99 protein-coding genes, 2 pseudogenes and 2 riboswitches (1 of these 103 cut by a window edge) are annotated in these 113827 nt (G+C 64.5%); of the genes and pseudogenes, 45 read left to right on the forward strand and 56 right to left on the reverse strand.

Going from position 1 to position 113827, the window contains the following annotated elements; all coding sequences use genetic code 11:
* Positions 1-263: 263 nt before the first annotated feature.
* From BMY03_RS27065 to ubiE, 13 genes and pseudogenes are all read right to left on the reverse strand, one after another.
* On the reverse strand, positions 264-1157 hold the full coding sequence (locus tag BMY03_RS27065; protein ID WP_376752418.1) for a methyl-accepting chemotaxis protein: 894 nt from the start codon (positions 1155-1157) through the stop codon (positions 264-266).
* A 9-nt stretch (positions 1158-1166) separates the two neighbouring features.
* A pseudogene (locus BMY03_RS27070) lies at positions 1167-2258 on the reverse strand (methyl-accepting chemotaxis protein); the annotation flags it as partial.
* A gap of 104 nt (positions 2259-2362) precedes the next feature.
* Entirely contained in the window at positions 2363-3235 is an 873-nt protein-coding gene (locus BMY03_RS27075) for a methyl-accepting chemotaxis protein (protein ID WP_413697911.1), read from the reverse strand.
* Positions 3218-4279 (reverse strand): annotated as a pseudogene (locus BMY03_RS27080) (methyl-accepting chemotaxis protein); the annotation flags it as partial. The pseudogene BMY03_RS27080 and the gene BMY03_RS27075, both read right to left, overlap by 18 nt.
* Before the next feature lie 99 nt (positions 4280-4378).
* A complete protein-coding gene (locus tag BMY03_RS22775) occupies positions 4379-5086 on the reverse strand; it encodes a 16S rRNA (uracil(1498)-N(3))-methyltransferase (protein WP_094012334.1) in 708 nt (235 codons plus the stop codon).
* Positions 5083-5874 (reverse strand): twin-arginine translocase subunit TatC, encoded by a 792-nt coding sequence (gene tatC / locus BMY03_RS22780; RefSeq protein ID WP_094012335.1) that lies wholly within the window; start codon positions 5872-5874, stop codon positions 5083-5085. Before tatC ends, BMY03_RS22775 begins: the two co-directional genes overlap by 4 nt.
* Positions 5871-6239, reverse strand: a complete 369-nt coding sequence (tatB, locus tag BMY03_RS22785) for a Sec-independent protein translocase protein TatB (RefSeq protein ID WP_023632587.1) — start codon at positions 6237-6239, stop codon at positions 5871-5873. The genes tatC and tatB overlap by 4 nt, the downstream gene beginning before the upstream one ends.
* Positions 6240-6242: 3 nt before the next feature.
* A complete protein-coding gene (locus tag BMY03_RS22790) occupies positions 6243-6515 on the reverse strand; it encodes a twin-arginine translocase TatA/TatE family subunit (RefSeq protein ID WP_038706932.1) in 273 nt (90 codons plus the stop codon).
* Positions 6516-6592: 77 nt separating this feature from the next.
* On the reverse strand, positions 6593-6928 hold the full coding sequence (locus tag BMY03_RS22795; RefSeq protein WP_023632586.1) for a phosphoribosyl-ATP diphosphatase: 336 nt from the start codon (positions 6926-6928) through the stop codon (positions 6593-6595).
* Between the two features lies 1 nt (position 6929).
* Positions 6930-7322, reverse strand: coding sequence for a phosphoribosyl-AMP cyclohydrolase (gene hisI / locus BMY03_RS22800; protein WP_023632585.1), 393 nt, complete (start codon positions 7320-7322; stop codon positions 6930-6932).
* A 73-nt stretch (positions 7323-7395) separates the two neighbouring features.
* A complete protein-coding gene (ubiB, locus tag BMY03_RS22805; RefSeq protein ID WP_094012336.1) occupies positions 7396-9009 on the reverse strand; it encodes a ubiquinone biosynthesis regulatory protein kinase UbiB in 1614 nt (537 codons plus the stop codon).
* Positions 9006-9629 carry a ubiquinone biosynthesis accessory factor UbiJ gene (locus BMY03_RS22810; RefSeq protein WP_038706930.1) on the reverse strand — a complete coding sequence of 208 codons (624 nt, stop codon included), beginning with the start codon at positions 9627-9629 and terminating at the stop codon, positions 9006-9008. The genes ubiB and BMY03_RS22810 overlap by 4 nt, the downstream gene beginning before the upstream one ends.
* Positions 9629-10399, reverse strand: a complete 771-nt coding sequence (gene ubiE, locus BMY03_RS22815; RefSeq protein ID WP_023632556.1) for a bifunctional demethylmenaquinone methyltransferase/2-methoxy-6-polyprenyl-1,4-benzoquinol methylase UbiE — start codon at positions 10397-10399, stop codon at positions 9629-9631. The genes BMY03_RS22810 and ubiE overlap by 1 nt, the downstream gene beginning before the upstream one ends.
* Positions 10400-10524: 125 nt before the next feature.
* Here ubiE and BMY03_RS22820 point away from each other — a divergent pair, with 125 nt between their 5' ends.
* From BMY03_RS22820 to BMY03_RS22830, 3 genes are all read left to right on the forward strand, one after another.
* Positions 10525-10800: a polyhydroxyalkanoic acid system family protein gene (locus tag BMY03_RS22820; protein WP_023632555.1), complete on the forward strand. Its 276-nt coding sequence runs from the start codon at positions 10525-10527 to the stop codon at positions 10798-10800.
* Positions 10801-10999: 199 nt separating this feature from the next.
* Positions 11000-11422, forward strand: a complete 423-nt coding sequence (locus tag BMY03_RS22825) for a phasin family protein (protein WP_023632554.1) — start codon at positions 11000-11002, stop codon at positions 11420-11422.
* Between the two features lie 10 nt (positions 11423-11432).
* Positions 11433-12200 (forward strand): phasin family protein, encoded by a 768-nt coding sequence (locus tag BMY03_RS22830; RefSeq protein WP_094012337.1) that lies wholly within the window; start codon positions 11433-11435, stop codon positions 12198-12200.
* Between the two features lie 80 nt (positions 12201-12280).
* Here the strand turns inward: BMY03_RS22830 and BMY03_RS22835 are convergent, their stop codons facing one another.
* The 14 genes from BMY03_RS22835 to gshB form a co-directional block, all read right to left on the reverse strand.
* The gene (locus BMY03_RS22835) at positions 12281-12895 is read right to left on the reverse strand and encodes a TetR/AcrR family transcriptional regulator (RefSeq protein WP_023632837.1); all 615 of its coding nucleotides are present in this window, start codon (positions 12893-12895) and stop codon (positions 12281-12283) included.
* A gap of 4 nt (positions 12896-12899) precedes the next feature.
* Positions 12900-14582 (reverse strand): class II poly(R)-hydroxyalkanoic acid synthase, encoded by a 1683-nt coding sequence (gene phaC, locus BMY03_RS22840; RefSeq protein WP_094012338.1) that lies wholly within the window; start codon positions 14580-14582, stop codon positions 12900-12902.
* A 126-nt stretch (positions 14583-14708) separates the two neighbouring features.
* The gene (gene phaZ, locus BMY03_RS22845; protein ID WP_038706927.1) at positions 14709-15560 is read right to left on the reverse strand and encodes a poly(3-hydroxyalkanoate) depolymerase; all 852 of its coding nucleotides are present in this window, start codon (positions 15558-15560) and stop codon (positions 14709-14711) included.
* Positions 15561-15624: 64 nt separating this feature from the next.
* Positions 15625-17304 carry a class II poly(R)-hydroxyalkanoic acid synthase gene (gene phaC / locus BMY03_RS22850; RefSeq protein ID WP_023630549.1) on the reverse strand — a complete coding sequence of 560 codons (1680 nt, stop codon included), beginning with the start codon at positions 17302-17304 and terminating at the stop codon, positions 15625-15627.
* Positions 17305-17639: 335 nt separating this feature from the next.
* Positions 17640-18017 carry a gamma-butyrobetaine hydroxylase family protein gene (locus tag BMY03_RS22855; RefSeq protein ID WP_046853917.1) on the reverse strand — a complete coding sequence of 126 codons (378 nt, stop codon included), beginning with the start codon at positions 18015-18017 and terminating at the stop codon, positions 17640-17642.
* An 88-nt stretch (positions 18018-18105) separates the two neighbouring features.
* Positions 18106-19449, reverse strand: coding sequence for an ATP-dependent protease ATPase subunit HslU (hslU, locus tag BMY03_RS22860; protein WP_046853918.1), 1344 nt, complete (start codon positions 19447-19449; stop codon positions 18106-18108).
* Between the two features lie 74 nt (positions 19450-19523).
* Positions 19524-20054 carry an ATP-dependent protease subunit HslV gene (gene hslV / locus BMY03_RS22865; RefSeq protein WP_011536056.1) on the reverse strand — a complete coding sequence of 177 codons (531 nt, stop codon included), beginning with the start codon at positions 20052-20054 and terminating at the stop codon, positions 19524-19526.
* 178 nt (positions 20055-20232) lie between these two features.
* Positions 20233-21504, reverse strand: coding sequence for a dihydroorotase (locus BMY03_RS22870; RefSeq protein WP_094012339.1), 1272 nt, complete (start codon positions 21502-21504; stop codon positions 20233-20235).
* Entirely contained in the window at positions 21501-22505 is a 1005-nt protein-coding gene (locus BMY03_RS22875) for an aspartate carbamoyltransferase catalytic subunit (protein ID WP_038706925.1), read from the reverse strand. The genes BMY03_RS22870 and BMY03_RS22875 overlap by 4 nt, the downstream gene beginning before the upstream one ends.
* A gap of 12 nt (positions 22506-22517) precedes the next feature.
* Positions 22518-23036 (reverse strand): bifunctional pyr operon transcriptional regulator/uracil phosphoribosyltransferase PyrR, encoded by a 519-nt coding sequence (gene pyrR / locus BMY03_RS22880; protein ID WP_038706924.1) that lies wholly within the window; start codon positions 23034-23036, stop codon positions 22518-22520.
* Between the two features lie 52 nt (positions 23037-23088).
* Positions 23089-23514, reverse strand: coding sequence for a Holliday junction resolvase RuvX (gene ruvX, locus BMY03_RS22885; RefSeq protein WP_023633141.1), 426 nt, complete (start codon positions 23512-23514; stop codon positions 23089-23091).
* On the reverse strand, positions 23514-24083 hold the full coding sequence (locus BMY03_RS22890) for a YqgE/AlgH family protein (protein WP_038706923.1): 570 nt from the start codon (positions 24081-24083) through the stop codon (positions 23514-23516). The genes ruvX and BMY03_RS22890 overlap by 1 nt, the downstream gene beginning before the upstream one ends.
* Before the next feature lie 93 nt (positions 24084-24176).
* Positions 24177-25076, reverse strand: coding sequence for an energy transducer TonB (locus BMY03_RS22895; protein WP_023631717.1), 900 nt, complete (start codon positions 25074-25076; stop codon positions 24177-24179).
* 233 nt (positions 25077-25309) lie between these two features.
* Positions 25310-26263, reverse strand: coding sequence for a glutathione synthase (gshB, locus tag BMY03_RS22900; protein ID WP_046853923.1), 954 nt, complete (start codon positions 26261-26263; stop codon positions 25310-25312).
* Between the two features lie 183 nt (positions 26264-26446).
* Between gshB and pilG the strand changes: the two genes are divergently transcribed.
* The 7 genes from pilG to trhA all read left to right on the forward strand — a co-directional run bounded on the left by pilG (position 26447) and on the right by trhA (position 36358).
* Positions 26447-26848, forward strand: a complete 402-nt coding sequence (pilG, locus tag BMY03_RS22905; RefSeq protein ID WP_023631716.1) for a twitching motility response regulator PilG — start codon at positions 26447-26449, stop codon at positions 26846-26848.
* Positions 26849-26895: 47 nt separating this feature from the next.
* A complete protein-coding gene (pilH, locus tag BMY03_RS22910) occupies positions 26896-27261 on the forward strand; it encodes a twitching motility response regulator PilH (protein ID WP_023631715.1) in 366 nt (121 codons plus the stop codon).
* Complete coding sequence (locus BMY03_RS22915) at positions 27258-27812, forward strand: chemotaxis protein CheW (protein WP_038706921.1); 555 nt, start codon at positions 27258-27260, stop codon at positions 27810-27812. Before pilH ends, BMY03_RS22915 begins: the two co-directional genes overlap by 4 nt.
* Before the next feature lie 63 nt (positions 27813-27875).
* The gene (locus BMY03_RS22920) at positions 27876-29900 is read left to right on the forward strand and encodes a methyl-accepting chemotaxis protein (RefSeq protein WP_094012386.1); all 2025 of its coding nucleotides are present in this window, start codon (positions 27876-27878) and stop codon (positions 29898-29900) included.
* An 11-nt stretch (positions 29901-29911) separates the two neighbouring features.
* Positions 29912-35206 carry a hybrid sensor histidine kinase/response regulator gene (locus BMY03_RS22925; RefSeq protein WP_094012340.1) on the forward strand — a complete coding sequence of 1765 codons (5295 nt, stop codon included), beginning with the start codon at positions 29912-29914 and terminating at the stop codon, positions 35204-35206.
* Complete coding sequence (locus BMY03_RS22930; protein WP_094012341.1) at positions 35199-35672, forward strand: chemotaxis protein CheW; 474 nt, start codon at positions 35199-35201, stop codon at positions 35670-35672. Before BMY03_RS22925 ends, BMY03_RS22930 begins: the two co-directional genes overlap by 8 nt.
* A gap of 68 nt (positions 35673-35740) precedes the next feature.
* A complete protein-coding gene (gene trhA / locus BMY03_RS22935) occupies positions 35741-36358 on the forward strand; it encodes a PAQR family membrane homeostasis protein TrhA (RefSeq protein ID WP_023632083.1) in 618 nt (205 codons plus the stop codon).
* Here the strand turns inward: trhA and BMY03_RS22940 are convergent.
* The 3 genes from BMY03_RS22940 to BMY03_RS22950 form a co-directional block, all read right to left on the reverse strand.
* A complete protein-coding gene (locus tag BMY03_RS22940) occupies positions 36355-37074 on the reverse strand; it encodes a 16S rRNA (uracil(1498)-N(3))-methyltransferase (protein ID WP_094012342.1) in 720 nt (239 codons plus the stop codon). The two genes, trhA and BMY03_RS22940, sit on opposite strands and share 4 nt — an antisense overlap.
* A gap of 81 nt (positions 37075-37155) precedes the next feature.
* Complete coding sequence (locus BMY03_RS22945; RefSeq protein ID WP_038706917.1) at positions 37156-38562, reverse strand: adenosylmethionine--8-amino-7-oxononanoate transaminase; 1407 nt, start codon at positions 38560-38562, stop codon at positions 37156-37158.
* A gap of 73 nt (positions 38563-38635) precedes the next feature.
* Positions 38636-39067, reverse strand: coding sequence for a hypothetical protein (locus BMY03_RS22950; protein ID WP_023629961.1), 432 nt, complete (start codon positions 39065-39067; stop codon positions 38636-38638).
* Positions 39068-39270: 203 nt separating this feature from the next.
* Between BMY03_RS22950 and BMY03_RS22955 the strand changes: the two genes are divergently transcribed.
* From BMY03_RS22955 to BMY03_RS22965, 3 genes are all read left to right on the forward strand, one after another.
* Positions 39271-41112, forward strand: a complete 1842-nt coding sequence (locus BMY03_RS22955) for a flavin monoamine oxidase family protein (protein ID WP_094012343.1) — start codon at positions 39271-39273, stop codon at positions 41110-41112.
* 213 nt (positions 41113-41325) lie between these two features.
* Positions 41326-41877, forward strand: coding sequence for a cytochrome b (locus BMY03_RS22960; protein ID WP_094012344.1), 552 nt, complete (start codon positions 41326-41328; stop codon positions 41875-41877).
* A gap of 34 nt (positions 41878-41911) precedes the next feature.
* The gene (locus BMY03_RS22965; RefSeq protein ID WP_023629958.1) at positions 41912-42490 is read left to right on the forward strand and encodes a YceI family protein; all 579 of its coding nucleotides are present in this window, start codon (positions 41912-41914) and stop codon (positions 42488-42490) included.
* 94 nt (positions 42491-42584) lie between these two features.
* Here BMY03_RS22965 and rhlE2 read toward each other — a convergent pair whose 3' ends face one another.
* The 4 genes from rhlE2 to ahcY form a co-directional block, all read right to left on the reverse strand.
* Positions 42585-44474, reverse strand: coding sequence for an RNA helicase RhlE2 (rhlE2, locus tag BMY03_RS22970; RefSeq protein WP_177182945.1), 1890 nt, complete (start codon positions 44472-44474; stop codon positions 42585-42587).
* Between the two features lie 222 nt (positions 44475-44696).
* On the reverse strand, positions 44697-45479 hold the full coding sequence (locus tag BMY03_RS22975; protein ID WP_094012387.1) for a substrate-binding periplasmic protein: 783 nt from the start codon (positions 45477-45479) through the stop codon (positions 44697-44699).
* A 107-nt stretch (positions 45480-45586) separates the two neighbouring features.
* Complete coding sequence (gene metF, locus BMY03_RS22980; RefSeq protein ID WP_094012345.1) at positions 45587-46432, reverse strand: methylenetetrahydrofolate reductase [NAD(P)H]; 846 nt, start codon at positions 46430-46432, stop codon at positions 45587-45589.
* A gap of 141 nt (positions 46433-46573) precedes the next feature.
* Positions 46574-47983 (reverse strand): adenosylhomocysteinase, encoded by a 1410-nt coding sequence (gene ahcY / locus BMY03_RS22985; RefSeq protein ID WP_046853939.1) that lies wholly within the window; start codon positions 47981-47983, stop codon positions 46574-46576.
* A gap of 21 nt (positions 47984-48004) precedes the next feature.
* Positions 48005-48101, reverse strand: a riboswitch (S-adenosyl-L-homocysteine riboswitch).
* 177 nt (positions 48102-48278) lie between these two features.
* On the opposite strand from ahcY, the gene BMY03_RS22990 reads away from it, so the two are divergent.
* Positions 48279-48680 carry an acyl-CoA thioesterase gene (locus BMY03_RS22990; RefSeq protein WP_003257757.1) on the forward strand — a complete coding sequence of 134 codons (402 nt, stop codon included), beginning with the start codon at positions 48279-48281 and terminating at the stop codon, positions 48678-48680.
* 107 nt (positions 48681-48787) lie between these two features.
* Here BMY03_RS22990 and BMY03_RS22995 read toward each other — a convergent pair whose 3' ends face one another.
* Positions 48788-50026, reverse strand: coding sequence for a cation:proton antiporter (locus BMY03_RS22995; protein WP_094012346.1), 1239 nt, complete (start codon positions 50024-50026; stop codon positions 48788-48790).
* 216 nt (positions 50027-50242) lie between these two features.
* Here BMY03_RS22995 and BMY03_RS23000 point away from each other — a divergent pair, with 216 nt between their 5' ends.
* Together BMY03_RS23000 and BMY03_RS23005 are read left to right on the forward strand one after the other, a co-directional pair.
* Positions 50243-51076, forward strand: a complete 834-nt coding sequence (locus BMY03_RS23000) for an EamA family transporter (protein ID WP_023629466.1) — start codon at positions 50243-50245, stop codon at positions 51074-51076.
* Positions 51077-51108: 32 nt separating this feature from the next.
* Positions 51109-51495, forward strand: a complete 387-nt coding sequence (locus BMY03_RS23005) for an MAPEG family protein (RefSeq protein WP_094012347.1) — start codon at positions 51109-51111, stop codon at positions 51493-51495.
* A 61-nt stretch (positions 51496-51556) separates the two neighbouring features.
* Here the strand turns inward: BMY03_RS23005 and mltA are convergent, their stop codons facing one another.
* On the reverse strand, positions 51557-52708 hold the full coding sequence (gene mltA / locus BMY03_RS23010; protein ID WP_094012348.1) for a murein transglycosylase A: 1152 nt from the start codon (positions 52706-52708) through the stop codon (positions 51557-51559).
* 119 nt (positions 52709-52827) lie between these two features.
* Between mltA and BMY03_RS23015 the strand changes: the two genes are divergently transcribed.
* The gene (locus BMY03_RS23015) at positions 52828-53274 is read left to right on the forward strand and encodes a c-type cytochrome (protein ID WP_038706915.1); all 447 of its coding nucleotides are present in this window, start codon (positions 52828-52830) and stop codon (positions 53272-53274) included.
* Positions 53275-53328: 54 nt separating this feature from the next.
* Here BMY03_RS23015 and BMY03_RS23020 read toward each other — a convergent pair whose 3' ends face one another.
* The 4 genes from BMY03_RS23020 to BMY03_RS23035 all read right to left on the reverse strand — a co-directional run bounded on the left by BMY03_RS23020 (position 53329) and on the right by BMY03_RS23035 (position 57887).
* The gene (locus BMY03_RS23020) at positions 53329-53721 is read right to left on the reverse strand and encodes a DUF1090 domain-containing protein (protein WP_023632841.1); all 393 of its coding nucleotides are present in this window, start codon (positions 53719-53721) and stop codon (positions 53329-53331) included.
* Between the two features lie 118 nt (positions 53722-53839).
* Positions 53840-55540, reverse strand: coding sequence for an NAD-dependent DNA ligase LigB (gene ligB / locus BMY03_RS23025; RefSeq protein WP_094012349.1), 1701 nt, complete (start codon positions 55538-55540; stop codon positions 53840-53842).
* A gap of 144 nt (positions 55541-55684) precedes the next feature.
* Positions 55685-56875 (reverse strand): methionine adenosyltransferase, encoded by a 1191-nt coding sequence (gene metK, locus BMY03_RS23030; RefSeq protein WP_094012350.1) that lies wholly within the window; start codon positions 56873-56875, stop codon positions 55685-55687.
* 19 nt (positions 56876-56894) lie between these two features.
* Positions 56895-57887, reverse strand: coding sequence for an ArsR/SmtB family transcription factor (locus BMY03_RS23035; RefSeq protein ID WP_038706912.1), 993 nt, complete (start codon positions 57885-57887; stop codon positions 56895-56897).
* A 229-nt stretch (positions 57888-58116) separates the two neighbouring features.
* Between BMY03_RS23035 and tkt the strand changes: the two genes are divergently transcribed.
* From tkt to BMY03_RS23080, 9 genes are all read left to right on the forward strand, one after another.
* Positions 58117-60114 carry a transketolase gene (gene tkt, locus BMY03_RS23040; protein WP_023631029.1) on the forward strand — a complete coding sequence of 666 codons (1998 nt, stop codon included), beginning with the start codon at positions 58117-58119 and terminating at the stop codon, positions 60112-60114.
* Between the two features lie 129 nt (positions 60115-60243).
* A complete protein-coding gene (gene epd, locus BMY03_RS23045; protein ID WP_023631030.1) occupies positions 60244-61305 on the forward strand; it encodes an erythrose-4-phosphate dehydrogenase in 1062 nt (353 codons plus the stop codon).
* A 12-nt stretch (positions 61306-61317) separates the two neighbouring features.
* Complete coding sequence (locus tag BMY03_RS23050) at positions 61318-62481, forward strand: phosphoglycerate kinase (protein ID WP_038706911.1); 1164 nt, start codon at positions 61318-61320, stop codon at positions 62479-62481.
* Positions 62482-62513: 32 nt separating this feature from the next.
* Complete coding sequence (locus tag BMY03_RS23055; protein WP_031315764.1) at positions 62514-62732, forward strand: hypothetical protein; 219 nt, start codon at positions 62514-62516, stop codon at positions 62730-62732.
* A gap of 78 nt (positions 62733-62810) precedes the next feature.
* Positions 62811-63140, forward strand: a complete 330-nt coding sequence (locus tag BMY03_RS23060; protein WP_023631711.1) for an MliC family protein — start codon at positions 62811-62813, stop codon at positions 63138-63140.
* 100 nt (positions 63141-63240) lie between these two features.
* A complete protein-coding gene (gene fba, locus BMY03_RS23065; protein ID WP_023631710.1) occupies positions 63241-64305 on the forward strand; it encodes a class II fructose-bisphosphate aldolase in 1065 nt (354 codons plus the stop codon).
* Between the two features lie 221 nt (positions 64306-64526).
* Positions 64527-66644 (forward strand): putative bifunctional diguanylate cyclase/phosphodiesterase, encoded by a 2118-nt coding sequence (locus tag BMY03_RS23070; protein ID WP_094012351.1) that lies wholly within the window; start codon positions 64527-64529, stop codon positions 66642-66644.
* A 38-nt stretch (positions 66645-66682) separates the two neighbouring features.
* On the forward strand, positions 66683-67183 hold the full coding sequence (locus BMY03_RS23075) for a M48 metallopeptidase family protein (RefSeq protein WP_023631708.1): 501 nt from the start codon (positions 66683-66685) through the stop codon (positions 67181-67183).
* 14 nt (positions 67184-67197) lie between these two features.
* Positions 67198-67500, forward strand: a complete 303-nt coding sequence (locus BMY03_RS23080; protein WP_023631707.1) for a winged helix-turn-helix domain-containing protein — start codon at positions 67198-67200, stop codon at positions 67498-67500.
* A 19-nt stretch (positions 67501-67519) separates the two neighbouring features.
* On the opposite strand, the gene BMY03_RS23085 is transcribed toward BMY03_RS23080, so the two are convergent.
* Positions 67520-67972, reverse strand: a complete 453-nt coding sequence (locus BMY03_RS23085; RefSeq protein WP_094012352.1) for a GNAT family N-acetyltransferase — start codon at positions 67970-67972, stop codon at positions 67520-67522.
* Positions 67973-68183: 211 nt separating this feature from the next.
* Between BMY03_RS23085 and BMY03_RS23090 the strand changes: the two genes are divergently transcribed.
* Positions 68184-68921 (forward strand): substrate-binding periplasmic protein, encoded by a 738-nt coding sequence (locus tag BMY03_RS23090; protein ID WP_094012353.1) that lies wholly within the window; start codon positions 68184-68186, stop codon positions 68919-68921.
* Positions 68922-68948: 27 nt separating this feature from the next.
* Here BMY03_RS23090 and yccS read toward each other — a convergent pair whose 3' ends face one another.
* The 7 genes from yccS to BMY03_RS23125 all read right to left on the reverse strand — a co-directional run bounded on the left by yccS (position 68949) and on the right by BMY03_RS23125 (position 80243).
* Positions 68949-71132 carry a YccS family putative transporter gene (yccS, locus tag BMY03_RS23095; RefSeq protein WP_023631168.1) on the reverse strand — a complete coding sequence of 728 codons (2184 nt, stop codon included), beginning with the start codon at positions 71130-71132 and terminating at the stop codon, positions 68949-68951.
* Positions 71133-71305: 173 nt separating this feature from the next.
* Positions 71306-72487 carry a BaiN/RdsA family NAD(P)/FAD-dependent oxidoreductase gene (locus BMY03_RS23100; RefSeq protein WP_094012354.1) on the reverse strand — a complete coding sequence of 394 codons (1182 nt, stop codon included), beginning with the start codon at positions 72485-72487 and terminating at the stop codon, positions 71306-71308.
* Positions 72488-72541: 54 nt separating this feature from the next.
* Complete coding sequence (gene dbpA / locus BMY03_RS23105) at positions 72542-73879, reverse strand: ATP-dependent RNA helicase DbpA (protein ID WP_244891349.1); 1338 nt, start codon at positions 73877-73879, stop codon at positions 72542-72544.
* Between the two features lie 111 nt (positions 73880-73990).
* Positions 73991-75418, reverse strand: a complete 1428-nt coding sequence (mdtD, locus tag BMY03_RS23110) for a multidrug transporter subunit MdtD (RefSeq protein WP_023632381.1) — start codon at positions 75416-75418, stop codon at positions 73991-73993.
* A gap of 67 nt (positions 75419-75485) precedes the next feature.
* Positions 75486-76817 carry a TldD/PmbA family protein gene (locus tag BMY03_RS23115; protein WP_094012356.1) on the reverse strand — a complete coding sequence of 444 codons (1332 nt, stop codon included), beginning with the start codon at positions 76815-76817 and terminating at the stop codon, positions 75486-75488.
* The gene (locus BMY03_RS23120; RefSeq protein ID WP_094012357.1) at positions 76817-78259 is read right to left on the reverse strand and encodes a TldD/PmbA family protein; all 1443 of its coding nucleotides are present in this window, start codon (positions 78257-78259) and stop codon (positions 76817-76819) included. Before BMY03_RS23120 ends, BMY03_RS23115 begins: the two co-directional genes overlap by 1 nt.
* Positions 78260-78446: 187 nt before the next feature.
* A complete protein-coding gene (locus tag BMY03_RS23125; RefSeq protein WP_094012358.1) occupies positions 78447-80243 on the reverse strand; it encodes an acyl-CoA dehydrogenase in 1797 nt (598 codons plus the stop codon).
* Between the two features lie 296 nt (positions 80244-80539).
* Between BMY03_RS23125 and BMY03_RS23130 the strand changes: the two genes are divergently transcribed.
* Complete coding sequence (locus BMY03_RS23130; RefSeq protein WP_094012359.1) at positions 80540-81550, forward strand: RHS repeat-associated core domain-containing protein; 1011 nt, start codon at positions 80540-80542, stop codon at positions 81548-81550.
* Positions 81551-81669: 119 nt separating this feature from the next.
* Here BMY03_RS23130 and putA read toward each other — a convergent pair whose 3' ends face one another.
* Complete coding sequence (gene putA / locus BMY03_RS23135) at positions 81670-85620, reverse strand: trifunctional transcriptional regulator/proline dehydrogenase/L-glutamate gamma-semialdehyde dehydrogenase (RefSeq protein ID WP_094012360.1); 3951 nt, start codon at positions 85618-85620, stop codon at positions 81670-81672.
* 361 nt (positions 85621-85981) lie between these two features.
* Here putA and putP point away from each other — a divergent pair, with 361 nt between their 5' ends.
* The 9 genes from putP to BMY03_RS23180 all read left to right on the forward strand — a co-directional run bounded on the left by putP (position 85982) and on the right by BMY03_RS23180 (position 96745).
* Entirely contained in the window at positions 85982-87457 is a 1476-nt protein-coding gene (putP, locus tag BMY03_RS23140) for a sodium/proline symporter PutP (RefSeq protein WP_023630134.1), read from the forward strand.
* A gap of 144 nt (positions 87458-87601) precedes the next feature.
* The gene (locus BMY03_RS23145) at positions 87602-88438 is read left to right on the forward strand and encodes a 23S rRNA (adenine(2030)-N(6))-methyltransferase RlmJ (RefSeq protein ID WP_094012361.1); all 837 of its coding nucleotides are present in this window, start codon (positions 87602-87604) and stop codon (positions 88436-88438) included.
* A gap of 209 nt (positions 88439-88647) precedes the next feature.
* Positions 88648-90405, forward strand: coding sequence for a carbamoyltransferase family protein (locus BMY03_RS23150; protein WP_023630136.1), 1758 nt, complete (start codon positions 88648-88650; stop codon positions 90403-90405).
* Complete coding sequence (locus BMY03_RS23155) at positions 90389-91519, forward strand: glycosyltransferase (protein WP_094012362.1); 1131 nt, start codon at positions 90389-90391, stop codon at positions 91517-91519. Before BMY03_RS23150 ends, BMY03_RS23155 begins: the two co-directional genes overlap by 17 nt.
* Entirely contained in the window at positions 91519-92415 is an 897-nt protein-coding gene (locus BMY03_RS23160) for an antimicrobial resistance protein Mig-14 (RefSeq protein ID WP_094012363.1), read from the forward strand. Before BMY03_RS23155 ends, BMY03_RS23160 begins: the two co-directional genes overlap by 1 nt.
* A 2-nt stretch (positions 92416-92417) precedes the next feature.
* The gene (locus tag BMY03_RS23165; protein ID WP_094012364.1) at positions 92418-93845 is read left to right on the forward strand and encodes a PIG-L deacetylase family protein; all 1428 of its coding nucleotides are present in this window, start codon (positions 92418-92420) and stop codon (positions 93843-93845) included.
* Positions 93842-94804: a glycosyltransferase family protein gene (locus BMY03_RS23170; RefSeq protein WP_094012365.1), complete on the forward strand. Its 963-nt coding sequence runs from the start codon at positions 93842-93844 to the stop codon at positions 94802-94804. Before BMY03_RS23165 ends, BMY03_RS23170 begins: the two co-directional genes overlap by 4 nt.
* Before the next feature lie 23 nt (positions 94805-94827).
* Positions 94828-95595, forward strand: a complete 768-nt coding sequence (locus BMY03_RS23175) for a glycosyltransferase family 2 protein (RefSeq protein ID WP_094012366.1) — start codon at positions 94828-94830, stop codon at positions 95593-95595.
* Positions 95588-96745 (forward strand): hypothetical protein, encoded by a 1158-nt coding sequence (locus tag BMY03_RS23180; protein WP_094012367.1) that lies wholly within the window; start codon positions 95588-95590, stop codon positions 96743-96745. The genes BMY03_RS23175 and BMY03_RS23180 overlap by 8 nt, the downstream gene beginning before the upstream one ends.
* Positions 96746-96775: 30 nt before the next feature.
* Here the strand turns inward: BMY03_RS23180 and BMY03_RS23185 are convergent, their stop codons facing one another.
* Entirely contained in the window at positions 96776-97414 is a 639-nt protein-coding gene (locus BMY03_RS23185) for a phosphotransferase (RefSeq protein WP_094012368.1), read from the reverse strand.
* Between the two features lie 110 nt (positions 97415-97524).
* Here BMY03_RS23185 and msbA point away from each other — a divergent pair, with 110 nt between their 5' ends.
* A complete protein-coding gene (msbA, locus tag BMY03_RS23190; protein WP_046853969.1) occupies positions 97525-99327 on the forward strand; it encodes a lipid A export permease/ATP-binding protein MsbA in 1803 nt (600 codons plus the stop codon).
* Between the two features lie 131 nt (positions 99328-99458).
* Complete coding sequence (hldE, locus tag BMY03_RS23195; RefSeq protein WP_094012369.1) at positions 99459-100880, forward strand: bifunctional D-glycero-beta-D-manno-heptose-7-phosphate kinase/D-glycero-beta-D-manno-heptose 1-phosphate adenylyltransferase HldE; 1422 nt, start codon at positions 99459-99461, stop codon at positions 100878-100880.
* 55 nt (positions 100881-100935) lie between these two features.
* Here the strand turns inward: hldE and BMY03_RS23200 are convergent, their stop codons facing one another.
* From BMY03_RS23200 to BMY03_RS23215, 4 genes are all read right to left on the reverse strand, one after another.
* Entirely contained in the window at positions 100936-101904 is a 969-nt protein-coding gene (locus BMY03_RS23200) for a metal ABC transporter ATPase (protein ID WP_094012370.1), read from the reverse strand.
* A gap of 37 nt (positions 101905-101941) precedes the next feature.
* Positions 101942-102754 (reverse strand): aldo/keto reductase, encoded by an 813-nt coding sequence (locus BMY03_RS23205; RefSeq protein WP_094012371.1) that lies wholly within the window; start codon positions 102752-102754, stop codon positions 101942-101944.
* On the reverse strand, positions 102751-103926 hold the full coding sequence (locus BMY03_RS23210; RefSeq protein WP_094012372.1) for an NAD(P)/FAD-dependent oxidoreductase: 1176 nt from the start codon (positions 103924-103926) through the stop codon (positions 102751-102753). The genes BMY03_RS23205 and BMY03_RS23210 overlap by 4 nt, the downstream gene beginning before the upstream one ends.
* A 117-nt stretch (positions 103927-104043) precedes the next feature.
* Entirely contained in the window at positions 104044-104376 is a 333-nt protein-coding gene (locus BMY03_RS23215) for a DMT family transporter (RefSeq protein ID WP_023632892.1), read from the reverse strand.
* 91 nt (positions 104377-104467) lie between these two features.
* Between BMY03_RS23215 and BMY03_RS23220 the strand changes: the two genes are divergently transcribed.
* Together BMY03_RS23220 and waaA are read left to right on the forward strand one after the other, a co-directional pair.
* Positions 104468-105358, forward strand: a complete 891-nt coding sequence (locus BMY03_RS23220) for a LysR family transcriptional regulator (protein WP_094012388.1) — start codon at positions 104468-104470, stop codon at positions 105356-105358.
* 38 nt (positions 105359-105396) lie between these two features.
* Positions 105397-106668, forward strand: a complete 1272-nt coding sequence (gene waaA, locus BMY03_RS23225; RefSeq protein WP_094012373.1) for a lipid IV(A) 3-deoxy-D-manno-octulosonic acid transferase — start codon at positions 105397-105399, stop codon at positions 106666-106668.
* Between the two features lie 77 nt (positions 106669-106745).
* Here waaA and BMY03_RS23230 read toward each other — a convergent pair whose 3' ends face one another.
* Complete coding sequence (locus BMY03_RS23230; RefSeq protein ID WP_023632667.1) at positions 106746-108179, reverse strand: TolC family outer membrane protein; 1434 nt, start codon at positions 108177-108179, stop codon at positions 106746-106748.
* A 158-nt stretch (positions 108180-108337) separates the two neighbouring features.
* Positions 108338-108444, forward strand: a riboswitch (TPP riboswitch).
* Positions 108445-108601: 157 nt separating this feature from the next.
* On the opposite strand from BMY03_RS23230, the gene thiC reads away from it, so the two are divergent.
* The gene (gene thiC / locus BMY03_RS23235; protein ID WP_094012374.1) at positions 108602-110482 is read left to right on the forward strand and encodes a phosphomethylpyrimidine synthase ThiC; all 1881 of its coding nucleotides are present in this window, start codon (positions 108602-108604) and stop codon (positions 110480-110482) included.
* 136 nt (positions 110483-110618) lie between these two features.
* Entirely contained in the window at positions 110619-111902 is a 1284-nt protein-coding gene (gene cytX, locus BMY03_RS23240; protein WP_038706900.1) for a putative hydroxymethylpyrimidine transporter CytX, read from the forward strand.
* On the opposite strand, the gene BMY03_RS23245 is transcribed toward cytX, so the two are convergent.
* Positions 111871-112617, reverse strand: a complete 747-nt coding sequence (locus BMY03_RS23245; protein ID WP_023630806.1) for an RsiV family protein — start codon at positions 112615-112617, stop codon at positions 111871-111873. The two genes, cytX and BMY03_RS23245, sit on opposite strands and share 32 nt — an antisense overlap.
* A gap of 184 nt (positions 112618-112801) precedes the next feature.
* On the opposite strand from BMY03_RS23245, the gene BMY03_RS23250 reads away from it, so the two are divergent.
* Positions 112802-113419 (forward strand): NUDIX domain-containing protein, encoded by a 618-nt coding sequence (locus BMY03_RS23250; protein WP_094012375.1) that lies wholly within the window; start codon positions 112802-112804, stop codon positions 113417-113419.
* Positions 113410-113827 carry the 5' portion of a DUF1249 domain-containing protein gene (locus tag BMY03_RS23255; RefSeq protein ID WP_023630808.1) on the forward strand. It continues 35 nt past the right edge of the window, so only the first 418 of its 453 coding nucleotides appear in the window; it begins with the start codon at positions 113410-113412; the stop codon falls past the right edge of the window. Before BMY03_RS23250 ends, BMY03_RS23255 begins: the two co-directional genes overlap by 10 nt.

The following is a 113827-nucleotide window of genomic DNA, read 5'->3' on the forward strand; positions in this document are numbered from 1 at the left end:
CCCTCACTCCGGCCTTGCTCCCGGGAGGACCGCGCTGAACGCCCCATCCTGGGGCGCAGCGCTTGACGGGCATCCATGCCCGTCACCTCCCTCCGCAAGACCTCCGTTCGGCCTCCTGAAGTCGCGAAGTTACGGGCGGCGCCTGGGCTGACGCAGCTGTCGCTAGTGGGCTGGGGGGAACCTTCTGATCGCCAAAGCCAAAGCCAAAGCCAAAGCCAAAGCCAAAGCCCGGGGCTGGCGATTTGAACGCACGGCCGGAAGGCCTAAAGGCTGAACCGCCCCACCATGCCCCGCAACTGCTGCCCCAAGTGCTCCAGTTCCCCGCTCGAAGCCGCCGTCTGCTCACTGGCCGCACTGGTCTGATCCGATACATCGCGCACATTGATCACGCTGCGGTTGATCTGCTCGGCAACCACGCTCTGTTGCTCGCTGGCCGTGGCGATCTGTTGGTTCATGCCCTGGATGCTCGATACCGTTTCGGTGATCTGCCCCAGCGCGGCACCCGCCTTGCGGCTGAGCTCGACACTCTGCCCGGTCAGGCTCTTGCTGTCGTCGAGCAAGCCGGTGACCTCGTCGGTACCTCGATGCAGGCTGTCGATCAGCAGCTCGATTTCCTCGGTTGACTGCTGCGTGCGTTGGGCCAGGCCGCGCACTTCGTCCGCCACCACAGCGAAGCCACGCCCTGCTTCCCCCGCCCGGGCCGCCTCGATGGCTGCGTTCAGCGCCAGGAGGTTGGTCTGTTCGGACACCGACTTGATCACATCTAGAATCGATCCGATGCGCTGGCTTTCGCCGGCCAGGTGGCCCATGGCGGTGAGACAGTGGTCCATCTGGCTTGCCAGTTGTTCGATGCGGGCGATGGCTTCGGCCACCACCTGGTCGCCCAGCTGTGCCTGATGATCGGCGGTGGTTGCCGCCAGCGAGGCCTGTTCGGCGTTCTGCGCGACTTCCTGCACCGTGGCGCTCATCTGGTTCATGGCCGTGGCCACCTGATCGGTCTCTTCGCGCTGTTGGCTGATGCGCTCGCGCGTATCCACACTGGCGCAGGCCAGCTCTGCCGCTGCCTTGGATAGCTGGCCAACGCCCTGATCGATGCCGCCGAGCAGTTCGCGAAGGCTCAAGGTCATCTCGCGCATGCTGGTTTGCAACTGGCCCATCTCGTCACGGCGGTGCACCGTCTGTACCTGGCTGAGATCGCCTCGGGCGATTCGCGCAGCCTGGGACAGCACTTGGCGTAGCGGTTGGGTGATCTGGCGGGTGATGAGCCAAGCTGAAAGTACCCCGACCAGCAGAGCCAGCACGGCCACGCTGGTCAGCAGCGAGCGCGCGGCCAGCGCCTCTTCGTCGCGTTGTTCGATCTTGCGTTCGCTAAGCTCGCCGCTGACCGTTTGCAGCTCATCGCCGATTTTTTCCATGCCATCCTGCAATTGCTCGACCTTGAGCGCGGCACCGCGATACTCCCGCAGGTTGTCGCGATAGCGGTCCAGCTCCACCTGCGGGCGTTGCGTCAGGGCACGCGGCAGGTCCAGTGGTGTGGTAGCCCGCAGCAACTGCCCCAGGCTGGTATTCGCCGCTTCCAGCGCGGCATCGCCCATCGTGGCGAAGCTGTCCCGGGGGGAGAATGCATAGGCCGGTACCAGGCTTTGCTGGCTGGCACTTTCAATATGACGTCCCAAGGTATCCATTAACCCCACCAGGCTGCCCTGTTGGCCATCCCCTGGCATTTTCAGCAGCGCCTGGGTCTGCAGTTCGTCGATCACGGTTTCGAGCACGCCGGCTTGCTTCTGCATTGCTACGCGCAAACTGTCACGACTGTCCACGCTGCTCTGCAGGGTGACGAAGTCATCCTGCAGGCGTTGCAGCAGTTGCAGCTTCTGCGCCAGCATCTGTTGCGACTGGTCGATGCTCGCGCGTTGCTGAAGGTTGCTCAGGCGGTTGTGCAACTGTTCGAGGATGCGCGAGATCCGCGTCTTGCTGGTGTCGTCGGCAAGCACCCGGTAAGTGATGCGCTCGGCCCGCAGGTCGCGGGTCAAGTCGTTGAGTTGGCCGATGTCGCTGAGCTGCTCCGAGCGCTCGATGGCGCCGTCAAGGGCGCGCCAGCCGCTGAGTGTGGTGGCCAGGGTGAGCAGCAACACCACGGTGAAGCCCAGGGCGAGCTTGAGCCCGACGCCAAGGTTGCCGAGCTGACGGTCAAGGTATCCGAACATGGCAGGTCTCCGTCCAATTGAGAAATGGCCATAGCGGGTTTTAGCCGCCATGGCCCTTGCTCATCGGCCGGGAGTCCGTCGGACTGGACCTGTAAATAGGGTAGGAAAAGTCCTTACGGGCTGAAGGGTAATGCCTACAGCCCGAAAGCCGCAGTCTAGAGCTTGAAACGTCCTACCAGACCCTGCAGGTGAGTCCCCAGGCGCGCCAGCTCGACGCTGGAGCTTGCCGTCTCCTCGCTGGCCGCGGAGGTCTGGTCGGAGATATCGCGCACGTTCATCACGCTGCGGTTGATCTCTTCGGCTACGGCGCTCTGTTGCTCGGCGGCAGTGGCGATCTGCTGGTTCATCGACTGGATCGACGACACAGTGCGGGTGATGGTGCCCAGCGAATCGCCGGCGCGGCGCGTCAGTTCCACGCTGCTGTCGGTGAGGGCACGGCTGCTGTCCATGACACCGGCCACGCGCTCGGTACCGTTCTGCAGGCTGGCAATCAGCTCTTCGATCTCTTCGGTGGACTGCTGGGTGCGCTGGGCTAGGCTGCGTACTTCGTCGGCGACCACGGCGAAGCCACGGCCCGCCTCGCCGGCACGGGCCGCCTCGATGGCGGCGTTGAGGGCCAGCAGGTTGGTCTGTTGGGCCACCGACTTGATCACATCGAGCACACTGCCGATCTTGTCGCTCTCGGCCTTTAGCTGGTTCATCGCTTCGCTGGAGTTGACCACTTCGCTGGCCAGACGCTCGATCTGGCTGATCGCCTCGCCCACCACCTTGTCACCTTCGCGGGCCTGCTGGTCGGCCATCAGTGCCGCTTCCGAGGCCTGTTCGGCGTTGCGCGCCACTTCCTGGACGGTGGCGGCCATCTCGTTCATGGCGGTGGCGACCTGGTCTGTCTCGACCTTCTGGTTGTTGACCCCGGCGCTGGTCTGCTCGGTGACCGCTGACAGTTCCTCGGCGGCGCTGGCAATCTGGGTCACGCCGTCGCCGATGCCACCGATCAGTTCGCGCAGGCCCTGGGTCATGCGTTGCATGCTGGCCTGCAACTGGCCCAGTTCGTCGCGTCGATCGCTCTTGAGATCCTGGCGCAGGTCGCCTCCGGCCACGCGTTCGGCGGCGGCGAGGGTCTGGCGCAGGGGCACGATGATCTGCCGGGTAATGGCGAACGCGGCGAGCACGCCCAGCAGCAAGGCCAGCGCCGTGGCACCGGCCAGTAGGGTCTTGGCCTGTTGGGTGCCCTGGTCGCGTACGGCGGTTTGCGAAACGGTCATTGCCTGGCTGGTGTCCAGCAGCACCTGACCCTGTGCGGACATGCGCGTCAACGCTTGCTCGCTGGCGGCCTGGGCATTGCCGAACTGCTTCACCGCGTCGCGGTAGGCGGCCAGCGCGCTGGCGGCGTCGTCCAGGCTGGCGGCGAACTCGGCGGGGAGCCTGGCGGGCAGGGCCTTGAGCACGGTCAGGGCCTGGTCGATGGCAGTGAGCGCTGTCTGCTGGAATTCGGCCTTGCCGCTATAGGTGTAGCCACGCACCTGGAAACGCGCCTGCTGCAGCAGCGCCGCGACTTGCACAGCCTCCTGGTACTGCTGGATATCGCCGCCCTGCAGCAGGCGCTGCTGGACCTTGCCGATCAGTTCGGCAGCCTTGTCGGCGCTGTCGCCCAGGGTGCCCCGGCTGGCCTCGCGACGCTGGCCGGCCTGCCTGAGCTCGGCGAAGGCTTGCTGGTACTGGCGCACGGCGCCTTGTTGCTGGTCCAGGCGCTGGCGGTCGGCGGGCAGTTCGATCTGCCCGAGCATGAACTGCACCTGGCGCTCGAGGTTGGCCAGGGCCTTCTCCAGCTCGGCCACGGAGGCGTCATCACGGTTGCGCTCATAGGCCAAGCGGGCGAGGCGCAGGTCCTGGGTGTACTGGTGGATTACCGAGATATTGCCGAGCTTGTCACCACGGCTGGTGACGCTGTCGATGCCCAGCCAACCGGTGAAGGTGATGCCGAGGGTGAGCAGTAGCACCAGGCCGAAGCCGATCCCCAACTTGCGATTGACGCTTACATTTCCCAGTGACTGGGCAAACCAACGGTACATAGACGACTCCCCGGCGCGTGGCAGTGCGGATTATTGTTTTGTTGCATAGGGCATCGGCGCACTGCGGGGAAACTTGATGAGAAAAAGCTGACTGTTTCGTCAGAAAATTCGCGAAAGCAAGGCCGTCACGGCCGTCTCCACGCGTAGGATCCTATCCCCCAATTGCACGGGCTCAAGGCCAGCCTTTCCTAGCAGCTCGACTTCATAGGGAATCCAGCCGCCCTCCGGGCCGATCGCCAGGGTTACCGGGCCTTCAACGGCCCGTGGGCAAGCGGGGTAGGGGCCAGGATGCCCGACCAGGCCGAGGGTGTCTGCGGCAATGGCGGGCAGGCGGTCTTCGACGAAGGGCTTGAAGCGCTTCTCGATGATCACCTCCGGCAGCACCGTGTCACGGGCTTGCTCCAGACCGAGAATGAGGTTTTCGCGGATGGTCTCGGGCTGGAGGAACGGCGTCTGCCAGAAGCTCTTCTCGACCTTGTAGCTGTTGACCAGGATCAGCCGCGGCACGCCCAGGGTGGCGACCGTCTGGAACAGCCGGCGCAGCATCTTCGGGCGCGGCACGGCCAGCACCAGGGTAAGCGGCAGCTTGGCCGGTGGCTGCTGGTCGAAGGCTACCTGCAGTTCGGCTTCGTGATGCTCGAGGCGCACGACCTCGGCCTTGCCCATCAAGCCGTTTACGCGGCCCACGCGCAGGCTGTCGCCCACCGCCACGCGGTGGATCTCCTGCATGTGGATGAAGCGGCGATCAGCCAGGACAACACGGTCGGCCGACACAAAGTCGGCCTCTTCGAGGAGCAACAGATTCACGGTTGGGTCGCAGGCGGCTGGTCGTTGTGGTCGTTGTTCGCTTCGTCCGGCTCATGGCTGCGCTTGCGGATCAGGCTGCCGCACAGCACGCCGACCTCGAACAGCATCCACATCGGCACGGCCAGGAGGGTCTGGGAGAAGATGTCCGGTGGGGTGAGGATCATGCCGACCACGAAGCAGCCGATGATCACGTACGGGCGGATCTTCTTCAGGTACTGCACGTCGACCACGCCGATCCACACCAGCAACACCACCGCCACGGGGATCTCGAAGGCGACCCCGAAGGCGAAGAACAGGGTCATGACGAAATCGAGGTAGCTGGAAATGTCGGTCATCATCGACACGCCTTCGGGCGTGGCGCTGGCGAAGAAGCCGAAGATCAGCGGGAACACCAGGAAATAGGCGAAGGCCATGCCGGCGTAGAACAGGAAGATGCTCGACACCAGCAGCGGGATGGCGATGCGCTTTTCATGGCGGTACAGGCCGGGGGCAATGAAACCCCAGATCTGTTGGAGGATGAACGGGATCGCCAGGAACAGCGAGACGATCATGGTCAACTTGAACGGCGTCAGGAACGGCGAAGCCACGTCGGTGGCGATCATTGTCGCGTTGGCTGGCAAGTGCTCGCGCAGCGGCGCCGAGACCAGGGTGTAGATCTGCTGGGCGAAGGAGAACAGCCCGGCGAAGATCAGGAAGATGGCGGCGACGCAGCGCAGCAGGCGGGTGCGCAGCTCGGTCAGGTGCGAGACCAGCGGCATCGGCTGGTCGGTTTCCGGATTCTCGCTCATGGGGCTCGCGGCGGTTGTGGCGGTTCGGAGGGTGTTGCTGCGGCCGGCTGCGCGGGCGCTGCGTCGGCGGCAGGCGTGGCGGGCGTTTCAGCGTTTGCCGGCGGCTGTGTGGGCGGCGTCAGCGGATTGAGGATGCGCTTGGCCTCCTGCTCCATCTGCAGGATGTGCTCGTTGTGCAGCTGGCGGCGGATGTCGTCCGCGCCGATCTCGCGCTCGACTTCCATCTTGATCGCGTTGAAGCTGCGCTTGAGACGGCCAATCCATAGCCCGGCAGTGCGTGCGGCCCCCGGCAGGCGCTCGGGGCCGAGCACCAGCAGGGCGACCAGGCCGACGAGCAGCAGCTCGCTGAAACTGATACCGAACATGGGTCAGTCTTTCCGCTGCGGCTCTTGAACCGGCTGGGCCTGGCCTTCGATGGTGTGGCCCTGGGCCTGCTGCGCGGTGTTCTGCACCGGCGCAGCAGGTTGCGCCGGCGGCGGGGTCTGCTCGGCCGGCTTGACTTCTTCTTCGTTCATGGCCTTGCGGAAGCCCTTGATCGATTCGCCCAGGTCGCTGCCGAAGTTTTTCAGTTTCTTGGTGCCGAACACCAGCACCACGACGACTAGCAGGACGATCCAGTGTTTCCAGTCAAAAATACCCATTTCGTACTCCTGAAAAATGTATGTCAGCCGGAGCCGGCGCTATCGCGGGGCAAGCCCGTTCCTGTAAATACGCGCGGTCAGGCCTGTGGCTGACGGGCGGCCTTCTCGTCATGGCCGGAAAGGCCGAAGCGGCGCTCCAGTTCGTCGAGCACTGCTTGCGGATGCTGGCCCAGCGCGCTGAGCATGACCAGGCTATGAAACCACAGGTCCGCGGTCTCGTAGATGACATCGCTGTAATCCTTGCTGACGGCGGCATCCTTGGCAGCGATGATGGTCTCGATGGACTCTTCGCCGAGCTTCTCGAGGATCTTGTTCAAACCCTTGTGATGCAGGCTGGCCACGTAGCTGCTGTCGGGCGCCGCGTGCTTGCGTTCTTCCAGGACCTCGGCGAGGCGGTCTAGCGTGTCGCTCATGTCAATGTCCTGCGCTATAGATGGCGTCCGGATCCTTGAGGACCGGATCGACAATTTTCCACTGGCCGTCTTCGAACACGCGATAGAAGCAGCTTTCGCGGCCGGTATGGCAGGCGATATGGCCCAGTTGCTCGACCATCAGGATGATCACGTCGGCGTCGCAGTCCAGGCGCATTTCGTGCAGCTTCTGCACATGGCCCGACTCTTCGCCCTTGCGCCACAGCTTGCCCCGCGAGCGCGACCAGTAGATGGCGCGATGCTCGGCAGCGGTCAGGGCGAGGGATTCACGGTTCATCCAGGCCATCATCAGCACGCGCCCGGTCTTGTGGTCCTGGGCGATCGCCGGTACCAGGCCATCGCTGTTCCACTTGATCTCGTCCAGCCAGTCTTTCATCGTCGACTCCAAACCGGGCCCGCTCCCGTACCGGGCCCCTGTACGCTAGTGTGCCAGCCGGCGGCGCGGCTGGCTATCGGCGCACGATCAGGTACAGGCCCGCTGCCAGCATCAACCACGCGGGCCAGGCGGCCGGGGCGCTGAGGCTGACCGCGCCGGCCGCCAGGGTGGCACCACCGCCGAGCAGGCCGGCACCGAGCAGGCGCAGCGCCCAGTTGTCGCCGGCGCGGCGTCGCTCGGGCAGTTGCGGGTCGTGCAGGTGCGGTTGCGACAGGCGCTCGAGCAGGTCGCGGGTCATGTCGGCCAGGTGCGGCAGTTGCTCGGCCTGGCTGTAGAGGTTGCCGATTACCGCCTTGGGGCTCATGCGCTCGCGCATCCAGCGTTCGAGGAAGGGCTTGGCGGTGCTCCACAGATCCAGGTCGGGGTAGAGCTGGCGACCCAGGCCTTCGATATTGAGCAGGGTCTTCTGCAGCAGCACCAGTTGTGGCTGGACTTCCATGTTGAAGCGCCGGGCCGTCTGGAACAGGCGCATCAGCACCTGGCCGAAGGAGATATCCTTGAGCGGTTTTTCGAAGATCGGCTCGCACACCGTGCGGATCGCCGCTTCGAATTCGTTGACCTTGGTCTGCGCCGGTACCCAGCCCGAATCGATGTGCAGCTGGGCCACGCGGCGGTAGTCGCGCTTGAAGAAGGCGATCAGGTTGCGGGCCAGGTAGTCCTGGTCCTCGGCGGTGAGGCTGCCGACGATACCGCAGTCGATGGCGATGTATTGCGGGCTCCACGGCTTGACCGTGCTGACGAAGATGTTGCCCGGGTGCATGTCGGCATGGAAGAAGCTGTCGCGGAACACCTGGGTGAAGAACACCTCGACGCCGCGTTCGGCCAGCATCTTCATGTCGGTGCGCTGGTCGGCCAGCGTCGCCATGTCGGTGACCGGCACGCCGTAGATGCGCTCCATCACCAGCACCTTGGGCCGGCAGAAGTCCCAGTAGACCTGGGGCACGTACATCAGCTCGGAGCCTTCGAAGTTGCGCCGCAGCTGGCTGGCGTTGGCGGCCTCGCGCAGCAGGTCGAGCTCGTCGTAGATGGTCTTTTCGTAGTCGCCGACGATTTCCACCGGGTGCAGGCGACGGGCATCGGCCGAGGCGCGCTCGGCGGCCTTGGCGATCAGGAACAGCCAGGCCAGGTCCTGGGCGATGACCGGTTTCAGGCCCGGGCGCACCACCTTGACCACCACTTCCTCGCCGCTCTTCAGGCGGGCGGCGTGTACCTGGGCCACCGAAGCCGAGGCCAGCGGCTCGACGTCGAAACGGCTGAACACCTCGCCCACCTTGGCGCCGAGCTGTGCTTCGATCAGCGCCACGGCGTGCTGCGGGTCGAACGGTGGCACGCGGTCCTGCAGCAGCATCAGCTCGTCGGCGATGTCGGTGGGCAGCAGGTCGCGGCGGGTGGAGAGCAACTGGCCGAACTTGATGAAGATCGGCCCCAGGTCCTGCAGCGCCAGGCGCAGGCGTGCGCCGCGGCTCAGCTCCAGGGGCTTGCGCGGCAGCCAGCGCCAGGGCGTCAGCAGGCGCAGGCTGGCCAGCCACCAGGGCAGCAGGGGTTGTTCGAACAGCAGGTCATCGAGGCGGTAGCGGATCACGACGCGCTGGATGCGCAACAGACGGCGGACGGCGAGCAGCTTCATGCGTTATCGCTGGTATCAAGAGTGTGGGCGAGGCGGCGCAGGCGTGCCTCGAGGCGTTCGATATCGACCTTCAGCGCATCGAGCTCGCTGAATGCCGCTTCGGCTTCGCGTTTGCCGACCAGGGTACGCGATTCCTCCGCCAGGTACTCGGAGAGATTCTCGCCGAAGCGGGCCAGGCCCTGGCGGGTCCAGCGCGCACGCAAGCGCAGGTGGCCGGCGATCAGTGCGGTGGGGACCGGCCCCAGCCAACGCTGCAGTTCGTGTTCCCAGTCCAGTTCCAGGTCCTGCAGGATGCCGAACAGGTCGAGCAGCACGGCGCTGTCGCCATGCAGCTCGACCTGGGGGCTGTGCAGCACCGCGGTCTTGTCTTTGGCCAATGCCAGCTGCGCCAGGCGCCCGGCGGGGGCGCGCAGGGTGCAGTCGACCTCGCTTTCCCAGTGGGCGGCGAGCATCAGGCCTTCCTCGTCGGGCAGCACGAACAGCTTCAGGGCCGGCTGCACGCAGTCGATCTCGATCACCTTGCCTTCCAGCGCCGCCAGGCGCGGGAGGGCGGTGCTGTCCAGGCGCAGGACACGGTTGAGCCCGTGCTCGACGCTGGCGAGCAGGCCGGCCAGGAGCATCAGGGCTTGATCCCCCGGTGCACGGCGACGATACCGCTGGTCATGTTGTGGTAGGTGACGCGGTCGAAGCCTGCCTCGACCATCATGCTCTTGAGCGTCTCCTGGTCGGGGTGCATGCGGATCGATTCGGCCAGGTAACGGTAGCTTTCCGAGTCGTTGGTGATGAGCTTGCCGGCCAGCGGCATGAAGGCGAACGAGTAGGCGTCGTAGGCCTTGGACATCAGCTTGTTGGTCGGCTTGGAGAATTCCAGGATCAACAGGCGGCCACCGGGCTTGAGCACGCGCAGCATGGAGCGGATGGCCGCATCCTTGTGCGTCACGTTGCGCAGGCCGAAGGCGATGGTCACGCAGTCGAAGTGGTTGTCCGGGAACGGCAGCTTTTCAGCGTCGGCCTGGACGAACTCGATATTGCCCGACACGCCGCGGTCGAGCAGGCGGTCGCGGCCGACCTTGAGCATCGATTCGTTGATGTCGGCCAGCACCACCTGCCCGGTCGGGCCGACCAGGCGCGAGAACTTGGCGGCCAGGTCGCCCGTGCCACCGGCGATGTCCAGCACGCGGTTGCCGCTGCGCACCCCGGACAGCTCGATGGTGAAGCGCTTCCACAGGCGGTGCATGCCGCCGGACAGCACGTCGTTCATCAGGTCGTACTTGGCGGCCACCGAGTGGAACACCTCGGCGACTTTCTTCGCCTTCTGGCTCTCGGGAACGTCCTGGTAGCCGAAGTGGGTGGTGGGTTCGGCGTGGTCGCCTTTGCGCTGGTCGGTCATATCGCTTCACCAGAAAAAAATTACGGCCATTCTAGGGGCTACGGGCGGATTTGTCTTGGCGGGGTGTGTCATGCAAAGGGGGCGGGCATAATGGCGATTATGTATTCATATCCAGGATCACCCGCATGACCCAGATCAGCGTCGAACGCAAACACACCCTCGGCCGTGAAGCCGCTCGCGCCAAGGCCGAGGCGCTGGTGGACAAGCTGACCCGCGAATACGACCTCAAGGCCAGCTGGAACGGTGATCGCGTCGATGTGAAACGCAGCGGTGCCAACGGCAGTGTGCATATCGGTGAGGACACCATCCGCGTCGAGCTCAAGCTGGGCATGATGCTGTCGATGATGAGCGGCACCATCAAGGGCGAGATCGAGCGGGCCCTGGACAAGGCGCTGGCCTGAGGTCACGGGTTCCTTGGTGTTTGTGGGAGCAGGCCTTGTGGAAGCAGGTATCGCGGGGCAAGCCCGCTCCCACGCAAACGCAAACGCTGCATGACTCCACCTTAGGGTGAGGATTCTAATTTTTCCGCCTACCTTCACGCTCAAGCCCTACCACCCCGGGCAGTTCCTCCCTCCCTTAAATGAGCATGAGGTGCAGAGCATGGCCAAAGTGAATCTCAAGCAGAAAGACGACGCCCAAGGCAGCACGCTGGGCGAGGTGCGCGGCTACGCCCGCAAGATCTGGCTGGCGGGCATCGGTGCCTACGCCCGTGTCGGTCAGGAAGGCTCCGACTACTTCAAGGAGTTGGTAAAAGCCGGCGAAGGCGTCGAGAAGCGCGGCAAGAAACGCCTCGACAAGGCTGTCGAAGCCGCCAATACCCAGATCGACGAAGCCACCCAGGAAGTCACCCGCGTGCCCGGCCGGGTCGAGGCGCAGCTGGACAAAATCGAACGCGCCTTCGACGCCCGTGTCGGTCGCGCCTTGAATCGCCTCGGCATTCCGTCTAAACATGACGTTGAGGCGTTGTCCATCAAGCTTGAACAGCTGCACGAGCTGCTCGAGCGCGTCGCGCACAAACCATAAGGAGAGCAGGATGGCTGGCAAGAAGAACACCGAGAAAGAAGGCAGCTCCTGGATCGGCGGAATCGAGAAGTACTCCCGCAAGATCTGGTTGGCTGGCCTGGGTATCTACTCCAAGGTCGACCAGGACGGTCCGAAGCTGTTCGATTCGCTGGTGAAGGACGGCGAGAAGGCCGAGAAGCAGGCGAAGAAAACCGCCGAAGACGTGGCTGAAAGCGCCAAGTCGTCGACCAATTCGCGAGTGTCGGGCGTGAAGGATCGTGCGCTGGGCAAGTGGAGCGAGCTGGAGGAAGCCTTCGACAAGCGCCTGAACAGCGCCATCTCGCGCCTGGGCGTGCCCAGCCGCAATGAGATCAAGGCCCTGCACCAGCAGGTCGATTCGCTGACCAAGCAGATCGAGAAACTGACCGGTGCCTCGGTCACCCCAATTTCCAAGACCAGCGCCAGCAAGACGGCCGCCAAACCGTTGGCCAAGGCAGCAGCCAAGCCAGCAGCCAAGACCGCTGCAGCAAAACCTGCGGCGAAACCTGCGGCGAAACCTGCGGCGAAAACCGCCGCCGCGAAGCCGGCTGCCAAGGCCGCGGTCAAGCCTGTTGCGGCAAGACCTGCAGCAAAACCTGCTGCGGCGAAGAAGCCGGCCGTGAAGAAAGCGACGCCAGCCAAGCCTGTCGCCGCCAAGCCGGCTGCACCGGCGCCTGCTGCCACCGCTGCCCCGGCACCGAGCGCGGCGCCGGCTGGCAACACGCCGTCGGCACCGGTGAGCACAGGCTCCCAGGCCTGACATCGCGTCGCACGGATCGCGGGGCAAGCCCGCTCTCACGAAGCCAAGCACTCGTGGGGCGAACTTGCCCCGCGAGTGCTTCAGCCTTCCAGATAACGCATTGCCAGCTGCTCCGCCGCCATCCGCGCCGGGGGCTGCAGGTGCGGCGCTACCAGCATCATCACCTGGTACACCACCACGCCGACATCGCCCTCGCGGCCAAGCACGCGCTGATAATCAAGCGAGCACATCAGGGTCAGGGTGATCTGTTCCACCAATTGCCCCAGTGCCTGGGTCTCGCTGGTCACCTGGCCTTGGCCCTTGAGACTGGCCAGCAGCGCGGCCAAGGTGCGCTTGAGGGCGTTGATCAGGCTGCGCATGCCCCGCGCCAGCTTGGGCAGGCGCCCGGTCAGGTTGGACAGGTCCTGGAACAGGAAACGGTACTGGGCCATGCGTTCGACGATCAGGTGCAGGAACAGCCAGTAGTCCTCGGCATCCAGGCGTACGTCCAGCGGCGGGTCGAGCAGTGGCATCAATTGCTCTTCGAAACGCTCGAACAGGCCGATCACCAACGGCTCCTTGCCGTGGAAGTGGTAGTAGAGGTTGCCAGGGCTGATCCCCAGTTCGTTGGCGATCTCCAGGGTCGAGACGTTCGGTTCGCCCTGGCGGTTGAACAGCTGCAAGGCACATTCGAGGATTCGGTCGCGGGTCTTCATCCGGTCAGCGTGCCAGTACGTAGCTGCCGGGCGCGGGGCCCAGCGGTGGATAAGTGGCGTTGCCCAGCTCGTCGCGTGGCGTCCTGGGCGTGCCGGAGCGCTGCTCTATCCATTCCAGCCACAGGGGCCACCAGCTGCCGTCTCGGCGCTGGGCGTCGTGGAACCAGGCCCGCGGGTCGCTGGAGAGCTTGGGGTTTTCCAGGTAGTAGGCCTTGGGGTTGCCGGGCGGGTTGATGATGCTCTGGATATGGCCGCTGTTGGCCAGGATGAAGCGCCGCTCGCCGCCGAGCAGCAGGGCCGAGCGGTACACCGCGTCCCAAGGGGTGATGTGGTCGTTGCTGCCGGCCACGGTAAAGCTGTCCAGTCCGACCTGCGAGAGGTCGATCGGAGTGCCGCACACCTCCAGGCCTTCGGGGAAGGTCAGCGGGTTGAGCTTGAAGAAATCCAGCAGGTCGCCGTGCAGCGCGGCCGGCAGGCGCGTGCTGTCGGCGTTCCAGTATAGGATGTCGAAGGCCGGCGGCGTCTTGCCCATCAGGTAGTTGTTGACCCAGTAGTTCCAGATCAGGTCGTTGGGGCGCATCCAGGCGAAGATCCGTGCCACCTCGCCGCCGTCCAGCACGCCGCGCTGGTAGGAGCGGCGCTTGGCCGCCTCGATGGTCTGCTCGTCGGCGAACAGGCTGGCGGGGCTGTCGAACTGGCTGTCGAGCAGGCTCACCAGGTAGGTGGCACTGCGCACCTTGCGCAGCTGCTTCTTCGCCTGCAGGTGGCCCTGCAGCGCGGCCATGGTCAGGCCGCCGGCACAGGCGCCCATCAGGTTGGGGTCGCGGCTGCCGCTGATGCTTCGACAAGCGTTGAGCGCCTCCTCCAGGGCCTGTACATAGCTGGACAGGCCCCACTCGCGGTGGCGTGGGTCGGGGTTGCGCCAGCTGACCATGAATACCTGCAGGCCCTGCTTGAGCATGTACTGGACGAAGCTGTTGGTCGGGCCCAAGTCGAAGATATAGAACTTGTTGATCTGTGGTGGCACCACCAACAGAGGTCGGGCGTACTGTTTCTCGCTCATGGGCTTGTACTGGATCAGCTCCAGCAGCTCGTTGCGAAACACCACTGCGCCCGGTGTGGCGGCCAGGTTGCCGCCAACCTCGAAGGCCCGTTCGTCCACCTGCCGTGGCAGGCCGTCGTTGTGGCGCAGGTCGTCGAGCAGGTGGCTGACACCGCGCAGAAGGCTCAGGCCGCCGGTGTTGAACAGTTCCTTGACCGCTAGCGGGTTGAGCAGCGAGTTGCTAGGGGCGAAGGCGTCGCTGACCAGGTTGAACAGGAACTGCGCCCGGGCCCGATCGTCGTCGGCCAGGCTGCTTTCCTCGATCCACAGGCGCGTCTGCTTCTGCCAGGCAAGGTAGGCCTGCAGGCCGCGGCGGTAGAACGGGTTCTGGCTCCAGGTCGGGTCGCTGAAGCGGGTGTCCCGTGGGTGGGGCTGGTAGGGGCTGTCGCCGATCAGCACGCGTCCCAGCTGGCCGCCGAGGGTCAGCAGGTGATGCGCGGTGTGTAGCGGATTGCGCAGGCCGATCCGGCTGACCTGGCGCAGGGTCGAGAACAGGTCGCGACCGCGCAGTCCGGTGATGGCGTTCTGCACGTTCATGCTCGTGGCGGGGACCGGTGTCGATCCTCTGGCCGGTTTGTCCTTCATGCCAACACTCCTTCGTCAGATCCATTTCCGCGTTGGCCTTGGCGCGGGTAAAGCACCTCCTGCAGGCTCGCATCACCTGCCTGGGAGTGCCCGCAAAGGCCCGTGCTGACGCAATAAAAAGCCTTCCTACCCCCGTGCCGCTGGCCGAGGGTGCATGACCGCACGTTGGCGTTCTTGCTCGAGGAATTTCATGATGATCGGGGCGACGGCCTCGGCCCGGGTGATCAGGAACAGGTGGCCATCATCGATTATGTGTAGCTGGGCATTGGGAATCCGCCAGGCCAGCAGGCGCATGTTGATCAGCGGGATCAGCGGATCGTCGTCGCCGGCCAGCACCAGGGTGGGCTGGTGGATCTTGTGCAGCCAGTGGATGCTGGTCCAGCCGAGCCCGGCGAACAGCTGCCAGTAGTAGCCCAGCTTGCCGCCCGAACGAACCTTCGAGGCATGGTGCATGGCCAGGTCCGGATCCCGGCGAAAGCCGCCGCCATAGATCAGCGGCGCGATGCGGATGACATGGGAGGGCTGCACGTAGCGCCGTGGGCTGGCCATCATCCACAACACCTTGGGCTTGCCCGGTACCATCACCGCGCCGGCGGCGGTGGCGGCCAGCACCAGTTTCTTGCAGCGTTCGGGGTAGTCGTGGGCGAACTGCTGGGCCAGGGCGCCGCCCCAGGACACGCCGATGACGTTGACCTGGCCGTAGTCCAGGTAGTCGAGCATGCGCGCGGTCAGCTTGGCCAGGCCGGGAAAACGGTAGGGGTGACGGGGCGTGGACGAGCCGCCCACCCCGGGCACGTCGAAGGCGATGACCTCCAGGTCCGGGTCCAGGGCCTCAATGAATGGAAAAACCAGCTCGAGGTTGGCGCCGATGCCGTTGAAGATCAGCAGCGGCGTCAGGTGAGGCTTGCCCGGGCGGACCGCAGTGCGGATGGACTGGTCGTCCAGCTCGACGGTCCTGAAGATATACGGTTGCGGCATGCGCGTGACTCTGTGGTGAAAGTAGCGCCGCGCTGCGCCACCAGGCGCACCACGGCGGTTCGGCTCAACGCTCGTGCACGTATGTTCCCGGTGCGGCCTCGCCTGCGGTATAGGCGCGGTTACCCAGGCGTGTAGGTGCCTTCTTGAGTTCGCCGGCGCGCTCACCCAGCCAGGCCTGCCAGTGCAGCCACCAGGAGTCGGCGTGCTTGACCGCGTTCTCCTGCCAGGCCACCGGGTCGTCCGGGCGATCCTCGCCGGTCATGAAGCGCGCCTTGGGGTTGCCCGGTGGGTTGAGAATGCTCTGGATATGGCCACTGTTGGACAGCACGAACTCGATCTTGCCGCCGAACAGGTGGGCCGAGCGGTAGCACGACTGCCAGGGCGTGATGTGGTCGGCGGTGCCGGCAACGCTGTAGATGTCGCAGTCGACCTGTTTCAGGTCGATGGCGGTGCCGCACACCTCGAGGGCATTGGAGCGGGTCAGCGGGTTGTTCTTGAACATTTCGATCAGGTCGCCGTGGAAGGCGGCCGGCAATCGGGTGGTGTCGTTATTCCAGAACAGAATGTCGAACACTGGCGGCTCGTTGCCGAGCAAGTAGTTGTTGACCCAGTAGTTCCAGATCAGGTCATTGGGGCGCATCCAGGCGAACACCTTGGCCATGTCGCTACCTTCGAGCACGCCGGACTGATAGGAGTGACGCTTGGCCGCCTCCAGGGTCTGCTCGTCGACGAACAATGCCACCTGGGTGTCGACGGTGGTGTCGAGCACGCTTACCAGCAGGGTCAGGGCATTGACCTTTTTTTCGCCGAGGGCGGCGTAGTGGCCCACCAGCGCCGTGCAAGTGATACCCCCGGAGCAGGCACCGAGCATGTTCAGGTCCTTGCTGCCGGTGATTGCCAGTACCGCGTCGACGGCTTCCTTGAGTGCGTCGATGTAGGTGGACAGGCCCCACTCGCGCTGGGCCTTGGTCGGGTTGCGCCAGCTGACGATGAAAGTCTGTTGCTGTGAGCGCAGGCAGAAGCGCGCCAGGCTCTTTTCCGGGCTCAGGTCGAAGACGTAGAACTTGTTGATCTGCGGCGGCACTACCAGCAGCGGGCGGCTGTGCACCTGCTCGGTGATGGGGCTGTACTGGATCAGCTCCAGCACATCGTTGCGGTACACCACCGCGCCTTCGCTGGTGCCGAGGTTCTTGCCGACCTCGAAAGCCTCCATGTTCACCTGGCTGGGCATGCCGCCGTTGTTGACGATGTCCTTGGCCAGGTTGGACAAGCCGTCGAGCAGGCTCTTGCCGCCGGTCTCGAAGAAGCGCTTGACCGCGGCCGGGTTGGAGAGGGTGTTGGTGGGGGCCATGGCCTCGGTCACCAGGTTGATGACGAACTGCCCGCGGCTGATGTCCTGCGGCGACAGGTCGCTCTCGCTGATCCAGTCGTTGAGTTCCTTGCGCCAGGCCAGGTAGGTCTGCAGGTAGCGGCGATAAAGGGGGTTCTTGCTCCACGCCGGGTCGCTGAAGCGACGGTCGTCGCCTTCCGGTTGCAGCGCCGACTTGCCCAGCAGGACGTTCTTCAGCTCCAGGCCAAAGTGCGCCACGTGCTTGGCGCTGTGCAAGGGCTGGCGCATGGCCTGGCGCAATACCGTGCGCGCCGATGTCAGTAGATCCTTGCGGCGAATGCCGATGACCGGGTTCAGCCCCAGGGTGTTTTCCGAGGCCTGCCGCTGCAACTCATCGTTGTTCTTGTTACTCATCTACGACGCTCCGTTGTCCTGAGACGAGTACCGGTGTGCTGTGACAGCCCGGTACTGCTACTCGGGTGACCAGTGATAAGGAACAGCGGTGCTGCGACCGGATGCGTGCCGATGATGAGCTGCGGGGGTTTCTGCGTGTGAAGACAACCTGCTTTCGCTCGCGACCTCTACATACCGGCCTGGCCCTGCCTGCCCGGAGGCGATGCAGGGAACTTGCCAGCTCCATTGGTTACCCGACTTTCGTGTAATGCGCAAGACAGCCAATCTTTGGCAGTCATCCAGGCATTCAAGCAGATGAGATTAGAAAATGCGCTCTAAAGCTTGCGGGGCTTGAGCTAGAGCATCAATTTCACCACCGATTCGGACGGGTCGCGGGATTTGCCCGCTTTGTGCAATTCGTCGAGGTAGTCGGCCCATAGCTGCTCCTGGCGCAGGCACAGCTGCTCGAGGTATTCCCAGGTGAACAATCCTGAGTCATGGCCGTCGTCGAAGGTCAGTTTCAGTGCATATTGACCGGCCGGTTCCAGGCCGCTGAGGCCGACGTTGATCTTGCCGAATTGCAGGATGGGATTGCCGTGGCCCTGGACTTCGGCGGAAGGCGAGTGCACGCGCAGGAACTCGGCGGGCAGGTGGTAGACCTCGCCGGGGGCGTAGGTGAGGGTGAGGGTCTTGGAGGCTTTGTGCAGATTGATCGCGGTGGGTAGGCGGGCCATGGGTGACTCTCTCTTTGGCTTCAAGCTGCAAGCTTCGAGTGATTCCAGGCATTGTGCAAGGGGGCCGCAAGGCGGCCCCCCTGAGGTCTTACAGGATGTAACGCGACAGGTCTTCGTTCTGCGCCAGCTCACCCAGGTGGCTGTTGACGTAGGCGGCGTCGATGTGGATCGGCGTCTCGTCGTGAGCGCTGGCCAGGTCGCCGGCGCTGAACGACACCTCTTCGAGCAGGCGCTCGAGCAGGGTGTGCAGGCGGCGGGCACCGATGTTCTCGGTCTTCTCGTTGACCTGGTAGGCGATCTCGGCCAGGCGCTTGAGGCCCTCGTCGGCGAACTCGATGTTCAGGCCCTCGGTCTTGAGCAGGGCGCTGTACTGCTCGGTCAGCGAGGCGTGCGGCTCCTTGAGGATGCGCTCGAAGTCTTCCGGGGTCAGCGCCTTGAGCTCGACACGGATCGGCAGGCGGCCTTGCAGCTCGGGCACCAGGTCGCTCGGCTTGCTCAGGTGGAACGCGCCGGAGGCGATGAACAGGATGTGGTCTGTCTTGACCATGCCCAGCTTGGTGTTGACGGTGCAGCCTTCGATCAGCGGCAGCAGGTCGCGCTGCACGCCTTCACGGGAGACATCGGCGCCGCCAACGTTACCACGCTTGGCAACCTTGTCGATTTCGTCGATGAACACGATACCGTGCTGCTCGACCGCTTCCAGGGCCTTGGCCTTGAGCTCTTCCTCATTGACCAGGCGGCCGGCTTCTTCGTCGCGGACCATCTTCAGCGCGTCCTTGACCTTGAGCTTGCGCGCCTTGCGCTTGCCCTTGCCCATGTTGGCGAACAGGCTCTGCAGCTGGTTGGTCATCTCCTCCATGCCGGGCGGCGCGGCGATCTCGACGCCCATGTTCTCGGCGACTTCGATCTCGATTTCCTTGTCGTCCAGCTGGCCTTCGCGCAGGCGCTTGCGGAACAGCTGGCGGGTGTTGGAGTCGCTGCTGCTCTGCTGGGCTTCCTCGCTGAAGCTGCTGACCCGCGCCTGCGGCAGCAGGGCATCGAGGATGCGGTCCTCGGCGGCGTCCTCGGCGCGGTGGCGCACGCGGACGATCTCCTGCTCGCGCAGCATCTTCAGCGCGGCGTCGGCCAGGTCGCGGATGATCGACTCGACGTCACGGCCAACGTAGCCAACCTCGGTGAACTTGGTCGCCTCGACCTTGATGAACGGCGCATTGGCCAGCTTGGCCAGGCGGCGGGCGATTTCGGTCTTGCCCACGCCGGTGGGGCCGATCATCAGGATGTTCTTGGGGGTGACTTCGGCACGCAACTCGGCGGGTAGCTGCATGCGCCGCCAGCGGTTGCGCAGGGCAATGGCGACAGCGCGCTTGGCGTCGTCCTGGCCGATGATGTGGCGGTTGAGTTCGTGGACGATTTCGCGTGGGGTCATGGACATGATGTATGGGGTCCTCAAGCACAGTGATCAGTGTGGAAAAGTCCCGCTGCGAGCGGGACGCCAAAACAACTGATTCACTCGGCCAGGTCCTGCTCCTCGATGGTCAGGTTGTGGTTGGTGAACACGCAGATGTCGCCGGCGATGTTCAGGGCGGCCTCGGTGATCTCGCGGGCCGACAGGTCGGTCTTGTTCAGCAGGGCGCGGGCCGCGGCCTGGGCATAGCCACCGCCGGAACCCATGGCGATCAGCCCGTCCTCGGGTTCGACCACGTCGCCGTTGCCGGTGATGATCAGGGATGCATCCTTGTTGGCCACGGCCAGCATCGCTTCCAGGCGGCTCAGCGAGCGGTCGGTACGCCATTCCTTTGCCAGCTCGACGGCGGCACGCACCAGGTGGCCGGAGTGTTTCTGCAGCTGGGCTTCGAAGCGCTCGAACAGGGTGAAGGCATCGGCGGTGGCACCGGCAAAACCGGCGATGACCTGGCCGTTGTACAGGCGACGCACTTTCTTGGCGTTGCCTTTCATCACGGTGTTGCCGAGGGAAACCTGGCCGTCGCCGCCCATGACGACTTTGCCGTTACGGCGGACAGAAACGATGGTAGTCAAGGGAGAGTCTCCACGCAGCGGGGCGAAAATGCCTGATGCAGACTCATATGGGGGGAGGGGGGAAGGATTTCAACCGAGAGGGATGAATGGTTGTTTCAAGGCATTGCCTGGCAGGCCTGCTCCACACGATGACCCCAGGGGGCTTCGTGGGAGCGGGCTTGCCCCGCGAGGGCGTTACTCAGGCCTCGTGGCAGACGTGTCCATCGACCAAGGTATAACGCACCGCACCCGGCAGGCAGTGGCCGATGAACGGGCAGTTTTCGCCGCGGGAGAACCAGTGTTCGCCGGCCACGGTCGAGGCTTTCGGGTCGAACAGCACCAGATCGGCGGCGGCGCCGACTTTCAGCTCGCCGGCCGGCAGGCGCATGGCGTTGGCCGGGCCGCTGCTCAGGCGCGCCAACAGGGTCGGCAGGTCGAGCAGGCCATCTTCGACCAGGGTCATGGCCAGTGGCAGCAACAGCTCGACACAGCTGATGCCTGGCTCGGTGGCACCGAACGGCGCCAACTTGGCATCGCGCTCGTGGGGCTGGTGATGACTGGAGATCGCCTGGATCACCCCGGATTTCACCGCTTCGCGCAGGCCGTCGCGGTCGGCGGCAGTGCGCAGCGGCGGCTGCACGTGGTACAGGCTGGAGAAGTCGCGCAGGGCCTCGTCGGTGAGGATCAACTGGTACAGCGCCACATCGGCGGTGACCGGTAGCCCCAACTGCTGGGCCTGGGCGATTAGCCGGGCGCCGCGGGCGCTGGTGATCTGGGTGAAGTGGGCGCGCACGCCGCTCTGCTCGACCAGCAGCAGGTTACGGGCCAGGGCCACGGTCTCGGCGGTTTCCGGGATGCCAGGCAGGCCGAGGAAGCTGGCCATCGGGCCCTCGTGGGCGAGGCCGCCCTGGGCCAGGTCACGGTCCTGGGAGTGGAACACCACGGTCAGGTCAAAGGTGGCGGCGTATTCCAGGGCGCGGGCCAGGGTGCGGTTGTTGGGGATCTCTTTCAGGCCGTTGCCGAAGGCCACGCAGCCGGTGTCGCGCAGGGCCACCAGTTCGGCCAGTTGCTCGCCTTCCAGGCCTTTGGTCAGGGCGCCGATCGGATAGACCTTGCTGTTGGCCGCTTCGCGGGCGCGGTCGAGGATCAGTTCGGCGACCGCCGAGGTGTCCAGTACCGGCTTGGTCTGCGGCGGGCAGCACAGGCTGGTGACGCCGCCGGCGACCGCGGCGCGGGTTTCGCTGGCGATGTTGCCCTTGCGGCTGTAGCCCGGTTCGCGCAGGGAGACGCCGAGGTCGACCAGGCCAGGTGCGGCGACCAGGCCTTCGGCCTGGATCGTGCGGCTGGCGCTGAAGCCGGCCGGGGCCGCGCCGATGGCGGCAATGCGCCCGCCATCGAGGTGCAGGTCGGTGATGGTGTCCAGGCCGTTGGCAGGGTCGATGACCCGGGCGCCGATGATGCTTAGGGTCACTGGGCGTTCTCCTGCTCGAATTGACGTTGCGCGTTCTGCCCGCTCATGGCCATGGACAGCACGGCCATGCGCACGGCGATGCCGTAGGTGACCTGGTTGAGGATCACCGAGTGCTTGCCGTCGGCCACCGCCGACTCGATCTCCACCCCGCGGTTGATCGGACCCGGGTGCATGACGATGGCGTCGGGCTTGGCGCCGGCCAGGCGCGCGGTGGTCAGGCCGAACAGGCGGTAGAACTCGCCCTCGCTGGGCAGCAGGCCGCCGGCCATGCGCTCGCGCTGCAGGCGCAGCATGATCACCACGTCGACATCCTTTAGGCCTTCGGCAAGGTCGGTGTAGACCTTCACGCCGTACTGCTCGATGCCGATCGGGATCAGTGTCTTCGGGCCAATCACGCGGATGTCCGGGCAGCCCAGCGCCTTGAGCGCAAGCATGTCCGAGCGTGCTACGCGCGAGTGCAGGATATCGCCGACGATGGCCACCGACAGGTTCTCGAAGCTACCCTTGTGTCGACGAATGGTGAGCATGTCGAGCATACCCTGGGTCGGGTGCGCGTGGCGGCCGTCACCGCCGTTGATCACGGCCACGTCCGGGCACACGTGCTCGGCGATGAAATGGGCGGCACCGGAGTCGGAGTGGCGCACGACGAACATGTCGGCGGCCATGGCCTCCAGGTTGCGCAGGGTATCGAACAGGGTCTCGCCCTTGCTGGTCGAGGAGGTCGACACGTTCAGGCTGATCACGTCGGCCGACAGGCGCTGGGCGGCCAGCTCGAAGGTGGTGCGGGTACGGGTGGAGTTCTCGAAGAACACGTTGCACACGGTCTTGCCGCGCAGCAGCGGGACTTTTTTGACGGCCCGGGCGCCGACTTCGAGGAACGAGTCGGCGGTGTCGAGGATTTCGGTCAGCAGTTCGCGGGGCAAACCGTCGAGCGAGAGGAAGTGGCGCAGCTGGCCCTGATCATTGAGCTGCAGCGGGCGCTTGGCGTCGAATGGCGTCATCGCGGGGGACTCTTAAAGGGCGGATGCGGGAGCGAGGTCCTGGCGCTCGAGGGCGAGCGGCGTGGGTCCGGTCAATTTTACCCGTTCATGGGCGCCCAGGGACAGGGTGGCGCCAAGCACATTCGGGCGGATCGGCAGTTCGCCGGCATCCAGGTCGAGCAGGCACACCAGTGTCACGCTGGCCGGGCGGCCGTAGTCGAACAGCTCGTTGAGGGCGGCGCGGATGGTACGCCCGCTCATCAGCACGTCGTCCACCAGCACCAGGTGCTGGCCTTCGACCTCGAAAGGCAGTTCCGAGGGGCGCACCTGCGGGTGCAGGCCGTTCTGGCTGAAATCGTCACGATAGAAGGAGACGTCCAGGGTACCCAGCGGGCTCTGGTCGCCGAGCTCGGCCTGCAGGGCCTGGGCTACCCACACGCCGCCGGTGCGGATACCGATGAAGCGTGACTCGACGATGGCGCGGCGGGCCAGGTGGGCGCGAAGGTCGACGGCCATCTGCCGGATCAGGTCGGCGGGATTGGGTAGGCTCATTGCGTGCTCCTCGGAAGGCGGGCGCCGGCAAGCCGCCGGCGGCAAAGCGGATTTAAGTGTTGGCCTCCAGCCAGCCTTGCAGCAGCAGGGCCGCGGCGATGGCGTCGACCGGATTGTCGCGGTAGCTGCCGTGACGGCCGCCACGGGCCATCTGCTCGCCCTTGGCTTCGAAGGTGGTGAGCCGTTCGTCGTGGGTGTGTACGGGCAGGTTGTAGCGGCCGTGCAGGCGACGGGCGAATTTTTCGGCGCGTTCGCTCATTTCGCTGGGCGTGCCGTCCATGTTCAGCGGCAGGCCGACGACGATGGCGTCGGGTTTCCATTCCTTGATCAGCTTCTCGACCTGGTTCCAGTCCGGCACGCCGTTCTGTGCCTTGAGCGTGCACAGTTCTCGGGCGTGGCCGGTGATCACCTGGCCGACGGCCACACCGATCTGCCGGGTGCCGTAGTCGAAGCCAAGCAGCAAGCGCAGTTCGGCCATCAGGCGTGGCCCGCCTGGCTGGTCAGCAGGCTGAGGTTGATCCCCAGGCTGGCGGCGGCGGCGCCCAGGCGCATGTCGCTGGCCACGCCGAAGATGATCTCGGGGTCGAAGGGGCAGTTGAGCCAGGCGTTGTCGGCAAGCTCGGCCTCCAGCTGGCCGGCTTCCCAGCCCGCGTAGCCCAGGGTGATCAGGCTCTTGCGCGGACCGTCGCCGGCGGCGATGGCGAACAGCACGTCCTGTGAGGTGGACAGCGACAAGCCCTCCAGCTCGACCGTGGCCTGGTAGCTGCGGTCGTTGCTGTGCAGCACGAAGCCGCGGTCGGTCTGCACCGGCCCTCCCTGGTAGATCGGGATGTGCAGGGTGCTGGCCGGCGGCTCATCGTCCGGGCGCAACTGTTCGAGGATGTCGGCCAGGTTCAGCTCCTGCGGGCGGTTGACCACCAGGCCCATGGCGCCGTGGGCATTGTGCTCGACGATGTAGGTGAGGGTCTGGGCAAAGTTCGGATCGGCCATGTGCGGCATGGCGATCAGGAACTGGTGCTTGAGGTAGCTGGGGGCGAGGGTCTTCATGTCCGCTAGTGTGGCGCCAGGTGGCGAGGCTGACAAGGTGTGCAGAGGGCTGGAGGTATTCCCGCTCCCACCGGGGTGCCCGTCACCCTCGGGTCAGTTGCTCTGCAGCCGGTCACCCCGGGCAAAGCGCCAGGTACGGATGATCTCCAGGCGGTCGAACTCCGCCAGGTCCCCGGTGAACGGCGCGAAGGGCGCCGCCAGGCGCACGATGCGCTGGGCGGCCTGGTCCAGCACTGGCTGGCCCGAGGACTCCAGCACCAGTACCTCGTACAGTGAGCCGTCGCGGTTGATCGACACCATCATCCGCAGGCTGCCGTACATCTGCTGGCGCCGGGCTTCTTCGGGGTAGTTGAGGTTGCCGATGCGCTCGACCTTCTTGCGCCACTCTTCCTTGTACCAGGCGCCCTTGTCGCGCAGGGTCGAGGCGGCGTTCAGGCGGTGGATGCGCGGGCGCTTGGCGTAGAGCTGCTGTTCCTGGGACAGCTCGGCCTCGAGGCTGGCGATCTGGCTGGACAGCTGCGAGCTGTCGAAGTCCGGAACCTTTGCCTGGGGCTGGGGTTGCGGCTTGCTTTCCTTCGGCTTGGGCTCGACTTTCTGCGGCTTCGGCGCCTGGGTGGCGACCACGGCCTTGGCCGGTGCCGGGGGTGTTTGCGGTTTCGCCGCCGGGGGCGGGGTGATCTTGTTGATCTTGCTGTCCTGGAACGGCGCGACCTCGGTGGTCTTGGGCACCGCTTTCTTGTCCAGAGTGCCGCTGCCCTGCTGGTTGTCCTGGGCCTGGAAGTCGGCCTTCTCGGGCGCTTTCTCGCTCTTGAAGGTGGCCAGGGTGATGTCCATGGCGTGACGAATCTCGGCCGGTTTGACCACGGTGAAACCCACGCCCAGGATCAGCGCCAGGTGCACCAGGGCGGCCAGGAACAGGGTGAAACCGAGCCGGTCCACCGGGCGAACGCGCGGTGGCAGCAGGTCGGGTGGGATGTCAGCGGGAAGCGTCATCGGGTATCCAGCAACCGCTAGGCTCTGTACGAAAAGCCTTGATACTTGTTCATGCTGCGTTGAGAACAGCCTCGGAATGCTCATGTACTCCAGTACACTCCGCTTCCTCGGCTGTTTTCGCCTTGCCTGACCTGCGTCTCAAGAGTTTTCGTACAGAGCCTCTGCGGGGCAGCAGCTCAGTCAAAAAGGACCGGCATCATACCCCACTGCGCGGTGTTGCCACGTGTCCTCGGTCAGCGCGCCTGAAGCTTGCGATCAATGGCGTCCATCAATTGCCCGCCGATATTGGTGTTGAAGGCAGCGTCGATCTCGCGGATGCAGGTCGGGCTGGTGACGTTGATTTCGGTGAGGTAGTCGCCGATCACGTCCAGGCCGACGAACAGCAGGCCCTTTTCACGCAAGGTCGGGCCGACCTGGGCGGCGATCCAGCGATCGCGCTCGCTCAACGGGCGGGCTTCGCCGCGGCCGCCGGCGGCCAGGTTGCCGCGGGTCTCGCCGCTGGCCGGGATGCGCGCCAGGCAGTAGTCCACCGGCTCGCCGTCGATCATCAGGATGCGCTTGTCGCCGTCCTTGATCGCCGGCAGGTAGGCCTGCGCCATGATCTGCTGGGCGCCGAGCGCGGTCAGCGTTTCGAGGATCACCGACAGGTTGGGGTCGCCGACCCGGTGACGGAAGATCGAAGTGCCACCCATGCCATCCAGCGGCTTGAGAATCACATCACCATGCTCGGCGGCGAACTCGCGGATGATGTCGGGGCGGCGGCTGACCAGGGTGGGTGGCGTGCACTGCGGGAACAGCGTAGCGAACAGCTTCTCGTTGCAGTCGCGCAGGCTCTGCGGCTTGTTGACCACCAGCACGCCTTCGGCCTCGGCCTGTTCCAGCAGGTAGGTGCTGTAGACGAACTCCATGTCGAAGGGCGGGTCCTTGCGCATCAGGATCACGTCCAGCTCGGCCAGGGTGCTGTCCTGCTCCTCGCCCAGTTCGAACCAGCGGGCCGGGTCGGCGAACACCTTGAGCGGGCGCATGCGTGCGCGGGCCTTGCCCTGGCCCTGGTACAGGTCGCGCTGCTCCATGTAGAACAGGCTCCAGCCGCGGGCCTGGGCGGCCAGCAACATGGCCAGCGAGCTGTCCTTTTTGTAGGAGATGGACGCGATGGGGTCCATGACAATCCCGAGGCGAACGCTCATGGGGTAGTTCCTCTTGGCGGCACTGGCCGCATGGTACGAAAGAAAAGTGGCTCAGGGTGGCGCCGGGCGCGCCCACGGTCAAGGGGCGGGCGGATGGAATGGCCTTCGGGAGTGTGCTAAAAAGGCCAGGCACATGGCCTGCATGGCCTTTTGGCGAATTCGCTCCCAGGCAGAAGCGCAACTATGGAACAACCCCTGAAGGTGATGGTGATCGACGATTCCCGCACGATCCGCCGCACCGCGCAGATGTTGCTCGGCGAGGCAGGCTGCGAGGTGATCACCGCCAGTGACGGCTTCGACGCCCTGGCCAAGATCGTCGACCACAAACCGCGGGTCATCTTCGTCGACGTGCTGATGCCGCGCCTCGACGGCTACCAGACCTGCGCCATCATCAAGCACAACCGCGAGTTCAAGGACACCCCGGTGATCCTGCTCTCTTCCCGCGACGGCCTGTTCGACAAGGCCCGCGGCCGGGTGGTCGGTTCCGACCAGTTCCTGACCAAACCTTTCAGCAAGGAAGAACTGCTCGACGCGATCCGTGCCTGCGTGCCGGGCTTCGCCGCGCAGGATCCACACGCACCCTGACGCCGCCCACGCAGGGCGGCGTCTCTATTTCCTGATGGGGAAACAGCATGGCCCGAGTTCTGATTGTCGACGACTCGCCGACAGAGATGTACAAATTGACCGAATGGCTGGAGAAGCACGGCTATGGGGTGCTCAAGGCCGACAACGGCGCCGACGGCGTGGCCCTGGCGCGCCAGGAGAAGCCCGACGCGGTGTTGATGGACATCGTCATGCCCGGCATGAACGGTTTCCAGGCCACCCGCCAGTTGAGCAAGGACCCGGAAACCAGCGCCATTCCGGTGATCGTGGTCACCACCAAGGACCAGGAAACCGATCGGATCTGGGCCCAGCGCCAGGGCGCCCGCGACTTCCTGACCAAACCTGTGGAAGAAGACGCGCTGATCACCAAGCTCAAAGAAGTGCTGCAGGCTTGACCACCCGGCCCCAGGGCGCGTCGCTGACCGCCTTCGAACTGCTGCTGGACATCGACCGGCGCTGCCGCCTGCTGGTGGCCGACCAGCCACCGCAGGACATCCGCCTGCAACAATGGAGCGGCATCGGTTTTCGAGTTGCCGGACAGTGGTTCGTCGCGCCCATGGGCGAAGTCGCCGAAGTGCTGCGTGAGCCCCGCGCTAGCCGGGTGCCGGGTGTGCAGCCCTGGGTGCGCGGAGTGGCCAACCTGCGTGGGCGGCTGCTGCCGGTGATGGACCTGTGTGCGTTTTTTGGCCTTGGCCCGGCCGCGGCGGGCAAGCAACGGCGCGTGTTGGTGCTGGATCATGAAGAGCTGTTCGCCGGGCTGCTGGTGGATGAGGTGGTCGGCTTGCAGCATTTCGCTCTGAGCAGCCTCGAGCTGTCACCGCCGCAACCGTTGATCCGTGCGGCCGCGCCCTTCGTACATGGGCATTTTCCCCGTGAGCGTAATTGGGCGATCTTCAGCCCGTTCGCCCTGGCCCAGGCGCCGGGCTTTCTCGATGTGGCGTTGTAGAGGACTTTCGACGTGAACAAGCCAGGACCCACCGTTGCCGCAGCTGGCGTCTCGCCCGCCGCCGTGGCCCAACGCCCGCGTAGCACCGCGCAGATCACCGTGCTGTTCGTGGTGCTGATCCTGTCGATCGTCCTGTTGTTCGCCAACTTCGCCTACCTCAACACCCAGGCCAACCACGACAAGCAGTACATAGGCCATGCCGGCGAGCTGCGCGTGCTGTCCCAGCGCATTGCCAAGAACGCCACCGAGGCTGCGGCGGGCAAGGCGTTGGCGTTCAGGTTGCTCAGCGATGCACGCAACGACTTCGAACGACGCTGGAGCTACCTGCGCGAAGGTGACAAGGCCACCGGCCTGCCCGCAGCGCCCGCCGCGGTGCGCGACGAAATGGATGCGGTACGCCAGGACTGGGAGAACCTGCGCAAGAACACCGACACCATCCTGGCCAGTGAACAGACCGTGCTGTCGCTGCATCAGGTCGCGGCCACCCTGGCCGAAACGGTTCCGCAGTTGCAGGTCGAATACGAGAAAGTAGTTGAAATCCTGCTGCAGAGCGGTGCGCCGGCCAATCAGGTGGCCGTGGCCCAGCGCCAGTTGCTGCTGGCCGAGCGCATTCTCGGCTCGGTCAACACCGTGCTCGCCGGTGACGAGTCCTCGGTGCAGGCCGCCGATGCCTTCGGCCGCGACGCCAGCCGTTTCGGCCAGGTGCTCGAGGGTATGCTCGCCGGCAATCCGGCGATTCAGGTCACCCGCGTCGAGGACACCGATGCCCGGGCGCGCCTGGCCGAGATCGCCGAACTGTTCCAGTTCGTCTCGGGCTCGGTGGACGAGATTCTCGAAACCTCGCCCGAACTGTTTCGCGTGCGCGAGGCTGCCGGCAACATCTTCAGCCTGTCGCAGACCCTGCTCGACGAAGCCTCGCACCTGGCCAACGGCTTCGAGAACCTGGCCGGCGGGCGCACTCTCGACACCGTCGGCGGCTATGTGCTCGGCCTGCTGGCACTGGCCTCGATCATCCTCATCGGCCTGGTGATGGTGCGCGCCACGCACCGCCAGCTGCGCGAAACCGCCGAGAAAAACGAACGCAACCAGCAGGCGATCATGCGTTTGCTAGACGAGATCGAGGAACTGGCCGACGGCGACCTGACCGTCACGGTTTCGGTGACTGAGGACTTCACCGGCGCCATTGCCGACTCGATCAACTATTCGGTTGACCAGCTTCGCGATCTGGTTGCCACCATCAACCACAGCGCCGAGCAGGTGGCTGCTGCGGTGCAGGACACGCAGAACACCGCTCGCCAACTGGCCAAGGCTTCGGAGCACCAAGCGGAGCAGATCAGCGAGGCGTCCGAGGCGGTGGGTGACATGGTCGAGTCTATCGACCGGGTCTCCGCACATGCCTATGAATCGGCCAAGGTGGCCGAGCGCTCGGTGGCCATTGCCAACAAGGGCAACGAGGTGGTGCACAACACCATCCACGGCATGGACAACATCCGCGAGCAGATCCAGGACACCGCCAAGCGGATCAAGCGCCTGGGTGAATCCTCTCAGGAGATCGGCGATATCGTCAGCCTGATCGACGACATTGCCGAGCAGACCAATATCCTCGCCCTCAACGCGGCCATCCAGGCGTCGCTCGCCGGTGAGGCTGGCCGAGGCTTTGCCGTGGTCGCCGACGAAGTGCAGCGCCTGGCCGAGCGCTCGTCCTCGGCAACCCGGCAGATCGAGGCGTTGGTGCGCACCATCCAGGCCGACACCAACGAGGCGGTGATCTCCATGGAGCAGACCACCGCCGAAGTGGTGCGCGGCGCGCGCCTGGCCCAGGACGCCGGCGTGGCGCTGGCTGAGATCGAAGGTGTATCGCAGACGATGGCCGACCTTATCCACAGCATCTCTGATGCCGCTCAGTTGCAGACGTCGTCTGCCGGGCAGATTTCCCACACCATGGCGGTGATCCAGCAGATCACCGCACAGACCTCCGCCGGTTCCGGGGCCACGGCCGACAGCATCCGCCACCTGGCGCGCATGGCCAGCGAGATGCGCCGTTCGGTATCCGGTTTCACCCTGCCCAGACCGGTGGAACGGTCGTGAGCGGGGCAAGCATGGCCGGCCCGGGCAGTACGGCTGGCGAGCGCCACGACACGGTGGCCCTGGCATGGATCAAGGCCCCCATCCTTGATTGCCTGGCACAGGCGCGACAGGCCCTGGAGCGTTTTTCGGCAGATCCGGGCGACCTGTCGATGCTGGCGTTCTTTGTCGACAACCTTCACCAGGTGCACGGTTGCCTGCACTTGCTCGAATTGCCGGGCGCGACGCGCCTGGCCGAGGAACTGGAGCTGCTTGGGCGGGCCATGTCCGACGGACAGGTGCGCCCTCGTGGCGACTGCCTGGGCGCGCTGTTCCGGGGGCTCGAGCAATTGCCGCCCTACCTGGATCGCCTGCGCGGGGCACGCCACGACCTGCCATTGGTGGTCATGCCACTGCTCAACCAGCTGCGGGTCTGCCGCGGTGCCGAACCCCTGGCCCAAGGCAGCCTGCTGGGCGACCTCGGACAGCGCCTGGCTGGCGCGGCGGACCTGGCCAACCTCGATCTTTCCCTGGGGAGCTGGCGTGAACACATGCAGGCCGGTCCTGGGCGCGACGCGCTGCGTTCGGTGGTGATGGCGCTGTGCGATGACCTGATGCGCATCAAGGACCGTCTCGACCCCTTCGTCAGTGGCGAGCATCCGCCACGCGAACCGCTGGAGACGTTGCTGCCGCCCCTGCGCCATGTCGCCGACACTCTGGCAGTGCTGGGTTTCCAGCAGCCACGACGTGTGATCATCGACCAGGTGCTGGCGCTGCAGGCGCAGGTCGAGAATGACGGCGCGGTGGACGAGGCGCTGTTGATGGATGTCGCCGGGGCGTTGTTGTACGTCGAGGCGACCCTCAACGGCATGGTCGGGCCGCTGGAGGAGACCTCGCCAGGCAACCTGCCTGGTTCTGACCTGGCCGAGATTCGTCAGTTGGTACTCAACGAGTCGCTCAATGTGCTGCAGCAGGCCAAGGACCTGATCGGCGACTGCCTGGAGTCGGACTGGTCGCGTCAGCGCCTGCAGGCCTTGCCCGGTCTGCTGCAGCAGGTGCGCGGGGCGTTGGCGATGCTGATGCTTCCGGCTGCCGCCGAAGTGTTCGGCGGGTGTGCGGGATATGTGCAGGGCTGGCTGGGTCATGTGGAGGAAGAGCCGCTGCCCGATGAGTTGGCCCATCTGGCCGATGCCCTGTGCGCCGGCGAGGCCTGGTTGCAGTGGCGAGTGGCCGACCCGCTGGCTGATGCCCAGCGTTTCATCGACATGGCCCTCGCCAGCCTGACCGCCCTGGGCGTGCAATGCCCGCGCCTCGAGCGCCCCTTGGCTGACGCCCGGACGGCGGACGGGATCGATGACGAGTTGCGCGAAGTGTTCCTCGAAGAGGCCGGCGAACTGTTGCCTGAAATAGAGCGCCAATGGCTGCGTTGGCGTGCCGACAATGGTTTGCGTGATTCACTGATCGAGGTGCGTCGTGCGCTGCATACGCTCAAGGGCAGCGGGCGGATGGTCCACGCAGAGGCCGTGGCGGAGCTTGCCTGGGGCGCCGAGCACCTGCTTAACCGGGTGCTGGAGGGGCGCATCACGCTGAGTGCCGAAGGCCTGGTGGCCTTGCAGCAGGTCTTCGTGCGCCTGCCCGACCTGCTCGCCGACTTCGCCGCCAGCCAACTGCCGCCCACTGCGGAAATCGAGCAACTGGCCGGGCATCTGCACGCGCTGGCGCTCAACGACACGCCGGCCAGTGCCAGCATCGACGGTCTCGATCCGCAGCTGCTGGAGATCTTCCGTAACGAGGCACAAGGGCACCTGGCCGGGCTCGATGTCTTCCTGCAGATGGCTGATGCTCAAGGCACAGGGGTCAGCGACAGCCTGCAACGCGCCTTGCACACCCTAAAGGGCAGCGCCGCCATGGCCGGCGTGATGCCGGTGGCGGAGCTGGCCACCGCGCTCGACCGCCTGGTGCGCGAATACAAAGGTCATCACCTGCCTTTGCAGCAGGCCGAAACCGAGCTGCTGGAGGCTGCACGTGCGCTGTTCCACCTGGGGCTGGCCCAGCTGGACAGCACGCCATTGGCTGCCATCCCGGGGGCTGCGGCGTTGATCGAGCAGGTCGGGCAAACGGTCGATGCTAGGCTGGCCAGGCACCAGGCCGAGGCGCATCCGGCACGCCGGGCCCGGCGTGACCCGCAACTGACGGCCACTTTCCTGACCCTGGGCATGGATATCCTGCTCGACGCCGAGGCGCGGCTCGCCAACTGGCAGGCCGACGCCACGCAGCATCATGAGCTGCACCTGCTGCTCGAGGAAATGACCACCCTCAGCCATGGCGCGCACCAGGCCGAGCTGTGGCAGGTGGATGAAGTCTGCGAAGGGTTGCTCGACCTGTACGGTGCGGTCGAAGAGGGCAGCCTGGCGGTGACGCCGCGTTTCTTCGCCATCGCCCGGCAGGCCCACGAAGCGCTGTTCGACCTGTTCGATGAAATAGCCGCCGGGCAGGATCCGACAGCACGCCCCGATTGCCTGGCCGCCTTGCACGGCTTGCTTGATGATGCCCTCGATCCGGCGGCCCTGGGGCTGGTAGGCGCAGCTGGCGCGACAACGCTGCCTGTCGCAGGTCAGCTACCGGACCCAGCGGTCGTTGACCTGTTCCTCGAGGAAGCCGCCGATATTCTCGAGGGCGCCGACCAGGCGCTGCGGCAATGGAAGGACGATCCCGAAAGCCTGTCACCGCTGTCTGCGTTGCAACATGATGTGCTGACCCTCAAGGGCGGCGCGCAGATGGCTGCGATCGGTGCGATCGAAGTGCTTGCCCAGGAGCTCGCGCTGCTCTACGAAGGGCTGGTGGACCGGCGGATCGGGGCAAGCCTGCGGCTGTTCGAGCTGCTCGCACGCAGCCATGACGCCCTGGCCGGGATGCTGCGCAGCTTGCGCGAGGGACAGTCACCGCTGTCGGCGGTGGAGTTGCTGGGTGAACTGCGCGATTTCCGTCACAACGCTCCGCCACCTGGCCCGGTCGAGGCGCAGGACGACACGCAGGAAAGCGAAGGCGACAAGGAACTGCTGGAAGTTTTCCTCGAGGAAAGCTCCGATATCCTCGAAAGTGCGGCCCAGTCCCTGGCGCGCTGGCAGGCCGACCCGCGCATCACGGTCGAGGTGGAGAACCTGTTGCGCGACCTGCACACCCTCAAGGGGGGGGCGCGCATGGTCGAGATCGCCGCCATCGGCGACCTGGCCCATGAGCTGGAATTCCTCTACGAGCTGCTGGCGGCCGCACGGCTGCCGTCGACGCCGGCCTTGTTCAGCCTGCTGCAGAACTGCCATGACCGCCTGGCGCACATGCTCGACGCGGCGCGCCTGGGCGAGCCGCTGCATGCGGCGACGGCGCTGATCGACTATATCCGCAACTTCTCCAGTGCAGCGCTGACCGACAGCGCCGCCGGGCAGTCCCAGGCTGAGCCCGCCCCGGCCGAAGCCCCGGCTGTCGCCCCCGAGCGGGCCGGGGACATGGTCAAGGTCGATGCCGAACTGCTGGACGACCTGGGCAACCTGGCCGGCGAACATTCGGTGATCCGCGGGCGCATCGAGCAGCAGGTCAACGATGCGCAGTTCGCCCTCAACGAGATGGAGACCACGCTGGAGCGCATGCGCGACCAGCTGTTGCGCCTGGATATCGAGACCCAGGGGCGGATCTCGAGCCGGCACCAGTTCGAGGGTGATGCCTACGACGACTTCGACCCACTTGAGATGGACCGCCATTCGCAGTTGCAGCAATTGTCGCGGGCGCTGTTCGAGTCCACCTCGGACCTGCTCGACCTCAAGGAAACCCTGCTGCAGCGGGCCCAGGAGGCGCACAGCCTGTTGCAGCAGCAGGCGCGGGTCAACAGCCAGTTGCAAGAGGGGCTGACCGCCACCTTGATGGTGCCGTTCGAACGCCTGGTGCCGCGTTTGCAACGGGTGGTGCGACAGGTGGCCAGCGAACTGGGCAAGCAGGTCGAACTGGTGGTCGGCAATGCCGAGGGCGAGCTGGACCGCAGCGTGCTCGAACGCATGGTCGCGCCGCTGGAGCACATGCTGCGCAATGCCGTCGACCATGGCCTGGAAGCCCGCGAGGCGCGCCTGGCGGCCAACAAGCCGGAGCAGGGCACCATCCACCTGAACCTGCTGCACGAAGGTGCCGACATCGTCATCGAGATGAGCGACGACGGTGCCGGGGTGCCGCTGGAGGCGGTGCGCAACAAGGCGATCAAACGCGGTCTGCTCGATCCGCAGGCGCGTCTGAGCGACCACGAGATCCTGCAGTTCATCCTGCGCCCGGGATTTTCCACGGCCGAGAAGATCACCCAGATCTCCGGGCGCGGCCTGGGCATGGACGTGGTCCATGAAGAGGTCAAGCAATTGGGCGGTTCGATGAGCATCGAGTCCAGCCCCGGCAAGGGTGCGCGCTTCCTGATCCGCCTACCGTTCACGGTGTCGGTGAACCGGGCGTTGATGGTGCATGTGGAGGATGAGCAATACGCAATTGGGCTGAACACCATCGAGGGCATCGTGCGCGTGCCGCCGGCGGAGCTGGAAGCCTGCTACCGGCTGGACCCGCCACGCTACAGCTATGCCGGGCATGACTACGCACTGCGTTACCTCGGCGAACTGTTGCAGGAGGGCGCGCAGCCCAACCTGCTGGGCCAGAGCGTACCGCTGCCGGTGCTGCTCACCCATTCCCACGAACAATCGTTCGCGATCCAGGTCGACAGCCTGTCGCCCAGCCGCGAAATCGTGGTCAAGAGCCTGGGCCCGCAGTTCGCGGCGGTGCCGGGGCTGTCCGGTGCCACTCTGCTCGGCGACGGACGGGTGGTGCTGATTCTCGACCTGCTCGGCCAGTTGCGTGGCCAGCAGCGACGCCTGGCGCGCCTGCCGGGCGTGGCGCAGGGGCAGCATCTGCTGACGGGGCCCGTGCCGCGTCGGCCGCTGCTGGTGATGGTGGTGGACGATTCGGTGACCGTGCGCAAGGTCACCAGCCGCCTGCTCGAACGCCACGGTATGAGCGTGCTGACCGCCAAGGATGGGGTGGATGCCATGGCGCTGCTCGAAGAGCACCGCCCGGACGTGTTGCTGCTGGACATCGAGATGCCGCGCATGGACGGTTTCGAGGTGGCCACGCGTATCCGCCGCGACCAGCGCCTGGCGCAGTTGCCGATCATCATGATCACCTCGCGCACCGGGCAGAAGCACCGCGACCGGGCCATGGCCATCGGCGTCAACGAATACCTCGGCAAGCCTTACCAGGAGTCGGTCCTGTTGCAGAGCATCGCCCACTGGAGCCAACCCCATGCTTGAACATATCGCCGGCCAGCGCAGCAGCCTCACCGGCCTGCTGTTGCCCTTGGGCGACCGCACCCTGGTACTGCCCAACGTGGCGGTGGCCGAATTGATTGGTCATCGCGCCATCGCCTGCGAGCCAGGAGAGCCGGCCTGGCACCTGGGCTGGGTGGACTGGCGCCAGCAGCGCTTGCCGTTGATCGGTTTCGAGGCCGCTTGTGGCGGGCAGACCACTTGCGGCGAGCGGGCACGGGTAGTGGTGCTCAATGCACTGGGGGATACCGGCCTGCGCTTCCTGGCGTTGCTGCTGCAGGGCATTCCGCGCTCGTGCAAACTCGACAGTCAGTTGAACTATGTTGATGTGCCACTGGCCGCGCTGGAGCTGGCGGCAGTGCAGGTGGGCGAGCAGGTGGCGCGGGTGCCTGACCTGGCCGGGCTGGAAAGATTGGTGCGTGACGCTTATCTGCAATCTGCAGCTGGCTAGGATGATGGTTGAGCGGGCCCTGTCGCGGGGCTCAGGAACCCTGACTGCTGCGGGAGGTCTGTGTTTGCATGTATTACGGTGAACGCTTCAACGCCTGGACCCACTTGGTCGGTGCGGTATTGGCCTGTATCGGCGCGAGCTGGCTGATCGTCGTGGCGGGCCTGCAGGGCGATCCCTGGAAGATCGTCAGTTTCTCCATCTACGGTTTCACCCTGCTGCTGCTCTACAGCATCTCTACCCTCTACCACAGCACTCGCGGGCGTGCGAAGCGCATCATGCGCAAGCTAGACCACCTGTCGATCTACCTGCTGATCGCCGGCAGCTACACGCCGTTCTGTCTGGTGAGCCTGCGGGGCCCCTGGGGCTGGAGCCTGTTCGGAGTGGTCTGGGGGCTTGCGCTGATCGGCATGTTGCAGGAGATCAAGCCGCGCTCCGAGGCGCGGATCCTGTCGATCGTGATCTATGCGCTGATGGGCTGGATCGTGCTGGTGGCGGTGAAGCCGTTGCTGCATAGCCTGGGTGCTGCGGGCTTCGCCTGGCTGGCGGCCGGCGGTGTGTTCTACACCGTCGGCATCATCTTCTTTGCGTTTGACAGCCGATTCCGTCACTGGCATGGCATCTGGCATCTGTTCGTGATTGCCGGCAGCCTGATGCACTTTGTCGCCGTATCTTTTTACGTGCGTTAGAAGTCGCCCCACAATTGCTGCGCCACCGACAGGGCCACCACAGGGGCGGTTTCGGTGCGCAGCACCCGAGGGCCGAGGCGAGCTGCGTGGCAGCCGGCGGCCTTGGCCAGCTCGACTTCCGCTTCGCTCAGGCCGCCCTCGGGGCCGATCAGGAAGGCCAGCCTGGCCGGTTTGGCATGGCTGGTCAGCGGCTCGGCCACCGGGTGCAGCACCAGCTTGAGTTCGGCTTTGGTGCTTTTCAGCCACTCGGCCAGGGTCACGGGCGGGTGGATCATCGGCAGGGTCGAGCGCCCGCACTGCTCGCAGGCACTGACAGCCACCTGGCGCCAGTGGGCCAGGCGCTTGTCGGCGCGCTCGTCCTTTAGACGTACTTCGCAGCGTTCGCTGACGATAGGGGTGATTTCATTGACACCCAGCTCGGTGGCTTTCTGGATTGCCCAGTCCATGCGCTCGCCCCGGGACAGCCCCTGGCCGAGGTGGATGTGCAAAGGCGAGTCGGCCTGGCCGGGGAGGGCCTGGTCGAGGCTGACGCGCACGGTTTTCTTGCCGACTTCGAGCAGTTGGCCGAGGTATTCCTGGCCGCTGCCGTCAAACAGCTGCACGGCGTCGCCAGCGGCCATGCGCAGCACGCGGCCAATGTAGTGGGCCTGGGCTTCGGGGAGCTCGTGCTCGCCAAGGCCCAGTGGGGCGTCGATGAAGAAGCGGGAGAGTCTCATGGGCTTGCTCTGGAAAAAGGCTGACGCAGATCCTGTAGGAGCGGACGCGCCGGCTCCTACAGGTTTCGGGTTGGTCTGGGGTTAGCCCGGATCGCGGAAATCCGGATGGAAGTCGGCCGGCACGGCGACGCTCACCTTGTCGCGGGTGGCGATATCGATCCCCTCGCTGGCCACCTCTGCCAGGAAGTCGATCTGCTCGGGTGTGATGACGTAAGGCGGCAGGAAATACACCACGCTGCCCAGCGGGCGCAACAGCGCGCCCCGGCTCAGGGCGTGCTCGAAGACCTTCAGGCCGCGGCGCTCCTGCCAGGGGTAGGCGGCCTTGGTGGCCTTGTCCTGGACCATCTCGATGGCCACGACCATGCCGGTCTGACGGATTTCGGCGACGTGGGCATGGTCGGCCAGGTGCGCGGTGGCGCTGGCCATGCGCGCCGACAAGGCCTTGTTGGCCTCGATCACGTTGTCTTGCTCGAAGATGTCCAGAGTGGCCAAGGCCGCGGCGCAGGCCAGCGGGTTGCCGGTGTAGCTGTGCGAGTGCAGGAAGGCGCGCAGGGTCGGGTAGTCGTCATAGAAGGCCTGGTAGACCTTGTCGGTGGTCAGGCAGGCGGCCAGCGGCAAGTAGCCGCCGGTCAGGGCCTTGGACAGGCACAGGAAGTCCGGGGTGATGCCGGCCTGCTCGCAGGCGAACATCGTGCCGGTGCGGCCGAAGCCGACGGCGATCTCATCGTGGATCAGGTGCACGTCGTAACGGTCGCAGGCCTCGCGCAGCAGCCTGAGGTACACCGGGTGGTACATGCGCATGCCGCCGGCGCCCTGGATCAGTGGCTCGACGATCACCGCGGCGATGCTGGCGTGGTGTTCGGCCAGGGTCTGCTCCATGGCCGCGAACATGTTCCGCGAGTGCTCTTCCCAGCCCATGCCTTCCGGGCGCAGGTAGCAGTCCGGGCTTGGCACCTTGATGGTGTCCAGCAGCAACGCCTTGTAGGTTTCGGTGAACAGCGGCACGTCGCCCACCGACATCGCGGCGATGGTCTCGCCATGATAACTGTTGGTTAGGGTGACGAAGCGCTTCTTCTGCGGTTTCCCGGTGTTCTGCCAGTAATGGAAGCTCATCTTAAGCGCCACTTCGATGCACGACGAGCCATTGTCGCCGTAGAACACCCGCTCGAGGCCGGCAGGAGTGATGGCCACCAGGCGTTCGGACAACTCGATCACCGGCTGATGGCTGAAACCGGCGAGGATCACGTGCTCGAGCTGATCGACCTGGTCTTTGATGCGCTGGTTGATGCGCGGGTTGGCATGGCCGAAAGCGTTGACCCACCATGAGCTGACGGCGTCCAGATAGCGTTTGCCCTCGAAGTCCTCCAGCCACACCCCCTCGCCGCGCTTGATCGGAATCAGCGGCAGCTGTTCGTGGTCTTTCATCTGGGTGCATGGGTGCCAAAGGACCTTCAGGTCGCGCTGCATCCACTGATCGTTGAGGCCCATGGGCACTACTCCTGGCTTTACGGCTCGGTTTGACCGCGTAAGCCTAAGCAATGCCGGGTGGCAGGACAACCGCTCAATGTCTCCAGGCCGGGCGCCATTCCAACTGGCGGATATGCACGGTGCACTGCGGCAGGGTGGACAGGGTCAGGCGGTCGAGCGGGCCAGGTACGTCGTGCCAGGAGGTACCGTGGGTGCCGGGGCCGGGGGCGAACTCGGTGTAGCCCTGGTCGCGCAGTGTCAACCAGTAGGCGGTCGAAACGGCCCTGCCGAGCGTGTTGACGTCTACCTCGAGCAGCAGGCAATCGACCGTCTGGCCGAAGATGAACTCGATATCGCACTGGCCATGGATGATCAATTCGGTGCCGAGCCGCCCCTCGTCGGTTTGGTAGCGCGCGCTGTAGACGATGCCATTGGATACGATGCTCAGACCAGTGGGCGCGTGCCAGGTGCATTCGGGGAGGGGCGCCGAAGGCGTCCATCTGGCAAAGTCTTCGCTGTAGATCACGGCTGTACCCCGGCTCGGTGCTTGAGTGCCAGCCAAGGCTGCACGAGCCGGCGACCCACTGCTACTGACAAAATTACCAGTTGCCAAAGGCACTTGATGTCACTGCGGTGGCAGGGTGGGCAGAGGTGACGTATTCTTAACGCATCTCTCCCGGGGCATTGCTCCCGTCTCTTCTGTCGCTTCTCTAACCGGAGTTCGCCATCATGGCTGCTGCTTGGGTGCGCCTGTGCGCGTTGGTATTGATCGGGGTTTCCAGCGGTGCCGCGCTGGCCAAGGACAAGACGGCTATCGTCGTCGGTGGTGGCCTGGCGGGCCTGACTGCGGCTTACGAGCTGCAGAGCAAAGGCTGGCAGGTGACGCTGCTGGAAGCGAAGGCCGGCATGGGCGGGCGTTCGGGCCTGGCAACCAGCGAGTGGATCGGCAACAGCAAGGCCCAGCCGGTACTGAACCAGTATCTGGAGCAGTTCAAGGTGGGCACCCTGCCGGCCCCGGAGTTCGTGCGTAATCCCGGCTACCTGATCGATGGTGAATACTTCAGCGCCACGGACCTCACAAGCAAGCAGCCGGCCACAGCTGAAGCGCTGAAACGCTTTGAGAAGACCCTCGATGACTTGGCGCGCTCCATCGATGACCCGCTCAATCCCGCGGCGAACAGCACACTGTTCGCCCTCGACCAGATGACTGTGTCTACCTGGCTGGACAAGTTGCAATTGCCGGCGACCGCTCGCCAACTGGTGAACCAGCAGATCCGTACCCGCTATGACGAGCCGTCGCGCCTGTCGCTGCTGTATTTCGCCCAGCAGAGCCGGGTCTATCGCAACGTCAGCGATCGTGACCTGCGCGCCGCGCGTCTGCCGGGTGGCAGCCCGGTACTGGCCCAGGCCTTCGTCAAGCAATTGAAGACCATCAAGACCAGCTCTCCGGTGACCGCTATCGTCCAGGACAAGGACGGTGTGACCGTCAAGGTCGGCGGTGTCGGCTACCAGGCTGACTATCTGGTCATGGCCGTGCCGCTGCGTGCACTGGCCAAGATCCAGATGACCCCTGGCCTGGACGGGCAGCACCTGGCGGCCTTGAAGGGTACCAACTATGGCTGGCGCGACCAGCTGATGCTCAAGTTCAAGAACCCGGTATGGGAAAGCCGTGCACGCATGTCCGGCGAGATCTTCAGCAACACTGGCCTGGGCATGCTGTGGATCGAGCCGGCGTTAAAGGGTGGCGCCAACGTGGTGATCAACCTGTCCGGCGATAACGCCCGCTTGCTCCAGGCTTTCGGTGACAAGCAGATGGTCGATCAGGTGCTGATCCGCCTGCACGCCTTTTACCCGCAGGCACGCGGCGCCTTTACCGGTTATGAAATCCGCCGCTACAGCACCGACGCCGGCATGGGCGGTGCCTACCTGGCCTATGGCCCGGGACAGATCAGCAAATACTGGCGCCTGTGGGAGCGCCCGGTACAACGGATCGCCTTTGCCGGCGAACACACCGATGCGCTTTACCCAGGTACCCTCGAAGGGGCCCTGCGTAGCGGTCAGCGTGCTGCGGGACAGGTCCAGGACCTGGCGGCGGGCAAGTCCTTCGACCCGGCCAAGGCTGCATCGGTAGCCGCCGCAGCGGCTACTGGAGCGGCTGGCGTCGCGGCCGCGAAGGACAAGGGCGGGTTCTTCTCCAACCTGTTCGGCGGCTCGTCCGACAAGGCCCCCGCCAAGGCAGAGCCAGTGAAGGTCGAGCAGGCCAAGCAGGACAAGCCGGGCTTTTTCTCGCGCCTGTTTGGTGGTGGTGACCAGCCAGAGGTAAAGGCTGCGCCGATCACCAAGGCCGAAGAGGTTGCACCTGTGCCCGTACCGGCCCCCGCCCCTGTCGTCCCGGCGCCTGTGGCCAAGGATGAACCGGTGAAACCTGCCGTTACCAAGCCCGCTCAAGCCAAGCCTGCGGCCAAGCAGGCCCACAAGCCTGCAGCCAAACCGGCGCCGGTGAAGAAGGCCACCGCCAAGTCGGAACCGGCCAAGAAGCCGGTGGTCAACAGCCAGGCCAAGGCCGGCTGATCCCGGTATAGCTGCCTGCGCGGGGCCCTGTGTGAGCGGGCTTGCCCCGCGATGGCGTCGGATCTTCCAAACGTCTATCGTTAATGTTTCCTTAATAGGAAGCTTGCAGAATAAATATCTGGTTTTTCGATAATCAGAAGCTGTTTTTTACGCTTTTATTCGATGCATTACGCGTTAGTCTTGTGCACAGCTTTCACGGGGAAATACGCCAACATGCAACTGCGCAATTCATCTTCTCGCTACGGCCTGGTCAGCATCGTCCTGCACTGGGGTGTGGCGCTGGCGGTCTTCGGGCTGTTTGGCCTTGGCCTGTGGATGGTCGGCCTCGATTATTACGACCCATGGCGCAAGTCGGGCCCGGACCTGCACAAGAGCATCGGCCTGGTGTTGCTGGCACTGATGCTGTTGCGGGTAGTCTGGCGTTTCGTCAGCCCGCCGCCGCCGGCACCGGCCAATCATGGCAAGGTCACTCGCCTGGCCGCCAAGCTGGGCCATCTGGCGCTGTACCTGGGCCTGTTCGCGGTGATGATAGCGGGCTATCTGATTTCCACGGCCGACGGCGTGGGTATTCCGGTGTTCGGCTTGTTCGACGTTCCCGCGCTGGTCAGCGACCTGCCCGACCAGGCCGACCTGGCAGGTGTGATCCACCTCTGGCTGGCCTGGGGCCTGGTGATTTTCGCTGTACTGCACGCATTGGCGGCACTGAAACATCATTTCATCGACCGTGACGCGACCCTGACCCGCATGCTGGGCCGCAAAGCTTGAATCTCAACCTCAATTGCAAAGGAAGGAAGTAAGGATGTTGAAAAAGACTTTTGCCGCTCTGGCGCTCGGTACCGCACTGATTTCCGCTGGCCAGGCCATGGCGGCCGAGTACAAGATCGACAAGGAAGGCCAGCACGCGTTCGTCGACTGGAAGATCAGCCACCTGGGCTACAGCTTCATCCACGGCACCTTCAAGGACTTCGACGGCAACTTCACCTGGGACAGCGCCAAGCCCGAGGCGAGCAAGATCAGCGTCGACCTGAAGACTGCCAGCCTGTGGTCGAACCACGCCGAGCGTGACAAGCACATCGCCAGCAAGGACTTCCTGGATGTCAAAAAATATCCAGAAGCCAAATTCGTCTCCACCAGCGTCAAGTCGACCGGTGACAAGACTGCCGATGTGACCGGCGACCTGACCCTGCACGGCGTGACCAAGCCGGTAACCTTCAAGGCCGTGTTCAATGGCGAGGGCAAGGACCCGTGGGGCGGCGAGCGCGCTGGCTTCAACGCCACCACCACGCTGAACCTGAACGACTTCGGCATCAAGGGCCCGGGCCCGACTTCGCAGACCCTGGACCTGGACATCAGCGTCGAAGGCGTGAAGCAGAAGTAATTCGCTTCGCCAGCAACAAAAACGCCGCCCAATGGGCGGCGTTTTTGTTGGCTTTGCATGGCCGCATCGCGGGGCAGGCCCCGCGATGGCGCGCTCAGCCCTTGCGGGTCAGCAGTGCTGGGCGTTCACCGCGTGGGCGGCTTGGCAGGTCGTCCAGTTGCTCGGGGGTCGGGTAACGGTCCAGCTTGGATTCCTTGCGGATGATCACTGGCGCGCTCTGCGACTCGCGCGGGTTGCGCACGGCCGGTTCCTGGCGGGACGAATCTTCACGGCGGGCACGGCCGCCGTTGTTGTCGCGTCGGGCGCCACCATTGCTGCCGCCGCCGTTGCGCGGGCGCTTTTCACCGGAGCCCTGGCCCTGGCGCTGCTGGCCATTGCCACGACCCTGGCCTTGCCCCTGGCCGCCACCACTGCGCTGGCCTTGGGCTTGGCCGCCGTTGCCGCCCGGGCGACGATTGCGCCCCTGGTTCTTGGCGTTCTGGTAGGGGCTGACGTAGTCGGCGCGGTTGCCGAAGTTGTCGACGTCGTCGTCGAGGAACTCCTCAGGGTCACGGTTGGGTGCGGCGACAGGCACGGCTTTCTGGCCGTTGTTCTGCTGCTGGCGTGGCTTCTGGTCGCGCGGCTTGCGCTGCTGGCCTTGCTGCTGTTTCTCGCCAGACTTGTCCTTTTCCGCGGCCTTCTCGGACGAAGGCTTGTTGCGGCCCTTGTCCTTGCCTTTGTCCTTGCGTCCGCCACTGCCTTCCTTGCCGCCTTCGCCGCGAGGTTGCTGGTTGCGGCCACCGCGGCCATTGTTCGGCTGGCGCTCGCGCACTTCCGGCTTCTCGGCCTCGACCTGCGATGCGTCAAAGCCCATCAGGTCGCCATCCGGGATTTTCTGGCGGGTGACGCGCTCGATGCTCTTGAGTAGCTTTTCTTCGTCCGGCGCAACCATCGAAATGGCTTCACCGGAGCGACCGGCACGGCCCGTACGGCCGATGCGGTGAACGTAGTCTTCCTCGACATTGGGCAGCTCGAAGTTGACCACATGAGGCAGTTGGTCGATGTCCAGGCCGCGAGCGGCGATGTCGGTGGCGACCAGCACGCGCACGGTATTGGCCTTGAAGTCGGCCAGCGCCTTGGTGCGGGCATTCTGGCTCTTGTTGCCGTGGATCGCCGCCGCGGTCAGGCCGTGCTTCTCGAGGTACTCGGCCAGGCGGTTGGCGCCGTGCTTGGTACGGGTGAACACCAGCACCTGTTCCCAGGCGCCCAAGGTGATCAGGTGCGCCAGCAGGGCGCGTTTGTGGCTGGCCGGCAGGCGGTAGACCCGTTGCTCGATACGCTCGACGGTAGTGTTCGGCGGCGTGACCTCGATGCGCTCGGGGTTGTGCAGCAGCTTGTCGGCGAGGTCGGTGATGTCCTTGGAGAAGGTTGCCGAGAACAGCAGGTTCTGGCGCTTGGCCGGCAGGCGCGCCAGCACTTTTTTGACGTCATGGATGAAGCCCATGTCGAGCATGCGGTCGGCTTCGTCCAGCACCAGGATCTCGACCCGCGAAAGGTCGACACTGCCCTGGCCAGCGAGGTCGAGCAGGCGACCTGGGCAGGCGACCAGGACGTCGACGCCCTTGGCCATGGCCTGGACCTGCGGGTTCATGCCGACGCCACCGAAAATGCAGGCGCTGATGAAATTCAGGTCGCGGGCATAGACCTTGAAACTGTCATGTACCTGGGCAGCCAGCTCACGGGTGGGCGTCAGCACCAGCACGCGCGGTTGGCGGGGACCATGACGTTGAGACTTGTCGGGATGGCCGTCCGGGAACAGACGCTCAAGGATCGGAAGCGCGAAGCCGCCGGTTTTACCAGTACCTGTCTGGGCGGCGACCATCAGGTCGCGACCTTGCAACACGGCGGGAATGGCCCGCTGTTGCACCGGAGTGGGCTGGGTATAGCCCGCAGCCTCGATAGCGCGGACAAGAGCCTCGGAGAGACCGAGGGAAGCAAAGGACATGGGCAATCCTGTTCTCGTGGGGGCTAGGCCCGATGGGGTGTTCTGCCTGGCGCGACGGGCATCGGAGGGATGCGATCGCGTCCGGTCCAGCTGGGCGTTCACTGCGCATCCTGGAGCCTGCGGGCGGGCACCAAAGGTGCGCGGCGCCTGGTCGAGATGCCTGTTGCGAGGCCGAGCGTCCGGGCGTGAGCCGGGCGGGAAGGCTCGAGTATAACAGAGCAATCAGCGTGTGCCGCGTTCCTGCTGCTCAACGGCGAAAGGAAAATCCTGATTGCCGAGGTAGCGGGCATTGATCGCTGCATAGGCCGGCTCTTGTTTGAAGCGCCGCAGTTCATCACTGAATGCCTGTGCCAGCTGTTCGCGCCCAGGTTTGCGGGCCAGTCCCAGATACTGGGGCCGACGGCTTATCAGCAGTGGCAGTTCTTGCACAGTCTGCTCCAAACCCAGTCGGCGGCTCACATAGCGGCCGACCCGGCGGTCGGTCACCAAGAGGTCGATGCGCCCACGGGTCAACTTGCCGAAGTTGGCCTCGTGGCTGGGCGCAGGCTCACGGCGAAACAGCGGCGATTCTGCGAAGCTGCTGTCGTAGACATAACCGGGGGAGGTGCCTACGGTCAGCCCGGCCAAGTCCTCCAGGTGCACGACAGGGTGCGGGCGTGAGCGGGCCTGGTAGAGGACGAACTCGACCTGGGACATGGGTTCGTCCGGGTAGACCATATAGCCCTGGCGTGAATCGACCTTGAAGATGTCCATCACTGCATCCGCCAGCCCCTGCTCTACCATCGCCAGGCAGCGCCTCCAAGGCAGGAACTGCCACTGCACCTCGACGCCCAGGCGTTTAAACACCTCGTTGGTTATCTCGTAGTCAATGCCTTTGGCCTGGCCATTCTCCTGGTAGAGGTAGGGGGCCCAGTCGTCGCTGACGATGCGCAGGCGTTCGGCATGGGCCAGCGGGCTCAGGCCGGCGAGCAGCAACAGCAGGAGAGGGAGGATGAGCGTGCGCATGGCGTGAGAGTACGCTGCAAGCCCGGGCAAGACCAGTGAACGCTGGCCGCAGGCGCGAGCGCGAACGAACAAGGCTTTGACCTGCGCCAAAGCCTTGTTCGCGACCATCAGCGTGGCAGCTTCAGGTTGTTCCAGATCGCCAGGCTCGGCTCGGACTGGTTGAGGGTATAGAAGTGCAGTCCCGGTGCGCCGCCTTGCAGCAGCTGTTCGCACATGTGGGTGATCACTTCCTCGCCGAATGCCTGGATGCTGGCGGTGTCGTCGGCATAGGCTTCCAGCTGCTTGCGTATCCAGCGTGGGATCTCGGCGCCGCAGGCGTCGGAGAAACGCGCCAGCTTGCTGTAGTTGGTGATCGGCATGATGCCGGGCACCACCGGGATCTCGACGCCCAGTTTCTGCGCGCGCTCGACGAAATAGAAGTAGCTGTCGGCGTTGAAGAAATACTGGGTGATGGCGCTGTCGGCACCAGCCTTGACCTTGTGCACGAAGTTGGCCAGGTCGCTCTCGAAGTTGCGCGCCTGCGGGTGCATCTCCGGGTAGGCGGCCACTTCCAGGTGGAAGTGGTTGCCGGTTTCCTGGCGGATGAACTCGACCAGGTCGCTGGCGTAGCGCAGCTCGCCGCTGGCCATGCCCATGCCCGACGGCAGGTCGCCACGCAGGGCGACGATGCGCTTGATGCCGGCGGCCTGGTACTCGGCCAGCAGGGCACGCAGGTCGTCCTTGCTGTCACCCACGCAGGACAGGTGCGGGGCGGCGGGGACTTTCACCTCGTTTTCCAGCTGCAGCACGGTGTTGAGCGTGCGGTCGCGGGTCGAGCCACCGGCACCATAGGTGCAGGAGAAGAAGTCCGGGTTGTAGCTGGCCAGCTGGCGGGCAACGCCCATCAGCTTTTCGTGACCGGCATCGGTCTTGGTGGGGAAGAACTCGAAACTGTAGCGGCGTTCTTGTGACATCTCTGGTTCCTTCGGCAGTGAGCCTGGGCTGCTGCCTGCAAATAAAAGCCAGGACGGTGGGGGCCGGCCTGGCTCGGACATCGGTTCGAAACGTTGCCTGCCAGTGCCGGGCAAGAATACCTGGCACTGGCAACCAGCCGCTTAGTAGCGGTAAGCGTCCGGCTTGAACGGGCCTTCGACGGTCACACCAATGTACTCGGCCTGCTGCGGGGTCAGCTGGGTGACCACGCCGCCGAAGCCGCGGACCATCTCCAGGGCCACTTCTTCGTCGAGTTTCTTCGGCAGCACTTCCACGGTCAGGCGCTCGGCCTTCTTCGCGGCAGGCAGCGCGGCGAACTTCTGCTCGAACAGGAAGATCTGCGCCAGGACCTGGTTGGCGAACGAGCCGTCCATGATGCGGCTTGGGTGGCCGGTGGCGTTGCCCAGGTTCACCAGGCGGCCTTCGGCCAGCAGGATCAGGTAGTCGTCGTTCTGCGGGTCGAACACGCCGGCACCGGTGCGGTGGATCTTGTGCACCTGTGGCTTGACCTCTTCCCATGCCCAGTTCTTGCGCATGAAGGCGGTGTCGATCTCGTTGTCGAAGTGGCCGATGTTGCAGACCACGGCGCGCTTCTTCAGGGCCTTGAGCATGTTGGCGTCGCAGACGTTGACGTTACCGGTGGTGGTGACGATCAGGTCGATGCGGCCGAGCAGGTCCTTGTTGATGCCGGCTTCGGTACCGGTGTTGATGCCGTCCTTGAACGGCGAGACGACTTCAAAGCCGTCCATGCACGCTTGCATGGCGCAGATCGGGTCGACTTCGGTGACCTTGACGATCATGCCTTCCTGACGCAGGGACTGGGCCGAGCCCTTGCCCACGTCGCCGTAGCCGATCACCAGGGCCTGTTTGCCCGACAGCAGGTGGTCGGTACCGCGCTTGATGGCGTCGTTGAGGCTGTGACGGCAGCCGTACTTGTTGTCGTTCTTGCTCTTGGTGACCGAGTCGTTGACGTTGATCGCCGGGACTTTCAGCTCGCCCTTGGCCAGCATGTCCAGCAGGCGGTGCACGCCGGTGGTGGTCTCTTCGGTCACGCCGTGGATCTTGTCCAGCATGGCCGGGTATTTCTTGTGCAGGATCTCGGTCAGGTCACCGCCGTCGTCCAGCACCATGTTGGCGTCCCATGGCTGGCCATCCTTGAGGATGGTCTGCTCGATGCACCATTCGTATTCCTGCTCGGTTTCACCTTTCCAGGCGAACACCGGGATGCCGGCGGCAGCAATGGCGGCGGCGGCCTGGTCCTGGGTGGAGAAGATGTTGCACGACGACCAGCGCACTTCGGCACCCAGGGCGACCAGGGTCTCGATCAGCACGGCAGTCTGGATGGTCATGTGGATGCAGCCGATGATCTTCGCGCCCTTGAGCGGTTGCTCGGCTTGATACTTGCGGCGCAGGCCCATCAGCGCGGGCATTTCCGATTCGGCGATGATGACTTCCTTACGGCCCCAGTCGGCCAGGGAGATGTCGGCGACCTTGAAGTCGGAAAAACCTGCAGGCGTGTTTACAGCGCTCATTGAGAGCCTCCATTCGTAGTGTGCGAATGGGCGCCGTTGTGCGTTGAGCGTCCGCTTGCGCGGACAACGCCCCAACCGAGCCTGACAGGCCGAGCCTGCTGCAGCGCCCCTCGGATGGGTGGCGGGATGGCCACCACTGCGGGGGACCATGTGAAACGGCGAGATTATAGCCGCGGGCGTGTGACACACCCAAGACTTTCTGTCGATTAATCACGACGATAGTCGATGTTCAATGGAGCGTGACCGAGCGGTCTGCCATCATTAGCGCATGTCAGCAAGCAGGTCAGGAGTACAGATGAACTTTCACACCCGCAAATGGGTAAAACCCGAAGACCTCAATCCCAACGGCACCCTGTTCGGCGGCAGTCTGCTGCGCTGGATCGACGAGGAGGCGGCAATCTACGCCATCGTCCAACTGGGCAACCAGCGCGTGGTGACCAAGTACATTTCCGAGATCAACTTCGTCAGTGCTTCGCGTCAGGGCGACATCATCGAGCTGGGCATTACCGCCACCGAGTTCGGCCGCACCTCGATCACGCTCAAGTGCGAAGTGCGCAACAAGATCACCCGCAAGGCGATCCTGACCGTCGACAAGATGGTCTTCGTCAACCTGGGTGAGGATGGCCTGCCGGCCGCCCACGGGCGCACCGAGATCAAGTACATCCAGGACCAGTTTCCGGACAGCGCGGTGGAATAGATCCATTTGCTCAAGCTTGGGAGCGGGCTTGCCCCGCGATGGCGCCGGCAGGATCAACATCGATGCCTGTGCAGACGATATCGCGGGGCTAGTCCGCCCCTATGCTGTCACTCGGGTTGTGTGCTGACCTTGCGCACAACCTTTCCGACCGTCAGACCCTGCACCAGGATCGACGACAGCACCACGATGTAAGTGATCGACAGCAGCAGATCACGCTCGGCGCCCTGCGGTAGCGACAGTGCCAGGGCCACCGACACGCCACCGCGCAGGCCACCCCAGGTCAGTACGCGAATGGTGCCTTGCGGCACGCTGCGCCAGCGGCGCAACAGCACGATCGCCGGCGCCACGGTCAGCAGGCGCGAAGCCAGCACCGCAATCGCCAGCACACCACCCGCCGCCAGGTGCAACCAGTTGAACGGCAGCAGCAACAGTTCCAGGCCAATCAGCGCGAACAGCAGGGCGTTGAGCATGTCGTCGATCAGTTCCCAGAAGCCATCCATGTAGCGGCGGGTCATGTCGTTCATCGCCAGGTTGCGCCCCAGGTTGCCGATGATCAGGCCGGCCACCACCATGGCGATCGGCGCCGACACGTGCAACTCGTAGCACATGGCCGAGCCGCCGATCACCAGTGCCAGGGTCAGCATCACCTCCACCTGGTACTGCTCGACGCTCTTGATCATGCGGTAGGTGGCGTAACCGATCAGGCCGCCGAAGGCGATGCCACCCAGTGCCTCACGGGCGAACAGGATGGCGGTATCGGCGACGCTCGGCGTCTCGCCCAGCTGGATGATGCCCAGCAGCACGGTGAACACCACGACCGCCGTGCCGTCGTTGAACAGCGACTCGCCGACGATGGTGGTCTTCAGCGGTTTGGAGGCGTTGGCGGTACGCAGCGCGCCGAGCACGGCGATCGGGTCGGTTGGCGAGATCAGCGCACCGAACAGCAGGCAGTAGATCAGTGGCACGTTCCAGCCGAACAGGGCGAACACCCAGTGCGACAGGTAGCCAATCACCACGGTGGCGATGAGCACGCCCAGGGTGGCCAGCAGGCCGATCGGCCAGCGGTAGCTGCGCAGGTCGGCAAGATTGACGTGCAACGCGCCGGCGAACAGCAGGAACGACAGCATCCAGTGCATCAGCAGGTCGTTGAAGTCGATCTGGTTCATCAGGCCTTCAACGCGTTCTTCCAAGCCAGGGAAGCCGATCAGGCTCAGGCCCTGCAGCATCAGGGAGAATAGCAATGCGGTGACCATCACGCCGATGGCCGGCGGCAGGCCGATGAAGCGGTAGTTCACATAAGTGAGGAGGGTGGTGAGGCAGATAAACGCGGCAACTAATTCAAGCATCCCGAATCCTGTGAAAGTGGCTTCCAAGTCATTACCCGAATGGCTCGGGCAGTTCTTTGATGATCTGGCGCGGCAGTCGGGACACACCTTATGACCGGATTTCTCCAATTGGTTCCTGTCAGGCAGTGGCGTGGGGGCGGGCTCGCCGAGATGGGGCCATAACACGCCAGGCGCTATATAGTGGTCCCCACCGAACGACAACAAGGATTCCAAGGCGTGCTGGCAACTTCCCTCGTACTGGTCGCAGCCCTGCTCCATGCCACCTGGAATACCTTGATCAAGTTCAGCGCCGAGCGGCTGCTGGTCATCGCCAGCATGGACGTGGTGGCGCTGAGTTTCGCCCTGCTGGCGGTGGCCTTCGTAGATTTCCCGCCCGCCGGGATCTGGCCCTGGCTGTTGGCCTCGGCGCTGGCCGAGCAGCTGTACCGCTTTCTGCTGATCCAGGCCTATCGGGTCGGCGACCTGGGCCTGGTCTATCCGTTGATGCGTGGCCTGTCGCCCTTGGTGGTACTTGGGTTGACCCTGGCCTTTGCCGGCGAATCGCTGAGCCAGCAGCAGATCATCGGCATCCTGCTGATCCCCTGTGGCATGGCGTGTCTGCTTTGGCAGGGCGGTGGCGGCGACCGCCTGCCCTGGTCGATGCTGCCGGTGGTGGCGCTGATCGGCCTGTGCATCGGCTGCTACACCTGGTTCGACGGCCAGGCCGTACGCCTGTGGGGCAAACCGTGGGATTACCTGGTGTGGCTGAGCCTGCTCAGCTCCTGGCCGTTCCCGCTGCTGGCCGTGGTGGCTCGCCGGGGGCCATTCATGCTGTTCTGGCGAACCCAATGGAATCTGGGCCTGGCAGTCGGGTTCTGTGTGTTGTTCAGCTACGCTCTGGTGCTCTGGGCCATGCACCTGGGCTCGGTGGCCGAGGCGGCAGCGTTGCGCGAACTGAGCGTGATTCTCGTGGTGCTCCTGGGCATGCGCTACCTCAAAGAACCTTTTGGCGGGCCAAGACTCCTAGCTTGCACGCTGGTGCTGGCCGGCATGCTGGTGATGAAGCTCTGAAGCCAACCTCTGTGAAACAAGGAGTCCTGTAGATGACCGTAGCCCTGTGGTGCATTCTTGTCGCCCTGGTCCTGCCGCCGCTGTGTGCGTTGATCGCCAAACTCAGCAGCGGGTATTTTGGCTTTCGCGCCAATCATGACCCGCGTGCCTTTCTGGACGAGCTTGACGGGCTGCCACGGCGGGCCCATGCCGCTCAGTTGAATGGCTACGAGGCGTTTCCGGCATTTGCCGCGGCGGTGCTGGTGGCCGATATCGTCGGCAATGCCGAACAAGTAACCCAAGATGTGCTGGGCGTGATGTACATCACCAGCCGGTTGCTCTACATCATCTGCTACCTGGCGGATTGGGCGGTGTTGCGCTCGCTGGTGTGGTTCGTCGGGATGGCGCTGATCGTGTCGTTCTTTGTCGTTTCGATCTGAGTGCATCGCGGGGCATGCCCGCTCCCGCAGTGGGAGTAGGCATGCCCCGCGATAGCGCCCGTCAGGGTACCTTCGGTACTTCGGGCAAAGGCTGACCCTTGGGCCACAACATCCAGATCTGCCCCTGTTGTTTCATGTTGCCTGCCAGTTCCCCTGCCTCTGGCCCGGTGCCCCAGAACAGGTCCGCACGCACTTCACCAGTAATCGCCCCACCCGTGTCTTGAGCTCCCACGGGGCGCACCACCGGGCTGCCGTCGGGGCGGGTGGTGGACAGCCACAGCAGGCTGCCCAGCGGGATCACCTTGCGGTCGATGGCCACGCTGTAGCCAGCGGTCAGCGGCACGTTGAGTGAGCCGCGCGGACCTTCGTTGCTGTCCGGGCGGGTGCTGAAGAACACATAGCTCGGGTTGCTGGCCAGCAACTCAGGGATCCGCTTCGGGTTGGCCTGGGCCCAAGCGTGGATGCTGCCCATGGTCACCTGTTCCTTAGGCAGCTGGCCCTGTTCCACCAGCCAGCGGCCAATCGGCCGATAGGGATGGCCGTTCTGGTCGGCATACCCCAGCCGTAGCTGGCGGCCACCTTCCAGCTGGATGCGACCGGAACCCTGGATCTGCAGGAACTGCAAGTCCATCGGGTCGGTCAGCCAGGCCAGTACCGGCGCCATGGCACCGTCGCGGTTGATCACTTCGGCGGTGTCATAGGGTTTGAGCACGCGGCCATCAAGGCGCCCGCGCAAGCGCTTGCCCTTGAGTTCGGGATACACACTGGCCAGATCGACCACGATCATGTCCTCGGGTACGCCGTACACTGGTACATGCGCGGCTTCGGTGCGTTCCAGGCTGCCGGGGTAGACCGGTTCGTAATACCCGGTGATCAGGCCGTTGGCGCTGTTCTGCGCCGAGCGCAGTCCAAACACCTGGAGATTCTGCTCGAGGAAGGTGCGTACCTGATCAGGGTTCGCCATGGCTGAGCCGGCTGCCTCGCAGGTTGCGGCCCACACCGGATCGCGCTTGAGCTTCTCGCAACCGTTGCGCCAGGCATAGAAGCCGGCCAGCAGGTCGTCGTCGCTGACCTGGGGCAGGTCCTTCCAGGTGGCTGGCACATAAGTGGCGATGGCATGAGGCTCAGGCTTGGCGCTTTCGCCGCCGTTGCAGCCGGCCAGGAGCGCCAGGGCGGGCAGGGCCCAGGCGAGATGGCGCAATGCAGATTTCATCGAGAAGGTCCTGTGCTGGGCGAAACATGAACATTCACCCTTGTTTTCTGTGTGGCTATTGGTCTTTGCCCGGCGGGCGGCGATACTGGCCACCCGTTTGCCTGGCCAAAGAGACCGTGATGTTCAAGCGATTGACCGTAGTACTGCTCGCCGCCCTCGCCCTGACCGCCTGTGACGGCGTCGATCCCAACTCGCCACTGGGCCAGCGCAAGGCGATCTTCAAGCAGATGCTCAAGACCAGTGAAGACATGGGAGGCATGCTGCGCGGACGGTTGCCCTTCGATGGCGTGAAGTTCGCCGAGGGCGCGGTGAAGCTGGATTCCCTGGCCCATGAGCCGTGGCAGCACTTCCCGCAGGTGCGCGACGAGGGTGACAGCAGCGCGCGGGCGGATGTCTGGGAGCGGCAGGCGCGGTTCCAGGACCTGGCCCGGCAGCTGGAGGGCGTCACCGGCGAGCTGGTGACGGTGACCCGCAACCCGTCGCTGGACGCAACGCAGATGAAGGCACCGATGGACAAGGTCGAGGCGGCGTGCAAGGCCTGTCATAGCGAGTTTCGTAATCATTGAGCCGTGGGAGGCTGTCGTGGGAGCGGGTTCGCTCCCACATCAAGGGCTGTTAGGTCAGCGCTCGAGCTCGTCCACGGCTTCCTGCAGTTCTTTCTTTGCCTCGGCCAGCTTGTCCTTGCGCTTGTTGATCTTTTCCGCGTCACCCTTCTTCATGGCTTTGTCCAGGTCCTTGGTGCGCTGGTTCACTTCGTGGCGGGCATCGAGCACTTTCTGCTCGCGCTCTTTGCGCAGCCCGGCTTCGGTGCAGTTGTCCACGCCACGCAGCGCCTCTTCGAGCCCGGCAACTTGGTCACTGTTGCCATGGTCACGGGCAATCTTCAGCTGGTTCTCGATGGCGCTGCGTTTGGCGGCGCAGCCGGTCAAGCCTGCATCCGGCTGGGCGGCTTGCGCGACGCCGGTCGCCAGGCCAAGGGTTGCCAGCAGGAAAAGAGCGGTGAAACGTGTCATGAAAAGCCTCCTGAGCGGGGCGGAGCAGCAAAAGTTGGTGGAATCCTGCCTTGGTTTGCCGGATTTAGGAACCCTTGGTGGGGCTTTAAACGGCAAACTCGGAGTTACCCTACGCTCGTCATTGTTCGGCGGTGTCGTTCGAGTGCTGGAAACCGGCGATACGATACCGGCCCAGTTGCGCGGCAAGGGCTTGAACATCTTCTGTTGCAAAAAAAACCTCGAGTTGTTTCGATTTTGCGCCACCGACCCCCGGCGAGGCTTGCCATGCGTCGGCCGATCGGGTTGCGAGCGTCGACCAGTCGGCCTCCAGCGGCATCTCCTGAGGCAAGGGCGCGCCCAGCGCTTTCAACCACTGGTGGAAGGAGCGCAGGTGAGCCGCGCTGAAACTGTCATGAAGCTGTCGGGCCCTGGCGTCGCCGAGACCCGGCACCTTCGTCAGGACTTGGGTGTCGAGCTCCAGCCAGTCCACGAGGGAGGTCACCAGGCCGGCATTCACCAGTCGGCGCCAGGTACCCGGTCCGATCCCTGGCAGGGCCAGCCCCTGCTTGCCGCTCAACCAGTTCAATCGGGCGATGAATTGCTCTTCGCAGCCAGCGCCAGCCCGCCAGCAAGTGTGGGCGTCATACTGGCCGGCAGCCGGTGAGGCCACGGGCTGTCGCACGACCGTGCGATGTACCACGTCGTCAAACCGCGGAACGGTGAGGCCGGCAAGGCTGATGGCCACCTGGTCGCCAGGGCGAATATCGAGGTTCTGCCAGCGAGCCAGGGAACCAAGGCTGACCTGGGAAACCTGACGGTCGTCCAGTTCGACAGGCGCCAGATGCAGGATGGGGGTTACCTTGCCAGTGCGTCCAATGCGAAAGCGCACTTCGCGCACCTCGGCCAGTGCCTGGGAGAAGGGGTATTTCCAGGCCGCAATCCAGTAAGGGGCCTTGGCCTGCCAGCGTTCGGCGGGCGGGCGGCTGTCCTGGCGCAGGATCACGCCATCGGTGGCGAAGGGCAGGGCGGTGCGATACCAGTGCAGGCGCATCTCGGCGGCCTGCTCCGGGCTGGCGATGGCGACGCTGTAGCGCTGGCTGTCGGCAAAGCCCATGGCGGCCAGTCGCTCGAGACGCTCTGCCTGGGTTTGCGGCCCGTGCGGCCAGTCCCAGACGAACAGGCCGATGCTCGCGCCGAGCGCTGTGTCCAGCTGCTTGCGTGCCATCAGCCCGGCCACGTTGCCGCGAGCGTTGAGGCTGCCTGCCTGGGCCTGCACATGGCCCTCCAGGCGTTTGTACAGTTCCCCTTGCAGCACCAGGTCCACAGGTTGCGGCAGCTGTCGGGTGATGGCGCCGAGCGAGGGAATATGCCGGCTCCAGTCATGGCCCTGGACGCCATCGCCACGGCTGAGCAGCCGGACCAACCGACCCTTCTGGTAGACCAGGGAAACCGCGACGCCGTCGACCTTGGGCTGTATCCAGACATCGCGTTTGTCGGCCAGCCAACGACGCATTGCCTGTTCGTCAGGGAGCTTGTCGACGCCGGTGTGGACGATCGGGTGTGCAATCGGACCGCGTGCGCTTGCCAGTGGGGCGGGCGCCGCGTCTGGCAGGTTGAAGCACCGCTGTAGCAGCAATTGGCGCTGGCGGCTCTGGTCATAGAGCTCGTCGGCCACCAATGACTTGCCCTGACGATGGTAGTGGTCGTCCCAGCGGGCCAGGGTCTCGCCCAGCCGGGCCATTTCGGCATTCGCCTGGGATACGCTCCAATCCGGACACTGGTCGGCCTGTGCGCTGGCGATGAGTATCGGCAGGAGCATGAGTATCAGCAGCAACGGCATGGCCGGCATCCTTGCGAGGCGGTAAGGAGTCCTCAGCCTAGGTGTCAGCTGCGCGCTGCGACGTGCCGCATTGTCAGACGATATGTCACGAAAAAGCCCCTGCCGATTGCTCGGCAGGGGCTTTCTTTTACTGCTGTAGGAGACTTACAGGCCGGCGGCGTCGCGCAGGGCGGCGGCGCGGTCGGTGCGCTCCCAGGTGAAGGTGGTGAAGGTGTCGTCACCCACGGTCTTCTCCTGCGGGGTACGACCGAAGTGACCGTAGGCAGCGGTTTCCTGGTACATCGGGTGCAGCAGGTCGAGCATGGTGGTGATGGCGTACGGACGCAGGTCGAAGCATTCGCGCACCAGTTGCACGATCTTCTCGTCCGAGACCTTGCCGGTGCCGAAGGTGTTGATCGAGATGGAGGTCGGCTGGGCCACGCCGATGGCGTAGGACACCTGGATCTCGCAACGCTCGGCCAGGCCAGCGGCGACGATGTTCTTGGCCACGTAGCGGCCGGCGTAGGCGGCGGAACGGTCGACCTTGGACGGGTCCTTGCCGGAGAACGCGCCACCACCGTGGCGAGCCATGCCGCCGTAGGAGTCGACGATGATCTTGCGGCCGGTCAGGCCGCAGTCGCCCACCGGGCCACCGATGATGAAGTTGCCCGTCGGGTTGATGTGGTACTGGGTACCCTTGTGCAGCAGCTCGGCAGGCAGGGTGTGCTTGACGATCAGCTCCATCACCGCTTCCTGCAGGTCTTTTTGCGAGACCTCGGGGTTGTGCTGGGTCGACAGTACGACCGCGTCGATACCGACGACCTTGCCGTTTTCATAGCGGCAGGTGACCTGTGACTTGGCGTCCGGGCGCAGCCAAGGCAGCAGCTTGGACTTGCGCGCCTCGGCCTGGCGCTCGACCAGGCGGTGCGAGAAGCAGATCGGGGCCGGCATCAGCACGTCGGTCTCGTTGCTGGCGTAGCCGAACATCAGGCCCTGGTCGCCAGCGCCCTGGTCTTCCGGGCGGGAGCGGTCGACGCCCTGGGCGATGTCCACCGACTGCTTGCCGATGATGTTCATCACGGCGCAGGTGGCACCGTCGAAGCCGACGTCGGAGCTGTTGTAGCCGATGTCGATGATCACGTTACGTACCAGGTCTTCCAGATCGACCCAGGCCGAAGTGGTGACTTCACCGGCGATGATGGCGACACCGGTCTTGACCAGGGTCTCGCAGGCCACGCGGGCATACTTGTCCTGGGCGATGATGGCGTCCAGCACCGCGTCGGAGATCTGGTCGGCGATCTTGTCCGGATGCCCTTCGGACACGGACTCGGAGGTGAAAAGGGAGTATTCGCTCATCTCGATGGGTTCCTGAAATTTACCGATGTTGTATGTCGCCAGTGGCCCGCTGGAAATGCCGGACCTGGATCTGAAAACCGTTACGCAAGCCCACGTAGAGGCTGTCCCCGGGGGTCAGTCCCGCAGCGTTGGCCCAACGGGCCAGGTCATCCTGTTCGAAGCCAAGCCACAGGTCGCCGCAGGCTTCGCGCGCCCACCCCTGGTCATGGCTGCACAGCTCGGTGACCAGCAGGCTGCCGCCCGCTTTCACCCGTCTGGCCAGCAGGCGCAAGGCCTGGGCCGGGTCGCTGAAATGGTGCAGGACCATGTTCAGCACAACGCAGTCGGCTTCCACATCCGTTGTACCCAGTGCATCGGCCAACTGCAGGTTCACGTTGTTCAGTGCATTGCGCTCACAGACCTGGCGCGCCAGCTCGAGCATGGTCGGGCTGTTGTCCATGGCCGTGACCTGGTCGAAGCGGCGCGCCAGGTCAGGCAGGAAACCGCCGTCGCCAGGCCCCACTTCCAGGGCGCTGGCGCCGACGCCGAAGCTGAGCTTGTCGAGCAATGCCAGCAGGCTTTCGCGGTACTGCGGCAAGCCGGCGATGAGGTCCTGCTGGGCGCGGAATTTCTCTTCGACGCGCTGGAAAAAGTCCTGGCTGGTGGCGGCGCGGCGCTGTTGCACCAGGGCGATACGTGCCTGTACGTCCACGGGCAGCGAGAGGTCGTCGGCTTCCTCCAGCAGCGCCGTGTGCAGGCGGCCACCCAGGCGCTGACTGTCGGGCAGGGCGCGGCGGTAGAAGATCGCATTGCCCTCGCGACGGGTCGCCACCAGGTCGGCCTGGGCCAGCACCTTGAGGTGGTGGCTCATGCCCGACTGGCCGATGTCGAAGATCTGCGCCAGCTCCAGCACGCCGAACGAGTCGTTGGCCAATGCGCGCAGCACGTTCAGGCGCAGAGGATCGCCGCCGGCCTTGCACAGGGCGGCCAGCTCGTCGCTGCGTTGCGGGGTGATGGGCGCATTGAGGTTCATGGGGCGGGAGTCTAGTCAGGGGATGCTGTCGTCGCAATAGCAATATCAAAAAGTTTTGATATTGCTGGATGGGTGGTGGTTTCGCAGGCGGATTTCTCGTGAAAAGCAGGCCAAACACAGGAAAAAAGCCCGACTGCGACCATACGTCATTGCCCCCGGCCCCCCCTGTGGGCGAAAATGGTCGCCTTTTTTCGCTTCACCACCCTTTCAAGCCCCAGGAGACTCAGCGATGCCCAGCCGTCGTGAACGTGCCAACGCCATTCGTGCCCTCAGCATGGATGCCGTGCAAAAGGCCAACAGCGGCCACCCAGGTGCCCCCATGGGTATGGCGGATATCGCCGAAGTGCTTTGGCGCGACTACCTGAAGCACAACCCGAGCAACCCGAACTTCGCCGACCGTGACCGCTTCGTGCTGTCCAACGGTCACGGCTCGATGCTCATCTATTCGCTGCTGCACCTGACCGGCTACGACGTCACCATCGACGACCTCAAGGCCTTCCGTCAGCTGCACAGCCGCACCCCGGGCCACCCGGAGTTCGGCTACACCCCAGGCGTGGAAACCACCACCGGCCCCCTGGGCCAGGGTCTGGCCAACGCCGTGGGCTTCGCCCTGGCGGAAAAGGTGCTGGGCGCCCAGTTCAACCGTGAAGGCCACAACATCGTCGACCACAACACCTACGTGTTCCTCGGCGACGGCTGCATGATGGAAGGCATTTCCCACGAAGTCGCCTCGCTGGCCGGCACCCTGGGCCTGAACAAACTGATCGCCTTCTACGACGACAACGGCATCTCCATCGACGGCGAAGTGCACGGCTGGTTCACCGACAACACCCCGGCGCGCTTCGAAGCCTACAACTGGCAGGTGATCCGCAACGTCAACGGTCACGACGCCGACGAGATCAAGATGGCCATCGACACCGCTCGCAAGAGCGACCGTCCGACCCTGATCTGCTGCAAGACCATCATCGGCTTCGGCTCGCCGAACAAGCAGGGCAAGGAAGACTGCCACGGCGCACCGCTGGGCAACGAAGAAATCGCCCTGGCCCGCAAGGAACTGAACTGGAACCACGGTCCGTTCGAGATCCCGGCCGACATCTATGCCGAGTGGGACGCCAAAGCCGCTGGCGCCAAGGCCGAAGCTGCCTGGAACGAGCGTTTCGACGCCTATGCCAAGGCTTACCCGGAACTGGCTGCCGAGTTCAAGCGCCGTGACGCAGGCGACCTGCCGGCGGACTTCTCCGAGAAGGCCCAGGCCTACATCAACGAAGTCGCCGCCAAGGGCGAAACCATCGCCAGCCGCAAGGCCAGCCAGAACACCCTGAATGCCTTCGGCCCGCTGCTGCCGGAGTTCCTCGGGGGTTCGGCGGACCTGGCCGGCTCCAACCTGACCTTGTGGAAAGGTTGCAAGGGTGTCGAGGCCAATGACGCCAGCGGCAACTACGTGTTCTACGGCGTGCGCGAATTCGGCATGACCGCGATCATGAACGGCGTCGCCCTGCACGGCGGTCTGGTGCCTTATGGCGCGACCTTCCTGATGTTCATGGAATACGCCCGCAACGCCGTGCGCATGTCGGCGCTGATGAAACAACGCGTGATCCACGTCTACACCCACGACTCCATTGGCCTGGGCGAAGACGGTCCGACCCATCAGCCGATCGAGCAACTGACCAGCCTGCGCAGCACGCCGAACCTGGACACCTGGCGTCCGGCCGATGCGGTGGAGTCCGCCGTGTCCTGGAAAGCCGCCCTGGAGCGCAAGGACGGCCCGTCGGCGCTGATCTTCTCGCGCCAGAACCTGCAGCATCAGGATCGCAATGCCCAGCAGATCGCCGATATCGCCCGTGGCGGTTACGTGCTCAAGGACTGCGCCGGCGAGCCTGAGCTGATCCTGATCGCCACCGGTTCCGAAGTGGGCCTGGCCGTCCAGGCGTTCGACAAGCTGAGCGCCGAGGGCCGCAAGGTCCGCGTCGTGTCGATGCCGAGCACCAGCGTGTTCGATGCCCAGGACGCTGCCTACAAGCAGTCGGTCCTGCCACTGGAAGTCGGTGCGCGCATCGCCATCGAGGCTGCCCATGCCGACTTCTGGTACAAGTACGTCGGCCTCGAAGGTCGCGTCATCGGCATGACCACCTACGGCGAGTCGGCACCGGCCTCCGCGCTGTTCGAGGAGTTCGGCTTCACCCTGGACAACATCCTGGGTACCGCTGAAGAGCTGCTGGAAGACTGATGCACCCGGGAGGCTCCGTGCCTCCCGCCTGATCGCGGGGCAAGCCCGCTCCCACAAGGCATCCCGGTGCCTTGTGGGAGCGGGCTTGCCCCGCGATGGTCGTTCAACGCACCTGCACGTGAGTATCGAATGCCCCACCCGCGTCCCTACAAAGTTGCACTCAACGGTTACGGCCGCATCGGCCGCTGTGTCCTGCGCGCACTGTTCGAGCGAGGGGCGAAGGCCGGTTTCGAGATCGTCGCGCTGAACGACCTGGCCGACCAGGCCAGTCTGGAATACCTGACGCGCTTCGACTCCACCCACGGGCGTTTCCCCGGTGAGGTGAAAGTCGACGGCGATTGTCTGCATATCAATGGCGACTGTGTGAAAGTGCTGCGCAGCGCCACCCCCGAAGGCATCGACTGGGCCGCCCTGGATGTCGACCTGGTACTGGAGTGCTCTGGCGCCTACAACACCCGAGCCGACGGCCAGCGTTTTCTCGATGCCGGTGCGCCACGGGTGCTGTTCTCGCAGCCGATGGCCAGTGAAGCCGACGTCGATGCCACGGTGGTCTACGGCATCAACCAGGGTTGCCTGACCGGCAACGAACTGCTGGTATCGAACGCGTCCTGCACCACCAACTGCGGCGTGCCCCTGCTGCGGGTGCTGGACCAGGCCTTTGGCATCGAGTACGTACAGATCACCACCATCCACTCGGCGATGAACGACCAGCCGGTGATCGACGCCTATCACCATGAAGACCTGCGCCGCACGCGCTCGGCATTCCAGTCGGTGATTCCGGTGTCCACTGGTCTGGCGCGGGGCATCGAGCGCCTGCTGCCGGAACTTGCCGGGCGAATCCAGGCCAAAGCGGTACGCGTGCCAACCGTCAACGTGTCGTGCCTGGACATCACCCTGCAGACCGCCCGCGACACCAGCGCGGCCGAGGTCAACCGGGTGTTGCGCGAGGCCGCCCTGGTTGGCCCGCTAAAAGGCTTGCTGGCCTACACCGAGCTGCCCCACGCCAGCTGTGATTTCAACCATGACCCGCATTCGGCCATCGTCGATGCCAGCCAGACCCGTGTCTCAGGCTCCCGCCTGGTGAACCTGCTGGCCTGGTTCGACAACGAATGGGGGTTTGCCAACCGTATGCTCGACGTTGCCGAACACTATCTGCACGTCGTCCACCCAACCCGCAGCAAACAGCCCTGAAGGACTGCATTCATGACCGTGTTGAAGATGACCGACCTCGACCTGCAAGGTAAGCGCGTACTGATCCGCGAAGACCTCAACGTCCCTGTGAAAGACGGCGTGGTCGCCAGCGATGCGCGTATCCTGGCAGCGCTGCCGACCATCAAGCTGGCCCTGGAGAAGGGCGCGGCGGTAATGGTCTGCTCGCACCTGGGGCGCCCGACCGAAGGCGAGTTCTCCGCTGAGAACAGCCTCAAGCCGGTTGCCGACTACCTGGGCAAGGCCCTGGGCCGCGACGTGCCGCTGGTCGCCGACTACCTCGACGGCGTTCAGGTGCAGGCCGGTGACCTGGTGCTGTTCGAGAACGTGCGCTTCAACAAGGGCGAGAAGAAGAACGCCGACGAGCTGGCGCAGAAGTACGCCGCCCTGTGCGACGTGTTCGTCATGGACGCGTTCGGCACCGCGCACCGCGCCGAAGGCTCCACCCACGGTGTTGCCAAGTTCGCCAAGGTCGCTGCTGCCGGCCCGCTGCTGGCGGCCGAGCTGGACGCCCTGGGCAAGGCCCTGAAGGCGCCGGCCAAGCCGATGGCGGCCATTGTTGCCGGCTCCAAGGTGTCGACCAAGCTGGACGTGCTGAACAGCCTGAGCACTGTGTGCGACCTGCTGATCGTCGGCGGTGGTATCGCCAACACCTTCCTCGCCGCTGCCGGTCACCCGGTGGGCAAGTCGCTGTACGAGGCTGACCTGGTCGAAACCGCCAAGGCCATCGCCGCCAAGGTCAATGTGCCGCTGCCGGTCGACGTGGTGGTTGCCAAGGAATTCGCTGAAAGCGCCGAAGCTACCGTCAAGGCGATCGCCGACGTGGCGGCTGACGACATGATCCTCGACATCGGCCCACAGACCGCTGCCAACTTCGCCGAACTGCTGAAGTCGTCGCAGACCATCCTGTGGAACGGCCCGGTCGGTGTGTTCGAATTCGACCAGTTCGGCAACGGCACCAAGGTACTGGCCAAGGCCATCGCCGACAGCGCCGCATTCTCCATCGCCGGTGGCGGTGACACCCTGGCAGCCATCGACAAGTATGGCGTTGGCGCCGATATCTCCTACATTTCTACCGGTGGCGGCGCGTTCCTCGAGTTCGTCGAGGGCAAGGTCCTGCCTGCCGTGGCAATCCTGGAAGAACGGGCCAAGGCCTGAGTTTGAAGGCGCCTGGCAAAGGGAGCGACCTGATGGTCAAGCAATTGCCTGTGATGATCGTGGCAGTGTTGCTGGGCGCCTGCTCCAGCAACACGGGCAGCGAGGCTGACCCGGCGCAGCCGCCCAAGGGCGGTTGCTACCAGTCCCAGTGGCAGGCCGAGACGGCACCGGTGATCAACAAGCGCCTGGGCCCGGACGGCCTGGAAAAGTACGACGACGAGCACCAGCGCAAGGCGCCGGGCTGCCCTTGATCGGGCGCCAGGCAACCTGAAGGCTGTTTTGTGGTCTTGAACATAGGGCTGCTTTGCAGCCCCTGGCGGAGTGATTGAATGAAAGCGCTTCTGGCCGCATTGGCCCTGGCGACCCTGGCAGGCTGTTCGTTGCTGCAACCCGCCCAACCCGCCCCGGCGGACAACTGGACCCGCTGGGTCTGCGACAGCCAGGCCGAGGTGCTGTGGCGCTTCGCTGATGCACAACAGGACGCGGTCGATGTACGCCTGGGTGGCGGCGACCAGGTCTACCGGCTCAAGGCCGAGCCGGGCGCCTCCGGCGCGCTGTACAGCGATGGCATGCTGGCCTTCCACACCAAAGGTGAAGAAGGCCTGGTGTATTGGGTGGCGACCAACGATCTGATTGGGCGGGGCTGCAAGGCACCGTGACTGGCCGGGCCGCGCAGGTGGCCCACACTACTTGAACAGCAACCGCCCCTGCGGCAGGCTTGCACGAAACAAACGACGCTTGTCGGGAGAGAGATACACAATGGCACTCATTAGCATGCGCCAGATGCTGGACCACGCCGCCGAGTTCGGCTACGGCGTTCCGGCTTTCAACGTCAACAACCTCGAGCAGATGCGCGCGATCATGGAAGCCGCCGACAAGACCGACTCCCCGGTCATCGTCCAGGCTTCCGCTGGCGCTCGCAAATACGCCGGTGCGCCGTTCCTGCGCCACCTGATCCTGGCGGCCATCGAAGAGTTCCCGCACATTCCGGTGTGTATGCACCAGGACCACGGCACCAGCCCCGACGTTTGCCAGCGCTCCATCCAGCTGGGCTTCAGCTCGGTGATGATGGACGGCTCGCTGGGTGAAGACGGCAAGACCCCGACCGACTACGAGTACAACGTCCGTGTCACCCAGCAGACCGTTGCCATGGCCCACGCCTGTGGCGTTTCGGTAGAAGGCGAGCTGGGCTGCCTGGGTTCGCTGGAAACCGGCATGGCCGGTGAAGAAGACGGCATCGGCGCCGAAGGCGTGCTGGATCACAGCCAGATGCTGACCGACCCGGAAGAAGCGGCCGACTTCGTCAAGAAGACCCAGGTCGATGCCCTGGCCATCGCCATCGGCACCAGCCACGGCGCCTACAAGTTCACCAAGCCGCCTACCGGTGACGTGCTGGCGATCGACCGCATCAAGGAAATCCACAAACGCATCCCCAACACCCACCTGGTGATGCACGGCTCGTCCTCGGTGCCGCAAGAGTGGCTGGCGATCATCAACCAGTACGGCGGCGACATCAAAGAGACCTACGGCGTGCCGGTCGAAGAGATCGTCGAAGGCATCAAGTACGGTGTCCGCAAGGTCAACATCGACACCGACCTGCGTCTGGCCTCCACTGGCGCCATGCGCCGCCTGATGGCGCAGAACCCGAGCGAGTTCGACCCGCGCAAGTTCTTCGGTGAAACCGTCAAGGCCATGCGTGACGTGTGCATCGCCCGCTACGAAGCTTTCGGCACCGCCGGCAACGCCTCGAAGATCAAGCCGATCTCCCTGGAAGGCATGTTCCAGCGCTATGCCAAAGGCGAACTGGCCGCCAAGATCAACTGATCTGGTACCGTTCAACGAAAGAGCCCGCCGCGAAGCGGGCTTTTTTTGTGCGCGCAAGACCCGATTCGTACGTCGGCTGTCCACCGCTTATACCGTTAGTCGGCTAAGATCGGTTCCGATGGCTTATGGCCATGCGCCTGCATTGCGTCTTGAGATGCCGAGACTAGAGTAACAATCGGATCCAATTAAAAGTCGCAGTTGGACTTACCAAGAGAAGCAACATGGATGGCGCTTATTCTCAAACACCGGAAAGCAGTTCGGTTCTGCTGATCGTAGACGACTATCCGGAGAACCTCATCAGCATGCGGGCTCTGCTGACCCGCCAGGATTGGCAGGTATTGACCGCCAGTTCAGGGATGGAAGCCCTGAGCACCTTGCTTGAGCACGAGGTCGATCTGGTGCTGCTCGATGTGCAGATGCCCGAGATGGACGGTTTCGAGGTGGCCCGCCTGATGCGCGGCAGCCAACGCACCCGTTTGACTCCGATTATTTTTCTGACCGCCAACGAGCAGTCCGACGCCGCGGTGCTCAAGGGGTATGCTAGTGGCGCAGTGGATTACCTGTTCAAACCGTTCGACCCGCAAATACTCAAGCCCAAGGTCCAGGCTCTGCTGGAGCAGCAGCGCAACAGGCGCATGCTGCAACGGCTGACCCGTGAACTGGAGTCGGCGCGGGCGTTCAACGCCTCGATCCTGGAAAATGCCGCCGAGGGCATCCTGGTGGTGGATGAGGGGGGCAGCATCGATTTCGCCAACCCGGCCATCTCGCGCCTCCTGGATGCGCCGGTGGAGAAGCTGCAAGGCGCGCATATGCTGGACCTGATCCAGCTCCCCTGCGCCAATCTTTGGCCTGAGTCGGACTTTTACCAGGCCTATCTGGGGCGGCAGATCTTCCGTGTCCACGACGCCCAGTTGCGCACCCTCGGTGGTCAGTTGGTGCCCGTAGCGCTGTCCTGCGCGCCTTTGCCCGCCGAGCAGAAAGCCATGGTGGTCACGGTGCTGGACATGTCGGTGGTGCGTAGCCTGCACCAGCAACTGGAGTACCAGGCAGTGACCGATCCTTTGACCGGGTTGCTCAATCGCCGTGGCTTCTACCAGACAGCCGAAAGCGCGTTGCTGCGCAACGAGCGTTCAGACAAGGCCAAGGCCCTGATGTACATGGACCTGGACGGTTTCAAGCGGATCAACGACCTGCTCGGCCATGACGCTGGCGATACCGTCCTGCGCTGGGTGGCTGACCAGCTCAAGGAATGCCTGGGCAGCGAGGCGCTGCTGGCGCGTATGGGCGGCGACGAGTTTACCGCCCTGTTCGATGGCCTGCCGTACCCCGAGCAGGCCGGCCGCTACGCCGAGAAACTGCTGGAGCGTATGTCGAGCTTCCAGCAGGTGGATGGGCTGGAGGTGAACCTGGGGGTGAGCATCGGCATTGCCACCTACCCGGACTGTGGCGCTAACGTGGAAGGCCTGTTGCGCGCCGCCGACGCGGCGATGTACGCGGCCAAGCAGGCCGGACGCCAGCAGTATCGCTTCTACGACCAGGAACTCAATGGCCGCGCCCGCTCGCGGCTGATGCTCGAGGACAGTGTGCGTACAGCCATCGAGCAGAATGACTTCACTCTGGTCTACCAACCGCAGGTGGCTTTCACCGATGGCCGCTTGCGGGGCTTCGAGGCGTTGTTGCGCTGGCAGCACCCCAGCGTTGGCGACGTGCCGCCCGGGTTGTTCATTCCCCTGCTGGAGGAGGCTCGTCTGATCAACCGCCTGGCCAGCTGGATCTATCGCAAGGGCGCCGCGCAGCGCAATGCCTGGAGCGAGCGCTTTGGTTCGCAGCTGGTGCTGGGCATCAGCCTGAGCCGCGCCCAGTTCACCATGCCCGGGTTGGTCGATGAACTGGCCCAGGTGATCGAGAAGCATCAACTGCAACCCGCCCAGCTGGAGGTGGAGGTGGCCGAGACCTCGTTGATGTACAACATCGACGCGGCGGTGAAGCAGGTGCACCGCCTGCGAGAGCTGGGCATTCGCGTGGCGTTGGACGACTTCGGCGCCGGCGACTGCTCGTTGCGCATGCTGCGCGACCTGCCTATCGACACGCTCAAGCTCGACCGCCACCTGGTCGCGCGGTTGCCGGACTCGGCGGCGGATATCGCCTTGGTGCGCAGCGTCATCGACCTGTGCGCGGCCTACGACATCACGGTAATCGCCGAGGGTGTCGAGACTCGGGCCCAAGCCGAATGGCTCAAGGGCGCCGGTTGCGCCTACGTGCAGGGGTTCCTGGTGGCCCGGCCGCTCACTGCCGACGCCGCTGGCGATTTCCCGGCGCTTTTCCCATGGGCGTCGTGATTGGCTAAACTCGCGTCTTCTCGTTCCGAACGCCAGCCATGACCGCCCTACGTTACCTGCAAGCCTACCCGCCGCACCTGCAGGAACAGGTGCGCCAGATGATCGCCAGCGATCGCCTGGGCGACTACCTGCGCCAGCGCTATCCCGAACGCCACGACGTGCAGAGCGACAAGGCCCTGTACGGCTATGCCCAGGAAATCAAGCAGCAGTACCTGCGCAGTGCGCCGCCGCTGGACAAGGTCCTGTTCGACAACCGCCTGGACCTCACCCACCGTGCATTGGGCTTGAACACGGCGGTATCGCGGGTGCAGGGCGGCAAGCTCAAGGCCAAGAAGGAGATCCGCGTCGCCTCGTTGTTCCGCGAGGCAGCGCCGCAGTTCCTGCGCATGATCGTGGTGCATGAGCTGGCGCACCTGAGGGAGCGCGATCACAACAAGGCGTTCTACCAGCTCTGCCAGCACATGGAGCCGGACTACCATCAACTTGAATTCGACCTGCGCGTCTACCTGACCTATCGGGAACTGCCGGGCAACACCTGAGGGACAAGCACCCCATGACCACGGAAGTGAGCAAGACCCGCAGCAGCTTCTACCGCCGCCTTTACGTGGCCTGGCTGATCGACAGCCAGACCGCCACCAGTGTGCCGGCGTTGATGGAGGCCACCGGCATGCCCCGGCGTACCGCCCAGGACACCATCGCCGCCTTGGCCGACCTGGACATCATCTGCGAGTTCGAGCAGCAGGCCGGTGCGCGCAACCATGCCGGCCATTACCGGATTCACGACTGGGGCGCGATCGACAAGCAGTGGATCATCCAGCACCTGCGGCAGATCCGTGACGTACTGGGCTACCCTTGAGCGTCGCGGGGCAATGCCCTCAGCCCTTGCGCATGCCGATATGCGGAATATCGTCCTCGAGGTACTCCTCGCCCACCACCTCGAAGCCATGGCGGTTGTAGTAGCCCTGCAGGTGCGCCTGGGCCGACAGGTACACCGGCGTCCCCGCCCAGCAGTGCGCTGCGCACTCCAGCCCCTTGAGCAGCAACTGATGCCCCAGCCCGCCCCCACGCGCCGACGGGGCGGTGACCACCCGGCCGATCACCACGTCGCCATTGTTTGATTGCGGGTCGAGCAAACGCAGGTAGGCCACCAATCGGTTCCCGTCCCAGCCCATCAGGTGCAGGGTATCGCCTTGCAGATCGAGCCCGTCGACTTCCTGGTAGGCGCATCGTTGCTCGACCACGAACACCTCGGTGCGCAGTTGCAGGATGGCGTAGAGTTGTTCCTTGGCGAGGTCGCCATGGTGCTTGCAGATCCACTCGATGGACATGGGGGGTCTCCTTCGGTTGACCGTCGATCATCGCAAATCCAGGCGGTCACGACGAGGGAGAATGACGCCGTCCAGGATTCGGCCAAAATAGAGGCTAAATGACATTATCGTCCGCTGCCGCCAGGATTTGGCTTGTGTAATCTGCAACCTCTGTTGCTAGTTAGAGATCGCCGTCACCAGCGTGGGCCCCCAACTTCGAAAGGATTTGAGCATGCGGCCACTGCTTTGCGTTCTTGCATTACTGGGACTGTTGTGCGCGGGGCCTGCCCTGGCCCATGGCAAGCTGCGGCTGGTGGCCGACAGCTGGCCGCCTTTCACCGATACCGGCATGCCCGGTGGCGGCCTGGCCACCAGCATCGTCACCACGGCGCTGACCCGTGCCGGCTACGCCACCGAGTTCGAGGAGGTGCCCTGGGCCAGGGCGCTGATGGGGGTGGGCGAGGGGCGCTACGATGTGTTGATCAATGCCTGGTACAACCAGGAGCGCACCCTGATCGGCCAGTTCTCTGCAACCTACCTGGTCAACCGCATCCGCCTGCTCAAGCGTGAAGGCGAGGCTTTTGCCTATGCCCGCCAGGCTGACCTGTACCCTTACACCATCGCCGTGGTGCGCGACTACGCCTATTCCCCCGAATTCGACAGCGACGAACGCCTGAACAAGGTACTGGTGCGTAACTTTTCATCAGCGGTGCGCATGCTGGCGGCCGGGCGGGTGAACCTGGCGGTGGAGGATGAATACGTGGCGCGCTACAACCTGCAGCGCGAGCCGCAGCAGGTGCGCGAGGGTGTGACCTTCGTCGACCCGCCGCTGGGCGAGAACAGCCTGCACATCCTGGTGAGCCTCAAGCACCCGGAGCACAAGAAGATCGTGGCGCGTTTCGAAAAAGCCATCGCCACCATGAAGGCCGACGGCAGCTACGCCCGCCTGATGCGCCAGCATGGTTTCTGAGCCCGCTCCTGGTGTGGGAGCGGGTAATCAGGCGGGCTGGCCTTCCTTGATCAGATGCCCGGCCAAGGTCCGCAACGGCCCCAACTGCCGGCAGATCAGCGCCAATTGCGTCTGCACCAGGCGCTGATGCTCGTCCAGTTCCTCGGGCATCTGTTCCAGCGCGTTGGCCAGCGCCTCCTCGGCGTCACTGTGGATCGCCACCGGCAAGCGTGCCGCCAGGCCATTGGCGATCTCGTCCAGGCTGCTGGCCAGGCTCCGCCCGGCACCATCGATCAACTGCTCGTGGACTTCGGCCGGCAGCGCTGTATCGCGGTGCGCGCCCAGCCCCGAGAGGTAACTCAGCAAGGTATGTGACAACACCAGGAAGCGGAAGCCGACGTCGGCCTCCTTACGGAAATGTCCTGGCTCCATGAGCATGTTGGCCAGGGTGGTCGACAGTGCCGCGTCGGCATTGTGCGCATTGCGCCGGGCCAGGCGGTAGGCCAGGTCGTCACGCTTGCCATGGGCGTATTGCTGCATGATCTGGCGCAGGTACTCGCTGGCGCAGGCGAGGGTGTTGGCCAGTACCTTGTTCAACCGTCGGCCTTGCCAGTCGGGCAGGAACAGGAACACCGCGAGGATGGCGATCAGGCTGCCGACCAGGGTATCGAACAGGCGTGGCAGGAACAGCCCGTAGCCATCGCCGATCTGGTTGAAGCAGAACAGCACCATCAGGGTGATCGCCGCCGTGGCCAGGGTGTAGCGGGTGGTGCGGTTGACGAAGAACACCACCCCCGCGACCACCGCGAACAGCGACTGGACGATCGGGTTGGGGAACAGGTCGAACAGCGCCCAGCCCACGGTCAGGCCGATGGCGGTGCCGATGATCCGCTGCACCAGTTTGCGCCGCGTCGCGCCATAGTTGGGCTGGCAGACGAACAACGTGGTGAGGATGATCCAGTAGCCCTGGGTCGGGTGGATCAGGTGGACCATGCCATAGCCCACCGACAATGCCAGCGACAGGCGCAGGGCGTGGCGGAACAGCAGCGAGGTGGGCGTCAGCTGGGTGCGCAGGCGTTTCCACACATCCTTGAAGTTGCGTGGTGAGCGGTCGAGCAGGCTGCTGTCGCTGGCATCGGCCAGGCTGTCCGGGTTGCTGGCGGCGCTGAGCAGGCGGTCCAGCGTGGCCAGGTTGGCCGCCAGGGCTCGTAGTGAACGCAGCAGGCCGCGCCAGGCTGGGTTGTTCTGGGTGCGCAGGTGCTCCAGCGAGGCATTGAGGTCTTCAAGGGCCTCTGGGTAGCCGCTGGCGAGTACGAAGGGTTGGCGCAGGCGGATCGAGCGGGCCAGTTCCTGGCAGGATGAGCCCTGTTTGCGCAGCAGGCGCTGGCAGCGGAACATCACATCGCTGTGGAAAAACGCCTCGGTCAGCGCGTTGTAGGGGTAGTGCGAGGCGCTGACCCGCTCATGGATGTCCTGGGCCAGGAAGTACAGCTTGAGGTAGCGGCTGACCTTGGAGTTGGGCTGGCTGTTGCCGACCCGGTGCAGGATGATTTCCTTGGCAGCGTTGAGCGCGGCGACCACCTTGCCATTCTGTTTTGCCAGTTCCAGGCGCGTGGCCTCGACATCGAGGGTGCGGACCGGCTCGAACAGACTCGCCTTGAGCTTGAGGTAGCTGCCCAGCTCGTAGAACAGCCTGGCCAGGCTCTGTTGCACCGGCTGGTTGGAAAACAGCGCCTGCCACAACACCGACAGCAGTCCGTACCAGGCCGCACCCGTGACCAGCAGCAACGGCTCGTGCCAGAAATCGCTGACCTCTCCGCCGCGCTGGTCGACACCGATCATGGTGTAGACCGAGAGGATCAAGGTGGCCGAGGCGATCGCCCCATAGCGTTCGCCCAAGGCTCCGAGCATGGTCAGGGAGAACGCCGCCAGGGCCAGCGCGACCGCGAAGATCCAGGGGTAGGGGAACAACAGCTCGACCGACAGCGCGGCGACGGCGAAACAGCCCAGGGTCACCAGCAGGGCACTGAGGCGTCCCTGCCAGCCATCGTCGGTCTCGGCCAGGGCGCTGGCGATGATGCCCAGGAACAGCGGGATGAGCAGGCTCATCTCGTTCTGGTACCAGCACCAGGCCATGCTGCCGGTGAGGGCGATGGTCACACGGATGGCATAGCTGAACTTGTCTTGGCCCCACAGGCGACGCAATGAATGGCGGAACGAGCTCGATGACATGATGGCCTGCTGGGCAGTATTCGAAAAAGAATCTCTGGGGCTTCATCGCAGGCAAGCCCGCTCCCACGAGCCGAGTCGGTCTTCGTGGGAGCGGGCTTGCCCCGCGATGGTTTTTCACCCTTCGCAGCGATGGACCAGCAAGAAGCGTTCCGTGCTGCTGAATGGATTCTACTCTACACGAACTGCGCCGCAGCGTTGGCCGAAGCCCAAGCCCACTGGAAGTTGAAACCGCCCAGGTGCCCGCTCACGTCCAGCACTTCGCCGATGAAGTACAGCCCAGGGCTCTTCAGCGATTCCATGGTTTTCGAAGACACTTCGCGGGTATCCACCCCGCCCAGGGTCACTTCTGCAGTGCGATAGCCTTCGGTCCCCGCCGGAACCACCTGCCAGGCCGCCAATTTTTCGGCGACCTGCGCCAGTTCCGCAGGGGTGTACTGCTTCAGCGGCTTGGATTCGAACCACTGCTCGGCCAGCAAGTTGGCCAGCTTGCGGGTGAATACCTCGGCCAGCACGGTCTTCAGCTCGCTGTTGGGACGCTCGGCTTGTTGGCCTTGCAGCCATTCCAGGGCGTCGCGATCAGGCAGCAGGTTGATCTCCAGCGTGTCGCCGGCCTCCCAGAAGGACGAGATCTGCAGGATCGCCGGCCCGCTCAGGCCACGGTGAGTGAACAGCAGGTTCTCGCGAAAGCTGGTGCCATTGCAGCTGGCGATGCAGTCCAGCGAGGTGCCGGACAGCTCGGTGCACAGTGCCTTGAGCTGGGGCTCGGTAATGGTGAACGGCACCAGGCCGGCGCGGGTGGGCAGCAGTTCGTGGCCGAACTGGCGGGCGACCTGGTAGCCGAAGCCACTGGCGCCGAGCGTCGGGATCGACAGGCCGCCGGTGGCGATCACCAGTGACTGGCAGGCGAATGGGCCGGCGCTGGTCTGCAGGGTGTAGCCGGCCTCGGTCTTTTCGATCTTGTCGATGCTGGTGTTCATCCGCAGCTCGGCGCCGGCCTGGTCGCACTCGGCCAGGAGCATGTCGAGGATGTCGCTGGACTTGTTGTCGCAGAACAGCTGGCCGAGTTTCTTCTCGTGGTACGGCACACCGTGCTTGCACACCAGCTCGATGAAGTCCCACTGGGTATAGCGGGCCAGCGCCGACTTGCAGAAGTGCGGGTTGTGCGAAAGGAAGTTGGCGGGTTCGGTGTACATGTTGGTGAAGTTGCAGCGCCCGCCGCCGGACATGAGGATCTTCTTGCCCGGTTTGTTGGCGTGGTCGAGCACCAGCACCCGGCGCCCGCGCTGGGCGCTGAGCAGGGCGCACATCAGGCCGGCGGCGCCGGCGCCGAGGATGATCACGTCGGTGGAGTGCACGGTTTTACCTCTTCAATGGCCGGCGATGGGCTGCACAGCAGCCCCAAAAAGACTTCAGACGATACGGACTTTCAGGGCGCGACCCTTGATCTTGCCGCTGTTCAGGCGCTGCATGGCCTGTCTGGCCACTGCCCGCTCCACGGCCACGAACGCGACGAAGTCGAAGATGGCAATCTTGCCCACCTGCTTGCCTGGCAACCCGGCGTCGCCGGTCAGCGCACCGAGAATGTCACCCGGGCGCAGCTTGTCCTTGCGCCCGGCGGCGATGCACAGGGTGGTCATTGGTGGCAGCAGCGGCTCGCCACCTTTGCTTTTGAGGCTGTCCAACTGTTCCCAGCGCAGCGGCTGCTTCTGCAGGTCTTCTATGGCCTGGGCGCGATGGCCCTCGGCCGGCGCCACCAGGCTGATCGCCACGCCTTTCTCGCCTGCACGACCGGTACGGCCAACGCGGTGCACGTGGATCTCGGCATCACGCGCCAGTTCGACGTTGATGACCATGTCCAGGCCATCGATGTCCAGGCCGCGGGCAGCGACGTCGGTTGCTACCAGCACCGAGCTGCTGCGGTTGGCGAACATGGTCAGCACCTGGTCACGGTCGCGTTGCTCCAGGTCGCCGTGCAGGGCCTGGGCGACGATGCCCTTGGCGGTCAGATGGGCGACGACGTCTTCGCACTGCTGCTTGGTGAAGCAGAACGCCACGCAGGACTGTGGACGGTAGTGGCCGAGTACACGGGTCACGGCGTCTAGGCGCTGCTGAGCGTCGATCTCGATGAAGCGCTGTTCGATCTGGTTGTCGCTGTGCAGCGCTTCGACCTTGACCTGCTGCGGCTGGCGCATGAAGGCCTTGGCCAACTGCTCGATGCCGGCCGGGTAGGTGGCCGAGAACAGCAGGGTCTGGCGGCGCGACGGGGTCTTGCCGATGATGCTGGCGATGGCGTCGAAGAAGCCCATGTCGAGCATGCGGTCGGCTTCGTCGAGCACCAAGGTGTTGAGTCCGTCGAGCACCAGGGTGCCTTTGTCCAGGTGCTGCTGGATGCGCCCCGGGGTGCCGACGATGATGTGCGCACCGTGTTCCAGCGAGGCGATCTGCGGGCCGAGCGAGACGCCACCGCACAGGGTGAGGATCTTGATGTTGTCCTCGGCGCGGGCCAGGCGACGCAGCTCCTTGGCCACCTGGTCGGCCAGCTCGCGAGTCGGGCACAGCACCAGCGCCTGGCAGCCGAAGTAGCGCGGGTTGATCGGGTTGAGCAGGCCGATGCCGAAGGCGGCGGTCTTGCCGCTGCCGGTCTTGGCCTGGGCGATCAGGTCCTGGCCCTTGAGGATCACCGGCAGGCTCTGGGCCTGGATCGGGGTCATCGAGGCGTAGCCCAGGGCGTCCAGGTTGGCCAGCATGGCGGCGGACAGCGGGAGGGTGGCAAAGGCGGTGGTTTCAACGGTCACGAGGCGGGCCTGCGGCTGGAGCGAAAAATGTCGCACAGTCTACCAGCCTCACAGCCATTCGCCCTACGACTCGACGTGTTCTTCCGGACGACGAGCGCGCCTTCCGTCTGTCGGCGCCAATTGCAGGAAAATCGCCGCCGCCAGCATGGCCATCACGCCGATGGTGACGAAGGTCAGCTGGAACGCCCCCAGGGTGCTTTCCACGCCTTCGGCGCTGCCAGCCGCGGTGAAACCACCGAGCAGCGCGCCGGCGCAGGCTACGCCCAGGCTCAGCGACAGTTGCGCGACCACCGACAGCAGGCTGTTGCCGCTGCTGGCGCTGGCGTCGTCGAGGTCGATCAGGGTCACGGTGTTCATCGCCGTGAACTGCATCGAGTTCACCGCGCCCAGCATCGCCAGCTGCGCCAGCAGCAGCGCATACGGCGTCTGTTCATCGACCAGCCCCAGGCTGGCCAGCAGCAGGCCCAGCAGCAGGGTGTTGCCGGTGAGCACGATGCGATAGCCGAGGCGCTCGATCAGCGGCCGGGCGACCGACTTGGCGAGCATCGCCGCCGCCGCCAGCGGAATCATGCTCATCCCGGCCTGGGCAGGTGAATAACCCAGCGCCACTTGCAGCAGCAACGGCACCAGGAAGGGCAGGGCGCCGCTGCCAAGGCGGGCGAACAGGTTGCCGAGGATACCGATGGCGAAAGTGCGCACGCGGAACAGTGACGGCGAGAACAGTGGCTCCGGATCGCGCCCGGCGCGCAGCCAGTAGGCGGCCAGGCAGGCCATGCCGGCGAACAGCAACAGCATCACCCGCAGGTGCGGCAGGTGCAGTTCGCCCAGCCCTTCCATGGCAATGGTGATCAGCACCATCGCCGCGCCGAACAGCAGGAAGCCCGGCCCGTCGAAGGTGGTGCGCTCGGCGCCGCGCAGGTCGGGGATGAACCTCCACACCGCATAGCAACCCACGGCGCCCACCGGCAGGTTGAGCAGGAAGATCCAGTGCCAGCTAAGAATTTCCACCAGCCAACCGCCCACGGTCGGACCAAGCAGTGGCCCGAGCAGGCCGGGGATGGTGATGAAGCTCATGATCCGCACCAGTTCGCTGCGCGGGTAGGCGCGCAACACCACCAGCCTTCCGACTGGCAGCATCAGGGCGCCACCCAGGCCTTGCACCACCCGGGCGAAGATCAGGAAACCGAGGCTGTTGGCCATGGCACACAACAGCGAGCCGAAGCTGAACAGCAAGATGGCGCTGAAGAAGATGCGCTTGGTGCCGAAGCGGTCGGCAATCCAGCCCGAGGCCGGGATCAGCAGGGCCACGGTGAGCATGTAGGCGATGATCACCCCCTGCATGCGCAGCGGGTCTTCGGCCAGCGAGCGGGCCATGGCCGGCAGCGCGGTATTGAGGATGGTGCCGTCCAGCGATTGCATGAAGAAGGCGATGGCCACCACCCAGGGGATCCAGCGGGCGGTGACGGGGTCCAATGGTGCGCGGTCGGGCATGAGAAACCTCAGGCGAGTGTAGGGCCCATTGTAGGAGCAGGCTCGTGGGAGCCCGCTCCCACGCATGTTACAAGGTGAGGGTCAGCCCTTTGACCAGCGCCCCCGGCAGATGACTCGACCCGGTGCTGCGCTGTCCATAGGTGCTGGTCGACAGGATCATCTCGCGCTCCTGGCTCAGGTCCTCCAGCTGGTTGCCCAGCAGGTTGTACAGGCTGTCGTCGAAGCGCATGGTGCTCACCGGGCCCTGGATCTGCCCGTTCTCCACCCAGAAGGTGGCGAAGCGGGTCAGCCCGGTCATGCGCGCCGCTGGCAGGTCCGAGTAGTTCAAGTACCAGAGGTTGCTGATGTAAAGGCCGGTGCCCAGACGTTCGAGAATCTGCTCGCAGGGCAGGTTGCCCGGCGCCAGGCTCAGCGCGCAGGGCGACTCGTAGCTGTCGGCGCCGTTGGCCTGCTGGCCGAATTCGACGGCGCTGCGCGCACTCACCAGCCGCTCCAGCGCCCGCCCTTCACCGATCAGCAGCAGGTCGCGGCGCGGCGAACCCTCGTCGGAGAAGGCCGGACTCAGCGAGCCGCTGACCTGTTCGCGGAAACTCACCAGCGGGCTCAATTGCGCGTCGCCGTTGTACAGGCGCTGCAACGGGCTGTTGCCAGTGGCCAGCGCCTGCGCGGAAAAACCACCCCAGCACAGCATGCCGGCGATTTCGTCCATCGCCGCCGGTGCCAGGTAGGCGCGGTAGCTGCCGGGCTTGAGGGTGACGGCCGGGCGCCCCAGGTGCGCCAGCTGTTCGCGAGCCTGACGCAGGCGTGCGGCAAAGGTTTCGCCACTCCAGGCCTGCCCTGCGTAGTTGGCTTTGACGGCCTGGCCGTTGGCGTGGAACAGGCTCCAGTCAAAGTTGAAACTGTTGGCCTGGTGCCAGCCAAAGGCGCCGAACGAGCTCGCGAAGCCACGGCAGATGGGGCCGGCGGCATAGATGCCGACCAGATCCAGGTCGCCGGCTTCGCGCTCGACCAAGGCCAGCACTTCGTCCAGCTCGGGCAGTGGCTGCTCCAGCAGGCTATGACTGTGCCAGGCGCTGTAGTCGAGGTTCAGGTAGGGATCCACCGCCAGCAGCGGCAGGGTCTGGCGCAGTTGCGCGAGGGCGTCGTGCAGGCGCTGGCGGTCGAGTTCGGCATCGTCGCCCAGAGTGATCTGCTGCTCTGCCTGGCGTCCTTCGCGGACCAGCCGCAACTGCACGCTGGCCTGGCTGACCAGCCCGGCCTGGCGCACCTTGGCATGGTTGAAGCGCACGAACTGCGAGTGCTCGGCGCTGTAGCCCAGGGTGAACTGCTCGCCGGGCTGCACGGCGGCGTTCAGGCTATCGAGCAAGCTTTCGAAACGTTGCTGGTAGGCGGTGCTCATCAGGCGTCCCCTCCGAATACGTCGATCTGGCGGAACACGCAGGCCGGCGAGGCATGGCCGACTCGCACCACCTGGTTGGGCTCGCCTTTGCCGCAGTTGGGCGTGCCGAGTACCTGGAAGGTGCTGCGGTCACCGACCGCCGAGAGGTTGCGCCAGAAGTCGGCGGAGATGCCGCGATAGTTCGGGTTCTTCACCACGCCCTTGAGTTCGCCGTTCTCGATCAGTTGGCCCCACTCACAACCGAACTGGAACTTGTTGCGCGCATCATCGATGGACCAAGAGCGATTGGTGCGCATCAGGATGCCGTGCTCGATGCCGGCGATCAGTTGCGCAAGCGTCTGCTCGCCCGGCTCGATGTTGAGGTTGGCCATGCGGTCGATCGGCGCGCGGTTCCAGCCGCAGGCGCGGCTGTTGGCCACGCCGTCCAGGCCCGAGCGCAGTTGCGACAGGGCGCCACCCAGGGGGCGCACCAGCAAGCCATCGCGGATCAGGAACTGCTTGCTGGCCGGGGTGCCGTCGTCATCAAAGCTGTAGCTGGCCAGCTCCTCATGGATTGTCGGGTCGAAGGTCACGTTGAGCAGCTTCGAGCCGTACTGCAGATGGCCGAAATCGCTGGCTTTGACGAAGCTGGTGCCAGCGTAGTTGCGCTCATCGCCGAGAATGCGGTCCAGCTCCAGCGGGTGGCCGATGGATTCGTGGATCTGCAGCATCATCTGGTCGGGCATCAGCAACAGATCGCGCTGACCAGCCGGGGTGTTCGGCGCCAGCAGCAATTGCAGCGCCTCGTCGGCCACCCGGCGGGCCGCGCCGACCAGGCCGCAGCGCTCGACCACTTCGAAGCCGCCTTGCTGCCCGAAGTTCTCCCGGCCCAGGCTGCGGCTCTGGCTGTCCTGGCCGTCGCTGGCGGTGACGCCCAGGCCTGGGTAGATGAAGCGCTGGGCGTGACGCAGCTCGGCGCCGGCGGAGTTCAGGTAGGTCTGCTCGACCACGCTGAAGCCCAGGCTTGCCTGCCAGTCCACAAAGCGCTCGTCCCTGGGTACGCTGGCGGACTCGGCGGCGAGCAGGTCCAGGCAGTCGGCGAGTTTGGGCAGGGACTGTTCGAAGTTGGGCGATACATGATCGTGACGCCCGCTCGGGGCGGCCTGGCCACTCAGGTCGAGCAGGCTGCTGGCCTTGATCCTCCGGGCGAGTGCCTCGGCCTGTTCCAGCGCGCGTTGCAGGCCTGCCTGGGACAGGTCGGCGGTGGCCGCGTAGGCCTCGACGCCGTTGACCCGCACGGTGAGCATGGCGCCTTCGTCCTGGCTGAAGAAGGGCGGCTCGGCGACGTTGCGCCGAACCGACAGTGACTGGTGCGATTGCTTCACATGGCGAAGCGAGAACAGTTCGGCCGTGCTGCGCAGCGCGGCGAAGCGCTGGCGCAGCAGGGTGCTGGAGTCGAACATGGAAATCTCCGTGTGTGCGGTGGCTCCCCCTAGGCTTTATACGAAAAGTGCCTGCGCGTCGATCATGCTGCGTTGAAAACAGGCTCGGAATGCTCATTTGCAACCTGCAAAGTCGAGCGCGACTCCGACCGTTCCTCGCCTGTTTTCGCCTTGCCTGATCGCCGCTCGGCGACTTTTCGTACAAAGCCTAGAACCACCCCTCTTGCATGCCCAGGCACGTATCGTCGCGGGCCTCGAGCAAAGCGAGGTCATTATGGCAGCCCGGCACTTCCCAGGTGAGGAAATAACGCGCGGCCTGGAGCTTGCCCAGGTAGAAGTCGCGGTCGCTGCCCTTGAGCAGGCCGACCTCGGCATGGATCGCCTGCTCCAGCCAGCGCCAGCCGATCACGCAGTGGCCGAAGGCCTTGAGGTACAGCGCCGAGTTGGCCAGGGCCCCAGCGACCTTGCCTTGGCCCAGGTCACCGAGCAGGGCGAGGGCGACCGCTTGAAGGCGATTGACCAACTGCTCCAGCGGCTGGCGCAGTGTGTCGAGGTTCGGGTGATGGCTGGCGCGCTCGCAGGTGCCGGCGATCAGGCGGATCAGTTGCTTGAGCCCGGCGCCGTTGTTCTGCGCCAGCTTGCGCCCGAGCAGGTCGAGGGACTGGATGCCTTCGGTACCTTCGTGGATCGGGTTGAGGCGGTTGTCGCGGTAGTACTGCTCGACCGGGTACTCGCGGGTATAGCCGTGGCCGCCGAGGATCTGGATCGCCAGCTCGTTGGCCTTCAGGCAGAACGCCGAAGGCCAGGACTTGACGATGGGCGTGAGCAGGTCGAGCAGCTCCAGGGCTTGCCGGCGTGCCTCTGCATCCGCCGCGGTGTGGGTGTCATCGAACAACCGGGCCGCGTACAGGCCCAGGTCGAAGGCACCCTCCACGTAGGCCTTCTGTGCCAGCAGCATGCGCTTGACGTCGCTGTGCTCGATGATCGGCACGGCGGGGCTGTGCGGGTCCTTGTTGTCCGGCAGGCGGCCCTGTGGGCGTTGGCGGGCGTACTCCAGTGAATACAGGTAACCGGCGTAGCCGAGCATCACCGCGCCCATGCCGACGCCGATGCGCGCCTCGTTCATCATCTGGAACATGCAGGCCAGGCCCTGGTGCGGCTGGCCGACCAGGTAGCCGACGCACTGGCCGTTGTCGCCGAAATTGAGCGCGGTAGAAGTGGTGCCGCGCCAGCCCATCTTGTGAAACAGCCCGGCCAGCAGCACATCGTTGCGCGGGCCCAGGCTGCCGTCGGGGTTGACCAGATACTTGGGCACGATGAATAGCGAGATGCCCTTCACCCCGGCTGGTGCGTCCGGCAGCTTGGCCAGGACCATGTGCACGATGTTCTCGGACAACTCGTGATCGCCGCCGGAGATGAAGATCTTGTTGCCCTTGAGCCGGTAGCTGCCGTCGCCTGCGGGTTCGGCGCGGCTGCGGATATCGGCCAGTGACGAGCCGGCATGGGGCTCGGTCAGGGCCATGGTGCCGAAGTAGCGGCCCTCGATCATCGGCTGCAGGAACAGGCGCTTCTGCTCTTCAGTGCCGAAACTCTCGATCAGGTTGGCCGCGCCCATGGTCAGGAACGGGTAGGCCGTGGTGCCAGCGTTGGCCGCCTGGAAGTGGGCGAAGCAGGCCTGCGATACCAGGCTTGGCAACTGCATGCCGCCGACGTCGAAGTCGCGGTTGGCGTTGAGAAAGCCCGCTTCGAGGAAGGCGTCCACGGCCGGTTTCACTTCCGGGATCAGCTCGGCGCGGCCGTCCACGTAACGTGGCTCGTTTTCATCGGCTTTGCGGTTGTGCGGGGCGAAGTACTTTTCAGCAATGGTGCGTGCGGTGGTCAGCGCCGCGTCGAAGGTCTCGCGGCTGTGCTCGGCGAAGCGCGGACGCTGGGTCAGGGCCTCGGCGTCGAGGACTTCGTAGAGTTCGAAGGCGAGGTTGCGGCTGCTGAGGAGTTGCTCGGACATGGCGGCATTCCTGGTTCGGGTTGCAGCGAGTCTAGGCGGGGTGGTGGGGCAGGGGACAGGTTAATTGGTGTGGGTGATATGGGGGCAGAAGTGGCCATCGCCCAGGCTGCCTCGGGCGCCGGGCGCTATGGATTCCCACCAAGGCCGCTGTCGCGGGCTGCCGTTTCTCGAGCCGGGCTAGCATGAACCTTTCACCCTAACACCTGCCTGCAGCTGTCGAGACTAGTAAAAGTACCAGTTTCAGAGTGCTCCACGACTATCAATACTTGTTTGAGATTCCTTTTGGCAGGTGTGCGATGAAGTATTTTTTCTATATGGAAGGTAGGCCTGTTGTCGTCGGGGAAGTGGGGGCGGGCAGGCGTATCGTGCGTGGAGCCGGAGGTGCCTTGGCTCAGGTCGGGCAGCGCGACGGGCTGCTTACCGGCACACGCAGCGATGGTTCGATCACCTTCAGCGCCTGGGGCTCCGGGCATTTTGGCCATGTCTATGGTCCCTACGGCTTTGAGCCTTCTGGGGATCACGCTGCCTTACTGGGCTATGCCGGTTATCTACGGGACTCGGAACCTGGCCGCTATCTGTTGGGAAATGGGCATCGTATGTACAGCACGAGGCTGATGCGCTTTAACAGCCCTGATGTACTGAGTCCATTTGCTGCCGGAGGGTTGAATGCATATGCCTATAGTGAGGGAGACCCCATCAATCGTATTGATCCCTCAGGACGGGTTGGATATCAATTTAACCAGACAACCGTAGGGAGATGGCCAGAACAGCGCGTTGTCTGGAGTAGGACAGTCCCACAGGTAAACAGCCAGAGTCCTGGCAGTGTGGTTTTTACCGGCGCAGCAAACTTAACGGATGCAATGACGCTCCATGTGGACAATCGTGACAGATTTGTGGGGCCAAACTATGACGCATTGCAAGCCGATTTTGAAAGTCTGATCCCCTTGGGCATGAAGCCGGAAGACTATGGTCAGTGGGTTTCCCCTGAATTGAGCAAGCAGTCACTGCTTGTCAACAGACGGTCTGCAGTGGGGGCGCTAGAAATTTTGGATAGTCTTGCGTCCGGCGATTACAGGATGGATCACCAGAATCTCTATTTGATAAACAAGAAGACGAGGAGTGTAAAGATTCATGGAGGAGTTATTAGCTCCGATGCCAAGGAGGTTTTCCATCAATATCTTGTGTTCAAGGAGTCTGTTCCCTTGCACAAGAGGCTGCTAGGTGATCAGTGGAAAAGAAAGTTTTCGAATACGCAACAATACGTAAATCTTAAGATGGCGTTAGAAATAAGGGCTTACTGGAATTAGCCAACATGATCAGCGCCCCTACCTGTTCACCCATAAGCATCGCGGGGCAAGCCCGCTCCCACAAAGTCCAAAACACGACCTTGTAGGAACGGGCTTGCCCCGCGATGGTGTCAGCCGTCTTAACCGATGGTCATCAGGCTGGCGTTACCACCCGCTGCCGCGGTGTTCACGCTCACCGCCCGCTCGATCACCAGGCGCTCCAGGGCGATCTGGTGATCGCCGCTCGACAGTCCATGCACGCCGACGATCGCGCCGGCACGCTTGGCCACCTGCTCGCAGACGCCGCGCAACTGGTCGGAGTGACCGTGGTGGATGACCGCGTCGAAGGCGACCTCATCCTTGCTCCAGTCCGCCACCAGCTTGATCTTCGCTTGCAGCTCCTTCGGCAGTCGGGCGCGCACGGTCTTGCCCGGCTCGCCGTCCTGGAACACCGCCGAGCTACCCACGGCCAGTACCGCCGCCAGCTGGGCCAGCAAGTCGGCCTCGTTGTCGGCCAGGCACAGCACGTGTTCGCGTGGCAGCACGCTGTAGGTGTTGCGCTCGCCGGTCGGGCCTGGCAGCACGCGGGTGATGCCGCTCTGCGACTGCTCGGCGAACTGCTCGCACAGCGCGACCAGGTCGTTCATCTGGCTGCTGGCCGCCCAGGTCTTGAGGGTGGTCAACGTCTTGAGCTGCTGGTCGCGCAGGGTGGTGTCGGCCTTGCTGCGCGCGTCGTCGGCCTGGAAGTGGCGGGCGATGGCGTCGGCCGGGCGGGTCGACAGCAGGCGGTACAGGTACAGCGGGCCGCCGGCTTTCGGGCCGGTGCCCGACAGGCCTTCACCGCCGAACGGCTGCACCCCGACCACGGCGCCGACGATGTTGCGGTTGACGTACATGTTGCCGGCGTTGACGTTGTCCACCACCTTGGCGATGGTCTCGTCGATGCGGGTGTGCACGCCCAGGGTCAGGCCGTAGCCGGAAGCGTTGATCTGCTCGATCAGCTGGTCCAGGTCCTTGCGGTTGTAGCGCACCACGTGCAGCACCGGGCCGAAGATTTCGCGCTTGAGCTCGTCGAAGCTTTCCAGTTCGATCAGGGTCGGCATCACGAAGGTGCCGCGCTTGATTTCTTCACCCTCGGCGATGGCCACCTGGTAAACGCTGCGGCCTTTGTCGCGCATGCCCTGGATGTGCTTCTCGATGCCGGCCTTGGCTTCGGCGTCGATCACCGGGCCGATGTCCACCGACAGGCGCTCCGGGTTGCCCAGGCGGCTTTCGGCCATGGCGCCCTTGAGCATCTCGATCACGCGGTCGGCGGAGTCCTCCTGCAGGCACAGCACACGCAGGGCCGAGCAACGCTGGCCGGCGCTGTCGAAGGCCGAGGACACCACATCGATCACCACCTGCTCGGTCAGCGCCGAGGAGTCGACGATCATCGCGTTCTGGCCGCCGGTTTCGGCGATCAGCGGGATCGGACGGCCCTGGTTGTCCAGGCGCCCGGCAATGTTGCGTTGCAGCAGGCGGGCGACTTCGGTGGAGCCGGTGAACATCACGCCCTTGACGCGCTCGTCACCGACCAGGCCGGCGCCGACGGTTTCGCCCTGGCCCGGCAGCAGTTGCAGCACGCCTTCGGGGATGCCGGCTTCCAGCATCAGGCGCACGGCCTGGGCGGCGATCAGCGGGGTCTGCTCGGCCGGCTTGGCCAATACCGGGTTGCCGGCGGCCAGGGCCGCGGCCACCTGGCCGGAGAAGATCGCCAGCGGGAAGTTCCACGGGCTGATGCACACCACCGGACCCAAAGGGCGGCAGTTGTCGTTGCGCAGGTCGTTGCGTGCCTGCACCGCGTAGTAGCGCAGGAAATCCACCGCCTCGCGCACTTCGGCGATGGCGTTGGCGAAGGTCTTGCCGGCTTCGCGTACCAGCAGGCCCATCAGCGGCTGGATATCGGCTTCCATCAGGTCGGCGGCGCGTTCGAGGATCGCGGCGCGCTCGGCCGGCGGGGTGGCCTGCCAGATCGGCGCGGCGTTGAGCGCGCACTGGATGGCGTTGTCGACGTCGGTGACGGTGGCTTCCTGCACATGGCCGACCACATCGCGATGATCGGACGGGTTGAGCACCGGTGCGGCCGGCTGTTCGCTGGCGGCGCAAGCCAGCAGCGGCGTGGCTTTCCAGTCGTTGTGTGCGGTGGCCAGCAGGGCGCAGGACAGCGACGCCAGGCGGTGTTCGTTGGCCATGTCGATGCCGGCCGAGTTGGCCCGCTCGCTGCCATAAAGCGCGCGCGGCATCGGGATGCGCGGGTGCGGCAGGCCGATGCTGCCTTCCTGGGTGCCCATGCGCTCGATGCTGGCGACCGGGTCGGCTACCAGTTCCTGGATCGAGATCGAGTGATCGGCGATGCGGTTGACGAACGAAGTGTTGGCACCATTCTCCAGCAGGCGGCGGACCAGATATGCCAGCAGAGTTTCGTGGGTGCCGACCGGGGCGTATACGCGGCACGGACGGTTTAGCTTACCTTCGGAGACTTTGCCTACCACTTGCTCGTACAGCGGCTCGCCCATCCCGTGCAGGCATTGGAACTCGTACTGGCCTGGGTAGTAGTTCTGCCCGGCAATGGTGTAAATGGCCGACAGGGTGTGGGCGTTGTGGGTGGCGAACTGCGGATAGATGGCTTCTGGCACGGCCAGCAGCTTGCGGGCGCAGGCGACGTAGGACACGTCGGTATACACCTTGCGGGTGTAGACCGGATAGCCTTCCAGCCCCTCGACCTGGGCGCGCTTGATCTCACTGTCCCAGTAAGCGCCCTTCACCAGGCGGATCATCAGGCGGTGACGGCTGCGCTTGGCCAGGTCGATGACGTAGTCGATCACGTACGGGCAGCGCTTCTGGTATGCCTGGATGACGAAGCCGATGCCGTTCCAGCCGGCCAGCGACGGCTCGAAGCACAGACGCTCGAGCAGGTCCAGCGACAGCTCCAGGCGGTCGGCTTCCTCAGCGTCGATGTTCAGGCCGATGTCGTATTGCTTGGCCAGCAGGGTCAGCGACAGCAGGCGCGGGTACAGCTCGCTCATCACGCGCTCGTACTGGGCGCGGCTGTAGCGCGGGTGCAGGGCCGAGAGCTTGATCGAGATGCCCGGGCCTTCATAGATGCCGCGGCCGTGCGAGGCCTTGCCGATCGAGTGGATCGCCTGCTCGTAGGAGGCCAGGTATTTCTGCGCGTCGTGCTCGGTCAGCGCGGCTTCGCCGAGCATGTCGTAGCTGTAGCGGAAGCCCTTGGATTCGAACTTGCTGGCGTTGGCCAGGGCCTCGGCGATGGTCTCGCCGGTGACGAACTGTTCGCCCATCAGGCGCATGGCCATGTCGACGCCCTTGCGGATCATCGGCTCGCCGCTCTTGCCGATGATGCGGGTGAGCGAGGAGGTCAGGCCGGATTCGTTGTGGGTGCTGACCAGCTTGCCGGTCAGCAGCAGGCCCCAGGTGGCGGCGTTGACGAACAACGATGGGCTGTTGCCCAGGTGTGGCTGCCAGTTGCCGGTGCTGATCTTGTCGCGGATCAGTGCGTCACGGGTGCCTTTGTCGGGGATGCGCAGCAGGGCTTCGGCCAGGCACATCAACGCCACGCCTTCTTGCGAGGACAGCGAGAACTCCTGCAGCAGGCCCTGGACGATACCGGCGCGGCCACCGGCGCTCTTCTGGTTGCGCAGCTTGTCGGCCAGGCTGGCGGCCAGCTTGTTGGTGGCTTCGGCCTGGGCCGCGGGCAGGCGAGCCTGCTCCAGCAACATCGGCACTACTTCCTGCTCGGGGCGGCGGTAGGCGGCGGTGATCGCCGAGCGCAGGACCGACTGCGGCAGGATGCTTTCGGCGAATTCCAGGAAGCACTGGTGGGCGTGGTCGGCGGCGACTTCGCCGGCGTCGTCGCCAGCGGCGGCATGGCCGTTGAGGTCGTTCAGGGTGGCGCCACCCTCGAGCTTCTCGAGATAGTTGAAGATCGCTTGCTTGATCAACCAGTGCGGCGTGCGGTCGATGGACTGCGCAGCTGCTTTGAGTCGCTCACGGGTCGGGTCGTCGAGTTTGACCCCAAGGGTGGTCGTCGCCATTTCTTATCCTCGTTATTGCCACGGATGTGGCCTAAGCTGGCGGCAAGATTAGCCTGTAGGACAATTCGGGTGCAACCGGGTGCAACCCGATTTTTTCAAGGTAAAGGTGCTACTCGTCTGAAGGATGTTTCCATACAACCGAAACGGTCTTTATTGGTTCAATTTGTTATGGAAAACGCTTTGTTTGCTCCGAATTGGAGCAAGAATGCGGTTTTATCTGAAAATGCATGGCTGGGTGCAACTGGCAAATGAAAAATGGTTGCACCTCGTTCACGTTGTTGCATAGGATTCGCCGCCTGGGTGCAACCGCCGTCGTGCACGGCGGGTCGCAAGAGATAAAAACAACGCCAGGGCACAACTCATGGGCAATCCACTAACGATCACTTTCGTGGTCTACATTGCGGTAATGGTGCTGATCGGCTTTGCCGCCTATCGCTCCACCAAGAACCTTTCCGACTATATTCTCGGCGGCCGTAGTCTCGGCAGCGTGGTCACCGCGCTTTCCGCCGGCGCATCGGACATGAGCGGCTGGCTGCTGATGGGCCTGCCGGGCGCCATCTACTTCGCCGGCCTTTCCGAGGCCTGGATCGCCATCGGCCTGACCGTTGGCGCCTACCTGAACTGGTTGTTCGTCGCTGGCCGGCTGCGTGTGCAGACCGAACACAACGGCGATGCCCTGACACTGCCGGACTACTTCGCCAGCCGTTTCGAAGATCAAACCGGCCTGCTGCGGATCATCTCGGCGATCGTCATCCTGGTTTTCTTCACCATCTACTGCGCCTCCGGCATTGTCGCCGGCGCCCGTCTGTTCGAAAGCACCTTCGGCATGTCCTATGAGACCGCCCTGTGGGCCGGTGCCGCAGCCACCATCGCCTACACCTTCGTCGGTGGCTTCCTGGCGGTGAGCTGGACCGACACCGTGCAGGCCTCGCTGATGATCTTCGCGCTGATTCTGACTCCGGTGATCGTGTTGATCTCCACCGGCGGCTTCGACCAGACCTTCGCTGCCATCGACGCGGTGAACCCGGCGCACTTCGACATGTTCAAGGGCGCCACCTTCATCGGCATCATCTCGCTGATGGGCTGGGGCCTGGGCTACTTCGGCCAGCCGCACATCCTGGCGCGGTTCATGGCTGCCGACTCGGTGAAGTCGATTGCCAACGCCCGTCGCATCTCCATGACCTGGATGATCCTCTGCCTGGCCGGTACCTGCGCCGTGGGCTTCTTCGGTATCGCCTACTTCTCGGCGCACCCTGACCTGGCCGGTCCGGTCACCGAAAACCACGAGCGCGTCTTCATCGAGCTGGCCAAGATCCTGTTCAACCCATGGGTCGCCGGTGTGCTGCTTTCGGCCATCCTGGCGGCGGTGATGAGCACCCTGAGCTGCCAACTGCTGGTGTGCTCCAGCGCCCTGACCGAAGACTTCTACAAGGCCTTCCTGCGCAAGAACGCTTCGCAGAAGGAGCTGGTATGGGTCGGTCGCATGATGGTGCTGGCCGTCGCGTTGATCGCCATCGCCATGGCCGCGAACCCCGAAAACCGCGTGCTGGGTCTGGTGGCCTACGCCTGGGCCGGCTTCGGTGCCGCCTTCGGCCCTGTCGTGCTGCTTTCGGTGCTGTGGAAAGGCATGACCCGCAATGGCGCGTTGGCGGGCATCGTGGTCGGTGCGCTGACCGTGATCGTCTGGAAACAGCTGGATACCGGCCTGTATGAGATCATCCCGGGCTTCCTGTTCGCCAGCATCGCCATCTTCCTGGTGAGCAAGCTTGGCAGCCCGACGAACAGCATGGTTTCGCGTTTTGAAACCGCTGATGCGCAGTATCACGCCGACAAGTAATACCTGCTGATTCGGCGTTGTCCCTGTCGCGGGACAAGCCCGCTCCTACGCAGCCTCTTCAAGTGGCGTGGGAGAGGGCTTGTCCCGCGATGCTTTTTGCGGCGGTCAAGGCAAGGTAAACTTGTCGCCTTCGCAGGAGCTGCCATGAACTATCGCCACGCCTTCCACGCCGGCAACCACGCCGACGTCCTCAAGCACATCGTGCTCACTCGCCTCATCGCCCTGATGTCGCGCAAGGAGCAGCCGTTCGCCTATATCGATACCCACGCAGGGCTTGGCCTGTACGACCTGCAGGGCGACCAGGCAAGCCGTACCGGTGAGTACCTCGAGGGCGTCGCCCGCCTGTGGAATCGCGATGACCTGCCCGCCGTTACCGCTGACTATCTGGGCGTTATCAAGCGCCTGAACAAGAACGGCGAGCTGCGCTACTACCCGGGCTCCCCCGAACTGGCCCGGCGTTTGATGCGTGAACAGGACCGTGCGCAGCTCAACGAAAAGCATCCTGAAGACGGCGTGCTGCTCAAAGAGAACATGAAAAAGGACCCGCGAGTCACCGTGCACCTGGGCGAGGGCTGGCACATCCCGCGGGCCCTGCTGCCGGTGCAGGAAAAACGCGCGATCATGTTGATCGACCCGCCGTTCGAGCAGGCCGACGAGCTCAAGCGCTGCACCGTGGCGATGAAGGAGGCGATCGGTCGCATGCGCCAGACCGTCGCGGCCATCTGGTACCCGATCAAGGACCAGCGCTCGCTGACCCGCTTCTACCAGGACCTCACCAGCACCGGTGCGCCCAAGCTGCTGCGCGTGGAACTGTATGTGCATCACCAGGACAGCCCGCAGGGCCTGAACGGCTCGGGCCTGGCCATCGCCAACCCACCGTGGGGCCTGGAAGATGAGCTCAAGGAGCTGCTGCCGTGGTTGGCCAAGGAACTGGCGCAGACCGCCGGCAGCTTCCGCATGGACTGGCTGATCGCCGAATAAACAGGCGTCGCAAGCACCGTGGGAGCGGCGATGCGGCGGCCTGACTTGCCCGGCGATGGCGTCAGCAAATCCAGCGCCATCGCGGGGCAAGCGCGCTGCCACGTCCATGCATCGCGTCAGGCGATCTTTGCGTTATAATCCCGCCCTTTAGCCGCCATCCGCCTGAATGGCCGGTGGCGCACTTCATACCGATTTGAGAGGCTAACCCCTTGGCACTGACGATTCTTGGCCTGTCCGGCGCCCTTAGCCATGACCCTTCCGCGGCCCTGTACATCGACGGCAAGCTGATTGCCGCCGCCGAAGAAGAGCGCTTCGTGCGTGACAAGCATGCGAAGAACCGCATGCCCTACGAGTCGGCGAAGTTCTGCCTGGAGCAGGCCGGCATCAAGCCGTCGGACGTCGACGTGGTGGCCATTCCTTTCGCCCCGATCAGCCTGTTCGGCAAGGCTCGCTGGCACTACGCCAAGCGCTACTGGTACGCCCCGGACCGCGCCCTCGACGCGCTGCTGATGGGCAACCGCCGTTACAAGCGCTATCGCAAGAAGATCGTCTGGTGCCTGGAGCAGTTGGGCTTCGATCCGAAGAAGATCAAGATCGAACCGGTCGAGCACCACCTGGCCCACGCCTCCAGCGCCTACCACTGCTCGGGCTTCAAAGAGAAGACCGCGATCCTCGGCATCGACGGCAAGGGCGAGTACGCCACTACCTTCTTCGGCTATGGCGAAAACGGCAAGATCCACAAGATCAAGGAATTCTTCGACCCGGATTCCCTGGGTGGCCTGTATGGCGCGATCACCGAGTTCCTCGGCTTCGAGATGCTCGATGGCGAGTTCAAGGTCATGGGCATGGCGCCGTATGGCGATGCCAGCAAATATGACTTCTCGCGCCTGGCCAGCTTCGAAAACGGCGAGCTGGTGATCAACACCGAGTACGCCAACGTCATTGGCCTGCGCCGCTATAAAGAGAAGGGCAAGGGCTTCTACTTCTCGCCCAAGCTGATCGAGTGGTTGGGTCCGAAACGCGAAGGCGATATCGCCGACGAGCCGTATATCCACTACGCGGCGAGCATGCAGGCATTGTTCGAGAAACTCGCCCTGCAGATGATCGACCACTACCTGGGCGATACCCTGAAAGAGACCGGCAAGCTGGCCTTCGCCGGCGGCTGTGCGCTGAACGTCAAACTGAACCAGAAGATCATCGCCCGCGATGACGTGAAAGAGTTGTTCGTCCAGCCAGCGTCCGGCGACGCCGGTACTGCGGTAGGTGCAGCTGCCTATGTGTCCCACGCCCGTGGCGTGCCGGTCGAGAAGATGGAGCACGTCTATCTCGGCCCTGCGTACTCCAACGAAGACGTGATCGCCGCCTGCGCCCGTCACCCGAGCAAACCGGTATGGCGCAAGCTCGAGAACATGCCCGAGCAGATTGCCAAGATCATGGTCGACGGCAACCCGGTTGCCTGGTTCCAGGGTCGCATGGAGTTTGGCCCGCGCGCACTGGGTGGTCGCTCGATCATCGGTTGCCCGAGCGTGCCGGGCGTGGCCGACCGCATCAACCACCAGATCAAGTTCCGCGAGCGCTGGAGGCCTTTCTGCCCATCGATGCTCGACACCGTCGCGCCGCAGATGATCAAGATCGACCATCCGGCCCCGTTCATGACCTTCACCTTCGAAGTGGCTGAAGAGTGGAAGACCCGCGTGCCGGAAGTGGTCCACGAGGACGGTACCTCGCGTGCCCAGGTGCTCAAGCGCGAGTACAATCCGCGCTACTACGACATGATGAAGGCGCTGGAAGACCTGACCGGCAACGGCGTGTCGCTGAACACCTCGCTCAACCGCCGTGGCGAACCGATGATCTGCTCGCCGACCGACGCCCTGAACATGTTCTTCGGCTCGGACCTGCAGTACCTGATCATGGAAGACATCCTGGTGGTCAAGGAAGGCGCCGCGCCGTATGACCAGCCGCTCTGAACCGCGGATCCTGCAGTTCTGCCATGGCTATGACGGGCCGTTCCTCGACTGCGCCCGTCAATACGCCAGCCTGTTCCAGGGCAGCGGCTACAAGGTCACCACCGTGTTCCTCACCGGGGCAGCTGACGCGCAGGTCGCGGCTGGCTGCGCCTCGGACGAGGTATTGTTCCTGGAATTCAGTTCAAAGGCCGTGCGTGGCCTGAAACTGGGTGCCATCGCCGCGCTGCGCAAGATCGCCGCGCAGCGCAATTTCGCGTTCTGCATCGCCCACCGCTTCAAGCCGATCTATGTCGCGCTGCTGGGCACCGGCCTGCCGGTGATCGGCGTGCACCACGCGTTTGGCGACTACCAGCGCAAGGGGCGTCGCCTGTTCGCCAACCTGTTCCGTAAACGCCTGAGCCTGCTCGGTGTCTCGGATGCGGTGCGCGACGACATGCGACGCTGCTTGGGGCGTTGGCCGGCCGAGCGTATCCAGACCCTGTACAACCGCATCGATGTCGAGACATTGCAGGCCAGCTTGGTGCCGCGTGACGAGGCGCGTTGTGCCTTGGGCCTGGATGAGCATGCCTGGGTGGTGGGCAATGTCGGTCGCCTGCACCCGGACAAGGACCAGGCCACGCTGTTGCGCGGCTTCGCCGAAGCCTTGCCTGGCCTGCCGGCTGGCGCGCGGCTGGCAATCCTGGGCAAGGGCCGCCTCGAGGCGCAGCTCAGGGCATTGGCCGCTGAGCTGGGCATTGCCGGGCAGGTGGACTTTCTCGGCCAGGTGCCGGACGCCCGCCGTTACTTCCGCGCCTTCGATGTATTTGCACTGAGCTCCGACCATGAGCCGTTCGGCATGGTCCTGCTGGAGGCCATGGTGGCAGGCGTGCCGCTCCTGGCCACTGCCTGTGGCGGCGCCCGGGAAGTGGTTGAGGGTGTGGGCGTGCTGTTCCCGCTGGGCGATGCCGCGCAGCTGGCCCAGGGCCTGAAACACATGGCCGGGTTGGACGCCGGGCAGCGCGAGGCCTGTGCTTTGCACATGCTGCAGCGCCTGCAGCAGCGTTTCAGCGACCAGGCAGTGCGCGGTGCCTTCTGGCAGTTGCCGCAGGTGCGTGCGCTGGTCGCGGAGGCCTGATGCTCAACTTTATCCAAGGCTGGCGCGAACGCGGTTGGCAAGTCATCGACGCGGCCGCCTACGGCGATACCTGGCAGCGGTTTGGCGGCAGTGTGGCGACCCATCCTCTGGTGATCGAGCAACTGGCCGACCTGGCCCAGATCCCGGTGCGTTATCTGGGTTTTCCACAGGATGGTGAGCTCAAGGCCGCGTTGCCGGTATGGGGGCGCCACTTGGCGCTGTCCAAGGACGTGCTCAAGCGGCATGGCAAGAAAGGCCTGTTCGACCTGGGCAACGCCGAGATCATCCTGCCGGCCGCCGATGACTGCGCCGCGCCGCTGCGCCATGCCGGGCGTTACCTGTCCGAGTTGAACCAGGGCCGTTTCAGCGGTCTCAAGGCGCAGCCCGAGCAATTGGCCATGTCTCGCCCGCACGAGGACCTGTCGAAGAAGTTTCGCTATAACCAGCGCCGTGAGCTGCGCCTGCTGGAAGAGGCCGGCGGCCAGGTGCGACCGATTGGCGATTTCACTGCAGCCGAGATCGCGGCGATGTACTGTGACTTGTTCCAGCGTCGCTGGGGGTTCCCGGCTACCGGCGCGGCCCGCATGGCCGAAGTGGTCGAGCGCCTGCGCGAACTGTTGATTGGCTCCGTGCTGTTCCTGGAGGGCGCGCCGATCGCGATCCAGCTGGTGTATCGCGTCGAGGCGCCACAGTGGATCAGCGTCGAATATGTAAACGGCGGTGTCGACCCGCAGACCAAGGCCTTCAGCCCTGGTAGCGTACTGAGCTTCCTTAATACCCAGGCTGCCTGGGAGGATGCCAATGCCCGCGGCAAGGCGCTGCGGTTCTCCTTCGGCCGGGCCGATCGAGAGTACAAGGATCGTTGGTGCAACCCCGTCAACGTCTTCCAGGTCTGAACATGAGCGCCAACAAGCAGCAACTGCTCAAACGCCATCGCAAGCGCAAGCGGGTGATCCTGCTGGTGTTGCTTGTCGCGCTGTTGCTCACGGCGCTGTGGGCATGGTGGTTGCCGCCTGTCCTCGCGGTGTTGTTGTGGGTGGCCCATGAGGCCTGGTTCTCCGACCACCTGTTCTACGTGCCCGGCAGCGACTACCAGTACGACTTGCAGGCCAGCGAGCGTCATGCACTGCACGGCCTTGGCGGGGTGCTTGCGTTGCCGAAAGATTGCCAACTGGACGGTAACGAGACCCTGTTGCTGCGGGTGAATCTGCGCGCCGGTTGGTTGGGGCGTCTGCTCGACCCTGCGGTACGCATCGAAGGTGGCGTCGCCGATTGCCAGGCCTTCGAGCGTGGTGTTCGCGGTGTGCGCTACCTGAACCTGGGGGGGCAGGCCGAGGCGCTGGGCGCCGGGCGGCTGCGCCTGAGTGGCCGGCACTGCCGCGTGGCGCCGGAGATGGAGTTGCTGGTGTTCCGTCACGACGACTACCTGGCCGGCTCGCTGATGGTCATCGCACCTCATGCCGACGATGCCGAGCTTGCGGCGTTCGCTGCTTATGCCCAGGCTAAAAGCAGCTGGATCGTGACCCTGACCGCAGGTGAGATCGAGAACGCGTATTACCGCGAAACCTTCGGCCTCGACCTGGTAGAGGCGGCCCGCCTCAAGGGCGAGTTGCGCAGTTGGGACAGCATCGCCGTGCCCCGCTGGGCCGGGGTGCCTTCCCAGCAGTGCGTGCAGTTGGGTTATTTCTGCATGCAGCTGCCGGCCATGCAGGCCGAGCCCGAGACACCTGTCGCATCGCGCGAGGCCGACCTGGCCGACACCCGGCCATTCCGCCGTTTCAATGAAGTCGCGCTGTGCAGCGATGCCGATGGCCGGCCGACCTGGAGCAACCTGGTCCAGGATCTGCGCGAGCTCATCGAGCGTGCGCGCCCGGCAACCATCGTGATGCCGCACCCGACACTCGACCCCCACCCGGACCACGTGTGCGCCCATGACGCCCTGCAGCAAGCGTTGCAAGGGGCGAGTTGGCAACCGCAAAACTTGCTGTTGTACGCCAATCACCTGCACGACAATGATCGCTGGCCGATGGGCGATGCCGGTACCGGGGTGCCTTTGCCACCGTTCTTCGATGCGGGCCTGCCCATGCGCCCCTGGGTGCTTGGGGTTGGCGAGCAGCAGCAGAGGCAAAAGGCCATCGCTTTGGGTATGATGCACGACCTGCAGCCTGCGGCTCCATTCAAACGCAGGGTTCGTCGCTTCCTGCAGCGCTGCTTGGCCGCCCGGCGCTGGCCGGCATTCGGTGACAATGAATTCTTCCGCAAGGCCGTACGGCGCCACGAACTGCTGTGGGTCGGTACAGTGATCGACAAGAGAGAGCCACGGTGAAAGTCCTGTTCCTGGTCCAGAAAGAGCAACGCGCCATCCTGGACCGTCTTTACGAAGGTATCGCGGCCGACTGCGAGTGCGATATCCGCTGGCTTACCGGTGACCAGCAGGCCGACTTGCGTAGCTATTTCCGCGAACATGTGCAAGTCGATCAGTACGACCGCATCCTGTTCTTCCTGCGGTTCAAGAAAGAAATCCGCCAGGCACGTTTCATCCGCACGCTCCCGAACCTGGTGATCCTCGAGCACGATGCCTACCAGAACTACATACCGTGCAAGTACACCGGCAAGTTCAGCGAGTACTACAGCCAGTTGCCGTGGGCACGGGTCATCACTTCAGGCGCGGTGGTTACCCGCCGGCTGCGTGATGAAGGTTTCGATGCGGTATTCGTGCCCAAGGGCTACGACCAGGCACTGTTGCGCAACGAGAACCGCGAGCGCGACATCGAACTGGCGTTCGTCGGCAGCCTGCGCAGCGTGGCTTACTCCGGGCGCAAGCAGATGCTCGAGTCGATCGCGGCGGTAGAGAACCTGTTGATCACCCGCACCAAGTCGGGCGAGGAATACAGCCAGACTCTCAGTCGCATTCGCTTCTTCGTCAGTGCCGACGTCGGCATGGGCGAGTACATGATCAAGAACTTCGAAGCCATGGCCTGTGGTTGTGTCCTGTTCGCCTATGACCAGGGCGAGGAGGAGAACCAGGCACTGGGCTTCGAAGACATGCACAACATCGTGCTCTATCGCGACCTTGAACAACTACGCGAGAAGCTCGCCCGGCTGCGTGGCGACCTCGCCCTGGCCGAGCGCATCTCACACAACGGCCAGCAGCTGGCCGAGCAGCGTTATACCTTTCACGCGCTTGGGCAGGCGATCACCGAGGCCATGCGCGCGCCGTTACGCCCGGCCAGCAAACCCGGCCTGGTGGAGCGTTTGCTGCATGCCATTGGTTGGTCGCGTTAAGCCCTGAACACATCGAGGAAGCCATGATCTTCAGTGAAAACAGCGAGATCACACTGGTGGTGACCAGCTGTGGTCGTTTTGAACTGCTCAAGCGCACGCTCGAGAGTTTTGATCTCTACAACACGGCGCCTATCCGCGAAGTGTTCATCACCGAGGACTCCGGTGACGAGGCGGTACGGGGTTGCATTCCCGAGCACTGGCGCGAGCACACCACCTTCATCGTCAACAACCCCAAGCTCGGGCAGTTGCGTTCGGTGGATGCCGCCTACTCGCAGGTCAAGACGTTCTGGGTGTTCCATTGCGAGGATGACTGGGCGTTCTATCGCCCGGGTTTCGTCGAGGAGTCCCAGGCCTTGCTCGAAGCCGACCCGCAAGCCTTGCAGGTCTGGCTGCGCAGCTTCAACCATGACTTGCAGGTGCACAGCCCCTATGTGTTCCTTGAAGCGCGCCAGGTGCTGCAGGGTATCCCCTTCCACAAGCTGGGTTCGCACAAGGCGGAATGGCAGGGGTTCTCTTTCAACCCTGGCCTGCGCAGGCTCGCCGACTACCAGGCGCATGCGCCGTACGCCGCGCATTCGGGCGAGAAGAGCCTGTCGCGGCTGTACGCCGAACGTGACCGCTACGCGCTGATCCTCGAGAACGACGCGGTGCTGCACACAGGGTTCGGCGAGCATGTGGAAATGCCGGAAGAGAAGATCAAGAAGGCTCGACGCAAGCGCATGGATCGCATTCGTCTGCTGGGCGTGTTGTTTATTGGACTATTGCTTGGATGGGTGTTGAAGGATGTTTGAAGGGATTGACAGCGATAACCGCACGAGTCAGCGCTATTTCAGTGCCGCGTTGATCGTGTTCCTCGCCAGCTTCGTGCTGATGGCGTCATCGAAATGGACGAACAACATTTTCTACGCTTTCATCGCGTTGCCTGGCTTGGTGTTCCTGGTCAAGGAGCGCGGTGCGGGGTTGTTCAACGACAAGCTTGGATTGGCGTGGCTGCTGTTCCTGCTTTGGTTCCTGGTGCCCGCAGCGATTGCTGGCGATGGGCAGTTCTACAAGCACATCGCTTATGTCGCGCTCTTTGTGTTCGCTGTGGCAGGGCTGACGAATCAGGGTTTCTTCCGCTCCGAAGTGTTTGCTCGTGCGCTGTTCTGGATCATCTGCCTGTACATCTTCGGCTATTCGGCTTTCGCTTACCTGACCGGCGTACATGCCTTGGGTGAGCGGGTGAGTCTGATGCCCGCGCGCATGCAGAACGTGATCTACACCAGTATATGGCTGCTCTGTGCGTTGGCACTGGCAATGCCGGGATGGTTGCACCGTCGCCGCTGGATCGAAGCGTTTGCCGCCGTCGCGCTGTCGGTGGTGGCGATCACCTTTGTCCTGCAGACGCGTACCGCTATGGTCGGCGCTGCCTTCCTGTTTGCCGCCTGGGCGTGCTGGGCATTGTGGCGCTTCCCGCGCGTGGCCGGGAGCTGGCTGTTGGTGTTCGCGGTACTCGGAGGCATCGCCCTCTGGTTGGTGAAGGACATGGCCTGGTTCCATTCGCTTTTCGAGCGCGGTGACTCCTATCGCGGCGAGTTGTTCCACGTGATGGTCGGCGAGTGGCAGAACTGTGGCTGGATGATTGGCTGCGGTGTCGAGTTCCATACCGACAAGCTGCTGAGCGGCTTCATGCCGATCCAGCATCCTCACAATATCTTTGTTGCGCTGGGCCTCTATACCGGTGGTGTCTCGCTGGTCCTGTTCCTGGTCATTGTGGCGATGACCCTGGTACAGGCCTTGCGCCTTCGTGATCCTTGGGGCATGTACCTGGCCTGTGCCCTGGTCATGCTCAACTTCGACGGCAGCAAGCTGATTGGTAACCCCGACGAGCTATGGCCGCTGGTCCTGCTGCCGGCAGCCATGGTGCTTGGCCGTGGGTTGCAGCAGCGACGTTTGCGCTGACGATGGCCGCCTCCGGGCGGCCATCTTCGTTCAGGCCAGTGCGCTGGCCAGGTCCTGGCGACGACAGACCTGCTGGCTGGCCAGGTAGGCCTCGATGAACACGTTGTCACGGTCACCCAGCAACCATTCCCGATCTTGCCGATACCGCAGCATGTGGCGGAAGTTGCGCTGACGTTGTGATCGGCGAAGTGGCTTGCGGTAAATGCGCAGGTCGGCGACATCGATCAACCCCAGCTTGCCTTCGGGCGTCAGTACCACGTTGCCCAGATGCGCGGAGCGGAAGTACACGCCTGACTCGTGCAGCGTCGCGATGAACTGCCCGAGCTGGTCGCGCAGCTCGGGATGCTCGCCGGGCTGGTCCAGTAGCTGACGCAGCGTAAGCCCTGGGAGCGGGTCGTAATGCACGGCATCGCGGGCGATCTCGGCGATACGATACACCGCCTTGACCTGTGGGCAGGGGATGCCGCGCGCGGCCAGGGCCTCGCAGTTGTCGGCGAAGCGTCGGGCATAGGGATACCAGGCCGCGGAGGTGATCAGGCGCTTGCGCCGGAACAGCTTGAGCATCGTGCCGTCGCGCAGGCGCAGGACCTTGTCGCCAGTGCCGTCGGCTTCGAGGACATGAGCGCCCTCGCGCAGGGCAAGGTAGCGGGCGTGGTCAAGTGCGTGCATCTAGCCTCCAGGGCCATGGGTTCGGGACAGCCGCCTATCTTACCTGCAGCGCGCGGTGCGAGACACCGCGTGTGTTATAATCCCGACTCTTTTTGACCCGACGGATTCTCATGACAGTTCCCGAATCGTCTTCGCCTGCGAGCCTGAAGATCTACCTGCGCCTGCTGGGCTACGTCAAACCTTATATTGGCATCTTCCTGCTGAGCATCGTCGGTTTCGTGATCTTCGCATCGACCCAACCGATGCTGGCCGGGATCCTCAAGTATTTCGTCGACGGCCTGAGCAACCCCCAGGCCGTGTTGTTCCCCAGCGTGCCTTACCTGCGCGACTTGCAGTTGCTGCAGGCGGTGCCGCTGCTGATCATCCTGATCGCCGCCTGGCAGGGCCTGGGCTCGTTCCTGGGCAACTACTACCTGTCCAAGGTGTCGTTGTGTCTGGTTCACGACCTACGGGTCGAGTTGTTCAACAAGCTGCTGGTGCTGCCCAACCGCTACTTCGACAACCACAACTCCGGGCATCTGATTTCGCGCATCACCTTCAACGTGACCATGGTTACCGGCGCGGCCACCGATGCCATCAAGGTGGTCATCCGTGAAGGCCTGACAGTGGTGTTCCTGTTCGCCTACTTGCTGTGGATGAACTGGAAACTGACCTTGGTGATGGTGGCGATCCTGCCGCTGATCGCGGTAATGGTGAGCACCGCCAGCAAGAAATTCCGCAAGCAGAGCAAGAAGATCCAGGTGGCCATGGGCGATGTCACGCATGTGGCCTCCGAGACCATCCAGGGCTATCGCGTGGTGCGCAGCTTCGGTGGCGAAAGCTACGAAGAGCGTCGCTTCAACGCCGCCAGCCAGAGCAACACCGACAAGCAGCTGCGCATGACCAAGACCGGCGCGCTGTACACGCCGTTGCTGCAACTGGTGATCTACACCGCCATGGCCACGCTGATGTTCCTGGTGCTGTTCCTGCGCGGCGAGGCGTCGGCCGGTGATCTGGTGGCCTACATCACGGCGGCTGGGTTGCTGCCCAAGCCAATTCGCCAGCTCTCGGAAGTCAGCTCGACCATTCAGAAGGGCCTTGCCGGTGCCGAAAGCATCTTCGAGCAGTTGGACGAGAAGCCGGAGGTCGATGCCGGCACCGTCGAGAAGGAGCGGGTCGACGGGCGCCTCGAAGTGCGCAACCTCAGCTTCACCTACCCCGGCACCGAGCGTCAGGTGCTCAGCGACATCAGCTTCACCGCCGAGCCTGGGCAGATGATCGCCCTGGTCGGGCGGTCCGGCAGCGGCAAGTCGACGCTGGCGGCGCTGATTCCGCGGTTCTATCACCACACGGAAGGGCAGATCCTGCTCGACGGCGTGGAAATCGAACAGTACCGCCTGCGCAACCTGCGTCGCCATGTGTCCCAGGTGACCCAGCACGTCACCCTGTTCAACGACACGGTGGCCAACAACATCGCCTACGGTGACCTGGCCGGCGCCCCCCGGGCGGATATCGAGGCCGCCGCCGCCGATGCCTACGCCAAGGAGTTCGTCGACCAGTTGCCCAAGGGCTTTGATACCGAGGTCGGCGAGAACGGCGTGCTGCTCTCCGGAGGCCAGCGCCAGCGTCTGGCGATTGCGCGGGCGTTGCTGAAAAACGCGCCACTGCTGATTCTCGACGAGGCGACCTCGGCCCTGGATACCGAGTCCGAGCGTCACATCCAGGCGGCGCTGGACCACGTGATGGAAGGTCGCACCACCCTGGTGATCGCCCACCGCCTGTCGACCATCGAGAAAGCCGACCTGATTCTGGTAATGGATCAAGGCCGTCTGGTGGAGCGTGGCACCCACGCCGAACTGCTCCAGGCCAATGGCCATTATGCCCGCCTGCACGCCATGGGCCTGGACGAAGCGGAAAAGGCCGATATCACCTGATCGGCCGTAGGGTGGGGCCCGCGCGGCCCCGCCAGTCAATCGATACAGCATTGCCGCGGTTGGCCGTAAAGCCCTGCGCAACCCTGTGCTAATATCCTGCCCCTGTTCACTTTTCCAATGATGGGTTGCCCATGAAGTTGTCCATGCCGCGTTTCGATCAAGCCCCGGTATTGGTGGTCGGCGATGTCATGCTCGACCGCTACTGGCATGGCGGTACTTCGCGTATCTCGCCTGAAGCGCCGGTGCCAGTGGTCAAGGTCGATCAGATCGAGGACCGTCCCGGCGGCGCCGCCAACGTGGCTTTGAACATCGCCGCGCTCGGGGCCCCGGCCGCGTTGGTCGGTGTTACTGGCCAGGATGAGGCTGCCGACAGCCTGTCCAACAGCCTGCAGGCCGCCGGCGTGCGCTCGATCTTCCAGCGCATCGCCCATCAGCCGACCATCGTCAAGCTGCGTGTCATGAGCCGCCACCAGCAGTTGCTGCGCATCGATTTCGAAGAGCCCTTCGCCACCGACCCGCTATCGCTGGGGGCGGAAGTGGATGCCTTGCTCGAAGGGGTCAAGGTGCTTGTGCTGTCCGACTACGGCAAGGGCGCGCTGAAGAATCACCAGTCGTTGATCCAGGCTGCGCGCAGCAAGGGCATCCCGGTGCTGGCCGACCCAAAGGGCAAGGATTTCTCGATCTACCGCGGTGCCAGCCTGATCACCCCGAACCTCAGCGAGTTCGAGACCATCGTCGGCCGTTGCGCCGACGAAGCCGAGCTTGTTGCCAAGGGGCTGAAGCTGCTCGAAGAGCTGGACCTGGGCGCGCTGCTGGTGACCCGTGGCGAGCACGGCATGACCTTGCTGCGCATCGGCCATCCGGCGCTGCACCTGCCGGCCCGAGCCCGTGAGGTGTTCGATGTCACCGGTGCCGGCGATACGGTGATTTCCACTCTCGCCGCGGCCATTGCCGCGGGCGAAGACCTGCCGCACGCGGTCGCCCTGGCCAACCTGGCTGCCGGCATCGTGGTCGGCAAGCTGGGCACCGCCGCGATCAGCGCACCCGAACTGCGCCGGGCGATCCAACGCGAGGAAGGCTCCGAGCGCGGTGTGTTGGGCTTGGAGCAGTTGCTGCTGGCCATCGACGACGCCCGGGCGCACAACGAGAAAATCGTCTTCACCAATGGCTGTTTCGATATCCTGCACGCGGGCCACGTGACCTATCTGGAGCAGGCGCGTGCCCAGGGTGATCGCCTGATCGTCGCCATCAACGACGATGCCTCGGTCAGCCGCCTGAAAGGCCCGGGTCGTCCGATCAACAGCGTCGATCGACGCATGGCCGTACTCGCCGGGCTCGGTGCGGTGGACTGGGTTATCAGCTTCCCCGAGGATACTCCCGAGAACCTGTTGCGCCAGGTCAAGCCAGATGTGCTGGTCAAGGGCGGCGACTACGGTATCGACCAGGTTGTCGGCGCCGACATCGTCAAGACCTATGGTGGCACGGTGAAGGTGCTCGGCCTGGTGGAGAACAGCTCGACCACGGCGATCGTCGAGAAGATCCGCAAGCACTGAGACAGTGCTTGCGCGGGACAAGCCCGCTGCCATGATAGGTGGGCTTGTCCCGTGTTCATTTGTGCAGTGTGTCCCGGGCCCGCTCCAACAACGCCCGAGCCTTGTTACTGAAGCGCTCAAAGTGCGAGGCCGGTTCGCGCTTGTGCTCGGCCAGGCCTTGTTGCTTCAACCAATCCTTCCAGCGGACCCGCTCTTCGCGCACCACCCAGCCCTCCTGCTGCGCAAAGCTCTCGGCCAACCATAGGCCGCGCGTGCTTGCCGGCAGCAACTCGTCCTTTCTAAGGGTGAACAGCTCGGCCACGGGGCAGCCATCTTTCAACGGCATCAGGTAAAGGTCTGGGCGCTTGCGGTCAAGCCGAGCCACCAGTTGGTCGCCTTCGAGCCGCTCGTCGACATGGAACAGGCTCAGTGACTTGGCCTCCCTGGGCACTTGCAGTCGCAGGTCGTAGATCAGCTGTAACGATGCGGTAGGCAGGTGCACGTAGGCCCGTGGCCGCTCCATTAGCGTCAGCCTGGCGCAGTGCACCGGGCGGGCGGCACCGGACTCGGGCGAGAGCACGAACGGCAGCGCCTCGCGATAGTGCAGGGCGGCGGCATAAGGCGCCGGCAGCCAGGTGTCGTTGAAGCGCCCGCCAAGCCAGCCCTCGGGGGTTTCCAGCAGGCACTCCTCGGCCACTTCCTGGATCGCCGTGTGCAGCGGCAGGTTCAGCTCGTGGGCCGGGACATAGCCGGAAATCAGCTTGAGCACCACATCGCCACGGTCCTGTCGGCGTTGGCGCACCAGCACCCAGTAGTCGCGGCCTTGCCAGTTCAGGGTGAGGCGCACTGACACGCCAAGGTTGGCCAGCTCCGCCACGAAGTGTTCGGGGTTGGCGACCTGGATGGCCTTGCGCCGCTGCAGGGTCTGGGCGAAGTTCAGCGGCATGCCGATGCTCTGGTAGGTCAGGCCATCGGGCGTGGCTTCGACGTGCAGCGGCAGGGTCTTGAAGTTGCTCGGATTCTTGCGGATCAGCGTACGCGGCACGAGGCTCCTCCTTGCGTTGGGCCCCCGTCTGGGCGGCTCAGGGCCGGCCCAGGATGCGGGCGACGGTGGCCACGTTGTGGGCCAGGTGTACCGGGTTGATGGTGCCGACGATGGCACTGCACACGCCGGGGTGGGCGAACAGCAACTCGAAACTGGCTTGCACCGGGTCGACCCCCGGCGCCAGGCAGATATGGCCGCTGGCCAGGGCCTTTTTCACCAGGATGGCCTTGCCGTGTTCGGCAGCGTAGTCGAGCACGGGCCGCTCCGCCTGCTCGTTGAGGTTGTAGGTGACCATGGCGCAATCACCTTGTTCCAAGGCCTTCAGGCCTCCCGCGGCAGTCTTGCCGGAGAATCCGTAGCCGAGGATCTTGCCTTCGCGCTTGAGCGCGGCGAGGGTTTCGTACACCCCCTCCTGCTCGAGAATCGCCAGGTCGTTGCCATCGGAATGCACCAGTACCAGCTCGATACGGTCGGTTTCCAGGCGCTTGAGGCTGCGCTCCACCGAGCGACGGGTGTGGGCGGCGCTGAAATCGAAATGCGACTGGCCGTTCTCGAACTCCTCACCGACCTTGCTGACGATGACCCATTGGTCGCGCTGGCCGCGCAGCAACGGGCCGAGCCGCTCCTCGCTGCGGCCATAGGCCGGGGCGGTGTCGATCAGGTTGATGCCCAGCTCGCGGGCTTGCGCGAGCAGGAGATGCGCGGCCTGGTCATCGGGAATGGTGAAACCATTGGGGTACTTGACGCCTTGGTCGCGGCCCAACTTGACCGTGCCCAGGCCCAGTGGCGATACCCGCAGGCCGGTGCTGCCCAAGGGACGGTGGTGATCGTGCAGGGTCGGCAGGCTCATGGCAGCAGTTGCTCCCAGGCTGGCAGCGCCAGCGGCGGGCGCGGCAGGTCGGCAAGGTCAGGCTGGCTCGTCGCGCGCACGCCGTCGCGCTCGAAGCTGGCCAGCACGCGATCGGCAAAGTCCGGCGCCAGGGCCAGCTTGGTCGGCCAGCCGACCAGCAGGCGCTGCTGGTCGGCAAGGAAGGCGTTGTCCGGGCGTACCAGGCCCGATTGCGCGGGCTCGGCGCGATCGACGCGCAGGGTGGCCCAGCGCACCAGGCTTTGGTCGACCCAAGGCAACAGGCTGGCGATTTCCTTCTGCGCCGCGGCGATTTGTGCGGCGGGCTCACGGGCAACACCGTCGGCCTCGGCGATATCGCCACCCAGGTACCATACCCATTGGCCATCGGCGGCCGGATGGGTGGTCACGGTGATGCGTGGCTTGGGGCCACCGCCCAGGCAGTGGGCATACAGGGGCTTGAGGTTGGGCCCCTTGGCCAGGACCATGTGCAGCGGTCGGCGTTGCATGGCTGGTTGGTCCAGCCCCAGAGCGTGCAGCAGGTCTGCGGTGCCTGCGCCGGCGCTGAGGACGATGCGCTGGGCGCGGATCTCGCGGCCATCGACCACCAGGCCGGCCAGCTCTTCACCGTCGCGCAGTGGTTCGATTCGCTCGCCGGCCAGCAAGCTGTCACCCGCCAGTTGCGCGAGGTTGGCCAGCAAGCTGGGTACGTCGATGACCAGTTCGGCCAGGCGGTAGACCTTGCCCTTGAACGCACGATCCTGCAGGGCCGGCGGCAGCTGCTCGCCCTTGACCTGGTCGACCCGGCCGCGCACGGCCTTGCTGGCGAAGAAACTGGTGAGGTTGCCGGCCAGGGTGCCGGGGGACCAGAGGTAATGGGCCTCGGACAGCAGGCGGGTGGCGCTCAGGTTCAGCTCGCCGTTGCCGGCCAGCGCTTCGCGCCAGCGCCGCGGCATGTCGGCGATGGCCTCGGAGGCGCCGGTCAGCGCCCCGTGCAGGGCGTACTTGGTGCCGCCGTGGATGATGCCCTGCGACTTGATGGTCTGCTCGCCACCGAGGCTGGCGCGTTCCACCAGTACCGTCGAGTAGCCCAGGCGGCGCAGCCGGGCATTGAGCCAGAGGCCTGCGACCCCGGCGCCGACGATCAGCACGTCAGTGGTAATGGCGGATGGCATGCGGGCACCTCGAAAACTGGGACAGGTGCGCAGTATACAGGCTGTGGCGTCGTGCTGACCCCTGTGGGAGCCGGCTTGCCGGCGATAGGGCCGCGCAGCGGCCCCATGGGCTCAGGCTCAGTGCCCTGCGGTATTGGAAAACACCTGGATCACCACCACCCCGCCGACGATCATGGCCATGCCCAGCATCGCCGGCACATCCAGCTTCTGTCCATAGATAACCAGCGCGGCGACGCTGATCAGGACGATCCCCAGCCCCGACCAGATTGCATAGGCAATCCCCACCGGAATGCTGCGCACCACCAGGGTGAGCATCCAGAACGCCACGCCGTAGCCGCACACCATCAGCAGCAGCGGCAGAGGCGTGCTCAGCCCCTTGACCGCTTTCATGGAAGCAGTGGCGATGACTTCGGCACAGATGGCGATGGCGAGATAGGTGTAGGCGTTCATGGCGCGGGTCCTCCGGTACTGGATGGGCATTCTAGAGGATCCAAGGATGCGGTAAAGTCATTACCTATCTGATATGGAGATAGGTTGAATGATGACCGAGCACTGGAACCTGGAACAGTTGCGTCTTTTCGTGCGGGCGGCGGAGCTGCGTTCGTTTTCCGCAGTGGCCCGTGAGCAGCACAAGGCGCAGTCGGCGGTGAGCAACGCCATCGCCCTGCTCGAGACGGACCTGGGCGTGACGCTGTTCGAGCGCAGCAGCGGCCGCCAGCCACGCCTTACCGAAAGCGGCACCGCGCTGCTGGAGGACGCCCGCGAGCTGTTGCGCCAGTGCGAGCGTCTGGACGGTCGGGCACTTGCGCTGATGCGTGGCCAGGAAGCGCTGCTGCGGGTGGCCCAGGACGAAGCCATGCCCTATCAGCCGGTGATCGACAGCCTCGACGAGTTGGCGGCGCGCTATCCCTACCTGGAGGTGCAGCTGGCCAGCGGTGCCCAGGGCGATGTGGCGCGCAAGCTGGTGGAGCGGCGCGCCGACCTGGGGTTGTTCTTCCACCACGAAAGCATTCCCGCCTCGCTGGAGAGAAGGGCCCTGGGCAGCGTCGAGATGGTCACGGTATGCGCCATCGACCATCCCTTGGCGAACCTGGCCAAGGTCAGCCGCCAGCAGTTGGCCCGCCATCGCCAGCTGCTGATCACGCCGCAGCAGAGCGGCTACCCCGGCGGCGAGGCGATCAGTCCACAGGTCTGGCGTGCCGACAGCTTCTATGCCATGGCCGAATTGCTGATGCGCGGCCTGGGCTGGGCCTGGCTGCCGCGTCATGTGGTGCAGTACCCCACTTACCAGGCGCAGATGGTCGAGCTGGACAGCGAATGGCGCCCGCCGGCGCTGGTGGCGGAGCTGGCCTGGCGCCGCGACGAGCCCTTGGGCCCTGCGGCGCAGTGGCTGGCCGAGCGCTTCGCCGTGCACCTGCGGGCCATTGGCTGACAGGCCTTTTCATCCAGTTCCTAGTAAACTCCGCCGCCATGAACAGAACCCTCTATACCCTGCTTTTCCATCTGGGCCTGCCGCTGGTCGCGCTGCGCCTGTTCCTGCGCGGGCGCAAGGCGCCGGCCTACCGTGCGCGTATCGCCGAGCGCTTCGCTTGTGGCTTGCCACCCATGCGCCAGGGCGGTATCTGGGTGCATGCGGTTTCGGTGGGCGAGAGCATCGCCGCCGCGCCATTGGTCCGGGCGCTGCTCAAGCAGTATCCGGACCTGCCGATCACGCTGACCTGCATGACCCCGACCGGCTCCGAGCGTATCCGTGCGATGTTCGACGGCGAGCCACGGGTGCAGCACTGTTACCTGCCGTACGACCTGCCATGGGCGGCGGGGCGTTTTCTCGACCATGTGTGTCCGCGCCTGGGCATCATCATGGAAACCGAGCTGTGGCCCAACCATATCCATCAGTGCGCCAGGCGCGGTATTCCGGTGGCGTTGGCCAATGCGCGGCTGTCCGAACGCTCGGCCCGAGGCTATGCGCGCTTCGCTGGTCTGACCCGGCCGATGCTCGAGGAGATGAGCCTGATTGCGGTACAGACCGAAACCGAGGCCGAGCGTTTCCGATCGCTCGGTGCGCGCCAGGCGTGCGTGCAGGTGACCGGCTCAATCAAGTTCGACCTGAAGGTCGACGGCCAGTTGATGCCTCGCGCCCGGCAGTTGCGCGAGCAGTGGGGGGCCAGTCAGCGCCCGGTATGGATCGCCGCCAGTACCCACGATGGCGAGGATGGGTTGATCCTCGAAGCCCACCGGCAACTGCTGAGCGTGCACAGCGATGCCCTGTTGGTACTGGTCCCGCGCCATCCCGAGCGGTTCGCGGCGGTACATGAACTGTGCGGCGGCCAGTTCTCCACGGTGCGTCGTTCGACAGAAGATGCCGTGACGGCGCAGACCCAGGTGTTGCTCGGCGACACCATGGGTGAATTGCTGTTCCTGTACGCCCTGGCCGATATCGCCTTCGTCGGTGGCAGCCTGGTCCCCACGGGCGGGCACAACCCGTTGGAGCCGGCGGCGCTGGCGCTGCCGGTGCTCATGGGGCCGCATGTGTTCAACTTCCTCGAAATCAGCGCGATGCTGCGCGAGGCGGGGGCGTTGCAGCAGGTGGACGATGCCGAGGGCCTGGCCGCGGCGGTGCGTCGCTTGGTCGAGCTGCCGCAGGATGCGCGGCGCATGGGCGAGGCGGGTAGGGCGGTGATGCAGGCCAATCAGGGGGCGTTGCAGCGGTTGCTCGATGGGCTGGCGCGGCTTCTGAGTTGATGATCAACCTGTAGGCGCGGTTGTTGTGGGAGCGAGCTTGCCCCCACGAAGCCCGCCCTACAGGTAGTGTGTTGCCTTCAAGGCCGGCGTTCGAAGTTTTTCGCCGCCGCCGCCGCCAGGTCCGGTGGCAGGAAATCCTTGTCCGGGTTGTAGTCGGCCTTCAGGTACCGTCCCAGGTCCTGCAGGTCTTGCGGGCTCAGGGTGCCAGCCGCCTGCTTGAGACGCAGGTTGTCGAGGATGTAGTCGTAGCGGCTGTTGTTGTAGTCGCGCACCGAGGTGTACAGCTGGCGCTGCGCGTCGAGCACGTCGACGATGTTGCGGGTGCCGACCTGGTAGCCGATCTCGGTGGCTTCCAGAGCGCTCTGGTTGGAGATGATCGACTGCTTGCGCGCCTGGACCTGTTCCACGTCGGTGTTCACCGCGCGGTGCAGGTTACGGGTGTTCTCCACCACTTGTCGGCGCAGGCTTTCGCGTTGCTGCTCGCTCTGGGTCAGGCGCGCATAGGCCTCGCGTACCTGGGAGCTGGTCAACCCGCCGCTGTAGATCGGAATGTTCAGTTGCAGGCCGACGCTGGTCTGCTCCACGTCGCCGCCGTAGCGCACGCCGTTCTGCGAAGGGTTGGTGAACCCGAGGTTGTCGTTGTCGCCCTTCTGGTACTTGGCCACGGCATCCAGGGTTGGCGCATGGCCGGCCTTGCGCTGGCGCACGGTCTCTTCGGCGGCCGCCACGGCATGGTTGGTGGCCTGCAGGTTGAGGTTCTGCCGCCCGGCGGTCTCGACCCAGGCCTTGGCGTCATTGGGCGTCGGCACCTGCACGGGCAGGGTGTGGACCACGCCCTGGATCGCACTGTATTGGCGGTTGGTCAGGGTGATCAGGGCCTCGAAGGCATCCTGCACCTGGCGCTCGGCGATGATCCGGTTGGCCCGGGCCGTGTCGTAGCTGGCCTGGGACTGGAGCACATCGGTCTTGTCCGAAAGGCCGACATCGAAGCGTTCGTTGGACTGGTCGAGCTGGCGCTTGAAGGCCGCCTCTTCGGCCTTGGTCGAGGCCAGGTTGTCCTGGGCGCGCAACACCGCGAAGTAGTTCTCGGCGCTCTGCAGGATCAGGTTCTGCTCGGTGGCCGACAGTTCCAGCGCGGCCTGCTCGTTGACCGCTTCGGCAGCCTGCAGCTGGAACCAGCGGTCGGCGCGGAAGATCGGCTGCGCCAGGGTGGCGCTCCAGGCATTGCCGCTACGGTTGGAGGTGATCGACGGCTCGTCGAGCTTGGTGCGGGTATTCATCATCTCGGCGCCAGCCGAAAGGTTGGGCAGCAAGCCGGCGCGGGCCTGGGGCACCACCTCGCGGCGGGCGCCGTAGTCGGCGCGGGCGGCGGCCAGGTCGGCATTGTTGTCCACCGCTTCCTGGTAAACGCTGACCAGGTCGGTCTTCACCGTCGTGGGCGTATCTACTGCCCAGGCCACTCCGTTGGACGCACAAGACACGGCAATCGCCAGTGAGAGTTTGCGCAGCATAGGGCAATCCTTGATCAAGATGTATTTACTGTACTGTCGGGTACCGAGCACGCCAGTGTAGTGCCGCGCGCCGCCCTCAACAATCCGTCACGTGTGCCATTTATCACGCCAGGGATTTACCCGCTTGGCTTTGCCAACCACTCCAGTCTAGACTGCGCAGGTTCTTGTCGGGGTGCCTTGATGCAAAGGCTGAGATCGCAAAGTTGCGGATCCCGTTGAACCTGATCAGGTTAGCGCCTGCGTAGGGAACAAGATTGCTCTCATGTCCCGGGAGCCTCTTGTGCCAGGTCCGGGATCGCCACAGCTGCTTGCAGCCCACGGCACCCCTTGTCCGGCACTGCACCCGTCAACACGGGTGCGTCCGCGCCTTTCAGGTTCACCCCGACATTCCGCCCGCTAGGAAGCTGTCTGGAGAGCCTGTGATGAGCAAACAAGAAAAAACGATCAGTCTGAGCGAGTCGGCCCAAGTCGACCAACAGTCCGTGCAACCGCTGCCCAATTCGCGCAAGGTCTATGTCGAAGGTTCGCGCCCCGACATCCGTGTGCCCATGCGCGAGATCAGCCTGCATGACACCCCCACCGACTTCGGCGGCGAAAAAAACGCCCCGGTGCTGGTGTATGACACTTCCGGCCCGTACACCGACCCTAACGTCATCATCGACGTGCGCAAGGGCCTGGGCGATGTGCGCTCGGCCTGGATCGACGCCCGTGGCGATACCGAGCGCCTCGAAGGCCTGAGCTCGAACTTCGGCCAGCAGCGCCTGAACGACGCTGAGCTGGCCAAGCTGCGCTTCGCCCACGTGCGCAACCCGCGCCGGGCCAAGGCTGGCGCCAACGTTTCGCAGATGCACTACGCGCGTCAGGGCATCATCACCGCCGAGATGGAATACGTCGCCATCCGTGAGAACATGAAACTGCAGGAAGCCCGCGCCGCCGGCCTGCTCAGCCAACAGCACGCGGGGCACAGCTTCGGTGCCAATATCCCGAAAGAGATCACCCCCGAGTTCGTTCGCGAGGAGATCGCCCGCGGTCGTGCGATCATCCCGGCCAACATCAACCACACCGAGCTGGAGCCGATGATCATCGGCCGCAACTTCCTGGTGAAGATCAACGGCAACATCGGCAACAGCGCCCTGGGTTCCTCCATCGAGGAAGAAGTGGCCAAGCTGACCTGGGGCATCCGCTGGGGTTCGGACACGGTCATGGACCTGTCCACCGGCAAGCACATCCATGAGACCCGCGAGTGGATCATCCGCAACTCGCCGGTGCCGATCGGTACCGTGCCGATCTACCAGGCCCTGGAAAAGGTCAACGGCGTTGCCGAAGACCTGACCTGGGAGCTGTTCCGCGACACCCTGATCGAACAGGCCGAGCAGGGTGTGGACTACTTCACCATCCATGCCGGCGTCTTGCTGCGCTATGTGCCGCTGACCGCCAAGCGCGTCACCGGCATCGTCAGCCGTGGCGGCTCGATCATGGCCAAGTGGTGCCTGGCGCACCACAAGGAAAACTTCCTGTACACGCACTTCGACGAGATCTGCGAAATCATGAAGGCCTATGACGTCAGCTTCTCGCTGGGCGACGGCCTGCGTCCGGGCTCGATCGCCGACGCCAACGACGCCGCGCAGTTCGGTGAGCTGGAAACCCTTGGCGAGCTGACCAAGATCGCCTGGAAGCACGACGTGCAGTGCATGATCGAAGGCCCCGGCCATGTGCCTATGCAGTTGATCAAGGAGAACATGGACAAGCAGCTCGAATGCTGCGACGAGGCGCCGTTCTACACTCTAGGCCCGCTGACCACCGATATCGCTCCGGGCTACGACCACATCACCTCCGGCATCGGCGCGGCGATGATCGGCTGGTTCGGCTGCGCCATGCTCTGCTACGTCACGCCCAAGGAGCACCTGGGCCTGCCGAACAAGGACGACGTCAAGACCGGGATCATCACCTACAAGATCGCCGCCCATGCCGCCGACCTTGCCAAGGGCCACCCGGGCGCGCAGATCCGTGACAACGCGCTGTCCAAGGCGCGCTTCGAGTTCCGTTGGGAAGACCAGTTCAACCTCGGCCTGGACCCGGACACCGCCCGTGCGTTCCACGACGAGACGCTGCCCAAGGAGTCGGCCAAGGTCGCGCACTTCTGCTCGATGTGCGGGCCGAAGTTCTGCTCGATGAAGATCACCCAGGAAGTGCGTGAGTACGCGGCCAAGATCGAGACCGTGGACGTGACAGTCGAACAGGGCATGCGCGAGCAGGCCGAGCGGTTCCGCCAGGAAGGCAGCCAGTTGTACCAGAAAGTCTGAGTAGCAGACCCAGGCGGTGCGCGATGCGCACCGCATCGCTGGCAAGCCAGCTCCCACAGAGACTGTGATGCGGCCCCTGTGGGAGCTGGTTTGCCAGCGATGGGTTCACCCCAACTCTTCCGTCGAGCGCCCGAGCATGACCACTCCCAGCCACTTCTCTCCCGACCACCCGGTACCCTCCCACCATCGCCAGTTCGGCGCCCGCGACCTGTTCTCGCTGTGGTTTTCCCTTGGCATCGGCCTGATGGTCCTGCAGGTCGGCGGCCTGCTGGCGCCGGGGCTGGGCCTGGCGGGCTCGATCCTGGCGATCACCCTGGGCACGGCGGTAGGGGTATTGCTGCTGGCGGCGGTGGGGGTGATCGGTAGCGATACCGGCCTGTCGGCCATGGCGACCTTGCGCCTCACGCTCGGTAGCCATGGCGCGCGCCTGCCGGCCTTGCTCAACCTGCTGCAACTGGTGGGCTGGGGTTCGTTCGAGATCATCGTCATGCGTGATGCCGCCAGCCTGCTGGGCGCACGCGCGTTCGGCGAGGGCAGCGGCTGGAGCAGCCCGCTGCTGTGGACCTTGTGCTTTGGCGCCCTGGCCACTCTGCTGGCGGTCAGCGGGCCGCTGGCGTTCGTGCGCAAGGTCTTGCGCAAGTGGGGGATCTGGCTGCTGCTGGGCGCCTGCGCGTGGTTGACCTGGAACCTGTTCGCCAAGGCCGACCTGGCCGATCTGTGGCGACGCCCTGGGGATGGTTCGTTGTCCCTGGCCCTGGGTTTCGACATCGTGATCGCCATGCCGCTGTCTTGGCTGCCGCTGATCGCCGACTATTCACGCTTTGGCCAGCGCGCCATCCGCGTGTTCGGAGGTACCGCGCTGGGCTTCTTCATCGGCAATGCCTGGCTCATGAGTCTGGGCGTGGCCTACACCTTGGCGTTCGCGCCCAGCGGCGAGGTGAATGCCCTGCTGTTGGCACTGGCCGGCGCCGGGCTGGGGATCCCGCTGCTGCTGATCCTGCTGGACGAGACGGAGAACGCCTTTGCCGATATCCACTCGGCGGCGGTGTCCACCGGCCTGCTGGTGAAAATGAAGGTCGAGCACCTGGCCCTGGCGATTGGCGTGCTGTGCACGCTGATCGCCTTGCTGGCGCCGCTGGGCCAGTACCAGAACTTCCTGTTGCTGATCGGCTCGGTGTTCGCGCCCTTGTTCGGCGTGGTGCTGGTGGATCACTTTGTGCTTCGCCGCCGTCGCCTGCCGGCGATGGTCGAGGGTTTGCACTGGCAGGCGCTGCTGGCCTGGGGCGCGGGAGTGGCGGCCTATCACCTGATGGCCAGCCAGGCGCCGGAGCTGGGGGCGACCCTGCCGGCACTGTTGCTGGCAGGGGTACTGCATTTGCTGCTATCGCTCAGCCGCGGCCGGGAAACAGCTCGGGCTTGATCACGCCATTGAGGCGCGGGTAGGGGATCTTCAGCTCGACATGGCCCATGGAGTAGGGCGCAATGGAGTAGACCTCGTACTTGATCACCACCGCGCCGTAGGTCAGGGCGATGTGCGGGGACTGCTTGAACGGCCAGGTCTTGACGAACTCGGGGTCCTTGTCCATGCCGGTGCTGATCAGCCAGGCGCGGTGAGACTCCTCGGCGGTCTTCCAGAAGGTCGCCTCCTGGCCGGGCACCAGCATGTCGTCAAGGGTCAGTACCTTGTCCAGCTTGCGTGAATAGTTGATGAAGCCGCGCCCAGGCATGCCGTGGGCACCGCCGCTGTCGAGGTAGCTGGACAGCTCGACGATCACCAGCCCGTCATGCTGCTCGCGTACCTTGGCCTGCAGATAGGTGCTGTTGCGCTTGTCGGCGCGAGCGAGGTACTGCTGCTCATAGGCTTGCAGCGAGGCTGGCGGGGTGCCGCGCTGGTTGTCCTCGGTCAGCATCAGCAGGCGCTTCTCGACAATGTCGTCGAGCTTGGGCAGGGCTGGGAAGTGCACGACGTCAATGTTGACCAGCGGGCAGTCGCTTTCGCTGCAGCCGGGTTTGACGTGCTCCCAGGCCTCGCGCTTGACCTCGAGCGGGGCCCGGTAGTTGGGCGTGAACAGGCTCTGGCAGGCGCCGAGCGCCAGTGCCAGGACGGCCACGGAAGTCAGTTTGACAAGCGTCATGTTGCCTCTTTCACAACGGTGATGATCGGCCTTGGACCGCCTGCGCGGCCTTCAGTTCGCCACTAAGCTAACAGAGAGTGACACGCCTGTCCCGGCTGCCCGAACGGTCGACGGAAAGGGATGAAACCGGGCCGTGCGCAGAGTAGGATTGCGCGATGCGGTAAACGAGGCATGAGGAGTTTGCATGACGGACACGCACAATACAGTGCCTACCCAAGTCGAGATCTCTCGGCGGGAGCCGCTGTTCAAGGGTTTTTACAAGCTCGACAAGCTGCATCTGCGTCATGAGCTGTTCGCCGGCGGCATGAGTCGTGAGTTCACCCGTGAGCTGTTCGTGCGCCATGACGCGGTCTGCGTGCTGCCCTACGATCCACAGCGCGACGAAGTGGTGCTGATCGAGCAGTTTCGCGTTGGCGCCATGGGCAAGGTGGCTAACCCCTGGCTGATCGAGATGGTCGCCGGGCTGATCGACAAGGACGAGCAGCCCGAGGAGGTTGCCCACCGCGAAGCCGAGGAAGAAGCGGGCCTGGCCTTCTCGGCGCTGTGGCCGATGACCAGGTACTTCCCGTCACCGGGCGGCAGCGACGAGTATGTCCACCTGTTCCTGGGCCGTTGCGTTAGCGAGGGTGCCGGTGGCCTGCATGGCCTGGAAGAGGAAAGCGAAGACATTCGCGTGCGCGTGTGGTCGTTCGAGGATGCCCTGCAGGCCGTACGCGATGGGCGTATCTGCAACGCCGCCACGATCATCGGGTTGCAATGGCTGGCGCTGAACCGAGACGAAGTACGAGGTATGTGGAAGTGAACCTGCTGCGCGAGCGCTATCGAGTCGACCTGGTCGGGCTGCAATCGGCCTGCGAGGCCAACTATGCCCGCCTGATGCGCCTGTTGCCCGACATGCGCACCACGCAGAGCTCGCGTCGTATCGGCATGACCCAGGGCGACCAGATGCTCGGTGTGCTGGTGCTTGAAGTGCTATTGGCCTGCCCCTACACCACCACGCTCAAGGTGCGCCAGGAGCACAGCCTGCCCTGGCTGCCGGTGCCCGAGCTGGAGGTGCAGGTCTACCATGACGCGCGCATGGCCGAGGTGGTCAGTGCCGAGCATGCGCGTCGCCTGCGCAGTATCTACCCCTATCCCAACACGGCGATGCACCAGCCGGACGAGAAGGCCCAGCTCAATCTGTTTCTCGGTGAATGGCTGAGCCACTGCC

This window comes from Pseudomonas soli (genome assembly GCF_900110655.1).
Taxonomy (GTDB): Bacteria; Pseudomonadota; Gammaproteobacteria; order Pseudomonadales; family Pseudomonadaceae; genus Aquipseudomonas; species Aquipseudomonas soli.

Bases quoted from the DNA above. Each gene is read 5' to 3' on its own strand.
- phaZ (WP_038706927.1), bottom strand. From the start codon at position 15,560: ATGCCGCAACCGTATATCTTCAGGACCGTCGAGCTGGACGACCAGTCC.
- BMY03_RS22820 (WP_023632555.1), top strand. From the start codon at position 10,525: ATGACCCAGATCAGCGTCGAACGCAAACACACCCTCGGCCGTGAAGCC.
- BMY03_RS23035 (WP_038706912.1), bottom strand. From the start codon at position 57,887: ATGAACCTCAATGCGCCCATCACCCCGCAACGCAGCGACGAGCTGGCC.
- BMY03_RS23115 (WP_094012356.1), bottom strand. From the start codon at position 76,817: ATGAGCACCGCCTACCAGCAACGTTTCGAAAGCTTGCTCGATAGCCTG.
- ubiB (WP_094012336.1), bottom strand. From the start codon at position 9,009: ATGAAGCTGCTCGCCGTCCGCCGTCTGTTGCGCATCCAGCGCGTCGTG.
- BMY03_RS22835 (WP_023632837.1), bottom strand. From the start codon at position 12,895: ATGAAGACCCGCGACCGAATCCTCGAATGTGCCTTGCAGCTGTTCAAC.
- BMY03_RS23155 (WP_094012362.1), top strand. From the start codon at position 90,389: ATGACCAGCCGCTCTGAACCGCGGATCCTGCAGTTCTGCCATGGCTAT.
- putP (WP_023630134.1), top strand. From the start codon at position 85,982: ATGGGCAATCCACTAACGATCACTTTCGTGGTCTACATTGCGGTAATG.
- BMY03_RS23005 (WP_094012347.1), top strand. From the start codon at position 51,109: ATGACCGTAGCCCTGTGGTGCATTCTTGTCGCCCTGGTCCTGCCGCCG.
- BMY03_RS23090 (WP_094012353.1), top strand. From the start codon at position 68,184: ATGCGGCCACTGCTTTGCGTTCTTGCATTACTGGGACTGTTGTGCGCG.
- pilH (WP_023631715.1), top strand. From the start codon at position 26,896: ATGGCCCGAGTTCTGATTGTCGACGACTCGCCGACAGAGATGTACAAA.
- pyrR (WP_038706924.1), bottom strand. From the start codon at position 23,036: ATGAGCCTACCCAATCCCGCCGACCTGATCCGGCAGATGGCCGTCGAC.
- trhA (WP_023632083.1), top strand. From the start codon at position 35,741: ATGTATTACGGTGAACGCTTCAACGCCTGGACCCACTTGGTCGGTGCG.
- BMY03_RS23145 (WP_094012361.1), top strand. From the start codon at position 87,602: ATGAACTATCGCCACGCCTTCCACGCCGGCAACCACGCCGACGTCCTC.
- BMY03_RS23245 (WP_023630806.1), bottom strand. From the start codon at position 112,617: ATGACGCTTGTCAAACTGACTTCCGTGGCCGTCCTGGCACTGGCGCTC.
- BMY03_RS22990 (WP_003257757.1), top strand. From the start codon at position 48,279: ATGAACTTTCACACCCGCAAATGGGTAAAACCCGAAGACCTCAATCCC.
- epd (WP_023631030.1), top strand. From the start codon at position 60,244: ATGCCCCACCCGCGTCCCTACAAAGTTGCACTCAACGGTTACGGCCGC.
- BMY03_RS22890 (WP_038706923.1), bottom strand. From the start codon at position 24,083: ATGAAGACCCTCGCCCCCAGCTACCTCAAGCACCAGTTCCTGATCGCC.
- BMY03_RS23020 (WP_023632841.1), bottom strand. From the start codon at position 53,721: ATGACACGTTTCACCGCTCTTTTCCTGCTGGCAACCCTTGGCCTGGCG.
- dbpA (WP_244891349.1), bottom strand. From the start codon at position 73,879: ATGCTGGCCAACCTGGACGCCCTGGGCTACGCCTCGATGACCCCGATC.
- ruvX (WP_023633141.1), bottom strand. From the start codon at position 23,514: ATGGCCGAACTGCGCTTGCTGCTTGGCTTCGACTACGGCACCCGGCAG.
- BMY03_RS27075 (WP_413697911.1), bottom strand. From the start codon at position 3,235: ATGCAACGCATGACCCAGGGCCTGCGCGAACTGATCGGTGGCATCGGC.
- thiC (WP_094012374.1), top strand. From the start codon at position 108,602: ATGAGCAAACAAGAAAAAACGATCAGTCTGAGCGAGTCGGCCCAAGTC.
- ubiE (WP_023632556.1), bottom strand. From the start codon at position 10,399: ATGACCGACCAGCGCAAAGGCGACCACGCCGAACCCACCACCCACTTC.
- BMY03_RS23050 (WP_038706911.1), top strand. From the start codon at position 61,318: ATGACCGTGTTGAAGATGACCGACCTCGACCTGCAAGGTAAGCGCGTA.
- BMY03_RS23220 (WP_094012388.1), top strand. From the start codon at position 104,468: ATGACCGAGCACTGGAACCTGGAACAGTTGCGTCTTTTCGTGCGGGCG.
- BMY03_RS23230 (WP_023632667.1), bottom strand. From the start codon at position 108,179: ATGCTGCGCAAACTCTCACTGGCGATTGCCGTGTCTTGTGCGTCCAAC.
- BMY03_RS22945 (WP_038706917.1), bottom strand. From the start codon at position 38,562: ATGGGCCTCAACGATCAGTGGATGCAGCGCGACCTGAAGGTCCTTTGG.
- hldE (WP_094012369.1), top strand. From the start codon at position 99,459: ATGAAGTTGTCCATGCCGCGTTTCGATCAAGCCCCGGTATTGGTGGTC.
- cytX (WP_038706900.1), top strand. From the start codon at position 110,619: ATGACCACTCCCAGCCACTTCTCTCCCGACCACCCGGTACCCTCCCAC.
- BMY03_RS27065 (WP_376752418.1), bottom strand. From the start codon at position 1,157: ATGGGCCAGTTGCAAACCAGCATGCGCGAGATGACCTTGAGCCTTCGC.
- BMY03_RS23250 (WP_094012375.1), top strand. From the start codon at position 112,802: ATGACGGACACGCACAATACAGTGCCTACCCAAGTCGAGATCTCTCGG.
- tatC (WP_094012335.1), bottom strand. From the start codon at position 5,874: ATGAGCGAGAATCCGGAAACCGACCAGCCGATGCCGCTGGTCTCGCAC.
- BMY03_RS22825 (WP_023632554.1), top strand. From the start codon at position 11,000: ATGGCCAAAGTGAATCTCAAGCAGAAAGACGACGCCCAAGGCAGCACG.
- BMY03_RS23165 (WP_094012364.1), top strand. From the start codon at position 92,418: ATGAGCGCCAACAAGCAGCAACTGCTCAAACGCCATCGCAAGCGCAAG.
- BMY03_RS23070 (WP_094012351.1), top strand. From the start codon at position 64,527: ATGGATGGCGCTTATTCTCAAACACCGGAAAGCAGTTCGGTTCTGCTG.
- BMY03_RS22955 (WP_094012343.1), top strand. From the start codon at position 39,271: ATGGCTGCTGCTTGGGTGCGCCTGTGCGCGTTGGTATTGATCGGGGTT.
- BMY03_RS22855 (WP_046853917.1), bottom strand. From the start codon at position 18,017: ATGGCCCGCCTACCCACCGCGATCAATCTGCACAAAGCCTCCAAGACC.
- BMY03_RS23055 (WP_031315764.1), top strand. From the start codon at position 62,514: ATGGTCAAGCAATTGCCTGTGATGATCGTGGCAGTGTTGCTGGGCGCC.
- BMY03_RS22930 (WP_094012341.1), top strand. From the start codon at position 35,199: ATGCTTGAACATATCGCCGGCCAGCGCAGCAGCCTCACCGGCCTGCTG.
- BMY03_RS23205 (WP_094012371.1), bottom strand. From the start codon at position 102,754: ATGAGCCTGCCGACCCTGCACGATCACCACCGTCCCTTGGGCAGCACC.
- BMY03_RS22830 (WP_094012337.1), top strand. From the start codon at position 11,433: ATGGCTGGCAAGAAGAACACCGAGAAAGAAGGCAGCTCCTGGATCGGC.
- BMY03_RS23215 (WP_023632892.1), bottom strand. From the start codon at position 104,376: ATGAACGCCTACACCTATCTCGCCATCGCCATCTGTGCCGAAGTCATC.
- hisI (WP_023632585.1), bottom strand. From the start codon at position 7,322: ATGAAAGACTGGCTGGACGAGATCAAGTGGAACAGCGATGGCCTGGTA.
- BMY03_RS22895 (WP_023631717.1), bottom strand. From the start codon at position 25,076: ATGACGCTTCCCGCTGACATCCCACCCGACCTGCTGCCACCGCGCGTT.
- hslU (WP_046853918.1), bottom strand. From the start codon at position 19,449: ATGTCCATGACCCCACGCGAAATCGTCCACGAACTCAACCGCCACATC.
- BMY03_RS22940 (WP_094012342.1), bottom strand. From the start codon at position 37,074: ATGAGACTCTCCCGCTTCTTCATCGACGCCCCACTGGGCCTTGGCGAG.
- ligB (WP_094012349.1), bottom strand. From the start codon at position 55,540: ATGCCGTTGCTGCTGATACTCATGCTCCTGCCGATACTCATCGCCAGC.
- BMY03_RS23180 (WP_094012367.1), top strand. From the start codon at position 95,588: ATGTTTGAAGGGATTGACAGCGATAACCGCACGAGTCAGCGCTATTTC.
- BMY03_RS23085 (WP_094012352.1), bottom strand. From the start codon at position 67,972: ATGTCCATCGAGTGGATCTGCAAGCACCATGGCGACCTCGCCAAGGAA.
- BMY03_RS23075 (WP_023631708.1), top strand. From the start codon at position 66,683: ATGACCGCCCTACGTTACCTGCAAGCCTACCCGCCGCACCTGCAGGAA.
- BMY03_RS22925 (WP_094012340.1), top strand. From the start codon at position 29,912: ATGGCCGGCCCGGGCAGTACGGCTGGCGAGCGCCACGACACGGTGGCC.
- BMY03_RS23175 (WP_094012366.1), top strand. From the start codon at position 94,828: ATGATCTTCAGTGAAAACAGCGAGATCACACTGGTGGTGACCAGCTGT.
- msbA (WP_046853969.1), top strand. From the start codon at position 97,525: ATGACAGTTCCCGAATCGTCTTCGCCTGCGAGCCTGAAGATCTACCTG.
- pilG (WP_023631716.1), top strand. From the start codon at position 26,447: ATGGAACAACCCCTGAAGGTGATGGTGATCGACGATTCCCGCACGATC.
- BMY03_RS22995 (WP_094012346.1), bottom strand. From the start codon at position 50,026: ATGCTTGAATTAGTTGCCGCGTTTATCTGCCTCACCACCCTCCTCACT.
- waaA (WP_094012373.1), top strand. From the start codon at position 105,397: ATGAACAGAACCCTCTATACCCTGCTTTTCCATCTGGGCCTGCCGCTG.
- BMY03_RS23130 (WP_094012359.1), top strand. From the start codon at position 80,540: ATGAAGTATTTTTTCTATATGGAAGGTAGGCCTGTTGTCGTCGGGGAA.
- mdtD (WP_023632381.1), bottom strand. From the start codon at position 75,418: ATGCCCGACCGCGCACCATTGGACCCCGTCACCGCCCGCTGGATCCCC.
- mltA (WP_094012348.1), bottom strand. From the start codon at position 52,708: ATGAAATCTGCATTGCGCCATCTCGCCTGGGCCCTGCCCGCCCTGGCG.
- BMY03_RS22795 (WP_023632586.1), bottom strand. From the start codon at position 6,928: ATGAGCGACACGCTAGACCGCCTCGCCGAGGTCCTGGAAGAACGCAAG.
- metK (WP_094012350.1), bottom strand. From the start codon at position 56,875: ATGAGCGAATACTCCCTTTTCACCTCCGAGTCCGTGTCCGAAGGGCAT.
- BMY03_RS22810 (WP_038706930.1), bottom strand. From the start codon at position 9,629: ATGCTCCTGGCCGGCCTGCTCGCCAGCGTCGAGCACGGGCTCAACCGT.
- BMY03_RS23125 (WP_094012358.1), bottom strand. From the start codon at position 80,243: ATGTCCGAGCAACTCCTCAGCAGCCGCAACCTCGCCTTCGAACTCTAC.
- BMY03_RS23160 (WP_094012363.1), top strand. From the start codon at position 91,519: ATGCTCAACTTTATCCAAGGCTGGCGCGAACGCGGTTGGCAAGTCATC.
- BMY03_RS22975 (WP_094012387.1), bottom strand. From the start codon at position 45,479: ATGCGCACGCTCATCCTCCCTCTCCTGCTGTTGCTGCTCGCCGGCCTG.
- BMY03_RS23210 (WP_094012372.1), bottom strand. From the start codon at position 103,926: ATGCCATCCGCCATTACCACTGACGTGCTGATCGTCGGCGCCGGGGTC.
- BMY03_RS22965 (WP_023629958.1), top strand. From the start codon at position 41,912: ATGTTGAAAAAGACTTTTGCCGCTCTGGCGCTCGGTACCGCACTGATT.
- BMY03_RS23185 (WP_094012368.1), bottom strand. From the start codon at position 97,414: ATGCACGCACTTGACCACGCCCGCTACCTTGCCCTGCGCGAGGGCGCT.
- BMY03_RS23015 (WP_038706915.1), top strand. From the start codon at position 52,828: ATGTTCAAGCGATTGACCGTAGTACTGCTCGCCGCCCTCGCCCTGACC.
- tatB (WP_023632587.1), bottom strand. From the start codon at position 6,239: ATGTTCGGTATCAGTTTCAGCGAGCTGCTGCTCGTCGGCCTGGTCGCC.
- metF (WP_094012345.1), bottom strand. From the start codon at position 46,432: ATGTCACAAGAACGCCGCTACAGTTTCGAGTTCTTCCCCACCAAGACC.
- rhlE2 (WP_177182945.1), bottom strand. From the start codon at position 44,474: ATGTCCTTTGCTTCCCTCGGTCTCTCCGAGGCTCTTGTCCGCGCTATC.
- yccS (WP_023631168.1), bottom strand. From the start codon at position 71,132: ATGTCATCGAGCTCGTTCCGCCATTCATTGCGTCGCCTGTGGGGCCAA.
- BMY03_RS23080 (WP_023631707.1), top strand. From the start codon at position 67,198: ATGACCACGGAAGTGAGCAAGACCCGCAGCAGCTTCTACCGCCGCCTT.
- putA (WP_094012360.1), bottom strand. From the start codon at position 85,620: ATGGCGACGACCACCCTTGGGGTCAAACTCGACGACCCGACCCGTGAG.
- BMY03_RS22960 (WP_094012344.1), top strand. From the start codon at position 41,326: ATGCAACTGCGCAATTCATCTTCTCGCTACGGCCTGGTCAGCATCGTC.
- BMY03_RS22790 (WP_038706932.1), bottom strand. From the start codon at position 6,515: ATGGGTATTTTTGACTGGAAACACTGGATCGTCCTGCTAGTCGTCGTG.
- ahcY (WP_046853939.1), bottom strand. From the start codon at position 47,983: ATGAGCGCTGTAAACACGCCTGCAGGTTTTTCCGACTTCAAGGTCGCC.
- BMY03_RS22875 (WP_038706925.1), bottom strand. From the start codon at position 22,505: ATGACGCCATTCGACGCCAAGCGCCCGCTGCAGCTCAATGATCAGGGC.
- phaC (WP_023630549.1), bottom strand. From the start codon at position 17,304: ATGAGTAACAAGAACAACGATGAGTTGCAGCGGCAGGCCTCGGAAAAC.
- gshB (WP_046853923.1), bottom strand. From the start codon at position 26,263: ATGAGCGTTCGCCTCGGGATTGTCATGGACCCCATCGCGTCCATCTCC.
- phaC (WP_094012338.1), bottom strand. From the start codon at position 14,582: ATGAAGGACAAACCGGCCAGAGGATCGACACCGGTCCCCGCCACGAGC.
- tkt (WP_023631029.1), top strand. From the start codon at position 58,117: ATGCCCAGCCGTCGTGAACGTGCCAACGCCATTCGTGCCCTCAGCATG.
- BMY03_RS23120 (WP_094012357.1), bottom strand. From the start codon at position 78,259: ATGTTCGACTCCAGCACCCTGCTGCGCCAGCGCTTCGCCGCGCTGCGC.
- BMY03_RS23060 (WP_023631711.1), top strand. From the start codon at position 62,811: ATGAAAGCGCTTCTGGCCGCATTGGCCCTGGCGACCCTGGCAGGCTGT.
- fba (WP_023631710.1), top strand. From the start codon at position 63,241: ATGGCACTCATTAGCATGCGCCAGATGCTGGACCACGCCGCCGAGTTC.